Here is an 83,130-nt window from a genome sequence, read left to right on the forward strand (position 1 = left end):
AATTGTTGAAACAATCCCAGATAATGAATTTGATGAATTCAAACACTATCGTGGGACTACATCTTATCCCCCTAAAATGATAACGAGCTGTATATTATCTAATACATAAGAGAAAAGACAATTTCTATTAAATAATTTTAATAGAAATTGTCTTTTTTACATTGTTTAAGAACTTAATGTCCAGACCTTTTTAGTATAAATCCACAAGAAAAGTACGTCTTAATCATATTTGTTAATGTTAAAGACACATATTAAGTATGGATTATATAAAGAAGCACAAAGACGATTCTTAATTTTAAATCATCTTTGTGCTATTATATTGGGATTTATGTCCCACGTTCGTATATATATTTATTGGATTTAAGAGCTACGATAGTGTAGAGGATGATGTCATTATAATACCAAACCGATAAGGCTTGCTGACACGATTGAAGCTAGAGTTGCACCTAAAAGTAGTCGTAGTGCAAATGTCGCTACTTTATTGCCTTGCTCACTACTAATTCCTTTGATGGCTCCCACCATAATACCAACTGTCCCAAAGTTGGCGAAACTGACTAAGTATACCGAAATAATACCTTGTGTTTTAGGTGATAAAGATGAAGCTATCTTTTGGAAGTCTAACATCGCAACAAACTCATTCGTAATTAATTTAGTAGCCATAATCGATCCAGCACGAATCGCTTCTTCCCATGGTACACCCATAATAAAAGCGATTGGCGCAAAAATATAACCAATGATTTGTTTGAAGTCTAGACCCACCAGATCAAAGACAATTGTAATGCCTTTCATTAATGAGATAAATGCGAGTAACATGATGGCGACCGTTACTGCAATCTTGAAACCATCAATCGCGCTGTCTCCAATCATTTGGAAGAATGCAGGTTTCTTTGCTTTAGTTGAACCATTTACCGTCTTCTTGTTTGTTGCTTGTGTATCAATCACGTTTAAATCTACTTCCTTGTCATCAGAATGATAAGGATTGATGATACTTGCGATAATTAATGCGCTGAAGATATTTAACATAACGGCAGTTACAACGTATTTTGGTTCAATCATCTGCATATAAGAGCCTAGCATTGCCATACTAACTGCACTCATCCCTGAAGTTGTAATCGTGTATAACTTTTCTTTAGACAGCTTTGGAATAATATCTTTAACTGTTAAGTAAACTTCAGGTTGACCTAACATCGATGTTGAAATAGCAATATAGCTTTCTAGTTTTCCCATGCGTGTAATTTTATTGATAATATAACCGACAACTTTAATAATGAAAGGCAAGATTTTGAAATAATTTAATATGCCAATGAGCACTGAAATAAACACTAATGGCAATAACACATTTAAGAAGAAATTATAGCCACCTTTATTTTGCAAGTCTCCAAATACAAAATCTATACCAGCTTTACTAATGTTCATCAGCCCTTCAAAGAAAGTTCCCATGGCGGTCAGAATATGTAAACCTATCGTGGTGTTCATCATAAATAAGACAAGCAGTACTTGGATTACTAACATAATCAATGGTTTTTTATAGTCAATTGCTTTCCTATTAAAGCTAAAAATAAATGCTACGATTAAAGCAAAAGCAACACCTAACATCCCAAATAGTATTGACATGATTATCACCTACAGTTGATTGAAAGCAACCGCTATTTGAGCACCAACGACAGCGTTATTTTCAACTAATTTAATATTTGTTTGTAAACTTTTTCCTGCAGTTTTTTCAACAATTGTTTTGAGTAAGAATGGTGTAGAATCTTTCCCGTGGATTCCTTGAACTTTTGCTTCTTTGACAGCATCATCAATGATTGCATCGATGTAGTCTTTAGGTAGTTCATCTTTTTCAGGAACTGGATTAGCAATGACCATACCACCTTCAAGATGTAAATCTTGTTTAGCTTTAAAAATACGTGCTATTTCTTCGGGTGTGTCTGCACGACTTGTCAATGCTACGTCACTTTCTCTAGTGAAAAATGCGGGCAGTTCGTCTGTTTGGTAGCCAATAACAGGCACACCTTTTGTTTCTAAATATTCCATTGTTTTTGGCAGATCTAATATTGATTTAGCGCCTGCACAGATAACGCTAACATTTGTTTTTGCAAACTCATCTAAATCTGCAGAAATATCCATGGTTTCTTCTGCACCTTTATGCACGCCACCAATACCACCAGTGACAAAGAATGGTATGTCAGCTAATGCTGCACAAATCATTGTAGATGCTACAGTTGTGGCACCAATGCGTTTAGTAGCAATGATTTCTGGTAAATCACGACGAGAAACTTTAGCAACATTTTCACTATGTGCGAGTGTTTCTAAATCTGCCTCGTTTAAGCCGATTTTAATTTTTCCATTTATCAAAGCAATCGTCGCTGGAACAGCACCATGGTCACGAATGATTTGCTCTACATTTTTGGCCATTTCGATATTTTGAGGGTAGGGCATACCATGAGAAATGATTGTTGATTCTAAAGCGACGATCGGTTGATTATGCTTTTTCGCTTCAGCTACTTCGCTTGAAAATTCAAGATATTGCTTCATAATTATATTCCTCCATATCACGTTTAAGTTGTTCATTATCAAGGTTTTGACGTACGGTATAATTTGTTTCAACCGTTTTTAAAGAATTGACCATGCCGGATTTAATAATATCTTGGAGTGAGAAGTCATTGAGCCAACTATAAATCACTGCACTAGTAAAGGAGTCACCAGCTCCAGTCGCATCGACAAAATGCTGTGCTGGAGAAATAGGTACGATGTGTTTTGTATGACAATTTTTAAAAATAAGTGGTTCAAGACCGTTTGTAATGATGACATTAGACACGCCGAGTTCAACCCATTTTTCTGCAGCACGTTGCATGTCAGAAATATTGCGAATTGACATATTAAGATATGTCTCACTCTCATCACGATTGATGATTAACCAATCTACGGCGTGCAAGGATTGAGGCATGCGTACCATCTTAGGTGAAGAAACTGGCACGATAACAAACTTAATATGATTCTTTTGGGCAAAAGCACTAAGAAATTCTAGCGCGCTTTTAGGTAAATTCAAATCAGCAACGAGACACTTTGCTTTAGTTAAAATTTGTGCATAACGTGCTAAAAAATCAGGTGTAATCTGTTCATAGATTTCCATATCAGCAAAGCCATATTCCATATCGCCATCTTTAATGACAGCAGTGTATGAGCCTGTGCTAGCATTTTCTATTGGTTGTATGGCGCTTAAATCCATGAAAGGTGAAGACATTCTATTAATCATATCCCATTCACTATCATTACCACTTGCAGTTAAAAAGGTCACTTTCTCTCCTAAACGGCCTAAATTTTCTGCAATATTCCTACCAACACCACCGATGGATCTGGAGGAGAAAACAGGATTAGATGTTTTTGGTTGTAAGGGTGTATCAATATAGAATTTGCGATCGACGTTAGCCGCGCCAATGCAAACAATCGGGCTTTCTTCATTTATGACATAAGCCTTACCAAGTATGTATCGTTGGCGCATTAATCCTGAAATAATATTTGCAACTGCCGGTCGTGATAATCCTATGCGTTCAGCTAATTCAAGTTGTGTAATATAAGGGTTTTCTTTAACCAAGTTGAAAATTGCTTGTTCATTTTTATTCATCTGTGCACCTCCTTATAAACATATGTTTTTAATATAAACAAATGTTTTAATATTCATATATATAGTAACATATTACATGCATTTTAGTAAACGTTTACAATCGAAATTTTGCATATAGAAGTGTGTAAAAAGTCATAAACATGAGGAATTATAGGTTTTTAACTAATTTGTGAACTGAAAATAGTTGATGTTATATATGATGGTTTAAGAGAATTATTAGTTTATTGAAAAATATGATAATATGTATTTGTATTTGAAGTTAATGTAATCATAGTCATTTAAGGGAAGGAAAATACATAAATGAACTATATAAAGATTTTGGGGATGTTTGTTTTAGCATTTTTGATGATTATTGTTGCACAAGCCTTAGGAGCTATTTTTGATGAGATGATTCCATTTTTAGGGATAGGTATAATCATCAGTGCATTAATTTATTGTATTGTGATTTATTTTTTTGTGCGGTTAATGATAGAAAAGGGACTAAAGCAAAGACGCGTAGATTATCGAATTGTATCACCACATTTTGATATCAGAGCGGTTATACTTGGTATCATTTTACCGCTTAGCGTTATACTATTTTATTTGATTTTTGTGCCTGGGGAATTTAAAATCTCACATTTTAAGACACAGGATACGTTGTTCCGTTCGCTATTTTGGGATATTTTCCAAGTGGCTGTAGCCGGTGCTATAGTTGAAGAGCTTGTTTTTCGTGGTCTATTGATGGGCTATATTGAGAAAAAGACTAATATTGTTGTTGCCATTTTGACTACGAGTATATTTTTTGGCGCAATTCACGTACTTAATGGCGCGTTAAATGTAGGAAGCTTTCTTCAATTATTAGTTGGTGGTTCTTTGGCAGGTGTTATGTTTGGATTAACTGCTTATGTCTTCCGTAGTATTTGGGCAAGTGCGACATTGCATTTCTTCTGGAACATCAGTCAAGTCTTTTATATCACAGAGAAACAAGTTGATGATAAAGTATTTCAATACATACTCGACAGTCATAACTTTGCACTTACAGGTGGTGAATTTGGTTTTGAAGCGTCAATCATATCTATTTTGGGTTACGTGAGTGTTATTGTAGTGTTAGTCATGTTAAGGCGGAGATTAAGACAATAGATAAAATAGGAGTTTGATTATGAAAAAATTTGTACTTATATTAACATTATGCTTGCTGTCATTCATAATTGTCGCTTGTGACACAGAAGACGATCACGATGATGACGATGATAGTGTGACGAAGAAAAAAATACCTACTCAAATTTTCAATAAACAAACAACAAATGATTCAATTTCTGAAAAGACAATGAAGCAAGATATTCAACTTTATTTAGATACTGATCGTGAGTTGACAGATGCAAAATTCTACTATATGGATATCATAGATTCTGATGATAAGTTAACGACATCACAACAAGATGAATTTGTTAAATTGATGCAACTTACTGATCAAAATGATCAAAATTTTGCGCGCTATATTCATAATAACGTGTTACCAAAGGGTGGCTATGATAAGTTCACGAATAAAATAAGTGAATATACAAAAGCAAGTAATAAAATAGACAAGAAGAGTTATGAACTTTCTAAAAAAGATGACGCATCTGTACTTGATGATATTAAACAGTTAAATGAGGATAGAGACGTTGTCAATGGAAGAGAACAGAAGAAAATTGAAAAGTTCTTAAAAGCAAAAGGCATTAAAACAAAGGCATATGATTAATTAAACAGAGTAGCCACGTGCTTTAGTTTTATTGTCTTGAATTAATTGAATAAAAATAAAAGCATATAAAAATGGCAGTTTTCATATAAATCCAAAGAAAATTGCCATTTTTTAATACTGCGAAACTGTTTATTTTTTATGTCATAGCCTTTTTCTGACTAGTGAAGTAAGACATAGAAGTAGCCTATGAGCAGGATAATACCAGTAGTACTATTATGAATCATATGAACCATCATGCTATCTCGAACATTACCGCGTCGTGAATAAGCAAGATAAAAAATAATTCCCATAAACATAAACATTAATATTGAAATAATGTCAGTTACGCTATGTTGTAAAGCAAAGATCAAGGATGACAAGATTAATGGCAACCAGAAAGCTGCACGACTAAATAATGTTTCCTTAAAAATACCTCTATAAATGAGCTCTTCAAGATACGGCGTGAGTATACTAATTGTTAGTATAAACATCAAAAATGGAAAAATTTGAGGTAATTGACTTGCATCTGAGATCTGATGATTCGCATCACCTAATAGCATTTTGTCATTTTCGCTTTGCCCCGATCCAGTTGTGATATGTAGCAAATAACTAAAAGCCAGTGCCAAAACACGTAACAATACTGCCCAACCAATATTAATACCGATATCTTTTAGTTTAAATTTCTGACGTTCTTCATATGAATGGCGTATGTAATAACGTCTAATGAGCCACGTAATGATTGTCGCTATAACTATAAATAGGCATGTAAGTATTGCTCCGCTGAATGAATTAAATATAGAAGACAACTTGAGGATTCCAAAAATTATTAAGATCACCATTTGTGATAAAAGCATCCAGCCAATAAAGATCAAAATATTTAGGATGATATTACCTCTAGGTTTTACATTTTTGGTACTGCTTTCTATCGTGCTATTTGTTTCGTTGTAGCGCTGTTCTGTTGAAGTATGGTAATCATTCACTATAAACCCACCCTTTTATGTTGATTTTGAAATCATAACAATGCAACATTGCGCATCTACATGAGTAATGTAACATATAATTGACATCATCTACAAGTTGTTATAGTGCTTCACAAGAATTTTAAAAAAAGGATGCTTAAAATTAGCTTAAATTGTTTCGTAAGAACTTGTGCTTGTGTTAAAAGCACGATAAAGTTTGCTTATAAAGTATTTGAAATATACGTATTAGTGAAGAAATATGACAGTAATACAATGAGTTTCATAATAAAAGACAGAGAGGTAAATATTATGATAGAGACACATCAACCGCTTCATCAATACCAATTATCGACGAAACATTATTGGAAATTGTTATTACAAAGTATCATGTTTATCATATTATTGTTTATAGCTGAATCATTAGATTTTCTTTTTTTAAAAAGTGGTTACTATTATTTATTATCGCTAGCCTTTTTAGTCGGTATATTTGGTTTAATGAACGCATTCAATTTGCATGTCTTTAATTTTAATAAGCTAACCAAGCGGCACCTTGTTTATGTTGTTGTTGGTGTCATTATATCCATTGTATGTGATTATATTGCAATGTTTTTTATTTCTACGACAGCAAATCAAGAGGAATTAGATGCATATTTAAGTGGTGTACCATTGTTACTACAACTGTTATCTATTGGGATTGTAGGACCAATTATAGAAGAGTGTATTTTTCGTGCCTTCATAATTAAAGGGATTTTTCGTCGAATTCCCATTGTTGGGGGGATCGTTTCAGTCATTGCCTTTGCCGCAGTTCATGGACCATCTAATGTTATAGAATGGATTGTCTATGGTATTTCAGGAATCATCTTAGTTGTAGCTTTTTTAAAAACACAACGTTTAGAGGTACCTATTTTAATCCATATATGTATTAACGTTGAAGCGACTATCGTTTCATTTTTGTAAAACGTTTACATATTGTATCACAAAGTAAATGAAAGCCACAAAATGTGTTGTTTAAAGCATTTTGTGGCTTTACAAATGTAATAACTATATTTTAATGTGTCTCACCTAAGGCGATTTTTTGGTCATCACCATAAGATATCGCTTTTATGGCAGCAGTTAAGCCCTTTGTCATTGTGTCTATTGACATGGAAGGTGTTTCAGGTTTAGTTGTTACTTGTTCAGGAATAAAAGGAACATGGATAAAACCAAATAAAAGACCTGTAAATTGTGTATCAGCAAGATAACCAAGTTGATATAGAACGTGGTTGCAGACAAACGTGCCAGCAGTGTTTGATAATTTTGCTGGAATACCTTCAGCTTTAATCGCTTCTGTCATTGTTTTAACAGGCAAATTTGAGAAGTATGCAGGTGCACCATCAGGCTGAATCGCTACATCAATAGGTTGATTACCTTTGTTATCAGCGATACGTGCATCATCGATATTAATACCGACACGTTCTGGTGTGATTTCAAAACGTCCACCGGCTTGTCCAATAGCTAATACGGCATCAAAATGTTGTTGTGCTAATTTCTGTGCAATGACATCTTTTGATTCATGAAAGACTGTCGGTATTTCTAGTTTAGTAATAGTATGTGCACCGATGTTCGTGTCTAAACGTTTAACGACTTCTAATGCGGGGTTAATCTTTTCTCCACCAAAGGGATCAAATGCTGTAACGAGTATGTCCATAAATATATTACCTCCTAAAATTTTTACGGAATGCGTGTCTATAGTTAGAATGCCCATAAATACATTAATGCAATATGAACAATAATTAGCGCGATAGCAATTGGTGCTTGTGCTTTAATGACGCCAAATTCATGTTTCATTTCAAGCAAAGCGACAGGTAACGTGTTAAAGTTAGCAGCCATTGGTGTTAATAAAGTTCCACAAAATCCACCAGTCATCGCTAAGGCACCTGCAATCACTGGATCGCCACCTTGTGCAATGACAAAAGGAATACCAATACTTGCAGTAATGACAGTGAATGCTGCAAAAGCATTACCCATCAATATAGTGAAGATCACCATACCTAAGATATAAGCGATAGCACCGATAAAATGATTGCCTTCAGGTAAAAATGATGAAATACCCTTAGAAATGACTTGGCCTACGCCACTAGCAGTAAAGAGAACACCTAATGCTGCTAAAAATTGCGGTAATATACCTGTAGTACCAACTTGTTGTGTCAAACGATCGCTATCATACAGGATGTAGTGTAATTTTGGTCTAATAATCCATACAGCGGCGATTAAACCGAGTACTGATGAAATACCTAAGCCAATGGCACCACCTAAAGGCGTCCAGTTTGAAACAACAACTGCAATAACGGCTAAGGCCACTGCAGGAATAAATAATTTATTACCATAACGGTCAGATCCGCGTTCAGCTTCTTTCTCAGTGACATCGATAATGTTTTTAATTTGGACTTGTTTAAAGAGTGTTAATGCCCCCATACATAATACGAGCGCACCATTAAGTGCATTTGGAATATAAGGACCAGCAATAAAAAGTATAGCTAATATAGTCCAAAATAGTGCAGTCCCAATTCGTTTTTGTTTATCAGTAGCTCGTAAAGCACGATAAGCAGTATATAAAAATTGTAGTCCAATTAAAATATAAAAAAATTCAAGAATGTGGTTAATTGTTGTTTGACTCATGTGTTTTCACCTCGTTGCGACCATATTTTTTATTGAAATAACGATCTAACATCATGTTTTTAATCCATATAAGCAGTAATGTAATAACTGCTACTGGAATTGATGCAAGAACTAAGTCGATGGCGTTTACTTTAATATGTAATGAGCTAAATGTTCCAACCATCAACAAGACCCCAGCAGCCCCAACAAATAAATTTTGGCCGAAGAAGTTCCCATAGTTTTCCATTGCTGATGCTTCAGCTTTAAGCTTTTCAATATCTTTGGCATCAATCGTAGCATCAGTAAGATTATAACGTGTACGTAAAGCACCTTGTACCATAGGATTGATAAGTGGACGCACAAATTGAGGGTGCCCACCAACACGAATGGATGCGATGCCTGCAATCTCTCGAATAATTAAATAGAGTGTAAGTAGCCTTCCAGCGGTGACGCGTTTCACATTACTGATTAATTTAGAAGCTTGTTGTTTTAAGCCAAAACGTTCAATCAAACCAACCATAGGCAATGTCAACATGAAGAGTGTAACTAAACGGTTGTCAACGAAAGCCTTGCCTAGAATAGACAAAACCTCTGTGAAATCTAAGCCAGATACAAGACCAGTAATTAATGCAGCTACAAGAATAACCGCAATCGTATCAAACTTAAATAAAAATCCCAAAATAATAATTAATATCCCAATCAATTTAAGCCATTCCATAATAATCCTCCTTAACAAATAATCATTGCATATATATACTGCAATTTTCTTAATATTAGCATAACTAAAAAATAAAATGAATTACATTTATGATGAATAAAGAATTGAAAAAATAAATTTTAGCGGTAAATAAAATACCTATGCGATTTGTTTGGTGAAGTCGTTAATTAGAAAAGTCATTATTCGTATAGTGTTGCAAGCTGAAGCATGATATAATAACGAATGGTTAATTGATAATTATTCTCAATAGGAATTGACCTTAGAATGTTAAAGGAGTGAATGATGTGTCTATCAAAGACCATAAATTTGATTTAAGTCTAGTACTCGCTGCATGTTTGGCAGTGTTAACATATTGGATGTTTGCCCAGTCATTTATTAATATAGGTGCAAGCGTACAACATACTTTTGGAGCAGTGGATACGACATTAAACTTATCTATTAGTATTGTTGCGTTTGTCACAGGAATTTTTATGGTTGGTGCAGGTGATGTTGCGGATAAAGTTGGAAACTTAAAAATGACTAAATTGGGGCTGATGTTAAGTATTATTGGCTGTATATGTTTAATTAGTACCCATTTAACAGCATTTCTGATTATTGGTCGTATATTTCAAGGTTTATCTGCAGCGGTACTATTACCGTCTACGATTGGCTTAGTGACGGATCGTTTTAGTGGGGAAACGTTACGTAAAGCATATAGTTATTTGATGATTGCCACTGTTGGGGGGATTGGTTTTGCTTCATATATTGGTGGGACAATATCACAATACTTACATTGGCAAAGTATTTTCGTTTTATCTATTATTTTATCTGTGGTTGCTTTATGGATATTAAAGAATAAACAAGAGGTGCCTCGTGCAGAACGTAATCATCAGCCATTTGATTATGTTGGTATGTTCATTTTTGGGGTGTTTATTGCTGCTTTAATGATATTAATGACACAAGGGTTTAACTATGGGATAGGTACATTTACTATCACACTTGTAGTTGTAATGATTATGGCGCTCATTATTTTTTATTTATATGAAAAACGACAAAAAGTACCATTCATCGATTTTTCAATTATCAAAAACAGAGCTTTTTTAGGATCAACAATTAATAATTTTGTGGTTAATACAGGGACAGGAACAACGGTTGTCTTTAATGTTTATGCCCAAAAGCAACTCGGATTGACTGAAATGCAAACAGGCTTGGTAATAGTACCTTATACGATTATGGCAGTTGCGATGATTCGTTTAGGTGAACTTGCGATTAAACGCTATGGCGGTAAAAGTATGTTAATCGCCGGTCCATTATTCCCAACATTAGGTATTATGCTGATTAGTATGACATCATTAACGACACATTTGTATATTGCGATTGTAACAATTGCTTACGTGATTTGTGCTATCGGCAATGGCTTAGTTGCAACGCCAGGATTGACGATTGCGATTTTTAATATGCCAGAGCACAAAGTAAGCTTTGCTACAGGACTTTATAAAATGGGTGCGACGCTTGGTGGTGCATTCGGCATTGCCTTTAATACGACCATATTTACTGTATGTTTGCAATTCTATACAGTTGAAACGGCAGCTATGGTTTCGTTTATTGCAGGTGCCATTGTGATGATTTTAGGTGTTATTTCAGCCTTTGTATTGATACCGCGCAATGTAAAAGCTTAAAATTCGATTTTAAATCATTTCTGGATGGGATATCAATAACAAAATAATAGCACAAAGATGATTTGACATTAAAAATCGTCTTTGTGCTTCTTTTATATTTATGCTAAAACTGTGTGCTTAATTTAGCTTAGTGGTTGATATGCCAGATATTGGTTCGAATAGTTGTAAGTGCGACTGGTTAAGCAAGGATTCAGTTAGTGATAATTCAATAATCTGATTGGATTGATAATATTTGACGAACATCGTGCGTGAAGTTAGATTAAAGACGGTTTGATATAACGTATAATGCAAATCGTCATTTTGTGAGCGTACGGCACCTTTTGGAATGCTTACAGCATCAAGAATTCTGAAGGCGTCAAGAACTGCATAATCGTCATCAGAAGGTTGTAGATGACGTATAAGATAAGCTGCACGTACAAAGCGCTCTGGAGAGGTGAATCCGCCAGGTAAACCTCGTGTGCCACCTTCACTACCAAGCGTTGTTAGTTCGACATCATTAAATTGTTTGGCTGAAGGACGATAAGGTGTGATTGCGACATAGTTTTTTAAATTTTCGTAATGCCAATTTAAGTCAGGATTATTCGTCAACACAGCAATTGGATTGTCATGAATGACTACACGTCCTTGGTCAAATGTTAACTCGACTGTACGACCACTAGCATCAGAAACGTGATAATGTAATGGTGGTACATCGTTGATATCATTTAAAGTTACAGCTACAACGTTAACTTGATCCGCATGAGCACATAACTCTTCTATAGATTGATGGTAGCCAAGTACCCAAGTAAGTACTTCATTTTGTGAAATGTTCATAGCATCTTCACGACACTGAGAGGCATAACTGCAATAATCACGATCGTACTGAGTGGAGATGGCTAATCCGTGTTCATTCATGCCATCACCAAAAATAAATCCTTCCATGTCGCTGCCAGTACCAACAAAGCCGTAAAGCGTTTGTCCTTGATAATCGACACGTGATTTCCATTCATAATGACGTGGCTGGACGGCAGGATGCCCAGTTAAAGGCCAGTCATAATCCATTGTTCTTCCTAGAATAACTTCATTATTATGTGATTGGAAAGTAAAGCCTGTACACATGTTTACAACAACCTCCAATTAGATTTAATTGAGAATTATTTTCAATTATAATAGGTTGAGACAGCTGTTTCAACTTTTTAAAATAAAGAGAAAATATGTTAAATGATGTTATGCTATAGCTATGCAATTTTGCGGATTTTAAAACGAAATAAGTTGCACACCTATTCACTAAAGAAATCGCTTACAATTATAAAAGGAGGCGTTGATACAATTGTTAAATAATCGGCAAAGTAAAATTTTTGACCTTTTAGTGAAATCAGAGCAATATACTACAATTGCAGATTTAGCAACCATGTTTGACGTCTCTCAACGTACGATTCAATATGACCTCGAACATATTGAGGATCTACAGCGAGAAAGACAATTTACGTTACAACGACACAAATCATATGGAGTTAGAATCCACAATTTACAAGAGACGTTGTCTAAAAATGATGAACTTATTTATACGGATGTACACTTATCAAAAGATGAACGTGTATTAAATATCATATTAAAATTATTCGAAACATCACAACCGTTGACTTCAAGTGATTTGGCACAAGCAATGGCTGTATCACGACGAACGATTGTCAATGATTTGAAAGCGATTCAGCATTGGTTAACACAATATCAACTCGAATTAGCCTATATTAAAAATAAAGGCTTTATGATTACAGGGGATGAAGAAGCTTACCGCAGTGCCTACGCTAACAGAATTCAAGTATATTTTAAAACAATGTCGCCATTCATCACATTAGATATATTTACGGATGAAGAATTGACTAAAGTGAGAAACACCGTGATTCATACATTGACACAAATGGATTATCATCTTGTACAAAGTGCGATTGATGGATTGATATATCATTTGCTTATCGCTATTCATAGGCTAAAGGGAAAGTTTTCATTTGATGTGCCAAGCGAACAAGCTGAAACATTGAAACAAACGTATCAGTTTCAAATTGCATCACAGTTAAAAGACAACTTAGAAGGACAATTTAATATTAAATTTCCAGATTCAGAAGCAATTTTTATCACGCTGCATTTATTAGGGTCAAAAGTTTCGACAAATGCAGAAATGCGGGGGACGCAAGAAGGTTTAGAAACTGTGTTGCGACGTTTTATTTATCAAGTCAGTGCTGAAATAGGCATTGACATGCATAAGGATGACAAGTTATTTGATAACTTATTGCTTCATATGAAACCAGCGCTTCATCGACTTAAATATCGAATGAGTCAACAAAATCCATTGCAAGAAGAGATTTATCAACAATATCATCAGCTTGTTGGAATCATTGAGAGCCAAATTACGTTGTTAGAACAGACCTATGATATTACATTTACGGTAGATGAACTTGCCTTTATCGTGATTCATTTCGCGTCAAGTATTGAACGTATTGCCCAGCATCAAGATCAAATTAAAGTTGTACTATTGTGTGGTTCAGGCATTGGCACATCACAATTATTAAAAAATAAGCTGCGCAATGTTTATCCAGAATTTGATATTTTAGATGCTTACTCGATATATCAAATTGATGAAAGTCAATTGTTAGCACGGGGCATAGATTACATCATTTCAACAGTTCCATGTGAGGCAACACAGATTCCCGTTATTATTGTTGATCCTTTTCTTAGCTTAGCGGCAAGAGAAAAATTAAACCACATCGTCAATACGCATCGTGAACAAAAGGTGCAACGTCTTGACCAAGAGGGTTATACGTTACGACAGTTGTTGCCGATTCATCGCATTCAAAAGTGTCAACAGCATATGCAGCGCAATGAAGCCATCGCACATGCAACAACGGCATTAATACAAGATGGTATTGTAGCGCAGGACTATGTTGAAGAGATGATTGCACAGTTAGAAAAATTTGGGCCATATATGGTGATTAGTCCAAATATTGCATTGGTTCATGCAAGCACGGCACATGTGCTTCAAGATGCAGGATTTTCAATGTGTTACTTTGAGCATGGCGTGCGTTTTGGACATCAACATTATGACCCAGTGCATATTGTTATTGTATTGGCAACAAAAAATCCTACTTTTCATCTCACTGCACTTGGGCAACTTAGTGCACTGATTACGAATGACAAAGACAGGCAACATATTTTAGATGGGCAACTTGAAGTTGTTCATAGATTTATCGACGATTTAGATTGAGAGGAGGAATGCAAGGTGACATTAGATTTATTGACAGAAGATAAAGTAGTAGTCAAAACATCTACCACAGACTGGTCAACTGCCATTCATGAAGCGGCACAGCCACTCATAAATGCAAATGTTATCAATGAAGGTTATGTAGATGCCATGATTAATAGTGTCAATGAATTTGGACCATATATTGTCATTGCGCCCGAAATAGCCATCGCCCATGCTAGACCAAATGGTGACGTGAATGAGGTAGGGTTAAGCTTACTTAAATTAAAGGAACATGTTAACTTTTCGGAGGAAGGACATTATGCATCATTAGTGTTTGTGCTTAGCGCAGTAGATGGGCAGTCACATCTTACAGTATTACAAGATTTGGCCAGCGTGTTAGGTGATAAAGATACAGTTCAACAATTATTAGCAACTCAAGACAAAGCAGAAATTTTAAATTTATTAAAGGAGACGGATGAATAATGAAAATTTTAGTCGTATGCGGACATGGTTTAGGTAGTAGTTTTATGGTAGAAATGAATGCACAAGAAGCACTGAAAAATTTAGCTGCACCAGCAGATATCGAAGTAGAGCATAGTGATATTATGACTGCAAGTCCCGAAATGGCAGATTTATTTATTTGTGGACGCGATTTAGCAGAAAATGCACAGCGCTTGGGAGACGTCTTAGTGCTAGATAATATTTTAGATAAAGAAGAATTGCAACAAAAATTACAACAAAAATTACAAGCATTAAATATGATTTAAAGGAGGCGACGCACATGCATGCCATATTAGATTTTATTGTTGATATTTTAAGTCAACCTGCGATTCTAGTTGCATTGATTGCGTTAATTGGTTTGTTAGTACAGAAAAAATCAGCCACAGCGATTACAACAGGTACCATTAAAACAATGTTAGGCTTTCTTATTTTAAGTGCCGGTGCAGGCGTTGTGTCTAATTCATTAGAACCTTTTGGAAAAATATTCCAACATGCATTTGGTGTTCAAGGTGTCGTGCCAAACAATGAAGCAATTATTTCATTAGCATTAAAGGACTATGGGACAACAGCTGCGTTAATCATGGTATTTGGTATGTTAATTAATATTGTGATTGCACGCATATCAAATTTAAAATATATTTTCTTAACAGGACATCATACCTTTTATATGGCTGCCTTTTTAGCCATTTTATTGACAGTCGGTCATATTAAAGGTTATTTAACTGTAACAATTGGTGCTGTGTTACTAGGCTTATTAATGTCCATATTACCAACGTTAGCACAACCTACTATGCGTAAAATAACTGGAAATGATCAAGTTGCATTAGGTCATTTTGGAACAATCAGTTACTGGGCAGCGGGTGAGGTTGGTAAACTCTTTAAAGGGAAATCTAAATCTACGGAAGAAATTAAATTTCCTAAAGGATTAAGTTTTTTACGAGAAAGTACAATTAGTATTTCTATTACCATGGCACTGCTATACTTGATTGCTTGTCTATTTGCCGGTGTAGGTTATGTGCATGATCATATTAGCCAAGGACAAAACTTTATAGTCTTTTCAGTTATTCAAGGTGTGACCTTTGCGGCAGGTGTTTTTATTATCTTAACAGGGGTACGTTTAATTTTAGCTGAAATTGTTCCGGCGTTTAAGGGTATTTCGGAAAAACTAGTACCGAGCTCTAAACCAGCATTGGATTGTCCAATTGTCTTTCCATATGCACAAAATGCTGTGCTAATAGGATTCTTTGTTAGTTTTATTACCGGGGTAATTGGCATGTTCATTCTATTTTTCACGGGAGGCATTGTCATATTACCAGGTGTTGTTGCACACTTTTTCCTAGGTGCAACATCTGCTGTCTTTGGTAATGCTCGAGGCGGTATTAAAGGTGCTGTTGCTGGTGCGGCCTTGAATGGTATATTAATTACGTTCTTGCCATTATTATTTATCCCTTTCTTGGGAGACTTAGGTTTAGCGACAACAACATTTTCAGATACAGACTTCTTAGCTGTAGGTATTATCTTTGGTAATATCGTTAAGTATGCAGGTATTATAGGTTCTGTCATCTTTATAGTCATTTTGGCAGCAGGCGCTATCTTCTTAAAAGGAAAAGCAGATAAGAAATATGAACAACAGCAATCATAATTAATAAAAGAAGGACTCGAGACGCAAATAGCATCTTTCGAGTCCTTCTTTTGAATTGCAATTAAGCATGTGCGCGTTCTGGCACATCTTTAAAATTTTCTAAACGATGTTTCCATGCTTCATCACTAATATTATGTTCAGCAACATAACGATTGCGCTCATGTTTAGCACAGTCATAAGAACAAGCGCCAAGATATTTTGCTTCATTTTCCTCGGAAACCAGAATTTGTTTATTACATTCAGGGTTGGCACAGTTGATATACCGTTCGCAAGGCGTACCGTCGAAATGTTCTTTGCCAATAACGGTCTTTTCAATTTGATTGATATCAACACTGATACGTTCATCGAAGACGTACATTTTACCGTCCCAATATGCACCTTTTGTTTCAGGGTCTTTACCGTAAGTTGCGATACCACCATGTAATTGACCTACGTTTTCAAAGCCTTCTTTGACTAGCCAACCAGAGAATTTTTCGCAACGAATACCGCCAGTACAATATGTTACGATGTTTTTACCTTCTAATTGATCTTTGTTTTCACGAATCCAATTTGGTAAATCTCTGAAACGTGTAATATCTGGACGAATTGCACCGCGGAAGTGCCCTAAATCGAATTCATAATCATTACGAGCATCCAAAATAATTGTTTCATCATCTTCCAAAGCTTTTTTGAATTCGCTTGGTGAGTAATATTTACCAGTTGTTACACGAGGATCTACATCATCTTCTAAACCTAACGCAACAATTTCATTACGAGGTCGCACATGCATTTTTTTGAAAGCATGCCCTTCAGCTTCATCAATTTTAAACGTCATATCTGCAAAACGTTCGTCTGCATGCATATGTGCCATATAGTTTTCTGTATCTTCTTTCGTACCTGATAACGTACCATTAATACCTTCAGTAGAAACTAAGATTCTACCTTTTAAGTTGTTTGCTTTACAGAATGCTAAGTGCTCAGCTGCAAATGTTTCAGGGTCATCAATGGTTGTATATTTGTAATATAGCAGTACATTATAATCCATAATTTGTGATTCTCCTTATTCTAAAAGTTATATCGTTAAATGTAGTAAATGACAATAATCAAATTTTCTTAAAAAAGACATTACTATATTTTATCAAATATGATTCATTATTCAATAGATTAAGCCGCAAATACATCAACAGACGGATATGGAGAATGATATTTTTTTGATGAAAACGGTCACATATAATATGATAGAGCTATAAATTGCGATGTAAAGGAGAATAAATCATGTGTGAACAAGCACTTCCTACATTAAAATACATTGGTGCCTCTAAAAGCGCTGTACCGATTATTTCTGAGGCTGATTTACAAACGGTAACGGCGGAACCTTGGTTAAAAGTTTCGGATGATGGCTTACAGTTAGAAGGTTTGATTTTTGATCAGCAAGGTGATTTATATTTGTGTGAAGTTTTTGGTGGGCGAGTATTTAAAGTTGATGTTGCCAAGAAAAAATTAAGTACGGCTTTTCAAGCGCCTAAAGTTAATCCCGCAGCAGTAAAAATTCATAAGGATGGCCGTTTGTTCACGTGTTATTTAGGGGACTTTAAGACAACAGGTGGCATCTTTGCGACGGATGCAGACGGTCAACACTTTGAAGATATTATTTCGGATATTGGTAATGATTATTGTATAGATGATATGGTTTTCGATAGTAAAGGTGGATTCTATTTTACAGATTTTAGAGGATACTCTACACAGCCACAAGGTGGTGTTTATTATGTTTCACCTGATTTTCAAACCGTCACACCTGTCATTCAAAATATTTCAGTAGCCAATGGAATTGCATTAAGTACGGATGAGAAAATTTTATGGGTGACAGAAACTACAACAAATCGATTGCATCGTATACAGCTTGAAGATGATGGTGTGACGATTGCACCGTTTGGCGCGACAATTCCATACTATTTTACTGGGCATGAAGGACCGGATTCATGTTGCATTGACAGTGACGATAATTTATATGTAGCCATGTATGGCCAAGGTCGTGTACTTGTGTTTAATCGCCGTGGCTATCCAATTGGTCAAATTCTAATGCCCGGTCGTGATGAAGGGAAAATGTTGCGTACCACGCACCCTCAATTTATTCCAGGGACAAATCAATTACTCATTTGTACAAATGATATTGAAAACAACTCAGAAAGCGGTTCGATGATTTACACAGTGAATGGCTTTGCCAAAGCGCATAACAGTTACCAATTTCAATAAATTAAACAGCAGGTACGTTTTAAACATAAGCAGGAATAGATGGTAGCATCAAATTTCTGTTGTCAATAGCTGCAAGAAGATAAGACTGTGATAGCAGTGATGATGATTAGGGTAAATAGGTAAAGTAAATGAAAATGAGATAAAGAGAGATGAATAAAATCATGGCTGTAACAAGAGGAATTAATCATATTGGCTTAACCGTACCCGATATAGAACAAGCGACGACATTTTTTCAAACGGCATTAGATGGTAAAATCGCTTATGATAGTCAAAAATTAACAGATGAACCACGTGCAGGACAATTTGTTGAACGTGTATTAGGTATTGAAAAGGGAGCTAAGATTATAAAAAAACGTATGATGGTCTTTGGTCACGGTCCTAACATTGAAATGTTTGAATTTAAAGATGCATCGCAAGCATCGGCGATTACATTACAAGATATGGGTTATACGCATATTTCATTTTATGTAGACGACGTTCCTGCAGCTTTAGAAAAAGTAAAGAAAGCAGGTGGCATTCCTTTGTCAGAGCCACATGCGAATACGCGCTATGAGGATACACCAGGAAATCAAACTGTATATATTCAAACGCCATGGGGAAGTTTATTAGAATTGCAAACAGTTCCTCAAGGATTTTACTATCCTAAAGATAGCGAAGCAACATTGTTTACGCCTGAACCTATAGATTTGAACCAGAAAGATGATACAACACCATAGGAGGATCGTTGACATGGAATTAAATGCAAAGATGCAAATTAATGTTGAACCAGATAAAGCATATGAGGCCTTTGTTGACCCAGCGAAAATTGGAAGATTTTGGTTTTCATCAAGCTCAGAACGTTGGGAAACGGGGAAAACGATTCAGTTACAATACAAAGAATATGATGCTACTACGGAAATTTTTATAAAAGAAACAATACCTAATGAACAAATCAAATTCCAATGGGGAACATATCAAGGCGAGATATGTTTTGAACCAAGTGCAGAAGGGACAATTGTCAGTGTTCGCGAGTATCCTTACCATGAACAAGATGTCCAGATGATGTTAGACAAAACTGAAGGTTGGGTATACATGCTAACTTGTTTAAAATCTTATCTCGAATTCAACGCAATTATACGGGGTGGGTTGCGTTGAGTACCTGCTTTTTTACGTGAGTTTTTACTGATTAACAAAGTAAATGGCTGTGTGTATATTGGTTTAATTTTAAAAAGATATTTGGTTTTAAATCATAATAAGACAACAGGGAGGAAACATAGATGAAGCGTATTTATGTTGTAGGCAGTATGTCTATGGATTTAGTTGTTTCAACTAAACGAGTATCACAAAAAGGTGAAACGATATTAGGAGCGTCTTTTTTCACTACACCAGGTGGTAAAGGAGCTAATCAAGCGGTAGCTGCTGCACGTCTGGGTGAGCAAGTTTATATGGTGGGACGTATTGGAGATGACCAATTAGGAGAAGAGATTTATGAGAATTTACAGCGCAATAAGGTGCGAGTAGATTATGTAAAGCCTGTTGCTGATTCGGCATCAGGAACGGCACATATTACACTTTGTGATAATGATAATAGTATTATCGTAGTACCCTCAGCAAATAATGAAGTGACTTCAAGCTATGTATCCACGGCTTTAAAGCATATAAAAGCTGGAGACATTGTGCTGCTGCAACAAGAAATACCAGAAGATACTGTCAGTGAAGTCATTACATATTGTGCAGAACATGATATTATTACGATTTTAAATCCAGCGCCGTATAGAGATTTGACTGCAGAAGTTATTGACCAAGCAACCTATTTAACACCGAATGAAACAGAGAGCGCAGCTATGTTTGGTACTAATATTGATGCTGCTCTTGAACAATTTCCTAACAAATTGATTGTGACGCTCGGACACCAAGGGGCAGTGTATCATAATGGTAATATAAAAGTGATGATACCAGGTTTTGAGCGTCAAGTTGTAGATACAACAGGGGCAGGAGATACATTTAACGGCGCGTTTGCTGTTGGATTACAAAAAGGATATGATATAGACCAAGCACTTACATTTGCTAATTTAGCAGCAAGCCATGCTGTCACTGGTATGGGTGCCCAAGGTGGTATGCCATATTTTAATGATCTCGTAGATGAATTTGATGTTAAGTAGTGATACTACGCAATTTTAAAAATGAGCTAGAAATCTGTGGAATAAAAGTAGATTTCTAGCTCATTTGTGTTAAATATAAGAATTTAAGGTTATAGTTCTTGGCGTTTAAATATTTGCAATGATGCAATATAAGAAAGGATTAATAGAGCGCATCCTATTATACCGTATATAATAAGCACCCATAGAGTTGTTAGATTGCTAAGCACACTATCAAATGATCCGTTATCACTTAGCGATGGGATAACAAATCCAAAGAACACGAAGAAAAATAAGCCAATAACGATGAATGATGTTGAAATCATAATGACATTGGAATTTTCCGGTCCAAATTTAAAGGTTAAAGGGAACATAATGGCATATGTACCTGAGCCACCTATCCCAACGAGTATCGAAATAAGCGTTAAATTGATATTTTGTGTCACAATGAAACATGCGCCAGCACCCATAATTAGGCCAATCAGGATAAGTATTCCATAGTAGACAAAATAACTTTTAACATAAGTTGCTCGACCTGTAGGTAAAGTCGAAACATAGTACATCCAGCGTGAATCTTTTTCATGTTTAATATTATCAGTGACCGGTGAAATAAGGAAAATCATAGCTAAAAAGCATGTCATGATTGGATTGAAAAAACTAAACATAATAGCTGAGGCCAAAGCAACGATGAGATATGTGAATAATGATTTTTTCGATGTATAATAACTGCTTAATAATAAACCCTTCATTATTTATCACCTCTCATAATGATTTTTGTGGCATCATCGATTGATTTTAATGGTTCAGCTTCAGGAACTAGGTTTCTGTCATGAATCAACGCTTCTATGCGATCGTTACGCTTTCTAGAAGCAATGATATAATCATTGGATACATTGAATTCTGCTAACGGCACATTAACAATGCCATAATGTGAGAGTAAATGCGATTTATCTACATGTAAGACAATTTTCCCGTCTCGCATAAATACAAGCTTTGTGGCTAGTGTTTCAATATCTTCTGAAATATGCGAAGAAATCATAATGCCATAGTCTTTAGCAACGTAGTCTTGTAAGATTTCCATGACTTCTTCACGACCTGACACGTCCATGCCAGCAGTTGCTTCATCCAGGATGAGCAGTTGACTATCATGTGCCAAGGCAATGGCGATCGCTGCTTTCATGCGCATACCGCGAGAGAAAGATTTAATCGCATTTGATGTAGGTAAATCAAAGTCTTTTAGCGTCGATTTAAATTTATTGCTATCCCAAGTCGTATAAATATTTGTGAAAACTTTGTCTATGTCAGTTAAAGTCAATTTGTTTGGGACCCTTAAATCATCAAAGACTACACCGATGTGTTCTTTATATTGGTTGTTCCTTGCAGTAACAGATTGTCCAAAAAATTTAATGTCACCAGAGTCTTTAAAACGATTGCCAACCAAAGTATTAATTAACGTGGATTTACCACTGCCATTTTTACCAATCAGCCCCAATACTTCACCTGGTGCAATCGACAACGAAATATCGCTAAGATTAAAGTCAGACTTGGTATATGATTTATTAAGATTGCTAACTTCTAACAACTGTGTCATTGATATACACTCCCTTTTTCTATTTTATGTTTAATAATAAGCGTCATACACTATTATTTTATGCTTTATAAAACTGTCGTAATTTTATTAAATAGCCTAAGCTGTTATAAATAAAAATAACAATGAGTGCTAATAAGCCAGGTGTCTGGTTTAAACCAGTATAGATGGAGAAAATACCGATGAAGACAATGGCCATTATCAGTAGGACAATATTTACTTGATAATTTTTATACATAGAGATTAATACAATATGACGCTCACCATCATCTAATAAAGCTAAAGCTTTCTCTGTGTAATGTTTTTCGGCTATTTTAGGTAGTCGAGCATCAAAACGACGTGAATAGAAGCCTAACATCAATGAGGGGATTAAAGTTAATAAATATGGGATAAGAGCATAAAAAAATTCATTAGGAGCTGCATTGCCTAGAGCAATAAAAAAGATAGCTATAAAACCAATGGCCAATTGTAAATGAGCTATAATGTGTACTTTGTTATAGTCTAAAGTTGCTTGCTTCTCATAATGATCTATATCACTGCCGTCATCAACATTTGAAATCATATATTTATACTTTAATGAACGTTGTTGTACATACCATTGATATAGCATTAATGCCAAAATAAGTAACGAAGTACTTACGCATATAATAAGGTTCAGGCGACTACCAGAGAAATTTGTTGAAGCAATAAACGTGCCAACACGTTCTATATTGCTACCAATTAAGCCACCGATGATACCACCAATGATTATAAAGAATATATAACGGCCTACTTTCATAAATCTTCCTCCTCAATGATGAAGACATCTTCTACAGATTCTCCAAAAATCCGTGCGATTTTCATAGCGGTCAAGATAGATGGTGTAAAATCATTACGTTCTATTAAAGAAACGGTTTGTCTAGAAATCCCTGCTTTCTTTGCAAGTTGCGTTTGATTATAACCATCTCGAGCACGCAGTTCTTTCAGGCGATTGCGCAATAGACATCAACTCCTTAATGTCACAATACAACATCTTTGTCATTTTGACAAGTATATTAGTCAAAATGACATAAATATTTGTCTTTTAATTATTAAAAAATAGACTCCGAGATATCTGTTGTTAGACAACTTGAAGCCTAAAATGGCGTTATAATCGTGACATTAACCATTTAATTGAGCGAAAGCATAAACCGAAAATTTCTGGTATATACAGTAACACTGCGTCAATCAATGACTTGAAACTTTTGCGATGTTTGCGTTTATTGCATTGATTTTCATTTTTATATAATCGATTTTCAGTAGAAGTCACTATTTCACCAACCTTTAAGCTCAACATAACATAAAATGATAATAAATGTTAATATTGACTGTAATAGAAAAGAATATGAGTTTAGTGTTATTTGTAGATAATAAAAGATAAATCTTGACAGTTATTTATAGATACACAAAATTTTGTATAATATAATTTTATTATTGGCAAAATGTGCAATATAAGTTATCTTGGCTTTTTTAGTGAAAGATTTAGTATAATGTTAAAATAAGAGGACAATATGTAAGCGAAATGATGCAGTTTATTAAAACGATCATTTAAGAAGAAAAGCGTGTTGTTATTGACTAAAATCATATTGAGAAGGAGAGCACACATGGTTACGATAAAACCTCATCAAATAGGTAGTAAAAATGATAATATATTATCTGCAATTGCATATTTAAGCATCTTCTTCGCACCAGTTATTTTACCCGTTGTGATGTGGATTATGATGGAAGACACGATCAAATATCATGCAAAATATGCTTTTTTTAATCATATTGCATGCTTACTATGCATATTTGGAATTCCAGGTTCTGGTGCGTTTCTTTTTGTTTCTGCAATGGTAGTGCCAGAATACATAGAGATTATACAGGTAATAGCTCCCGTTATAGCATTTATACTATTTATTCTCCTGGGAATCTTATTTGTAATTAACATTATGCGTGCAGTAAAGCTATTTATGACCATAAAAGTACCCCGTTAGCTAAATTAGGGAAAGCTGACGAGGTACTTGTGTAGGGAACCCAGCTGCGTGCTTGTTGTATTATATCAACAAATCACATACTAGGTTATATAAACAAAGAGATTTTTAGCAAGCCAACAACAGTAAATGTGTTAGTTATGAGGTTGAGACATTTAGCGATGTCTCTCCTCTTTTTTTGATGAAATTAGCCTATTATAAAGCCATGAGAATGTACTTACCTTAGATGAAGTGTATTGTTTAAGAGGTGAAATACTTTTCCATATAAACAAATTTTGCTCAGTTTACTTATGGATATGGAACAAAATATCATGCGATACAACTTCAAATAAGTTGCGCGTCTTTGATGTTTGTGTGAATCATTACATAAATTTAAGTCATAAAATAGTCATGATGTCAGACATACGAATATGACGTTTAGAAAGGATGAATGACAGCTTAAGGTGTTGATGCTTAGATGTTTTTCACTAATTATCTATCATGCGGAATAGATATACTTAAAGTTAAGTTATAGTTGTATTAATGTAGATATCTCGAATTATTTTCATAATTCATAGCTGTTAAATTTTAACTAAATTAAGCTGTCAATTCAATGTTTGTCGTTATCTTCCAAATAGATGCTGAGTTTAATCATTCGTGTTGTGAAATATGCAACATCAGTGGTGTTGATAGTAAATTAATGTGAAGTAAGTGAACTGTTATTAATAAGTGATTCTATGGAAGTATTTGAAAACCAAAAAATGTAAAGTGACGGTTGAGATTTCTCATAGGTGGAAATAGCAGACTAGACATGTTAATGGAAACAAGAACGACATATTATCATGCACATTCGTTACTGGCTTTAGAATAGGCGTCCTTCAATCAAGCTATACAGCAAAGAAATAATAGTAATTATTTATGACTTAAAACGGAATCGTTACTTCTTTGTGTATGTTACTAAATTACCACAGCTGGAATAAAGTCTCCTTAATATGAGCTCTCAATTGACTTACAATTTTGTCACATCCAAAACAAAATGTTGCTAATATATTTGGATATAAATAACAATTACATCATGATTTATAAATTGAATTATAAGCTTATATAAAGGTAAACTAGGACCATAACTATGATTTTAATATTATAAAAGATTCGCAAGTGTAGTTCATAAATTTTGAAAAAAGGGGCATATCAGATGAAAATCTTACTTACTGGAGCAACGGGACATTTAGGGACTCATATTACTGAATTAGCAATAAAAGCACGTATCAAAGATTTTAATATAGGTGTTAGAAATTTAGAGAAAGTACCAACTCACTGGAAGGACAATGTGTTAATTCGTCAATTAGATTATTTTGATGTAGAAAGTATGACACAAGCGTTTGAACACATAGATTTAGTTATCTTCATTCCAAGTATTATTCATCCGTCATTTAAACGATTGCCAGAAGTTGAAAACTTAGTGCAATCAGCACAAAAGGCACAAGTGAAACAGATATTTTATATTGGTTTTTATGCAGATCAGCACAATAATCCATTCCATATGAGTCCATATTTTGCCTATGCAGAACGCTTACTAGCTTCTAGCCGTCTTAACTACACGTATATTCGCATGGCGATGTATATGGACCCATTGAAACCGTACTTACCTGAATTAGTAAAAATGAAAAAGCTTATTTATCCAGTGGGTGATGGCCGTATTAATTATATTTCGCGTCACGATATAGCTAAAGGTGTGATTGCTATCTTGCAACAACCAGAGGCATGGGGTGGACGGTATTTATTATCAGGGCATAGTTATAGTATGCCAGAACTAGCCACAATACTTTCAGAAGCAGCTGGTAGTACAATCAACTATGCGCCTGTCTCGTTAGATACGTTTGCTTCTATGTATGATGAACCAAAAGGATTTGGAGCGTTATTAGCTTCAATGTATGATGCAGCTGCTAGAGGCTTATTAGATCAACATGCTGATGATTATCAAAAGCTTGTGAATGACACACCACAGACATTTGCACAATTTTTATCACAGTCTTAAAAAATAATAACGGGACAGCATTCATTATGAATTCGTAGTCCCGCCCGCGGTAAGGTTGACTAGGATTGATAAAGCTTGGTATCAGCGTATTTTCAATCCAAGTCAACTACTGCCAATATTTAGTTTATAGCCTAGAACATAATGATGTCTCAGACTCGCTTCATTTTTCTAACTATTTGAACTATGTTTAACGACGTTTACCGTCAAAAGTATCTAAGAGACTTAAAGTTGCAAGTCCTAATAAATCTAAAGCATGTTGTGCGCCTGCTTTACCGTGGCCTGCTTCAAAGTGTTTATAAGCGGCTACACCTAACACGCCAATAGTTGTTAAAGAAGCAAGGCGTGAAATGTTTTTGTTTAAAAAACTTATAGAAAATAATGTTGCACTAGCAGCTTCTAATCCACCTACTAATGGGACAAGTTTTTCATCAAGACCAAAGACATTACTGAATGTATCTTTCATTTCTTGATCACCTTTTAATTTTGGCTTTGAAGCCTCAAATAATTCTTTCGCAATTTTAACATTTGTGACGTATCTTAATATCATTTAAAATTCCTCCTACTTATCTTCAAAATATTTATCTACAATAGGTTTGACACGTTCGCCAAATAAACGAATAGACTTCATTGTGTTTTCATGTGGCATAGAGCCTACGGGTGTGTGGATCATAAAGCGTGATAAACCTAATGTTTCAATCGTCTCAATTATTTTTTGTGCTACGGTTTCAGGGCTTCCAAGATAAATGGCACCTTGTGGCCCGATTTCTCTTTCGAATGCATTCTCATCAAACTCGGGCCAACCGCGTTCTTGTCCTAATACATCTTGATGTGCTTTTAAAGATGGGAAAAATTCTCTTCTAGCATCTTCATCTGTTTCAGCAATATAGCCCCAAGAATGTACAGCAATAGGTAATTTCTCAGGATTGTGTCCGTATGAACGTGCCACAGATTTATAAATTTCGATATGTCGTTTGAAACGACGTGGATTACCTCCAATGATGGCATACGTAATAGGTAAGCCGAATGCACCAGCACGCAATGATGATTCAGGTGTGCCACCAGTCGCGATAGAAATTGGTATTGGTCCATGTTCAGCACGCGGATAAATACCTGTTTCATCAATGCTGGGACGTAAAGTTCCTTCCCAGCTAATCACGGGTTGCTGGTTAATTTTTAACAATAATTGCAACTTTTCATTAAAAAGATCCTCATAATCATTAAGGTTATAACCAAACAGCGGAAAGGATTCAATAAATGAACCTCGGCCAATCATGATTTCAGCACGTCCATTTGATACAGCATCTAATGTTGAAAAACGTTCATAAACACGTACAGGGTCATCAGATGAAAGGACGGTTACTGCTGATGATAAGCGAATATGTGATGTGGTAGCAGCAGCAGCGGCTAACACCGTTACTGGATCTGAAACGGCGTAATCCTCTCTATGGTGTTCCCCTAATCCATAGATATCTAAACCTAATTGATCAGCTAACTTTATTTCTTCTACAATATTACGTATGCGTTGGGCATTGCTGATTTTTTCCTGTTTACCATCTGGCATATAGATGTCACTGTTATCAGCGAATGATGTTAAACCTAATTCTACTTTCAATATGAACACCACCTAGGTATAAAAAATATACTGATATTTTATGCTTATTTCATTAAAGTGTCAATAACGATGTTTCCGGTATCTTTTTTATTTAAATTATAAAAATAGAAACATTAAATACTCTGTATTAGCAGTATATGTTCCTATCTTTATGTATGTAACTGATCACTTTACCTTGTTAAAAAGAGTGATTAATCAAGAATCCAATAAGACACAAGCAACCGATAAGACAAACACATAAGCCAGGTAAATAAAGCTTTTCTCTTAAGTCTACCGACGTTGTTCGATGTGAAATTAGCCAACTTAATATCATTAGCGTTATACCGATAACGATTAACAATAAAGAGATAATAAACATAGAAAGCCCCCTTATCAAAGACTATGGAATGCTTGAGGTACTAATTTTAAGCAATATACATATTCCCTAAAAGCACATAAAAAATGCGTGAATATGAAGTGTTTGTAAATTTGTAAAATTTAATTAACTAAAATTATGAAATGATAGAATTTGTGTAATAAGTGCATCTGTTGCAAAAAAGAGTGACTCGTGTGTAAAATAAAGTTGATAATTATCAACCAATCGTGTATAACATAGCTATAAATAGTTATAAATTGTCAAGGAATATTAGAAAAAGGGTGACATAAATGAGGTTATTCAAATCATCACAAGGAAGACAACCATTCGGCACCTATATTAAACTATCATGTTCTGCATTGCTTATAAGTAGTGTGTTTGTGAATTATAGTTCAATAGAGAATGTTCACGCTGAAACCGCAGAAAATCAAAGTATAGATGAAAATCATCATAAAATATCACAGTGGATTAGTGATGCTAAACAAGATATAAATGAATTAAATGCATTAAACGATAGCGTTCGTAAACAATTTGAGAAACAGCTAGATGAGGCTACTTCACGTCAAGAAATTAAACAAATTGTCGCTGATGCAACAGATGAAAATCAAGCGCGTGAGGACGGTAGCGAAGCGGATAACACTTCGTCACAAGATACAAAGCATTCAGCACAATCAACTACAACGACAGATATTACTGCTGAGTTAGATAAAATTTTAGCTGATTTAAATGCAGTTGTTGATAAGGATATTACCGATACACCAAAAGCGTCTGAGGCACAACGTGGAACTAAAGACAACGAACAGTACGATTCATCAAAGGTGCAAGATAAAGAACGTCAAAATGACCAAAAATCAACAACAGTGCTAGATGATTTAGCACATATTAAAGATCATGTTAAACAAGCTGATAGTGCTGTAACTAAAGATGACAAGGAACAAACCGAGCCAAATAATAAAGAAACAAAAAGTAATCAACAGCAAACTCCAACAGTAAAATCACACGAAAAGAATGAGGATCAATTGAAGCCACAACATCGTGATGCGAATCATTCAACACGGGCTGATAAAGCAATAGATTCAGCTGCATCTAAACAAAATACAAACAGCACTCATCTGATGGAAAAATTAGACAAACAGTTAACACCAACGGAAAAAATTGAAGCTGCTGTTACTAAAGTTCAAAATGATAATCATCATAACAATAAAGATTATGCTGATAAACGACTTAATCAATTAGCGACATTGAAAGAAAATGTCACTAACAGAGTTGATATTGCTCAAGATAAGAAAAAACAAATCATAACTGATATTGAGCGTGCAGCAAACAAGACTACTGCTAATCGCCAAATCATACAAAATGATTTAGCTCAGGCAGAAGATAAAGAAGCTGTAGTTAAAGATATTGTTACAACTATTTTTAGCCCGAACGAGGCACAACAAATATTAAAAAATATGTCAGTTAAAGGGAAAACAGACAAAGAGATTGCAGACCAATTGTTGCAGCATATTGATAAACTAGCTTTAACATCAAGTGACGACATATTAGCATCAATGTTTGATCAAACAAAAGACAAATCACACCTTATCGAAACCATTTTAGGCATGAAACTAAGCCCAGAAGAAGCCAAGAAAACGGCTCAACGTTTAACAAATGCAAAATTATCTAATAAAGCATTAGTTCAACAATTGAAAAAGGAATTTGGACTTAATGGTAAAGCCAATGCAGATGATATTTTGCAAAGTATATTAGATCAGTCAACCAATCAGAAAGAAGCAATTAAAACGATTTTAGCCACTAAAATCAACGAGGAAAAAGCACGACTTTTAGCAGATGTCATTTCTCGTGTAAGTAAAGATAAAAAAGACGTATTGCAATTAGTGAAAAGTGCACTTAATGGCAAAGCAGATGATTTATTACAATTGAAACATAGACTCGATCAAGCACAACATCAAGCAGATGATATTTTAGCGCCAATTAAAAATCGACCTTCCTTACTTGATCGACTTCATGCAGATGCACAACGACATCGAAGCGTACTTGATCAAATCGACGATATTCCTAACCCAACACAAGGGTTATCATTAGGTCATATTAATAATCAAGACAACTTTTTAAGCGGATTATTTGATGATAATGGCTCGCTATCATTACCTGCCTCTGGTCAGGTACTTAAAACTTATTGGCCGGTACTAGCAATAGGCATGATACTTATTGGTGGAGGATTATTGTTGCTTGCAAGAACTCGAAAACAGCATAATGCAAAATCATAAAAATCACATAAAATTAGACGAATAAAGCGTCAGTTATGATATACACCCCAAAAGTTGGATTAAAATGCAACTTAATGGGGTGTATTTTTATGGAGTAACATTATAAATTCTGAAGTTAAGTAAAAATAATTCAACCATGCATAGAAGGAAAGGTGGCTATGCATATGTTAAAAAATGGATGTACTAGCGATGTTGATACGCAATCATATGTTTAAGGTGATAATCATACTTACTATAAGTTAGTGATACGCCAAAGTGAAAATGACAGGTAATTATAGAATTATTACATTTACCAAAAATACATATCCATAATATTCTGTAATGTCATACTTGCATTTTATAGCGAGCCAACAATACGAAGTCTTGTAAATAAAGAAGAGAGCGGTACTACGAATTTATAATGAATTCTGTCCCGCTCCTTATCCTAGGAATTCTGTCCTAGACTATATATTTTGAGATGTATGTCTTATTTTGGTGTTTATTGTTATCTATTGAATAACTTACATTATTTTCCACTAATATAACTTAATTGATCCGCTGTATTAGCATCGAGTGTGCGATATGAAATGATACCTAAACCTTTGACATTAGATTCAGAAATGACGATAGAACCATCATCATTGACGCGTTCTACAAAGGCCACGTGTCCGTAATAACTACTTGCACCTGCTTGACCAGCTTCAAAGACCACTGCACTATGAGTTTTAGGTGTGGTATCAACATGATAACCTTCAGATTGTGCACGATTATTCCAATTATGTGCGTCACCTAAATCTCCACCAATAGCTAAGTCAAATTGTTGCATACGTTTATAAACATACCAAGTACATTGACCTTGTGGATATGGGCTTGTTGAATTGGTGTCAATAAATGGTTTAAAGTCATTACCTGTGTTATCCATGCCTGGATTGCTAGAATTGTAATGTGTTAAATCTGGTAGTTTTTTGTGATCAAAATCTGTTAAATGATAATGTTTGATGAGTTGATTTAACTTTGTTGCATAGTTTGGGTCTGTTGCATATGTTCTAGCTAAATGCGCTGTGGCGTCACGATAGCTAGATGTTTCACTTTTCCATGTTGGTTGGTAAATCGTTGCATTACCATCAATGCCCTCTTTAATCAGTTGAACATAATCTTCTAATGAAGCTTTTTTATTCGGATATTTACGGAAAGCAGCTTGGATACTATATAATTGATTATTTGCCGTAGCCTCTAGTGTATTAAATTCACTAGATTCTCCTTTATATGCGCCTTTAATACCGAACAAATTAAAGTTTGGTGCTTTGGCAAGCGTACTCTGACCGGAATCAGATTCTAAAATTGCTTGTGCAATCATGACAGAGGCATAGATATCATTTTCTTGTCCTAATTGATGGGCATCAGTACCAATTGCCTTAATAAATGTGCGTGTTTGTTGACTGTCAACCACACTTAAGTCATCAGTAGAACTTGCATTGTCTGAAGCTTGGGGCATTGTTGCAAATAGACTTGTTGCACGTGTATTGGCTTGTTTTGTAGCTTCTTCAAATGATTGAGCTGGGACAGTAGCATGGGACACGCTATCTTTTGATGGTAATTGTGGGTTGTCAATTTGATGACGTGTTTCACGATCTTTCTTGACATCGATATGCGCGTATTTTTGGTGTGTTGTCGTTGTTGCGTTACTTTGTTTATGTTTATCTGATGTTTTATCTTGTGTATAGTCTTGCTGTGTTTTCTTTGCATTATCACTGTATTCATCCAAAATTGAATCTATAACGGCATCTGAAGCTGAATCGGTTGCCTCTTTGTTTGAATCATTCTGTTTATCTTGCGCGGTATCATGTGATGGCGCTTCTTGGTGTGGTTTTTCCTCAGATGACGTCTCTTTGTCATCATCCTTTGATGCTTCACTATCATGTCGACGCTGTGTATCTTGAGCGTGATTAGAAGCATCATCTAAGTTATCTAATTCATCTAACGCATCGCTGACTTTATTATCATCTGTTGTCGCGTCTTTAGCTGATTGGTCATTTTGTTCTGATGTCGTTGTTGAATGCTGTTCTGTTGAGTCTGTTGTAGATGCTTTGTCTTGTTGCTCAGCTGCAGGTTCCATATCATCAGACGTATCTTGAGCGGTATGCTCGGTTGTTTCAGAATCAGATGAAAAAATTGCTGTCAATAGCTCTGACAATGAATCCTGTTGACCACGTGGATTTAAATAATTTGAAGATAAAGTATCGTCGGAAAAGAGCTTATTAAATATAGATAAGTCATCTTCATCATGGGAAGCTTTTTTTGCTCGAGTATATTGTTTGAACTTAGTAGTTTTAGCAGATTTCTCTTGTTTCTTTGTTGTTTGTTCATCATTAGTGTCAGAAGTATCATCGTTATCTGATTTATCTACAGACGCATGGTTACTTTCATTATGGCTTTGGTTTGTCAATTCAGTCGCATGTGCGATATCGGATGTAAATGTAGGTACGATAAGTGTTGTTGATAATAAGTAAATGAATATTTTTTGCTTTGACATTTTTAGAAGAACTCCTTGGAAATTAATTTCTGTAATACGGTAAAATGATCATGTGACTGACATTAGATTTACTTTGTCACACTGGCATGTATTTGATATAATTTAGTTTAGATTTGTTTTTGTTGATATCTATCAACCAATGATTAAACCTTGTAATAAAAATTATTATACTAGTATTGGTTAGAAAAAAACAGTCCAAGGACTAGATAAATAACAATATATTTATACTATCAGTTTAAAATAATCTAATGTAACATAAATGAGTAGCTTATGTGCGTAGGACAGTATTTTTTATAGGGAGTGTGACAATGAAAAACGCACTGAAATTATTTCGATTTGATTTAAAACGAATTGCGAAAACGCCAGCAGTTTGGATTATCATAGCAGGTTTAGCAATTTTGCCGTCTTTTTATGCCTGGTTCAATTTATGGGCCATGTGGGATCCATATAGTAAGACGGATCATATTAAAGTAGCCGTTGTGAATGAAGATCAGGGAGACAAAGTTCGAAATAAAGAAATCAATGTAGGTAATTCAATTGTTAACAAGCTTAAGAAAAATGGAAAGTTTGATTGGCAATTTGTTAGCAGAGCGAAAGCAGACCATGAAATCAAAATGGGGAAATACACTGCAGGCATATACATACCTAAAGAATTTTCACATGAAATAACGGGAACATTGCGCAAACAACCACAAAAGGCTAATGTTGAATATAAAGTAAACCAAAAAAACAATGCTGTTGCACCTAAAATGACAGATACAGGATCGACAGTAATTGTTGATGAAGCAAATAAAGCCTTTGACGAAACCGTCTCTAAAGCATTGTTGACAGAAGCAAATAAAGTAGGACTAAAAATCGAAGATGAAGTACCTACGATAAACAAAATAAAAAATGCTGTTTATGCAGCGAAACAATCATTGCCAAAAATTAATGCAATTGGTGATAAAATACTCTATTTAAACGATCATCAAGATCAATTAGATCAGTATGCAGATAAGTTTCGAGGACTTGGTCGTTACAAAGGTGATATTGTATCGGCACAAGATAAGTTAAATGCAGTCAATGCATCCATACCTGCTTTAAATGAAAAGGCAAAACTCGTATTAGCTTTGAACGCCTATATGCCTAACATTGAACGTGTGTTAAATGTTGCTTCTAATGACGTGCCACAACAATTTCCTAAAATTAACCGCGGTGTCTCACTTGTCAATCAAGGTATGAACACTGCGCAAAGTGGGTTAAATGATGCCGACCGTTATTTAACCATAGCAAAACAGCGTGTGGGAGATTACCAAGAAGCAGCTGGACGTGCGCAAGATGCGAATAACAACATTAACTCACGTTTACAACAAGGCAGTGTAAGTCAGCAAAGCACTCAGACATCCAGCAATGGTGTGCCTTATAAAGTTGAGCAAGTTAGCACGAGCAGCTATGATGTACCGCAAGCTGGACAAATTGTTTCAAACAATGATGTTAAGTCCATGAATAGCGCTTTAGCAGAAGCACTATTATCACTATCTAAACAAGCAGATACGCAAGTTGAAGGAAACCAATCCGATTTAGCAGCATTAAAAAATATAGCTTATGGTGTGATTGCATCGGATAAACCAGATGAATTTAAAGAAAGTTTAAATCATGTGTCATCTCGTATTGAAGCTACAACACAATATAATCGTCAATTTATCGATACGTTAAAAGAACTTGAAAAAAGTGAACATGTCGATTTAAGCTCACAAATCAACAAGATTAATAACACAAATAAGCAACTGAATGATTTAATGCGTTCAGTAAATCAATTATCTGATGCCTTATCTAATGGTAGTACGGGTCAAGCTCAAGCCGTAGATATATTACGTCAATTACCAAATGTCAATGAGCAACTTAAGCAGTTTCGTTCATTTATCAAGCAAGATCTTAATCAACGCTTACTCGACATATCTAATGACATTACAGATGTGTTAAATAAGGGGCAACAAACCTTATCTACTGTGCAGTCTAAGCTCACAAGCATTGAGAACGTGATTGAAGCAGGGCATCATATTCTTAATAACGGACAACAAACGGTAAGTCGTATTCAAAGTGAATTACCTGCTATCGAGCAAGCTTATATTAATGCGATGCAAACGGCACAAGCTTATTTCCCAACGATCAAACAGAATGTAGCTAAAGCTGCTAACTTTGTAAGAAATGATTTACCACAGTTAGAACAACGGCTTGCTAACGCTACAGCGACGGTAAATGATAATATTCCAGCATTATTTTCTAGATATGATCAACTTGTTGGATTGTTAGATAAGAACCAGCCACAAGCGAAGCAAGCATTAGGAAATATGGCTCAATTTATTGAGCATAAATTGCCTGGCATTGAGAAAGATTTAACTAAAGCGGATAAGATTTTCAGGCAGCTAGATAAAGATGATGCCGTTGATAAAGTGATCGATACATTGAAGAATGACTTGAAGAAACAAGCTGACGTCATTGCACATCCAATCTCTAAAAAGCAAATTGATATTTTCCCAGTTAAAAATTATGGTTCAGGTATGACACCATTCTATACGGCATTATCAATTTGGGTAGGCGCACTATTGATGGTAAGTTTATTGTCTGTAGACAATAAACATCAAGTTCTAAAAGGTCGATTGACAACACGACAAATCTATTTAGGAAAAGCCGGACTGTTCTTATTATTAGGTGTGGTACAGGCACTAATTGTGACATTAGGAGACTTGCTTATTTTAAAAGCAAGTGTAGAATCACCTATACTATTTGTATTAATAGCACTTTTTGCTTCATTAGTCTTTAATACCATTGTTTATACATGCGTCTCATTACTTGGTAATCCAGGTAAAGCCATTGCCATTATTTTGTTAGTATTACAAATCGCTGGTGGTGGAGGAACCTTCCCTGTAGTGACTGCACCGGGATTCTTCCAAACGATTTCGCCTTATTTACCATTTACGTATGCGATTGATTCATTACGTGAAACTGTTGGAGGTATAGTACCAGCTATTTTAATTCCAAAATTGATTATTTTAGGATTGTTTGGTCTCGGCTTCTTAACGATTGGTTTATGTTTAAAACCAATTCTTGACCCGATGATGCGCAAAGTCACTAAAAAAGTTAATAAAAGTAATGTTACAGAATAGCTATAAGAAAAGCGCATGCCTCGTGATGACATCATATCATCACGAAGAATGCGCTTTATTTGTTAATGGTTCGTTTTAGATTGTGTAGTAGACGCAGCGGAAGAATGGGAAGCAGAACGGGTAGTATTACTATCACTATCATTACCGCCACTACCTTGGCCACTGTGCTGCTGTGACTTAGCGTTGTTGCCGTGGTTTGAATTCGCATTGTTATTTTTCTTAGGTGTTTCATTTGATTTTTGTTGCTCAGCAGACTGTTGAGATTTTACAGGTTGCTGTTGTTGATAATGATATTGGGGTGCCTGTTGCTGAACATTTTGTCCATTGTTGGCAGGTGCTGTAGTAGCATTGTTTGCCGACTGCGGTGTGTCTAATTGTGCATCGTCTTCAGGGCTGTTGTCTTTGTGTGTATCATTCTTTTTCTTAGTAGATTCAACCTTGTCTTTCTGGTCGGAAGTTGAATGATGCGTTGTCGTAGCTGCAAAAAACACAGAAAAGCCTAAAGCAACAACGAGTAATAAAATAGTTATAGCTGCTAATACTTTTTTCAAAAATAATGCCTCCATCGTCTAAATGATTATGTATTAAACTTCACCTTATATCTATGTATTGAGTTTTATGATGCAAATAATGTATGCTTTATCATTTTACACTATTAAAAAAATGATTTCGACTTAATTTTCATATAAGGCTAAAGTCTAATATGTAGGAGACATACTAAGATTAGCTATGAACTCTGTCCTGCTCCCAACTCACAGTAAGAAAGTAGTAGAAAAGTATAATTAAAAGTTCACTGGTGTTACAGCGAATGGTCGTAAAGCGAGTAAAGTTCAATTTGTCGTTAAAGGTAACTTAACATATGACAAGTTAGTTAAAGCTTATGGTAACAACTTGAAAAAAGTTAAAGATGATACAAATAGAAAAGATATAAGCCTGTTCGTCTATAAATCAACAAAAAAGGGTTTAGGAGTTACATGCTTTGTTAAACATGGCAAAGTAGTTGAAGTAGATATGAGCGATGCGAGATTTACAACAAGTAAATAATATAAGTAGTCTATGAAGACAGTGATAAAAGACGTCTTCATAGCTATTTTTTCGTCTAGACATTTGAGGTTATTCCACATTACATAAGACATTAAAATCCAAGTTCATTGTTTCATTGCCACGCTCATTACTTATAACAATATATTGCTGTTGCGTGTCAAGATGTTTAATATAGCCAGAGATTGAATGGATATAACCACTGCGCCAATAACTAATAATAGCGAGTTGCTGGTGGACGAATTTCGTTGTTAAATTGCGATTGATGAGTGTTAATTGGTCTTCAGATAAGCTGGGCATGTCAATTTTATTTTGTTCTTCGATATAGTCACGCAGCTGTTGATATTGCTCTGGCATTGTCGCAAACGGTTATATGTATTAATAATTTTAGAGTTTACTTTGTATAATATGTATAAAAAATTGTGAGATATTCATTAGAAAATTTGTTAACTAAACTAATTTTAGTACGTATTATATGTATAATATGAAAAATTGTTAAACTAGTGTATTCTTAAATTAAATTTAAGAAAGGGATTATATTATGAAAATAGTAAATGTGAATTCTAACAGTGGAAAGAACTTTATGATAATTGATAGTAATTTAAATCCAGTTGAAGATGTTATCTATTATTTAAAGTATTTAGAGAGTGTTGATAAAAGTGAGAATACTTTAAAGACATATGCTTATTGTTTAAAGAGATATTTTATGTACCTTGAGTTAATAGACAAAAATCATAATGATGCAACTTTTGATGACTTAGTAGATTTTGTAATGTGGTTAAAGTCACCTCAGAGATATAAAAAAGTTATATATAAAGATAGACTACTAAATAGTAAAAGTGCTAGAACTATAAACTTAACTATTACTGTAGTTACTAATTTTTACGATTACTTATTTAGGACTAAAAAATTTAATGTAGATATTGCTAAATCAATTTTAAAAGAAAGTAATCGTAAATCTTCTTATAAAAGCTTTTTAGATCATGTAAATACTAATAATTTATTATTAACAAACACATTGAAAGTCAAAGAGCCAAGAGAAAAAATGAAAATATTGAGTACCAGTGAAATAAAAGAGTTAATAAATGCATCAAAAAACCTCAGAGATAAATTTATGATTCAATTATTATATGAAACGGGATTGCGTATTGGGGAATTGTTGTCACTTTACATAGATGATATCAAATATGATTTGACTAACGGACATCAAATCATTTTGAAAACTAGAAAGAATAAAAATGGAGCTAGATTAAAAAGTGGAGAACGTAAAATATATATTTCACAATCTTTGATTGATTTATATGATGATTATCTGTATGAAGTATTGGATGAAGTTTCAACTAGTTCTGAATTTTTGTTTATTAAAATTAGAGGTAAGCATGTTGGAGATCCCTTAGATTATAATGACGTAAATTCGATATTTAAACGTTTAAGAAAGAAAACTGGAATAAATGTTCATCCTCATCTATTAAGACATACTCATGCTACTATTTTTTACAATAAAAGTAAAAATATAAAACAGGTTCAAGAACGGCTTGGTCACAGTAATATACAAACGACTATGAATTTGTATATACACAATGATGATCAGCTTATACGTGAGAATTGGGAGAAAGTGAAAGATTCGTTCCAAATATTTGAATAGGGAGATTGACATGAATAATAGCGTTCAAAATACAAATGAATTTTTTCAAAGTAAATTTAAAAAGGAACTTTGCTTTTTAAAAAGTAAAAGTATAAATTCTGAGGGGAATATCACTTACATGGATATTTATAGTGACTATTTTTATAAAAATGATGTATGGCATGTTTCTAATTTTAAGATTTTCAACCAATTTCATGATGATTTAAAAAGATATAGTGGTAAAAGGAAAAATGTATTTTTTAATTTCAAAAACAAAAACTTAAATCTAGAATTTAAATATATTTGTCTTAAATTTATTGTTACTGAGTATTGGTCTTTAAACTCTTTATTCAATAGTGGTGCAGTACATATTAATAAAATTGCTTCTTTTTGTAATGAAATATTCCCTGATTTAAATTCCTTGCTTGACTACGAATTTAGTAGTTTAGAAAAAGAATGGATTAAATGGTTGGAAAATCGAAATGCGCCAACTTGGAAAAGGTCGAAAAGTGTTGTTTTTGGAAATTACAAAGTAAAAGCGCCTTTAGCTGCAAGCTTAAAAAAGTTTTATAGGCAGTTTTCAAAAATGGTTGACGACAGAGAAGAGTGGGATAAAGACATATGGGATATAAGAAATTTAGAAATGTATGGTTTGACTTATAATAAAACACTTACTGGGAACTATTTAAATTTCAAAAGTATAGGCTCATTTAATATAAGAAATTCCGTGAAACGATATTTGAAACAACGATTAATAACAGGAAATCTAAATTTTGCGACAGGTAGAGTGTACGTCAGGGTTTTAAGTAGATTTTTTAACAGTATACATAATCAAGAACCTAATTGGAATGACTTGAATAATTTAGAAAGAAACCATATGGAAGTGTATATAGATTCTATTTTTAAATATGCAAAAAGTAAAAACGTACGAAGTGTAAAAAATTTTGTGCGGGAAGAACTCAAATTAGTTAGAAGGTTTTTGAATGATATAATTATGGAAAAATATAGCATAGCACCTATAGAAGATATAAGATTTCTGTTTTTGCCACAAGATTTGCCTAAACATGAAAAAATCGAAAAAAATCAAATTGATTATATTCCTGATTTTGTATTAGATCAATTATTTGAAAATATAAATTCCTTACCTGAAGAAATCATACCTATCATTTGGATAGCATTTAAAACGGGTTTACGTATATCAGATGTATTAACTTTAAAAGATAACTGCCTTACTAAAATTAATGGTAAATATTCTATAGTCACTGATATAGCAAAAACTTTTGTAAAAGGCCATAGAATACCTATTGATGAGCAATTAGCCGATATATTAGCAGTTTTAATTGCAAGTTCTAAAAGACAAAGTACTAAGGACAACAATCCTAATAATTATATATTCGTTATATATAAAGGTAAGAGAAAAGGAATGCCATATACTCAACATTTAGTTCGTTCTCATTTAAATTATTTAGCTAAAACTAAAAATATTGTTGATGAAAAGGGAGAAATTTTTCACTTTAAAACACATCAGTTTAGGCATACATATGCTGTTAAGTTGCTTAATGGTGGAGTTGATATTCTAACTATTCAAGAACTATTAGCTCATGCTTCTCCTGAAATGACACTTAGATATGCGAAACTTCTTGATGATACTAAAAGAAAAGCATTTGAATCAGTTATAGATCAAGGAGCATTCACCTTTGATATTGATGGTAAAGTAAAAAATATTAAACATAGTAGTGAACTTTCTGAGAATGCGTTGAACTCTTTATGGCAAGAGCATAAATTAAATGCTATGGACAATCCATATGGTACGTGCCATGCAAGGTTAAAAGGTAACTGCCCATATATGGAAGCACCACCATGTTTAACTTGTAATTCAGGTAAACCATGCAAAGATTTAGCAATAGGATTTTCAAATTTAGATGTAGAAAAGTATGAATTGCTTGTTAAATCTACCATTAATTCTATAGAGGTAGCTAAAAATTTTAATAGAGATGATATGGTAGAAAAGCATGTCAATTTATTAGAAAAATATGAAGACATATTAAAAAATATAAAAGATGGAAATGTTATTTTTGGTAGAAATAATAGGATGAAAACATAGGAGGACTTATGGGGGATTATGATAGAAAAAAACAAATGAAAGAAATACATAAAAGAAAAAAAGCTAATACAGAAATAAAAGTAAATTCTGCAATAGAAAGGCTCTTAAAAGAAAATATAGAGATTAACTTTAATGTTGTTTCTAAATATGCAAATGTTTCAAAAGCTACTTTGTATAATTATAAAGAAATCCGAAATAAAATTGAAGAATTGCGTAAACACAACACTCAATCAAATGTAATTCAAGCCAAAAATGATGGGAAAAATGCAATTATTGAATCCTTGAAAAGAAAAATTAAAAAATTAGAAAAAGAGAATAAAGCATTAAAGAATGAAGTTAACGTTTTATATAATAAAATGTATGAAAACCTGTAAAAATTCAATATACGCTATTATTTAAAAAATAAAAAGTGGAACATAAAAATACTATGAATATCCCCTTCTTATTTTAGTTAATTACTATTTGTATGGTTACTTTAAAATATGTTGTTAATATATTCTCTATATAAAGTATAGTATTTATTATTGGAAGTATTGAAAAATGAAAAGGATTTTTCTAATACATTGAATTTCAAAATGAATCCAGTATAAGTTTTTATATAACCGTTACTCCAATATTCAATTGTACAAGATTCATTGGATTGAAGTTTTTGATTAACTATATAATCTAATTGGTTCAAAGCATCATCAGATAATAAGGGATTTGCAATTTTGTTTTGACTTTGCATCACTTCATTTAATATTTCGTATTGTTCAGGCAAAGTGGCAAAAGCTCTCCATTTGATGTTTCCACGACCTTGAGGGATTTTGGGATTCAAATATTCTCTTGGGATTTTTCTATAGTCCGTTTCATATTTATATTCATCTGGAATGTTAGAATTGAGTAACATAAAAGCACCTCAACAGTATAATAGAACATACGTTCGATTTTGGCAAGGATTTTTCTCATTTGGATTTGAAATTATTATAAAAAAGTGTTAAGCTTGATACATCAAAAAAAGTTGATGTATTATTTGGAGCGTTGGAGGGAAAAACTTGGTGGTAAATCATGCAGGTACTTTATCTGTATATTATTTTATTGGTTATTTAAAGTTAGTTATGACTTCAAAAGATATGTGTTTAAATGAAGCTGTAGCATATATGAAAAGTTCTTTCTTCAAAGATAATATTGAAACGTACGGTGAAATAACAGCACATAACTTTAAACAAGCAGTTCAAGAACTTAAATAATAACTACCTGATAACAGAATGGAAGTGATTAAATGGAAGTAATCAAGGTTAATCCAGATGTAGATGAAGAAGAACAATTAAATTTTTATGAAAAGATGTTTGAAGCACTTGCAGATAAAATTAGACTTAAAATCCTGCATTCTATACGTCAAAGCAATACAAAGTCTTTGTGTGTATGTGATTTGGAAGAATTGCTAGAATTAAAACAATCTAAACTTTCTTATCATTTAAAAAAATTAGTAGATGCAAATATCCTCATTGCAGAAAAACATGGCACATGGAATTATTATAAAATTAATGAACAACAAATACAGGTAGTATTAAATGAAGATACTTGTTGTAAGATACTGTAAGTATCTTTTTTAAAATATCGTTAATCAATTTTTTTTGATTAATATATCAAGAAATATTGATTTAATAAATTTGGAGGCGTTATACTAGTGATAGATTCGATTATAGAATTTATAAAAACATTTCTAATGCTATTTTTTGAATTATTAATACTGTTCATAATCGTAAGTTTTATTGTAAGTCTAATCCAACAAGTAGTTTCGGAAGATAAAATCAAAAGCATGTTAAGTAAGCCTAACCAAGGAATCAATTATTTTTTTGGGATGATATTTGGTGCGATTACTCCCTTTTGTTCTTGTTCAACTATTCCAATACTTGCAGGTCTATTAAATTCTAAAGTACCTTTTGGTCCAGCGATGAGTTTCTTAATTGCTTCACCATTAATGAATCCATTAATGGTGTTTATGCTATGGGTTTTATTGGGCTGGAAAGTTGCAATAGTTTATTTTATTGTACTAGCAATATTTAGTATCTTTACAGGTCTTGTGTTTTCAAAAATGAATTTGGCTGAAAGTTATAAAGGCGTAAATGTTAAAGGAGATGGATTTTTTGCCAATAAAGAAGGATCTCGTTTTAAACAAGCATTAAATGATGCGTGGGCATTTTTATATCCAATGCTTCCTTACCTATTTATTGGTGTATTTATTGGAGCATTCATATATGGATTTGTACCCGAAACATTTATTACAAAATACGCAAGTGGGGATGGCGTTATATCCGTATTCATTGGATCTGTTATAGGCATTCCAATGTATATTAGACCTGAAACAATGTTACCTATAGCTGAGGCATTAGTATCAAAAGGGATGTCTTTAGGAACAGTAGTTGCGTTGATAATAGGTGGTGCTGGTGCAAGTATTCCAGAAGTTGTATTATTAACGAAATTATTCAAGAAAAAATTTGTAGTCTCATTCGTAATCGCAATTTTAGTTGTAGCTATTGCTACAGGTTTAATAGTTAATACGATTGTTTAAGTTTAAGGAGGATAAATTAATGAATCAAGAAACTTCAGTAATCAATAGATATGGAAATGCTGCTAAAAAACATGAAGAAAATTTATGTTGCCCAGTAGAATATGATACAAAGTACTTAAAGATTATACCAGATGAAATCATAGAGAAAGATTATGGTTGTGGAGATCCTTTAGGTAAGATCAAAGAAGGAGATACAGTATTAGATTTAGGTTCTGGTGGTGGCAAAGTTCCTTATATAGTTTCTCAAATTGTTGGTGAAACAGGCAAAGTTATTGGCATAGACATGAACGATGATATGTTAAATCTAGCTAAAAAATATCAGAATCAAATGATTGAAAGAATTGGTTATGATAATGTTATTTTTCATAAAGGAAAAATTCAAAACTTAAAATTAGATTTAGAAGAACTCGATAAATATGTACAAGAACATCCTGCTAACAACTTAGATACTTATCAATCTATTAAACAATATATTAATTACTTAGAAAATGAAATGACTATGATAAAGGATAATAGTATAGATGTGGTTATATCAAATTGTGTTCTAAACCTAGTTTCAACAGATGAAAAAGAAGCACTATTCAGAGAAATTTATCGTGTTTTAAAAGATGGTGGTAAAGCAGTAATCTCAGATATCGTTTCTAATGTAGAAGTACCTGAAAAGTTGAGACAAGACGAAAACTTATGGAGTGGTTGTTATTCAGGAGCCATTGAAGAAAAATCATTTGTAGAGGCTTTTGAAAAAGTAGGATTTTATGGTGTAGAAATTGATAAACGCGAAAAGACATGGACTACTATTGAAGGTATTGATTTTAGAAGTATGACGATTATAGCTCACAAAGGTAAAGAAGGTCCATGTATTGATAAAGGACAATCTGTTGTATACAAAGGTCCATTTAAACATATTGAAGATGATGATGACCATATTTTTGAACGAGGAGAAAGAACCTTTGTATGTGAAAAAACCTTTAATATATTAAAGCAAGAACCATATAAAGATGTTTTTGAATTTATAGATGAAAACGAAGAAATAATTAATAAAAGTGAATGTTGCGATACATCATGTGGATGTTAAATAATAATTAAAGGAGGTGTTACAATGGAAAAGAATGCATTTAAAAAAGCAATTTCTAAATTAAAACCAAAAAAACAAGCTTGTTGTTCTGTAGAAATTGAGGAAAAAAAAGAGAAAATAGAAGAAAATAAAGAAAAAAATCAGCATAAAAATGATGGATGCTGTTAAGTTGAGTCATTAAATCGTGAGAGAATATCAAAATTCTTTCACGATTTTATTATAAAAAGATTTTACGTATTATATATGACTAATACGTAAAAAGGACTATAAGGTAAGCATTTGTTATAAATTAGTACATATAACGAACGGTGCCCATTTGACGATACCACGACCTTGTGGAATATTACTGTCTAAGTATTCTCTTGGTATTTTTCGATAATCGGTTTCATGTCGATATTGTTTAGGAATCATAGTTATCACCTCGAACTCATTATAGAATATATGTTCGTAAATTTAAATAGAAAACTACAATTTTCAAAAATATAAATAATCGTAGGACATAGAAGTGGATTAATAGGGTATAGGTAATTCGTAGAAAGACTTTATGCATATCATGATTGATTGAACAAAGGGGAAATGAATTTATGTCACATGGTCCTATTCAAGTGAATAGTGAAATTGGAACATTAAAAACTGTATTGCTAAAACGACCGGGGAAAGAATTAGAAAATTTAATACCGGATCATTTAAGTGGTCTATTGTTTGATGATATTCCATATTTAAAAGTGGCTCAAGAAGAGCATGATCATTTTGCACAAACATTGCGGGATGAAGGTGTAGAAGTACTATATTTGGAGCAATTAGCAGCCGAAGCAATTGTAGAGCCGAACGTACGTGCACAATTTATTGAAGAGGTGTTGACAGAATGTCCAGAAACGATTCTCGGACATGAACAAGAAATTAAAGCCTACTTTGCTACATTGACTAATGAGGAATTGATTGAAAAAATCATGTCTGGTGTTCGCAAAGAAGAAATTAAATTAAAATCAATTCATTTAGTGGAATATATTGATGATTTATACCCATTTTATTTAGACCCAATGCCAAATTTATACTTTACACGTGATCCACAAGCTTCTATTGGACATGGGATGACAGTAAACCACATGTATTTTGGTGCACGCCGTCGAGAGTCTATTTTTATGTCATATATATTAAAGTATCATCCTCGTTTTAAAGATGAAGATATTCCAGTATGGTTGGATCGACAGACACCATTTAATATTGAAGGTGGGGATGAACTCGTATTATCTAAAGAAGTATTAGCTATTGGAATTTCCGAACGCACGTCTGCCCAAGCGATTGAACGTTTAGCACGGCAAGTCTTATTTAATGCAGATGCAACATTCACAAAAGTATTAGCGATAGAAATTCCTAATAGTCGTACCTTTATGCACTTGGATACTGTCTTTACGATGATTGATTATGATAAATTTACGATGCATGCAGCTATTTTCAAGAAAGAACAAAATATGAATATCTTTACTATTGAGCAAAATACACAAGGTGATGATATTCAAATTACACGGTCAAGCGATTTAAAAGCGACATTAGAGCAGGCACTTGGTATCGAAGAAATTGAATTTATTCCTACAGGTAATGGAGATATTATCGATGGTGCTCGAGAGCAATGGAATGATGGTTCTAACACATTATGCATTCGTCCAGGAGTGGTTATTACATATAATCGCAATTATGTATCTAACCAATTATTACGTGAAAAAGGGATTAAAGTGATTGAAATTAGAGGTAGTGAACTCGTGCGTGGTCGCGGAGGTCCAAGATGTATGAGTCAGCCTTTATATAGAGAAGAGATAGATTAGCAAAGTGGTTCTTTCTGATATGATTATAATGCTATAACACGGAAAATTATTGGAAAATCATGTATAGCAATATGAGCAAGATTATGATTGTAATATATAAGGCCCCTCATTATTTTGGTTTAATAAAGTTTATTAGACTATACGATAGGGCCTTATTTTTTGAGCTGTATACAGATTTTAATTGATATGAATGTCTGAGCATTGTTTGATTTTAAAAGAGACCAAATAGCGTGCTAAAGTGTAAAATGATATGATTAGAATAATCTATTGATAATGAGAGGAATGAACATCAAGATGGCTTATATTACATTAAATTATCAATCGCCAACGATTGGCATGAATCAAAATTTAACAGTTATTCTACCAGAAGATACGAGTTTTTTTAAAAGTGATGGAATTGCTAAACCACTTAAAACGGTTATGCTGCTACATGGATTATCAAGTGATGCCACATCATATATGAGATTTACAAGCATTGAACGCTATGCAGAATCACATCAATTGGCCATTATTATGCCTAATGCTGATCATAGTGCTTATGCCAATATGGCGTATGGCCATCGTTATTATGACTATATTTTAGAAGTGTATCATTATGTGCATCAAATTTTTCCTCTATCAACGCGTCGTGAGGATAACTTTATTGCTGGTCATTCTATGGGTGGTTATGGAACGATGAAATTTGCACTAACACAAAGTCATTTATTTTCCAAAGCAGCACCAATGTCTGCCGTCTTTCAAGCACAAACCTTGATTGATTTAGAATGGACAGACTATCATCCGCAAGCAATTACAGGTGAACATACTAATGTTAAAGGCACAAATTTAGATACATATCATTTGGTTGATGCAGCAGTGGCACGAGAAGAAACACTTCCAGAATTATTTATTCAGTGCGGAACCGAAGATTTTCTGTACCAAGATAACTTAACATTTATTGACTATCTAGCAGATAAACAGATTCCTTATCGTTTTGAACCTAGTCCAGGCGCCCATGATTACACTTATTGGGATAAAAGTATTGCGCGTGCCTTAGCATGGTTTGTTAATGATTAATCCATTAAAATACCTTCCATAGTAAAATAGGAGGGTATTTTTTTATATTTCGCTTATATTGCATTGGTCATATATATAGTTTTAAGTTTATTGTCATCATGATGCAAAGATGTCATGCTACGAAAACCTACTAAGGCATTACATTCCTTAGTGCGTGCTACTGAAATATACGACTAAATTAATTCATCAAAATTAAAAATAGTAATCATATCATAAACATGACTTTGCAATTTATCATTATTTGTATTATATAATAGTGGTGTTTTATTACCATTATTAAAATTGAATGTAATTAGAATATATTATAGAATTAAAAAGTAGATAAATTGGATTTTGGGCCGCTAAAAATGCATGTTAGGAGGTATGCGTATGCAGAAGTATCGTATTGTATGTGTGATTGCCTTAGTTTTAATGTTGATAATGAGTTATTTAACTTTAACCACAAAGGTTAATGCCTCAGCATCTGTCGTAGCTGTTGGTGATAATTTAATACATCCAGTTGTTTATAACGATGCTAAAGTAGGTTCGAATAAATATGATTTTAAACCTATGTACAAGCATGTGAAATCAAATATTCAACAAGCAGACTTCGCGTATGTGAATCAAGAATCACCGATTGGTGGAGATGATAAGCCGTACTCAGGATTTAAACAATTTAATACACCGAGTGATGTAACTAAAGCCATTGTAGATAGTGGGTTTAACATCATAAATGGTGCAAACAACCATTCACTGGATCAAGGTGATTCAGGAGTAACCAATCATATAAATGCTTGGAAACCCTATCGCCATGACGTGTTGTTTTCTGGTGTTTTCAAGTCTCAAAAAGAAAGCGAAGCGGTACATACAATTACGAGAAATGGTATTACTGTAAGCTTACTTTGCTATACATATGGTACAAATGGCCAAATATCTCAATATCCTTATACAGTAAAAACCTTTGATGAAGCAACGATAAAAAAAGATGTGCGCAAAGCAAAGGAACATAGTGATGCGGTAATTGTTTCAGCACATTGGGGCAATGAGAATCATACAATGCCGAATGAGAAGCAACAAAAGTATGCGCAGTTATTTGCAGATGAAGGTGTTGACGTTGTTTTAGGAATGCATCCACATGTTATTCAACCGGTTAAATGGGTAAAAGGAAAAAATCAGCATCAAACGTTAGTGGCATATTCACTTGGTAATTTCTTAAACGGGCAATATACTTCAACGGAATGGAACCAATTATTAGGACGGTTGAATTTTAATTTAGAAAAAACTTCTAAAGGTGTTACCGTGAACAACGTAAAATGGCGCAGCATGGTTAACCATTATGAACAAAGTAAGCCTATGGATAAACGTACGCGCAAACATTTTGTATTATATAATTTACACGATTATACACCGGCGTTGGCTGAGAAACATGCCTTACGCCAAAATATACAAAGTCAATGGGACATCCCACACTTACAGCAAATGACTAAAAGCATTATTGATGATGAATTTTTAGACGCACAAAGTATTTAGTGCGTCACGTTTCACGAGAAACATCGCTTGTCATCCAACCATTGAGCTAACGTAAAATCATGTTAAAGTATATGTGAAAAGCTCTAACGTTTTCATTAAATATAACAGGAAAGATTTGTTTTTTCTTGTGAATAAGCTAATATAAAAGCTATAAATTGATATTGGAGATAAAATATGTCACCACAAAAAGCCAAACAACGCACAAATAATAAAAAAATATTTCTGTTTGTTATGATACTCATTACCATTATATGCGTATGTTTAGCAATTTTTTATCATAGGACAACAGCAGAGTTACATCACGGAGTATTTAATCGTGGTGAACTAGCACAATTAGCACCAGATAAAGTTCCTGTCCCAGATGTGAGACGTCCAGATTACTTTAAATCAATGACTCAATTATTTGCTCATACTAAAGAAGGGCGAGATTGGAAGAAAGAAGTCATACATACAAAGAGCGATGCAATCATTATTGCACCGCACGGGGGTAATATTGAAAAAGGAACAACGGAATTATCGCGACTTGTTGCACGAAAGAACCATTATAATTTCTATTCATTTATAGCTTTGCGTCATCATGCAGAACGTTTACATGTAACGTCGGCGCATTATAATGATCCTCAACTATTAAAGATGCTCCAAAAGCAAGAATATGCCGTTGCGATACATGGCGCAAAAGGGAATCACCCGATTGTCTATATTGGGGGATTGGACACACCTTTAAAATTAGCCATTCAAAAGCAATTGATTAAGTCACATTTTGTTGTTAAACCTGCGCCAACATATCTTGGTGGCGAACTGACCGGTAACTTTGTCAACAAGGATTTAAAGCATGCAGGAGTACAATTGGAGCTCACCACTGCATTGCGCAAATCTTTTTTCGTCAATGATAATTTTAATCATATCGCTAAGGATAAGCATCAAGATTTTACAAAGCGTATGTATGTTTTTGCAGACGCTATTGATCGCGCAATAGATGAAATAGAACATAAGAAAAGCACGTCTGACTCAGATTAAATGGTCGGACGTGCTTTTTAAATAAAATTTATTAGAAGTTTTTAGCAACTTCTGTAGCTTTTGCTAGACTAGCTGCTTTGATTTCTTCTGTTTTTTCTGGTTCTGCATTGTGACCTTCAATAATGACATTCTCATATGATGGCACTCCTAAGAAAGTCATAATTGTTTTCAAGTAACGGTCACCAGATTCCATTTCAGCTGCGGGGCCTTCACTATAATATCCACCACGAGATTGGATATGTAGTACTTTTTTATCTGTTAATAAACCTTGTGGGCCTTCTGCTGTGTATTTGAATGTTTTACCGGCAACAGTAATAGCGTCAATATAAGCTTTTAATACAGGAGGGAATGATAAATTCCACATTGGTGACACGAATACATATTTATCAGCGCTTAAAAATTCATCAAGAATTTCAGCTAAACGTTCAATTTTTTCTTTTTCATCACCGTTAAGTGTTTCACCGTTTGCTGCTTTACCCCATCCTGTTAAGACATCTTTGTCAATGAGTGGAATGTAAGTATTGAATAAATCGATATGCACGATTTCATCTTGAGCATGTTGTTCTTTATAAGCGTTTAAAAAGGCTTTACCAGCTGCCATAGAGTTAGATGCCAGTTCATCTAATGGATGTGCAGTAATATAGAGTAATTTAGACATGAGTTGAGCTCCTTTAAATTGTGATTTAGATATAATTATTATACTTCTAATTGCATATAGCGCAAGCACTTTGTTTTAAAATCATACTAATGGCGTATGTATGATTGATATTATTGATAAGTGATGCATAAAATAGAATTCTTATTTTTAAAAATAGAAGATAAATGTGTATAATAGGTATATGAAGCTTTCACACGACACGTGAAGAGTTTGAATTTTGATTTACCAAAAGGAGTGACAAGAATGAAAGGTCTATTCATTACAATTATATTAGGTGCAGTTGGTTTTGTAGCTTTCAAAAAATATCAAGAGAAAGTAAATAAAATGCCAAATATTGAATATTAAAAACAACAAGCCAGGATATTTTCACATCTAGAAAATATCCTGGCTTTTGTTTTATAGGATGGGCAGTGTAAATCGCAACTTTATAGTGAAAATTTACATGATGTTTACAAAAAATTAAATTTAATTTATAAAAGTTATTGTAGGATTAAATGTAATTGTATATTTCTTAAAAAAGTTTATAATACTTAGATATAAAGAGTAATTCTAAACATACTAGATAATTTCACAAATAAATACAAAAATTCAAATTACTGCTGGAGGTCAAAATGGAAAAAACGCTTGATTTATCGATGTTTATAACTGCACTAAAAAAGAATTGGAAATTATTTATTTTAATACCTGTGGTTTTTGTAGTTATAAGCTTATTAATAACTATATTTTTAATGAAGCCTAAATATGAGGCAAATACACAAGTGTTAGTAAACCAAAAAGAAAGCAATGAACAATACAGGGCTCAAGAAGTTCAAAGTAATATTCAACTTGTTAATACGTATTCTGAAATTCTTAAGAGTCCACGTATATTAGAAGACGTAGCGAAAAAAGATAAAAATCTCTCTGCAAGTGAAATTGGCAACATGCTTACAGTCACAAAACAAGCTGACTCACAAATTTTAAATGTAAGTGTTGAAAATCATAGCAAGGCAGACGCAGAACGCATAGCAAATGAAATTGTAAGTGTATTTAGTAAAGATATGCCGAAAATCATGGATATAGATAACGTTTCGATATTATCGAAAGCAGATGGAACTGCATCCAAAGTTTCACCTAATTTGTCGCAAAACTTAGCAATAGGACTTGTATTAGGCTTAGTACTCACTATTGTAATTATCATTTTTAAAGAATTATTTGATAGAAGAATTAAAACAGAAGAAGATGTTATTAGAGAGTTGGACATTCCAGTTCTAGGTTCAATCCATAAATTGAAATAGGAGACGAAAGTATGACTAAAAAGAATGAGAAACGAAAAAATTTAAATACGCCATTGTTTACTGAAGATAATTCTAAATCAATCGTGAGTGAAAAAGTTAGAGGTATACGCTCTAATATCATGTTTTCAGGTGTAGAAGAAGTTCAAAGTATCATTGTTACTTCTGAAAAGCCAGCTGCAGGTAAAAGTATTATTTCAGCGAATATTGCAATCACATATGCACAAGCAGGATATAAAACATTAATCATAGATGGAGATATGAGAAAGCCCACGCAACATTATCATTTTGAAACGACGAATTATGATGGATTATCAAATTTAATCATAGGAAAGTCTAACTTTGATAAATCGATTATCAAGACGAGAGTAAAGAATCTTGACTTAATGACAGCAGGTCCCACACCACCTAATCCATCTGAATTAATTGGTTCTGCCGCATTTGAGAACATATTACGTGATTTAAATGAAATATATGACTTCATTTTAATTGATACACCACCAGTCATTTCAGTTACAGATGCGCAGGTTTATTTAAGATACGTACCTGAATGCGTCATGATCATTGATGTACAGAATAATAATAAAAATGAAGTGAAGAAAGCAAAAGAATTAATTGAAAAAGTAGGAGGACGTGTAATAGGAGCAGTGTTAAATAAAACACCTAAAGAAAAATCATCTAGTTATTATTATTACGGAGATGATGAATAAATGATTGATATACATAATCATATTTTGATTAATGTGGACGATGGTCCTAAAACTAAAGAAGATGCCATTACTTTATTAACTCAAGCGAAGAATGAAGGGGTTACAGAGATTGTTGCGACACCACATCACTTAAGTCCCCAATATGATAACAGTTATAGTCAGGTTAAAGAAAGTTTAGAACAACTCTTAGATATGGATGAAGTCAAAGATTTAGGTATCAAGCTTTATCCAGGACAAGAAATAAGAATAACAGATCAAATACTGTCCTTATTACAAAAAGGAGATGCCATTGGATTAAATAACTCTAACTATTTATTAATAGAGTTGCCGTCAAATAGTGTTCCACACTATACAAAACGTCTTTTCTTTGATTTACAGTCGAATGGTTATATCCCCATCATTGCCCATCCAGAGAGGAATAAGGTCATCACCCAAGACTTAGATGTTTTATATGAACTTATAAATTCGGGTGCGTTCAGCCAGCTTACTTCAGCCTCGTTAATGGGAAAACTTGGAAAAAAAGTGCAAAAATTGTCCATTCAAATGATTGAAAATAATTTATCCCATTTCATAGCTTCAGATGCACACCATGTCACCCAAAGACCTTTTATCATGAATAGTTTGTTTAGCAATAAAAATTTACAAAAATATGAAGAAAACATAAAAAATTTTATGAATAATGCAAAATCTGTCATCAAAAATGAAAATATAGTAAAAAAACAACCACTTCAAGAATATAAGCATAAAAAATTGTTTGGTTTATTTTAATTTATACGCATGATGGATGAGGAGATGAAAACATGTGAACAAATTAAATGCTCGAGTAAGGCTTTTTGCTTTAATTATAATAGACTCGTTGATTGTAGCATTTTCAGTTTTTATTTGTTATAACATTTTGGAGCCTTTTTTCAAAGGATACGCCAATAAAATTCTAATTTTGACTTCAATATTGCTATTAATCGCGCATCATGTATTTGCTTATATTTTTAACTTATACCATCGTGCATGGGAGTATGCCAGTGTAAATGAATTATTAATCATAGTAGAGTCAGTGACTTGTTCTATTTTAGCTACAGTCATATTAGTTCCAGTATTTACGGGGCACCCACCGTTCTTTAGATTATATCTTATTACATGGATGATGGTGTTAATATTAATCGGAGGTTCCCGTATTTCATGGAGAGTGACACGAAAATTTGTCGTTGGCAAACATCAAAAGAAAAAACCAACCCTTATTGTCGGGGCTGGACGAGGTGGTTCTTTACTTATTCGCCAAATGTTAAGAAGTCCTGAAATGGGGCTAGAACCGGTATTGGCAGTGGATGATGATCCTCAAAAAAGAAAACTCACCATAGCAGACGGTGTAAAAGTACAAGGGACAATTGATGATATCCCTAATTTAGTAAATAAATTCCGCATTAAGCGTATTATTATTGCTATTCCAACACTCAAGCCTAATCGCCTAAAAGAAATTAACGATATTTGTAATAGCACTGGCATAGAATTGTTTAAAATGCCTAGCATTGAACAAGTATTAGTTGGTGAACTAGAAGTTAATCAATTAAAACGTGTAGAGGTAGAAGATTTACTTGGGCGTGAACCAGTTGAATTGGATATGGCTATGATTTCAAAAGAACTAACGCATAAAACGATAATGGTTACCGGTGCTGGTGGTTCGATTGGCTCTGAGATATGTAGACAAGTTTGTAAGTTTGAACCTGATTGTATTCTGTTATTAGGGCACGGCGAAAATAGTATTTATCTTATTCATCAAGAATTAAATGCAATTTACAAAGATAAAATTAGAATTATTCCAATTATAGCCGATGTACAAAATCCAGAACGCATTCAAGATGTGATGAATCGGTATAAGCCATATGCCGTATATCACGCTGCTGCGCATAAACACGTACCTTTAATGGAATACAATCCAATTGAAGCATTTAGAAATAACGTTTTAGGTACACGAAATGTCGCGATAGCTGCTAAAACTGTAGGGGTCAGAAAATTCGTCATGATTTCTACAGATAAAGCTGTAAATCCACCAAATGTGATGGGCGCGTCAAAACGTTTAGCTGAAATGGTTGTTCAAAGTTTAAATGAAGAAAATAGTAAAACCGATTTCGTAGCTGTTCGTTTTGGTAATGTATTAGGTTCACGTGGTTCAGTAATCCCATTATTTAAAAAACAAATTGAAGCTGGTGGTCCAGTTACAGTAACACATCCTGATATGACGAGATATTTCATGACGATTCCAGAGGCTTCAAGACTTGTGTTACAAGCTGGTGTCTTAGCACAAGGTGGAGAAATATTTGTTTTAGATATGGGCGAACCTGTTAAGATTGTTGATTTAGCAAAAAATTTAATTAGATTAAGTGGAAAATCCGAAGATGATATTCAAATTAAATTTACTGGTATTCGTCCAGGTGAAAAGATGTACGAAGAATTACTGAATGAAAATGAAATACATCCTGAGCAAGTTTATGAAAAGATTTATAGAGGCAAAGTAAGAAACTTTTCTAAAGACGAAGTAGAAGCAATCATCAATGATTTAGTGAAAGATTTTAAGAAAGAAAAAATAATCAAAATTGCTAATGATTAGGAGACTTAATATGTTTAAAGATAAAGTGCTACTAATAACTGGAGGAACAGGGTCATTTGGAAATGCAGTTATGGAAAGATTTCTTGATACTGATATTAAAGAAATAAGAGTTTTCTCCAGAGATGAGAAAAAGCAAGATGACATGAGAAAAAAATACAACAATGCCAAATTAAAGTTCTATATTGGAGACGTAAGAGATTCGCATAGTGTTGAAACTGCAATGAGAGATGTTGATTATGTGTTTCATGCCGCTGCATTGAAACAAGTTCCATCTTGTGAGTTTTTCCCTATGGAAGCTGTAAAAACGAATATTATTGGAACAGAAAATGTACTTCAAAATGCAATTCGTAATAAAGTGAAAAAAGTCATTTGTTTATCAACAGATAAAGCTGCTTATCCGATTAATGCGATGGGTATTTCAAAAGCAATGATGGAAAAAGTCTTTGTTTCCAAATCTAGAAATGTTGATGGTGAGCAATCATTAATTTGTGGTACGAGATACGGTAATGTTATGGCATCAAGAGGGTCAGTTATTCCATTATTTATTGAAAAAATAAAAACAGGTGAGCCTTTAACAATAACAGATCCTAACATGACACGATTTTTAATGAGTTTAGAAGAGGCAGTTGAACTCGTAGTACATGCATTTAAATATGCCAAAACGGGTGACATTATGGTTCAAAAAGCACCAAGCTCAACAGTCGGCGACTTAGCTGAAGCGCTATTACAATTGTTTGAAGCGGATAATGAAATAAAAATTATTGGCACAAGACATGGTGAAAAGAAAGCTGAGACACTTTTAACTAGAGAAGAATATGCACAATGTGAAGATATGGGAGATTACTTCCGTATCCCAGCAGATTCTAGGGACTTAAATTATAGTAACTATTATGAAGATGGTAATAAAGAGATTACAGAGGCATACGAGTATAATTCTGATAATACGAATATATTAACAGTAGAAGAAATTAAGGAAAAATTATTATCTTTAGAATATGTAAGAACTGAATTAAGTAACTATAAACAAGGTTAGGTGGGTTTACATTGAAAATCGTTATAACTGGCTCGAATGGTTTTGTAGGAAAGAACTTAAAAGCAGATTTGAAAGCAACTACAGATAATGACATTCTTGAAATTAATAGACAGACTGACGCAGAAGATGTAAAAAAATATTTGTTAGAAGCTGATTCAGTTGTTCATTTAGCAGGTATCAACAGACCACAAAATGAAGTTGAATTTAAAGAAGGCAATGTTGATTTTCTGAAAGAAGTATTAGACATCCTAAAAGATAATCCGAAGAAGCCAGATATTATTTTATCTTCGTCTGTTCAAGCGGAAAATGATAATCCATATGGAAACAGTAAACGCCAAGGTGAAGCAGTACTTGAACAATTTTCCAAAGATAATGGTAATAATGTGTTAATTTATCGTTTGCCTAACTTATTTGGTAAGTGGTGTAAGCCAAACTACAATTCTGTTATTGCAACATTTTGTTACAAAATCGCTAGAGATGAAGAGATTCAAGTGAATGATAAAAATGTAATACTTAAGCTTAACTACATTGATGATGTTGTCAAAGAATTTGAAAACGCGATTAATGGTAAGCCAAATATAGAAAATGGCGAGCCTAAAGTTGCCAATGTCTATGAGGTTAAATTAGGTAAGATTGCTGAACTTTTATTTCAGTATAAAGAAATTCCAAACGATAAAGCACTTCCTAATACCGAAGATCCGTTTGAAAGAGCATTGTATAGCACATTTTTAAGTTATTTACCTAAAGAAGACTTTAGTTATCCTTTAAAAATGAATGTAGACCACAGAGGCTCTTTTACAGAAGTTTTTAAAACAAAAGATAGAGGCCAAGTTTCAGTTAACATTTCTAAACCTGGAATAGTAAAAGGCAATCATTGGCACCATACTAAAAATGAAAAATTTTTAGTAGTTTCGGGACAAGGAGTGATTCGTTTTAGAAAAGTTGACGACGATGATGTTATTGAATATTACGTTTCAGGAGATAAGTTGGAAGTGGTTGATATTCCAGTTGGTTACACACATAATATCGAGAACTTAGGCGATACAGATATGGTGACTATCATGTGGGTAAACGAAATTTTTGATCCAAATAATCCAGACACATACTTTTTGGAGGTCTAGTTGAATGAAAAAATTAAAATTAATGACAATTGTTGGTACAAGACCAGAAATTATTCGATTATCTGCAACAATTAAAGCATGTGATAAGTACTTTAACCAAGTACTAGTCCATACAGGGCAAAATTATGATTACACACTAAATCAAGTATTCTTTGAAGATTTAGAGTTAAGAGAGCCAGACTATTATCTTGAAGCGGTAGGTAATCATTTAGGTGAAACGATGGGAAACATTTTAGCTAAATCATATGAAGTGTTAGCAAAAGAACGCCCAGATGCATTACTTATTTTAGGCGATACAAACAGCTGTTTAGCAGCGGTATCAGCCAAAAGATTAAAAATTCCAGTATTCCATATGGAAGCGGGGAATAGATGTTTCGATCAAAATGTACCTGAAGAAATTAACCGTAAAATTGTCGATCATGTCAGTGATGTTAATTTACCTTATACAGAACATAGCCGACGCTACTTATTAGATGAAGGTTTTCCAAAGCAAAACATTTTTGTTACAGGATCTCCAATGAAAGAAGTATTAGAAGAATACTTATATAAAATTGAGGAAAGTGATATTTTAACAAAATTAGAATTAGAACCTCAAAATTATATATTAGTATCTGCACATCGAGAAGAAAATATTGATAATGAAGCAAACTTTTTATCACTTATGAATGCGATTAATGATATTGCAGAAAATTACCAAATACCAGTTATTTATTCAACACATCCAAGAAGCTGGAAAAAGATTGAAGAAAGAGAATTCAAATTTCATCCATTAGTAAGACAACTTAAGCCATTTGGATTTTTTGATTACAATGCACTACAAAAAAATGCTTTTGTCGTACTATCTGATAGTGGCACACTATCTGAAGAATCATCAATTTTAAAATTCCCAGGTGTGCTTATTCGAACATCAACAGAGAGACCAGAAGTTTTAGACAAAGGTACCGTGATAGTTGGAGGCATTGCATTTAATAACTTAGTACAATCCGTAGAGCTTGCAAAAGCAATGGAAGAAAACAACGAACCTATGATTGATGCGATTGATTACAAAGATACAAACGTGTCAACAAAAGTCGTTAAAATTATACAAAGTTACAAAGATATCATTAACCGTAATACTTGGAGGAAGTTATGATAAATAAATTAATGGGTTTATTAAAGTCATCTTCGTCAAAAGAAAAAAATGTAAAAATTAACAGATTAGCATATGTTACTAATTCTACTTTTAAAGGTAATAACTATGTAGACAGATTTTGTAAAATCAGAAATTCAACAATTGGAAAATATAGTTACATTGGTTTTGGAAGTGATTTTAATCATGTTGAGATAGGAAACTATTGCTCAATTTCATCAGATGTAAAAATGGGTTTAGGAAAGCATCCATTAGAATTTTTTAGTAGTTCACCTATCTTTTATTCTAATAATAATCCTTTTGGTATTAAAGAGGCCTATTTTAAATTTGATGACAGCCCCAACAAGACAATTGTTGGACATGATGTTTGGATAGGTGCTAATGTCATTGTTCTTGATGGTATACAAATAGGGAACGGAGCCGTGATAGCAGCTGGTGCAATTGTTACTAGAAATGTTGAACCATATGAAATCGTAGGTGGTGTGCCTGCTAAAACGATCAAAAAAAGGTTTGACGATGAGACAATTAATAAATTGCTTGAAAGCAAATGGTGGTTAATGAGTCCTAATGAACTTAAATCAAAAAACTTTTCACTAACTAACTTAAAAGTTTCAAGAGAATAGGAAGAGATAAATGAAAATTTTAAATATAGTGTCTAGCAATATTGTTCAAGATCCTAGAATTTTGAAGCAAATGGAGACGATTAAAGGTATAACTAATACGCATTTAATGATTGGCATGAATAATAAAAATGTAACAAAAGAGCGGCTTGATAAACTAGATTTTCAATATAAGTTATTTGGAGAAAAAAGTGAAATCACTTCAATCTTTAGTAAACTCTTGAAGCGAATTAATTTTACTAAGAATGTAATAAAACAAATTAAAAAATATCAACCTGATGTTATACATGCCAATGATTTTGATGTTCTTCTAATGGTTTATTTAAGCGGGTATAAAAATGCCAATATTATTTTTGATGCTCATGAAATATATGCTAAAAATGCTTTTATAAATAAATATGCGATGATTTCTAAAATTGTAGAAATCATTGAAAAACATATTGTAGCTAAAAGAGTTGATGCTTTTGTTACAGTGAGTCATGCAGCAAAATCATATTATTTGAAAAAAGGCTATAAAAAGACACCTCACGTTATTACAAATGCTCCTATTTTAGATGAAACGATAAAATCAAGTGATAATAATAATGATATTAAAGAAGTTATTTATCAAGGGCAAATTGTTTCTAATCGTGGATATGAAGAATTTGTGAAAGCTGCTGCAATTCAGGATAATACGAAAGTTAATTATGTGATTAGAGGATTTGGACCACAAGAAGATGAAATTAAGAAACTCATTAATTCAGAAGCAGCCAATGTAAGACTAGATAAGCCAGTAGAAATGAAAGACTTGGTTAAAAAGTTAACTGAAAGTGACATCGGTGTCGTATTGACTAAGCCAGTATCTATAAACTATGAATATACAGTTTCTAACAAAATATTTGAATGCATTCATGCAGGATTGCCGGTTATTTTGTCACCAGTTAAAGAGCATTACTATCTTAATGATAAATATAATTTTGGAATTGTTATTGATGATGTGACACCTGAAAAAATAGCCGAAGCTGTTAATAAATTAGCCACTGATGACAAACTATATCATGAATTACGACAAAATGCGATTAAAGCTTCTAAGATACTAAGCTGGCAAAATGAAAGTGAAAAATTGAAAGAATTATATTTAAATATATAAAAGTTCTGGTGAAGTTATGAATAAATCAAAAGATTTTATATTCAGTATTTTGTCCAATGTAATACTTATGATTCTATTACAGCTTGTCCTTTTGCCTATTTACGCAAAAATACATACACCACAAGAATTTGGAGCATTTATTTTACTATTAACATTGGTAAATATTATATCGCCTATCTTAGGGAATACACTTAATAATATAAGACTAATAAACAAAACCAATTTTAACTTAATTGAATCAGAGTATTTATGTTTGGTAATAATAGGGTCATTCATTGTAATGATAATTACGATGATCTATTCATTTGTTAACGTATTTTCTTTGATGGATACTATTTTTTCTGGTTTATGGGCAGCATTTCTATTAATAAGAAGCTACTTATTTGTCTATTATCGATTAGATTTTCGATTTAAGTCGCTACTATATATAAGTATAGCTGTAAGTTTTGTTATGCTCATAGGCGGTGTGAGCATGTATTTTATGCATGTTTCCATATTTATCGTACTTTTTGCAAGTGAATTCATTATGACTATATTAATGATTATTGATTATCGAAGAAAGTTTGAAAATTTTAGACTTAAATTCTTAAATAATGAAGATTTTAAAAATTATATAGAACTTATAGGTGCTAATTCAGTATTAAATTTAATAAATTATTCTGATAGAATATTGCTGAATTTATTCTTAGGGACTATATATGTTCCTTTATTCTTTGTTGCAACTACTATAGGAAAAATATCTAATTTATTGATTAATCCTATTGTCACAGTGTTATTAAGCTATGAGGTTGATAGTAAAGGACAAGATACAATAGAGAATGTGAAAAAGGTATTTAAAATCATTATGGTTGTTTCAATTATGATGTCAATTGTCATTTCTATCGTTTCATGGGTTTTCATTTATGTATTTTACAATGAATATATAAGTAAAGTTCAAGCCTTAATCTTCTTAGCTAATTTAGGGGTGATATTGATGTCCAGTACTGCAGTATTACAAATTAAATTAGTAGCTAACAGTCAATTTAGGAATAACTTAATGATCAACGTAATGACTTTAATCATCATTGTTTTATTTAGTGCAATTTTAGTGCAATTTTTCAACGTATATGGGTATGCGATTGCTTTAATCATTTCTGCAATGTATAAGCATTTCGCCATTTACCATAAAGTTATGAAGATAATTCCAAATAAAGGGTGACTTGTGTGACTATTTTTTTATTTGTAATCATATCCGCTGTTTATGCAGTATTTCTATTAAGGTCGAATTTTAGATTTATAAGTTTGCTCTTTTTAGCTGTTTTTAGTATTAGTTTCTTACTTCCTGTCATAGTTGATAAGCCTTTTAATTATCAGGTTTATTTAGATGCAGGGGGTTATAGCTATACCAATAAACTATATTTACTAGCTTTAATTGTGTTTGTAATTAGTAATATTATTGTTCATTTCATGAATATTAAATTTAAAGTTAGAAATGTTTTAATAATGAAAAAAGAAAACATTAATAATATCTATCCTATTTATATCGTGGCGACAATAATAGTGATAATGTTAACAGGGCTAAATATAATTACAAGTGGTTCCACATCAACACTTGAAAGTAGTTCTATTGTAAAAATGTTACAAGGATCAGTATTGATGGGATATTTATATTTATCCTATTTATATCTCTTTAATTCTAAGAATATGAACGATAGAATAAAGAGTTTGATATTGGTACTTATTAGTGTCGCTTTAGTAGCAATATTTATTTTTGGTCGACGCATTCTAATTTATCCAACTATCGCGATTGTCGTTCTTTACATATACAAAAGAGGTAAAACGCCTAGTCTAGTTAAATTATCAACGATTGCGTTAGGAATCATTTTAATCATATTACCGTTAATGATGAGTATAAGAACGTTAGGTATTAAAAAAGGATTTGTGAATTTTAAAGATATTTTATTTGGTGATTATAATAAATATTTAGACTATTTAGCGTTAGGTACAGATGTAACTTATTCATATTCCTTAGCTTCAATATTAACGAATTATCATGTTCATATTAGTATATTAACGTTGTTCAAACCTTTATTTATTTTTATACCAAGAAGTATTTGGCCTAACAAACCAGGTGCCCTTTCAGAAGAAATAGTAAAGCAATTGAATTTACCCTTTGATAAAGGAATGTCAATTCCGCCTGGCTTTGTAGGAGAATCTTATTTATACTTAGGCGTTTTCGGTATTATTTTAGCAAGTGTAATCTTTGGAGTATTTTGTGGTTTAGCAGATCAATATAGTTTGAGTTTGAGAGCTACTAAAGATGGATGTCATAGTATAAATTTAATTTTAATAACTATTATATCTATTCAATTAATTATGGGGTCAGTTAGAGGCGATACTGCAACAAATATTCAAGAAGCATTTTATTTATTTATCCCAATGTCATTAATGTTTTGGTTATCTAAATTTAAGATAAAATATAAATAAATATTAAAATTTCAGGTGATTAAATGAAAAAGAAAAAATTATTAATATTATGTCAGTATTTTTATCCTGAATACGTTTCTTCTGCTACTTTACCAACGCAAATGGCTGAGGATTTAGTAAAAAAAGGTATGTATGTAGATGTTATATGTGGATGGCCGTATGAATATAGCAATGAGAAGCAAGTTGAAAAGAATGAGAATTACAAAGGCATTAATATAAAAAGATTAAGATACTCAAAATTTAATAATAAGTCCAAATTTGGACGAATATGTAATTTCTTTTCACTATTTCTAATGTTTATTTTTAAAATGCCCAAGATGTTGAAATATAATCATATATTAGTGTATTCCAATCCTCCAATATTACCGTTAATCCCGGATATTTTGCATCGCGTATTTAAAAAGCAGTATTCATTTGTAGTGTATGATATTGCACCTGATAATGCTTTGAAAACCGGAACTACTAGACCGGGTAGTTTAATTGATAGATTAATGAAATATATCAATAAACATGTGTATAGCAATGCGGAAAACGTTATTGTTTTAGGAACTGAAATGAAAAATTATTTATTACAAAATAAGATTTCAAGTAAGCCTGATCGGATACATGTCATTCCTAATTGGTATACAGAATCAGAAGACGATAAAGTTCATAATATAGAATTCCGTGATTTAAGAAATCAATATGACAAAATTTTGCTTTACAGTGGAAATATGGGACAACTTCAAGATATGGATACTATTATTGATTTTCTTAAATTAAATAAGGAAGATAATAAAACACTAACAATTTTATGTGGTCATGGTAAGAAATATCAAAAAGTTAAAAATTCAATTGAATTCAATCATATCTCAAATGTCAAAATTTATAAATTTTTAACTGGCACTGATTATACAGACGTATTAAAAATTGCCGATGCGTGCTTTGCTTCATTAGTTAAAGAAGGTGTTGGCTTAGGTGTGCCAAGTAAAAACTATGGATACTTGGCAAATAAGAAGCCTTTAATTTTAATTATGGATAAACAATCAGACATTGTTAAGCAAGTTGAAGCTTACAATGCAGGTATTCAAATAGATAACGGAGCAGCACAAGATATATATAACTTTGTAACAAGGCATTCAAGAGAGGAATTAAAAGAATTAGGGGTCAACGCGTATCAATTGTTTAAAGATAAATATACAAGAGAACATAATACAACAAAATATTATAACTTATTGAATGGAGGAAATTAATGTGAAAAGAGCTTTCGACTTATTTTGCTCAATATATGGTTTAATTGTAGCAGGGCCTTTTTTACTTATTATAGCGTTACTAATTAAATTAGAGTCACCAGGCCCAGCTATTTTTAAGCAAAAAAGACCAACACTAAATAATGAGCTTTTTAATATCTATAAATTTAGATCGATGAAAATGGATACTCCTAATGTAGCAACAGATTTAATGGATCCAGCAGATTTTATTACTAAAACTGGTAAATTTATTAGAAAAACATCAATTGATGAGTTACCTCAATTACTAAACGTGTTAAAAGGTGATATGTCCATTGTAGGTCCTAGACCAGCACTTTATAATCAATATGAACTTATTGAAAAAAGAACAAAAGTAAATGTTCATACAATACGACCGGGTGTTACTGGGTTAGCGCAAGTAATGGGTAGAGATAATAATACTGACGATCAAAAAGTAATGTTTGACAAATACTATTTAGAAAACCAATCATTTTTATTAGACATGTATATTATTTATAAAACAGTCATTAATACAATCTCATCAGAAGGTGTTTCTCACTAATGAGTAAAAACATTTTAATTACAGGAACTGGTGGATATGTTGGCAGTCATTTAGCGAATAGTTTAGAAAAATCAGGAAATAAAGTAAGTAGGTTAAGTGTAAGAAATTCACTATGGGAAAATCAAAGTTTTACAGACTATGATGTCATTATTCATACTGCTGCATTAGTTCATAATAATGATCCCAGTGCACAACTTGAAGATTATTTTAGAATAAATATGCATTTACCAAATAAATTAGCAAATAAAGCTAAAAAAGATGGAGTTAACCAGTTTATATTCATGAGTACAATGGCTGTATTTGGAGAAGATGGAGTAATCGGTAAAAATATTGAAATTACTGATCCAATGAAGATAAAACCTATAACAGATTATGGTAAATCAAAAGCTAAAGCAGAAGAGAAACTGCTTAATATCTCTAGTTCTAGCTTTAAAGTTGTAATTATCAGACCACCGATGATTTATGGGGAAGATTCACCAGGTAATTTCACCAAACTAAAAAAAGTGGCAAAACTATTACCAATAATTCCTAACATTCATAACTATAGAAGTGCACTATATATCAAACATTTAGAACAATATGTCAACGAAATTATTACGCATAAAAAAGCAGGTATCTATCATCCTAAAGATGAATTTGAATTTAATACAACAAATGTCATAAAAGAGATTCGTAAAAACGAAAATAAAAGCACGATTTTATTACCAGTTCCAAAAACGATTTATCCCTTATTAAATAAAGTGAAATTTATTACCAAACTTTATGGCAATTTGGTGTATGGCAAAGATTTATATTTAAGTGAAGAGAAAATAAATATTAATCAACAAGAGTTTGAAAATATTATCAAAGATATCATGAATAAAGATTAATACTTTGTAAATTTTACGTGTGAAACATATATAAAATCTGTGTTTAATGGAGGGTATTAAAATGAAATTAACAGTTGTAGGATTAGGATATATTGGATTGCCAACATCAATTATGTTTGCTAAACACGATGTAGATGTATTAGGTGTAGATATCAATGACAAAACAATTGATAGTTTACAAAAAGGTAAAGTAAACATTGAAGAACCAGGTTTACAAGAAGTATTTGAGGAAGTACTTGAAAAAGGGACTTTAAAAGTTTCTACAAAACCAGCGGAAGCAGATGCTTTTATCATATCAGTGCCAACCCCAAACAATGATGATGAATATGAATCATGTGATATATCAATCGTGTTAAATGCAGTAAATAGTGTCTTACCGTATCTTAAAAAAGGTGACACGATTATAGTAGAATCAACAATTGCACCACGTACAATGGACGACCATGTTAAACCTTTAATAGAAGATAAAGGGTTTACTGTTGGTGAAGATATATACTTGGTACATTGTCCAGAGCGTGTGTTACCAGGGAAGATATTAGAAGAATTAATTTACAACAATCGGATTATTGGTGGGGTAACGCCGAATTGTGTTGAAGCGGGTAAACGTGTATATAGTACCTTTGTTAAAGGAGAATTGATTGAAACAAATGCACGTACAGCTGAAATGAGTAAATTAATGGAAAATACTTACAGAGACTTAAACATTGCTTTGGCTAATGAAATTACAAAGATTAGTAATCATTTAGATATTAATGTATTAGATGTAATTGAAATGGCAAATAAACATCCTCGGGTCAATATTCATTCACCGGGACCAGGTGTGGGTGGACATTGTTTAGCGGTAGATCCATACTTTATTATTGCAAAAGACCCTGAACACTCACCATTAATTCAAACTGGAAGAAAAGTAAATCGTTCAATGCCTCATTATGTTGTTGAGCATGTCAAAAGAATATTATCTGGTATTAATCACGCTAAAATTGCCGTGTTTGGGTTAACATATAAAGGTGACGTTGATGACATAAGAGAATCCCCAGCACTAGATATTTATCATTTATTACAAGAGGAAAATTTTGAAGTTACGGCTTATGATCCACATGTGGAATTGGACTTTGTTGAAAGAGATATTAACAAAGCTACTGAAGACGCATCACTTGTACTTATTCTTAGTGACCATTCAGAATTTAAAGAACTTAGCGATGATGATTTCAAACTTATGAAAAACAAAATCATATTTGATACTAAAAATGTTGTTAAATCAAACTTTAATGATTTATCTTACTTTAACTATGGTAATCTATATAAAGCAAGAGATATAGAGCTAAATAATTAAGCGAATTGTAATTTAATAATTCAACTAATAAGGTGGATGTAAATGAAAAAAATAATGACTATTTTTGGTACTCGTCCTGAAGCGATAAAAATGGCGCCATTAGTTAAAGAATTACAAAAAAGTAAAAACTTAAAACCGGTAGTCGTCATTACTGCGCAACATAGAGAAATGTTAGATAGTGTTTTAAACATATTTGATGTCATACCTGATCACGATTTAAACATTATGAAATCGAATCAGACATTAGCTGAGCTTACTTCTAGAATTACTACTAAACTTGATGCAGTCATCAAAGAAGAAGAACCAGATATGGTGCTCGTGCATGGAGATACGACGTCTACATTTGTAGGTGGATTAACAGCTTTTTATAATCAAATACCTATAGGTCATGTTGAAGCTGGTTTACGTACATGGAATAAGTATTCGCCATTTCCTGAAGAAATGAATCGGGTTATGGTTGGAAATATGGCAGATTTAAATTTTGCGCCTACTGACAAAGCAGCAGAGAATTTGAAAAAAGAGAATAAAACAGAAGAAAGTATCGTAGTAACAGGTAACACTGCAATTGATGCTATGAAGACTACAATTAAAGATAATTATCAGTCAGAAATTATCGAAAGACATAGTGATAAAAAGATAATTTTATTAACGGCACATAGAAGAGAAAATATTGGCACTCCGATGCATAATATTTTTAAAGCAATTCAAAAGCTTGTTAATGAATATGAAGATATCGTTGTTATTTATCCAATGCATAAAAATCCTAAAGTAAGAGAAATTGCTCATCAATATTTAAAAAATAACGCAAGAATTGAGTTAATTGAACCACTTGATGTCATTGACTTCCATAATTTTGCTAATAAAGCATATTTAATTCTTACGGATTCAGGTGGTGTGCAAGAAGAAGCACCATCTTTAGGTAAACCGGTATTAGTATTAAGAGATACAACTGAGCGTCCTGAAGGTGTGAGTGCAGGAACATTAAAAGTGATTGGTACTACTTTTGATTCTGTTTTAAAGGAAACGAAAAATTTGTTAGAAAACAAAGATGAATACATTAAAATGAGTAAAGCAAGCAATCCATATGGTGATGGAGAAGCTTCAAGAAGGATTTGTGAAAATATAGAATTTTATTTTGGATTAAGAAAAGCACTTCCTGCACCTTTTAAAAGTATTTATTAAGCACATTGCTAAATGTGAGTGTTTAAAATTTTTAAATAGAACGATATTTGATATATAAATATTAAAATCAGGTTGCGATATAAATGTCTTTGACAAGTTGAATAAGGCAATTTCTATTGAAAGTTAATAGAAATTGCCTTATTTATTATAGAACCGAATTCATAATGAATACTGTCTTACTCTCATTAATTAGCATTATTAGCTAAGAAGGCGAAAATATTTTTCGCACTATCTGTGTTATCTTTATTACCTAAGAATTTGTCCTCACCTGGGCCGTAAGCATAAGTATTCACATCTTCTCCAGTATGACCGTAAGTTGTCCAACCAGTATGTGATTCATCGTTAATTGGTTTTTGAATTGCATCTTGTAACTTCGTCGTTGCTGCAGCAAGTTTTGGATCTTTTTCATTTTTCACTTTTGATTTAACTTCTTTAAGTTCTTTTGCTGCTTCTTTGACTTTATCTAATTGATTATCTGGGAAGTTGATGCCATAGCCTTCTTTAATGACGGTTTCAGGATCTTTGCCATCAGCAATCTGCTTTGTCATATAGCTACCAGAATGTTTCATCTTACGTATTGCTTCCGGATTCCACACATAGTCTTTACCTTTTGCAATAGATAAACCACCAGTTGAATGATCTGCTGTAGCTACAACTAATGTATCTTTATGTGTGTTGGCATAGTTGATTGCATTTTGGAATGCTTTATCAAATCCGCTCATTTCAGACATCACACCAGTAATATCGTTAGGGTGACCAGATTTATCAATAGAGGCACCTTCAACCATTAAGAAGAACCCTTTATTATTTTTTTCAAGTTTAGATAATGCACTATTTTCCATATCAACTAATAATGGATTTTGTTGAGGTGCATCTATTTGTAGGGGCATATCTTTTTCAGCAAATAAGCCTAATACTTGATTGCTTTGAGAATGTGCTAAGTCTGTTTTATTTGTGACATAATCATAGCCATCATTTTGGAATTTTTTAGTTAAATTACCATTGTTTTTACCAAAGTATTTAGAACCACCGCCTAAGATGACATCTACTTTGTGTTGGCCATTAATTTTATCATTATAAAATTGTTGCGCAATCTCGTCTTTTTTATCTCGACTGTCAATGTGTGCAGCATAAACGGCTGGTGTCGCATCTGTAACTTCAGCTGTTGTCACTAAGCCTGTAGATTTGCCATTTTCTTTAGCTTGTTCTAGTACAGATTTAAGTGGTTTTTTGTTCGTGTCAACTGAAATGGCGCCATTGTAAGTTTTATGTCCAGTAGCGAAAGCTGTACCACCAGCGGCAGAGTCTGTAACATTTTCTTTTGGATCATCGGGATTTGTACGGTTAGTCCCTTTAAGGTATTTATCAAAGGCAGTTTGATCTAACTCTTTTGTTTTTGGGTTATCTGCATAGTAACGGTAAGCTGTGTTATAAGCGGGGCCCATACCATCGCCGACCATAAAGATGACGTTTTTAGGGTTTTTCGTGTTACCCATCGCCATCATATCATTTTGGGGATTGGCTGGACCTTCACCACTTCCAGATGCTTCGGATAGTTGACTCGTACTTAAGAGTGCGGCAGCTGCTATTGTTGTAGCTAATGTAGCTTTTCCTATTTTATTGAATACTCGCATGCTTTGATTATCCTCCTAATTTATATGTAAAGGTGTACTACAAATTCAGTGTATGAAATTAACGTTGAGTTTATGTGGGTTTATCGTTAAGAAAATGTAAATTGTATAGGGGGATCATTGTTAGAAAAGGGGATGACATGCGTGTTATTTTTGATTAAAAGATGTAAAATGTGGGATGAAGAAAAATATATTTCTCACTAGGAGAGGAGTTAATCATTATGATTCTTGTTATGCTATCACCCATTTTAATCATATTATTTATTGTAATGGGTATTTTCGAAGAACGTAGACGTAATAAAAAGCGTAAGGAACAGCAAGATAAAACTGTATCCAAATTCGAACAAGGACCACCACCAAAAGATGGAGAATTTGCCTCTAGATATTATAAAAATGAAGAAACAACACAAACTGCTCACAATAAAGAAGAAAATCAACCAGAAGAAAGCACAAAAAATCAAGAAAAATAGCGGGGCTCTAATAGAAAGAAAATAAAAATTTACAATACCAGTTGAGTTCTTGCTTATAAAGGAGTGTTGTTATGAGGATTATGATTGTTGAGGATGATGTTGTGATTCGCGAGAGTTTGGCTGGTGAACTGATGAAGTGGAATTATGATGTGGTTGCTGTAGATACCTTTGATGATATTGTGTCTTGGTTCGTAAAGTATGAACCAGATTTAGTGTTGTTGGACATTAATTTACCTACATTGAATGGATTTCACTGGTGCCAAGAAATTCGCAAATCGTCAAATGTACCAATTATTTTTATTAGCTCACGCACGGATAATATGGATCAGATTATGGCGATACAAATGGGTGGAGATGACTTTATAGAAAAACCATTTAATCTGTCATTGACCATAACAAAGATTCAAGCTTTGCTTCGTCGAACTTATGATTTAACTGTGAATCATAATGAAACGACAGTTCGTGACTGTAAGTTGATTATTGATGAAGCAACGCTTTATTACAAAGAAGAATCGGTACATTTATCATTTACAGAGTTACAAATTATTAAAATGCTGTTTGATAATCAAGGTAAATATGTCAGTCGCACAGCGTTAATTGAAAAATGCTGGGAGTCTGAACACTTTATTGATGACAATACGCTTGCGGTAAATATGACACGCTTACGCAAAAAACTTAATTCTATAGGGCTTGAAGATTTTATTGAAACAAAAAAGAATATAGGATATAAGGTTTAACGCCAATGACAATGTTCTTTGACACAATTAAGCGTGAACTGATCATCACCGCAATGGCATTAGTTGTTTTTTTAGTAATCTTTTTTGTCTTTAATTTGCCCTACTATGCCTACTTTTTAGGAAGTGGCATTATGTTATTTATCATGGTTATTTATTGGTTTATCGCATTGAGCGAGTTTAAAAAGCAACAACGATTGACATCTCAACTTAAAGTGTTAGAACAAGAAGTTCAACAATTAAAAAGCAAGCAAACGCAATACCAAAATGACATCGAAAGCTATTTTCTTACTTGGGTACATCAAATTAAAACACCGATCACTGCCTCCAAACTATTACTCGAACGTAATGAAGACAATGTTGTTAACCGTGTCCGACAAGAAATAATTCAAATTGATAATTACACTAGTTTAGCTTTAAGCTATTTAAAATTAATGAATCATGAAACTGACATGAGCTTTACTAAAGTAACTGTCAATGAATTGGTTAAGCCATTAATAATGAAATATTCAATACAATTTATCGATCAACATACACGTATACATTATGATCGCTCAGATGAAGAAGTATTGACAGATGTGCAATGGGCTTCCATTATGATAGAGCAAATTTTGAATAATGCACTAAAATATGCTCGTGGTAAAGATATTTGGTTAACTTTTGATAAAGATATAAACGTACTGTCTATCAAAGATAATGGTGTGGGTATTAGTACTGCTGATTTACCGAAAATTTTTGATAAAGGTTATTCTGGTTATAATGGTCGTTTAAATGAGCAATCAACTGGTATTGGATTGTTTATAGTAAAACATATATCGAATCATATTCATCATCAAGTAGAAGTAGATTCTAAGCTAGGTCAAGGTACGACATTTAAGATTTATTTTCCTAAGGTAGATAAAATGAATGAACTATAGCACAGAATAATTCATATCTACACTTCTGTAAGTTCAGAGGTGTTTAATGATGCATTTAAAGTAAATGAAATTAGCAATTATGCAGGTATTTTAGGAGGATTCAAGTTGTTACTTGAGGTTAAAAATGTAAAGAAAATTTATGGCAAAGGTCTTCACAAAACGACTGCATTAAATGGTATGACCTTTAATGTTCAACAAGGAGAATTTGTAGCAATCATGGGTGAGTCAGGTTCTGGAAAAACGACGTTACTTAATGTGATTGCTACATTTGATAAAATTAACGAAGGTAGTATTAGAATTGATAATCGGCAACTCAATCATATTCGTCATAAAGAAGTTGCTCATTTTAGAAGAGAAACATTAGGTTTTGTGTTTCAAGATTTTAATATGCTGCCAACTATGTCAAATAAAGATAACATTATTATGCCGCTTGTCTTAGCCAATCGTTCACACAAAACGATTGATGCTCGGCTTGCGCCGTTAAGTCAACAATTAGGTATTGAGCATATATTAGATCAATTTTCTTATCAAAGTTCAGGTGGTGAACAGCAACGTGTCGGAATTGCTAGAGCATTAATAAATCAACCTAAGCTACTACTTGCTGATGAACCCACTGGCGCTTTGGATTCCAAGACATCTAAACAAATTATGAGGTTATTTCAAAAGATTAACCAACGTCAGCAAACCATACTGATGGTTACGCATTCTAATATTGATGCCTCATATGCCAATAGAGTACTTTTTATTAAAGATGGCCGTGTTTATCATGAAATATATCGGGGTGAAGAAACACAATCAGATTTTCAACGGCGTATTGCTGATAGCTTGGCGATGTTAAATGAAAGAGGTGAATGATTTGACGTTTAAGATGTTGGTCATGATGACGACTCGACAGTTTAAGGCACAACGTCATATGATTATTCCATATATGCTAGCACTTAGCGCAATGTTCGGTATGGAATTTATATTATTATCATTAGGATTTAATGACGATGTTCGACGTCATCATTCAGTCTTACCTTATTTTATTTATATAGGCAATGCTTTTATGTCAATATTCATCGTAATATTTGTACTTTATGCCAATCGATTTGTCATGCGCCATCGTCAACATGAATTTGCATTAAATATGATTCTAGGTATGGAAAAGAAACACATTCGTGTCTTATTGTTTATTGAAGCCATCTATCAGACATTTGTCATTGCACTACTAAGTATTATAGGTGGGTATCTCTTTGGTGCCATTTCATTTATGCTGTTGAATAAATTGATGAAACAGACGACTACACGTCTTATCATCTATCCATTTGATATAACGGCAATGTCGTATATGTTAGTTGTTTTAATAGGAACAATGATACTACTGTTCATTATTAATAATGTAAGATTAACGATGCAAAGCCCTATCGAATTAATACAAGCTCAGCATAAGAGAGAAAAGCCATTATCCAAATTTGTTACATTCATTTTGCTCTTGATTGGTCTTTTAACGTTAGGATTAAGCTACTATAGTGTACTCGAACCTAAAACATTATTAGGTTCTTTTAACCGAATATTCATTGCTATCATTTATTTGATTATTTCAATGTATTGCTTATTTTTGTCACTTATGCCATTAATCTTACAAGTCTTGCAACGATATAAACGACTGTATTATCAGCAAAAGTATTTCTTTACGTTGTCAGGCTTAGTAGTACGAATGCGCTCTAATGCAGTAAGTTTAGCGAGCATGACTTTATTATGTACTTTTTTATTAGCGACGTTATCGATGTGTGTAGCAGCATATCGAGGTGTAGAAGATCGCATAGATAGTTTGATGAAAAATCAATATCGTGTCGATTTCCTTGGAGATATGTATCAAAGTGAAAAAATAAAAGATACTGTGACCCGCTTTGAACAAGATGTGAGGAAAAAGGCAAAGGTAGATCAATTTAAACCAATCGTTTCAAGTATGCAAGATGTGAAAGTCAATGAGGCCACAATAGAATATAATCAGCAAAAAAATGTGTATAAAAATGGAATTTCACGTTTCACAATTGCTCAGTTATCTGATTTCAATCGATTTACAAAGCAACAGATAACACTTAAAGATAATGAGATTGCTATTGATGGTATGGGGCCTTTAATCAAGAAAAAGAAATTAACTATTGCAGGTCATACATATCAAGTTAAACACGTAAAATTAAATGGGTTCGGTATAAATAGAATTGCTGATGGTTATAATATTATTGTTAAAAATGAAAGACAATTCAATAGCATAGTCAACTTATTAGCTAAAAATAAACAATCTTATCACGCACCAGCAACCGAAGACGTAACCACTAGTATTGAGTTTAATTTGCTTACTGATAATAAATCACAATTTAATCAAATGATTCCTAAGTTAGAACATAAATACAAAAATGCAACGATTCAACGTAAAGATGAGTTTACCAACATATTCTATCAAGTCAACGGGGGATTAGTTTTTATTGGTATTGTTGTATCAATCATACTATTAATAGGTACATTTTTAATGATGTATTTTAAACAAATTGCCGAAGGTTATGAAGATCGCGAAGATTTTAGAACTATGCAGCAACTTGGTATTGAAGATAAACGTATTCAACAGACGATTCAACAACAAATGCGTTATATTTTTATTGTGCCGCTCATTGTTGGTACGTTTCATACATTAATTGCGTATAGATTAATCAAGCAACTAATGACCGGAATAGGTATTGAAGGTTGGGACCTCTTTGCCACAAGTTATGTTGCAGTTTTAGTTGTTTTTGTTGGAATTTATGGCATAATATATCGTATAACATCAAAAATATATTATAAAATGATTAAAATTTAAAGGAATACTTTAATAAAAAGATTAAGAAAGGATTTACTTTTATGGATCGAGTTGCTGAGACAACGTTAACCAGTATCGGTATAGTGCTACATATATTGTATATGCTAATGATATTACTAATCAAAGCTGTACTACCATTATTTTTGAGCAGCATTTTAATATTTTTACTTCCATTTTACTTATTATTATATAATAACTGGGATGGGTTTAATGACGGTGTCGAACACATAGCTAACTCTTTACTTGTTATGGGAATGATCATAACTATTTTATCGCTTATAGCTGTGTTTATTATTGCGAAAAAGCCTAAATTTGCAAGCGCCATTTTATTTTTTACGACGCTATTAGCACTATTTAATATGAACTGGATTTCCGGATTATTATGGCTGATTTCTGCGATAATGCTACTCTCAAGAAAGCCTAAAGATATTAAAAAACGGCAATATGCGTTGCAACAGGAGAAACAGCAAACGATAGATAGGTTGCAATAACCATTCATTATCACATCATATCTTTGACAAATATTGAGTGTAAAGCACCATTCTTAAAAGTAAAGTCAACTTTTAGGAGGTTAATAATGATTAAACGAACTGTAGAAACCGTTCTAACATGGTCTGGAATTATTTTGCATGCGGTATACTTTTTCATTTTATTACTTATGTCATTAATTTTTACAAATGATGATTTTAAAAAATTTATGATTATGAAAGAAATACAAAGACCAGATGAAAATGTAACCTTGTCTGAAGCGGTAATGTCTGTTAATGTTCTTTCAACACTTGTAACGATTCAAGCTATAATAAACATCGTTATATTAGTTTTAGCAATTATTGGAGTAATCTTTATTCATAGAAGAACAAATGTATCAGCGATATTACTTATTATTGCAGCAGCATTATGTTTGTTGAACGCGAGTTGGGTAGCGTTTGTCTTGTGGCTTATCGCAAGTATAATGTTATTTGCGAGAAAACCAAAAACGCAATATGACTACAGTTACAACAACATGTCTAATCCATCTCAGGAAGACGCAAACGATAATGAACATAGTCAGAGTTAAAATATTTGACAGTTAATAGATTTAGAAGCTAACAATCGTCAAAGTCAATCATCACAATATGATTGTAAGTATTCAATTGGTGGTATTTCTATACAAAATGAATCATATGAGGGTTTTATTTTCAAGATGGTATAGAGCGTCGTCAACAAGAGCAAAATAAAGTTAAATTATCATGTAATATAGTTATATTATAAATATTGAGCATATTTATTGTCATAAATAAGTGTAAAGTAAGGATTTCGTGGGTAAAGCAAAATAAAAGGAGGATTATTATGATTAAAAGAACAGGTGAAAAAGTTTTAACTTGGATTGGATTTATATTACATACGTTATACGTTATCTTTTTAGTTTTAATTCAAATGATGGTTAGTGATAGTGATTTTAAAGAACAATTGGCTAACGAACTACAAAAAAATCCAGATTCAAATGTTTCGAGAGACCAGACAATAGAAGCTGTTAATTCAGTAGCCACAAATTCTTCTGGCTGGATTATGATCGGAATTGTTATCTTAGGCTTAACTTTAGTTGCTGCGATTATGTTGAGCAAACATCCTACGATTTCTGCAATACTACTTATTATTGCTGTAGTATTAAGCGTATTTAATGTCAGCTGGGTAGCAGGAATTTTATGGTTAATTGCTGCGATTATGTTGCTTGTTAGAAGACCTAAAAATCAATATGCATATAACAGTGGTACAACAACTGATATCCCACCAGAAGAGAATGAGCGATACAATAATTATAGTGAGAACCACAATGACGAATATCGTCATCAACAGCAAGATGTAGAAGTTGATAATCATGACCATCATCAATCACATTCTACTAACGATAAGGATGTATCAGATGTATACGCGATTATCAAATGATGATCAGCATGATGATTTTGTGCGAGATGCTGCTGAGCGTCGTCAACAAGAAAAAAACGATGATCCATATAAATATTAAATGATAATAACCCTGATGCAGGATATATTCTTGCATCAGGGTTTCTTACGTTCTTTTTCTATTATATGGATAAAATATTAGGTATGGATAAATGAATTAATAATTAATGTCTAAATGTGACTTTAAAGTATGGCTTTGATATCTTTTACGATATAAGCCTCGTTGTTGTAATTCCGGGACAATATAAGTCACGAAATCGTTCAAACTATGCGGCAGAGATGGTGGCATTAAATTAAAACCGTCTGCTACGCCTTCATTAAACCAAAGCTCCATCTCATCTACAATTTCTTTCGGTGTACCGATTAATGTAAGATGTCCACCACCTGCATTGAGATAACCCAACAGTTCTCGAACAGTAGGTTGTTTATCTTTAATGATTTCAAGTACTGTTTCATAACGACCAGTTGGACCCTCAAAAGTCTCAATTGGAGGTAACTCTGGAACCGGACCATCTAAGTTCCAATCCTGACAATCTTGTTGAATGAAAAAACTAAGTTGTTTTAACGCTGTTTTCACAGGAAGTTGTGCATCTAAACGTTTTTTCTTCGCTAAAGCTTCTTCCTTTGTTTGTCCTACATAAGTAACTAAACCAGGAAATACTTTAATATGACGTTGTGGTTCAGCCGTTTGTGATAATGCCTGCTTTAATCGCTCACGATACCTTTTGGCTTGAGTTAAATTCCATGATACTGCATACACAGCATCCGCATATCTTGCGGCAAGTGCGATGCCTTGTTTAGAAGCACCAGCTTGCATATTAACCGGTCGCCTCTGTGGACTCTGAGGTGTAGAGATTGGGCCTCTCACTTGAAAATAGTTACCATTAAATTCTATCGGTTTAATTTGAGACGCATTCATGAGAACACCACGCTCTTTATCGGCAACAATATCTGTTGCTTTCCAGTTTGTAAACAAGTGTTGCATGACTGCAGCAAATTCTTGTGCACGAGCGTAGCGAGCTTCATGATTAGGTAACTCTGTCATACTATGATTTTGTGCTTCTATATCAGTCATCGATGTTACTAAATTCCAACCAACCCGTCCACCTGTCATATGGTCAAGACTAAGCAATTGTCTGGCAACAGTATAAGGATCCGAAAATGTACTCGAAATAGTTGGGACCAGACCGACGTACTGAGTTACTTGTGATATGGCTGTTAAATTTATGAGTGGATCAAACCAAAAGGCAGGCATTGCACTTGAGTCATTGGCATTAAAGGATTGATTGTCTGCGAAAAAGACAATATCTAAACAACCTCGTTCAGCAAGTTGTGCTAACTCTTGGTAGTATGAAACATCACCAAGCCGTTCAACTGCAGAATCAGGCATTTGCCAAGCTGCTTGATGATGACCGCAACCATAAACTAAGACGCCAATATGCATTTGACGTTGTTGCTGTTGATACATATATATACACTCCAATACAGCTACATTTATAACGATTATTGGGTTAGAAGTGTCCAACTCTTAAAATTAATAATGGCGTTCAAATGGACAATCAATTCATTGTTAAGCCACCATCTACAGTTATATTTTGTCCTGTAATTTGTTTAGCTTCATCTGAACATAGATAGACAACCATGTTGGCAACATCTTGCGGGCTTGTAACTTGATGTAACGGTGTTGTACTTGCAATTAAATCAAATACTTCCGGTGTCGTAACTGCACTGGCATCTGTTGTTTTAAGTAAGCCCCCTGAGACGACATTAGCAGTGATACCATATTGACCAAGTTCAGCAGCAATATTTCTAGTAAAACCGATAATACTCGCTTTTGCAGTTGTATATTCATGATAAGGAACAACTGGGTTTTGATATAAATTTGTACCGATATTTACTACAGAACCTTGTTTATGCTCAATAAATTGAGGTAGTACACTTTGAATAACATTAAAACTTGCTTTCAAGGTTCCATCTAGTTGTGCTTGATAATCGTCCCAAGATAAATCTTTGAAGGATTTTTGTGCGTCAGGATCGAATTTAAAGTTAACTAATGCATTGTTAACAACAGCATCGATATGTCCAAAATGATCGATTGCACTAGCTACCATCGCATTCACTTGCTCACGATTACGAACATCTGCTTGTAATGCAATAGTTTGAGTTCCTAGCTCTTGCATTAACTGTTCGGCCGCTGTTTGACTTTGATTATAATTAATCACAACTTGAAATCCTTTAGCGACTAGAGTGCGTGCTATAACAGAACCAAGGCCACGACTAGCTCCAGTTACTAATACAGTTTTTGCCATTGTGAACCTCCTTATAAAGAATATTAAAGAAAAAAATACGCAACCTTCACTAGGAAAGTTGCGCAACGTAAAACTATCATAAATAACGGACTCAAAATAAAAGAGGCCATTAGACATATTAATATTAGGTTCCACACACTTTCCTACGCTAGTATCAACTAGATCAGGTTCAAAGGGTTTAAGGCCACGCCTATTCTCAGTTATAAAAACACCCCTAGTGCATATATTTAACTTTAATTTCAATTTAAAACTTTTCATTCACATTGTCAAGATAATACAAGTTTATAGTCTTTATATAATAAAGCATTGAATATAAGTATAGATTTGATACTTATTAAATTATTTAAACAAAAGCTACTTACAAGCAAAAAATCGTGGTAGTTATAGATTTATTTACCGAAAAAAGAAGCTCAATTTCAAAACTTCAATATTCTGTAGTTTGTATCAGCCATTTCAATCTTTGCTTGTGCTATTTGAGCAGTATTGTTAAATGAGAAGTTGCTTAAATAAGTACTTTTAGTTATTTTCAACATCAAAAATTTTAAAAGACTATATTATAAACTTCAGCTAGTAAATTGAATATGTCATATATACATAATTTTAACTTTGCAATTTTTATATTCAACTACCTTTGTTGAAAAAATTAAATTTTTAAATTACAGTATATATAATTTTAATAATGTATGTTTTACAATAATATAGATAAAAACTATAATGTGCATATGACAATTTTTCACTTAATAAATCAACACTTAAAATGATTTTGTTCAATATGTTTAATTTTGGTTGAAAATACTTTTAAAATGAAATTATTTTTGCAAAAATTGTGCTAAGGTAGTAGAAATATCGTTAAATATTAGGGAGAGATTAATATGAAAAAAGGTGTAAGCGTTATTAATCCCGAGGAAAAAAGACAACAACTACACTCAATAAGAAAATTCAAAGTAGGAACGGCTTCAATTTTAATTGGAGTAACGCTAATATTCGGTGTGCCAAAAGTAGCATATGCTGAAGAAATGCAAGCAATTCAAAGTAATAAACAGGCGAATGATAGTTCCGAAGAGACAAAAAGCAATAATAAGCAACAAAATAATCTCCATGGTCAAACTACTGAAGAACAACAAAATATCTCGACAATAACCGAAACAAGTGTAGATAACTCGAAAGCTTTAAATACGGCCGATTCATCTACAAGTGAACAACAGGATAATGATATTACTACAGATGCCACAACTAAATCCATACAATCTAATGAAAATGTAATACATCAAAATACAACTAATGATGCGAAAAATGAAAAATCCAATGCTAACATTATAAAATCAAAAAATGAAACAACCACCAATGAAAATATAAATCCACAAAATAGTGTTAAAGAAAATTTAACAGCAAAATTTAAAAACACAACGGAAACTACGAATCAACAAGCTGCTCAAATCCAATCTACTACTCAAAAATCAACTTCGGCACAAACAACATTAAAGCAGAGTCGTAAGTTAGTACAAGAAAAATCCCAACAAGATACAACCGTAACATCAAAGAATAATAGTAATAATTCAGATCAAAACACTACACTATCTGGAGTGACACCATTTACCAATAGTAATGGTGATAAGACAAATGAGGAAAAAGTAGTTACTACTCAACCAATTACCGTTAAACAAAGACGTGCGTTAATGGTAAAAAGTAATTATGCTGCAGATACGTCAATTAGTGATCCGAAAGTTATTGATTATCCAACTCCGAAAAATAGTAAATATTCTTATATGCTGCATGAATTAGGTTATAATGCAACGACTGTTTCTGATGAATCAAGTTTAAGATTTGCAGGTATTACACAAAATAAAAATTCCAATGGCAGCACTATTACGCTAAATTTAACAAAATGGAATAGTGCAACTACTAATCTTAATAATGGGAAAATAAATTTATCGTTTTCTCAAAGTAAATTTTTTTCACAGATTGAAAGTATAAGTTTTGATGGTACTAATATGATAACAGATAATAATGGGCAAAATTGGTATACACCTGCATCCAATGCTAACTTAGGATTGATAGGTTCAGTAACTAATTCTCCTATAATAATCACATTAAAAAATAATCAAAGTTTAACTTCGCTCGGATATTCTAATACGAATCCAGTTTATTTTACGCACACATGGACACTAAATGATGGATCAATTGCGCCCGAAAGTATTCAAAATGCTTTAATAACACCAACACTCAATCCTAAAGTGCCGCAGTCAACACAATCATCAGGATTTACGACAGGGCGTTTAATTAACAAAATTGATATAAGTAGAACTGATAACACTATAAAATCCATTCATTCATTTAAACCAGATGAAAACTTTTTACAAACAGATTATAACTGGGTATTGTATGTGAAAGAACAGATACCAAAAGAATTAATGCCATATATAGATCGTGGTTCTATTAACATTTATGTGTCCGATATTTTTGGAAATCCAATTAGTTCGGATAGAAATGTCCAAGGATTTGTTGATGATAATGGTTTCATTGATTCCAGTAAAATCAATGAAATTTCTATTAAAGATAATAATACGACAAGCCATCTTAATAGTGCACGTGGGAGTTTAGATCATAATGTCTTTTATGGTACATTAGGTCAATCACGAAATTATACGATTTCATACAAATTAAAAGATGGTGTGACAATTGAGCAACTCCAAAGAGAATTGAGTGATAGATTAACATTTTCATCTTGGCTAGAAACAGATTATTTAGATTCAAGAGATAATGGTTCAGCTAATAACCGTCTGATGGGTTCATATGCGAGTTCCTATGTCGATTTAATAGATAGAGTACCACCAGAAAAACCAGTTGCGAACAACATTACAACAGACGATAAAGCAATAATAGGAACAGCAGAGGCCAATACAAAAATTAATTTAGCATTTAGTGATGGGCACATATTAACAGGTACAGTAGATAGTAATGGTAACTTTTCTGTTAGTATACCATCAGGATTTAATTTAACAGGTAAAGAAACAATTTCTATTACAGCCATAGATAAAGGATTAAACGTCTCTCAACCAACGACTATTACAGTGACAGATACTACACCACCTTCGCTCGAAGACATTAATAGTCAAGTCGTCTTAATTAATACAGCGATTAATAATGTAAAAATTAATGCGACAGATAATAGTGGAGATCCTATAAAAATTACAATCAGTCAATTACCTAATGGAGTGTCTTACAACAGCGATACACAAGAAATTAGTGGTAAACCAACACAAGTAGGCGTTTATCCAATTACTGTTACAGCTACAGATGCTTCAGGAAATGTATCAACAACGTCTTTTGCTATAACAGCGCGTGACATAACCGCACCAGATGTAAAACCAATTGAAAATCAAACCATTGAAATCAATACTGCTATCTCTAACATTTTGATTAATGCAACAGATGATAGTGGCTTACCTGTGAATAATACAGTAAGTGGTTTGCCAGATGGAGTGACATTTGATTCTACAACAAATACAATTAGCGGCATACCAACTACGTTAGGGACTTATCCAATAGAAGTTATGTCAAAAGATAACGAAAATAATGTGACTAAAACAAAATTCACAATTTTTGTGCAAGATACAACTAGTCCTGTTGTAAATGCTATTCAGTCACAAACAGTTGAAATTAACACACCTATCAATTCAATTAAGATTGATGCTAAGGATAATAGCCTTGGATCAGTAGTAAATACTGTAAGTGGACTGCCTGATGGAATAACATTTGACAGCGAGACCAATACGATTTCAGGTACACCTACGCAAACTGGTACGTCCAAAATAGTAATTATATCCACAGATGCTTCAGGTAATCAAACTGTAACGAATACAACTATTGTCGTCAGAGATACAATAAAACCAGTTGTTAATCCAATTAGTAATCAGAAAAAAGAAGTAAATACTCCAATTGATGATATTAAAATAGTAGCAAGTGATAACAGCAACCAAGATGTTACAATCGTAGTGACAGGTCTGCCTAGAGGCGTAATATTTGATACCACAACAAATACAATAAGTGGTGTAGCGACGAAGGTCGGC

General features: G+C 33.1%; 77 protein-coding genes, 1 pseudogene and 1 riboswitch. Of the genes and pseudogenes, 54 read left to right on the plus strand and 24 right to left on the minus strand.

The window, feature by feature from the left end; genetic code table 11:
* Nucleotides 1–393: 393 nt before the first annotated feature.
* From HMPREF2597_RS00165 to HMPREF2597_RS00175, 3 genes are read right to left on the minus strand one after another with little or no spacing between them, the layout of a single operon-like run.
* Nucleotides 394–1,614, minus strand: a complete 1,221-nt coding sequence (locus HMPREF2597_RS00165; protein ID WP_002479009.1) for a NupC/NupG family nucleoside CNT transporter — start codon at nt 1,612–1,614, stop codon at nt 394–396.
* A 9-nt stretch (nt 1,615–1,623) separates the two neighbouring features.
* Nucleotides 1,624–2,535: a pseudouridine-5'-phosphate glycosidase gene (locus HMPREF2597_RS00170; RefSeq protein WP_002479008.1), complete on the minus strand. Its 912-nt coding sequence runs from the start codon at nt 2,533–2,535 to the stop codon at nt 1,624–1,626.
* The gene (locus HMPREF2597_RS00175) at nt 2,519–3,625 is read right to left on the minus strand and encodes a carbohydrate kinase (protein WP_070817089.1); all 1,107 of its coding nucleotides are present in this window, start codon (nt 3,623–3,625) and stop codon (nt 2,519–2,521) included. Before HMPREF2597_RS00175 ends, HMPREF2597_RS00170 begins: the two co-directional genes overlap by 17 nt.
* A 300-nt stretch (nt 3,626–3,925) precedes the next feature.
* Between HMPREF2597_RS00175 and HMPREF2597_RS00180 the strand changes: the two genes are divergently transcribed.
* Nucleotides 3,926–4,744 carry a CPBP family intramembrane glutamic endopeptidase gene (locus HMPREF2597_RS00180; protein WP_002460689.1) on the plus strand — a complete coding sequence of 273 codons (819 nt, stop codon included), beginning with the start codon at nt 3,926–3,928 and terminating at the stop codon, nt 4,742–4,744.
* 19 nt (nt 4,745–4,763) lie between these two features.
* Nucleotides 4,764–5,345, plus strand: a complete 582-nt coding sequence (locus tag HMPREF2597_RS00185; protein WP_070817090.1) for an NDxxF motif lipoprotein — start codon at nt 4,764–4,766, stop codon at nt 5,343–5,345.
* A gap of 158 nt (nt 5,346–5,503) precedes the next feature.
* On the opposite strand, the gene HMPREF2597_RS00190 is transcribed toward HMPREF2597_RS00185, so the two are convergent.
* A complete protein-coding gene (locus HMPREF2597_RS00190) occupies nt 5,504–6,304 on the minus strand; it encodes a CPBP family intramembrane glutamic endopeptidase (protein ID WP_002479005.1) in 801 nt (266 codons plus the stop codon).
* Between the two features lie 288 nt (nt 6,305–6,592).
* Between HMPREF2597_RS00190 and HMPREF2597_RS00195 the strand changes: the two genes are divergently transcribed.
* Nucleotides 6,593–7,240 (plus strand): CPBP family intramembrane glutamic endopeptidase, encoded by a 648-nt coding sequence (locus tag HMPREF2597_RS00195; protein WP_002479004.1) that lies wholly within the window; start codon nt 6,593–6,595, stop codon nt 7,238–7,240.
* Nucleotides 7,241–7,331: 91 nt separating this feature from the next.
* Here HMPREF2597_RS00195 and pcp read toward each other — a convergent pair whose 3' ends face one another.
* From pcp to HMPREF2597_RS00210, 3 genes are read right to left on the minus strand one after another with little or no spacing between them, the layout of a single operon-like run.
* Entirely contained in the window at nt 7,332–7,970 is a 639-nt protein-coding gene (pcp, locus tag HMPREF2597_RS00200; RefSeq protein WP_002479003.1) for a pyroglutamyl-peptidase I, read from the minus strand.
* Nucleotides 7,971–8,014: 44 nt separating this feature from the next.
* The gene (locus HMPREF2597_RS00205) at nt 8,015–8,941 is read right to left on the minus strand and encodes a DUF979 domain-containing protein (RefSeq protein WP_002479002.1); all 927 of its coding nucleotides are present in this window, start codon (nt 8,939–8,941) and stop codon (nt 8,015–8,017) included.
* A complete protein-coding gene (locus HMPREF2597_RS00210) occupies nt 8,922–9,638 on the minus strand; it encodes a DUF969 domain-containing protein (RefSeq protein ID WP_002460682.1) in 717 nt (238 codons plus the stop codon). Before HMPREF2597_RS00210 ends, HMPREF2597_RS00205 begins: the two co-directional genes overlap by 20 nt.
* 284 nt (nt 9,639–9,922) lie before the next feature.
* Between HMPREF2597_RS00210 and HMPREF2597_RS00215 the strand changes: the two genes are divergently transcribed.
* A complete protein-coding gene (locus HMPREF2597_RS00215) occupies nt 9,923–11,296 on the plus strand; it encodes an MFS transporter (protein WP_002479001.1) in 1,374 nt (457 codons plus the stop codon).
* 117 nt (nt 11,297–11,413) lie between these two features.
* Here HMPREF2597_RS00215 and HMPREF2597_RS00220 read toward each other — a convergent pair whose 3' ends face one another.
* Nucleotides 11,414–12,394 carry a choloylglycine hydrolase family protein gene (locus HMPREF2597_RS00220; protein ID WP_002479000.1) on the minus strand — a complete coding sequence of 327 codons (981 nt, stop codon included), beginning with the start codon at nt 12,392–12,394 and terminating at the stop codon, nt 11,414–11,416.
* Between the two features lie 211 nt (nt 12,395–12,605).
* Here HMPREF2597_RS00220 and HMPREF2597_RS00225 point away from each other — a divergent pair, with 211 nt between their 5' ends.
* Genes HMPREF2597_RS00225 through HMPREF2597_RS00240 form a run of 4 tightly spaced genes read left to right on the plus strand, consistent with a single transcriptional unit; the run spans nt 12,606 to nt 16,659 of the window.
* Entirely contained in the window at nt 12,606–14,537 is a 1,932-nt protein-coding gene (locus HMPREF2597_RS00225; RefSeq protein ID WP_002478999.1) for a BglG family transcription antiterminator, read from the plus strand.
* A gap of 15 nt (nt 14,538–14,552) precedes the next feature.
* Entirely contained in the window at nt 14,553–14,999 is a 447-nt protein-coding gene (locus HMPREF2597_RS00230; RefSeq protein WP_002478998.1) for a PTS sugar transporter subunit IIA, read from the plus strand.
* On the plus strand, nt 14,999–15,283 hold the full coding sequence (locus tag HMPREF2597_RS00235) for a PTS sugar transporter subunit IIB (protein WP_002460675.1): 285 nt from the start codon (nt 14,999–15,001) through the stop codon (nt 15,281–15,283). Before HMPREF2597_RS00230 ends, HMPREF2597_RS00235 begins: the two co-directional genes overlap by 1 nt.
* A 14-nt stretch (nt 15,284–15,297) precedes the next feature.
* Nucleotides 15,298–16,659: a PTS ascorbate transporter subunit IIC gene (locus HMPREF2597_RS00240; RefSeq protein WP_002460674.1), complete on the plus strand. Its 1,362-nt coding sequence runs from the start codon at nt 15,298–15,300 to the stop codon at nt 16,657–16,659.
* Between the two features lie 61 nt (nt 16,660–16,720).
* Here HMPREF2597_RS00240 and HMPREF2597_RS00245 read toward each other — a convergent pair whose 3' ends face one another.
* Nucleotides 16,721–17,683 carry an oxygen-dependent tRNA uridine(34) hydroxylase TrhO gene (locus HMPREF2597_RS00245; protein ID WP_002478997.1) on the minus strand — a complete coding sequence of 321 codons (963 nt, stop codon included), beginning with the start codon at nt 17,681–17,683 and terminating at the stop codon, nt 16,721–16,723.
* 230 nt (nt 17,684–17,913) lie between these two features.
* Here HMPREF2597_RS00245 and HMPREF2597_RS00250 point away from each other — a divergent pair, with 230 nt between their 5' ends.
* From HMPREF2597_RS00250 to rbsK, 4 genes are all read left to right on the plus strand, one after another.
* A complete protein-coding gene (locus HMPREF2597_RS00250) occupies nt 17,914–18,891 on the plus strand; it encodes an SMP-30/gluconolactonase/LRE family protein (RefSeq protein WP_070817091.1) in 978 nt (325 codons plus the stop codon).
* Nucleotides 18,892–19,040: 149 nt separating this feature from the next.
* Entirely contained in the window at nt 19,041–19,607 is a 567-nt protein-coding gene (locus HMPREF2597_RS00255) for a VOC family protein (RefSeq protein WP_070817092.1), read from the plus strand.
* 13 nt (nt 19,608–19,620) lie between these two features.
* The gene (locus HMPREF2597_RS00260; protein WP_002478994.1) at nt 19,621–20,025 is read left to right on the plus strand and encodes an SRPBCC domain-containing protein; all 405 of its coding nucleotides are present in this window, start codon (nt 19,621–19,623) and stop codon (nt 20,023–20,025) included.
* A gap of 122 nt (nt 20,026–20,147) precedes the next feature.
* A complete protein-coding gene (gene rbsK, locus HMPREF2597_RS00265) occupies nt 20,148–21,032 on the plus strand; it encodes a ribokinase (RefSeq protein ID WP_002478993.1) in 885 nt (294 codons plus the stop codon).
* Between the two features lie 89 nt (nt 21,033–21,121).
* Here the strand turns inward: rbsK and HMPREF2597_RS00270 are convergent, their stop codons facing one another.
* Genes HMPREF2597_RS00270 through HMPREF2597_RS00285 form a run of 4 tightly spaced genes read right to left on the minus strand, consistent with a single transcriptional unit; the run spans nt 21,122 to nt 23,574 of the window.
* The gene (locus HMPREF2597_RS00270; RefSeq protein ID WP_002478992.1) at nt 21,122–21,757 is read right to left on the minus strand and encodes an ABC-2 transporter permease; all 636 of its coding nucleotides are present in this window, start codon (nt 21,755–21,757) and stop codon (nt 21,122–21,124) included.
* Nucleotides 21,757–22,599: an ABC transporter ATP-binding protein gene (locus tag HMPREF2597_RS00275; RefSeq protein ID WP_002460661.1), complete on the minus strand. Its 843-nt coding sequence runs from the start codon at nt 22,597–22,599 to the stop codon at nt 21,757–21,759. Before HMPREF2597_RS00275 ends, HMPREF2597_RS00270 begins: the two co-directional genes overlap by 1 nt.
* A gap of 58 nt (nt 22,600–22,657) precedes the next feature.
* Nucleotides 22,658–23,374, minus strand: a complete 717-nt coding sequence (locus HMPREF2597_RS00280) for a DUF3169 family protein (RefSeq protein ID WP_002478991.1) — start codon at nt 23,372–23,374, stop codon at nt 22,658–22,660.
* A complete protein-coding gene (locus HMPREF2597_RS00285) occupies nt 23,371–23,574 on the minus strand; it encodes a helix-turn-helix transcriptional regulator (RefSeq protein ID WP_002460658.1) in 204 nt (67 codons plus the stop codon). Before HMPREF2597_RS00285 ends, HMPREF2597_RS00280 begins: the two co-directional genes overlap by 4 nt.
* 644 nt (nt 23,575–24,218) lie before the next feature.
* Between HMPREF2597_RS00285 and HMPREF2597_RS00290 the strand changes: the two genes are divergently transcribed.
* On the plus strand, nt 24,219–24,590 hold the full coding sequence (locus HMPREF2597_RS00290; protein ID WP_002478990.1) for a hypothetical protein: 372 nt from the start codon (nt 24,219–24,221) through the stop codon (nt 24,588–24,590).
* Nucleotides 24,591–25,761: 1,171 nt separating this feature from the next.
* Nucleotides 25,762–26,604: an SDR family oxidoreductase gene (locus HMPREF2597_RS00295; RefSeq protein ID WP_070817093.1), complete on the plus strand. Its 843-nt coding sequence runs from the start codon at nt 25,762–25,764 to the stop codon at nt 26,602–26,604.
* Nucleotides 26,605–26,791: 187 nt separating this feature from the next.
* On the opposite strand, the gene HMPREF2597_RS00300 is transcribed toward HMPREF2597_RS00295, so the two are convergent.
* Nucleotides 26,792–27,151, minus strand: coding sequence for a hypothetical protein (locus HMPREF2597_RS00300; RefSeq protein ID WP_002478988.1), 360 nt, complete (start codon nt 27,149–27,151; stop codon nt 26,792–26,794).
* A 12-nt stretch (nt 27,152–27,163) separates the two neighbouring features.
* On the minus strand, nt 27,164–28,216 hold the full coding sequence (locus HMPREF2597_RS00305; protein WP_002478987.1) for an LLM class flavin-dependent oxidoreductase: 1,053 nt from the start codon (nt 28,214–28,216) through the stop codon (nt 27,164–27,166).
* A 645-nt stretch (nt 28,217–28,861) separates the two neighbouring features.
* Here HMPREF2597_RS00305 and HMPREF2597_RS00310 point away from each other — a divergent pair.
* Nucleotides 28,862–30,841 (plus strand): GA module-containing protein, encoded by a 1,980-nt coding sequence (locus HMPREF2597_RS00310; protein WP_070817094.1) that lies wholly within the window; start codon nt 28,862–28,864, stop codon nt 30,839–30,841.
* Nucleotides 30,842–31,346: 505 nt separating this feature from the next.
* On the opposite strand, the gene HMPREF2597_RS00315 is transcribed toward HMPREF2597_RS00310, so the two are convergent.
* Complete coding sequence (locus HMPREF2597_RS00315) at nt 31,347–33,353, minus strand: amidase domain-containing protein (RefSeq protein WP_002478985.1); 2,007 nt, start codon at nt 33,351–33,353, stop codon at nt 31,347–31,349.
* Between the two features lie 308 nt (nt 33,354–33,661).
* Here HMPREF2597_RS00315 and HMPREF2597_RS00320 point away from each other — a divergent pair, with 308 nt between their 5' ends.
* Nucleotides 33,662–36,499 (plus strand): YhgE/Pip domain-containing protein, encoded by a 2,838-nt coding sequence (locus HMPREF2597_RS00320; protein WP_014533204.1) that lies wholly within the window; start codon nt 33,662–33,664, stop codon nt 36,497–36,499.
* Nucleotides 36,500–36,561: 62 nt separating this feature from the next.
* Here HMPREF2597_RS00320 and HMPREF2597_RS00325 read toward each other — a convergent pair whose 3' ends face one another.
* Both HMPREF2597_RS00325 and HMPREF2597_RS00330 read right to left on the minus strand, forming a co-directional pair.
* Nucleotides 36,562–37,050 carry a hypothetical protein gene (locus HMPREF2597_RS00325; RefSeq protein WP_002478983.1) on the minus strand — a complete coding sequence of 163 codons (489 nt, stop codon included), beginning with the start codon at nt 37,048–37,050 and terminating at the stop codon, nt 36,562–36,564.
* A gap of 562 nt (nt 37,051–37,612) precedes the next feature.
* Nucleotides 37,613–37,897 (minus strand): YolD-like family protein, encoded by a 285-nt coding sequence (locus tag HMPREF2597_RS00330; protein ID WP_002478982.1) that lies wholly within the window; start codon nt 37,895–37,897, stop codon nt 37,613–37,615.
* A gap of 184 nt (nt 37,898–38,081) precedes the next feature.
* Here HMPREF2597_RS00330 and HMPREF2597_RS00335 point away from each other — a divergent pair, with 184 nt between their 5' ends.
* From HMPREF2597_RS00335 to HMPREF2597_RS00345, 3 genes are read left to right on the plus strand one after another with little or no spacing between them, the layout of a single operon-like run.
* Complete coding sequence (locus HMPREF2597_RS00335) at nt 38,082–39,185, plus strand: tyrosine-type recombinase/integrase (protein WP_070817095.1); 1,104 nt, start codon at nt 38,082–38,084, stop codon at nt 39,183–39,185.
* Between the two features lie 10 nt (nt 39,186–39,195).
* Entirely contained in the window at nt 39,196–41,268 is a 2,073-nt protein-coding gene (locus HMPREF2597_RS00340) for a tyrosine-type recombinase/integrase (RefSeq protein ID WP_070817096.1), read from the plus strand.
* 8 nt (nt 41,269–41,276) lie between these two features.
* Nucleotides 41,277–41,642, plus strand: a complete 366-nt coding sequence (locus HMPREF2597_RS00345; RefSeq protein WP_070817097.1) for a DUF6262 family protein — start codon at nt 41,277–41,279, stop codon at nt 41,640–41,642.
* Between the two features lie 101 nt (nt 41,643–41,743).
* Here HMPREF2597_RS00345 and HMPREF2597_RS00350 read toward each other — a convergent pair whose 3' ends face one another.
* Complete coding sequence (locus tag HMPREF2597_RS00350) at nt 41,744–42,157, minus strand: YolD-like family protein (protein WP_070817098.1); 414 nt, start codon at nt 42,155–42,157, stop codon at nt 41,744–41,746.
* 148 nt (nt 42,158–42,305) lie between these two features.
* On the opposite strand from HMPREF2597_RS00350, the gene HMPREF2597_RS00355 reads away from it, so the two are divergent.
* The 5 genes from HMPREF2597_RS00355 to HMPREF2597_RS12675 all read left to right on the plus strand — a co-directional run bounded on the left by HMPREF2597_RS00355 (nt 42,306) and on the right by HMPREF2597_RS12675 (nt 45,065).
* Nucleotides 42,306–42,497 carry a hypothetical protein gene (locus HMPREF2597_RS00355; protein ID WP_083319031.1) on the plus strand — a complete coding sequence of 64 codons (192 nt, stop codon included), beginning with the start codon at nt 42,306–42,308 and terminating at the stop codon, nt 42,495–42,497.
* Nucleotides 42,498–42,529: 32 nt separating this feature from the next.
* On the plus strand, nt 42,530–42,850 hold the full coding sequence (locus HMPREF2597_RS00360) for an ArsR/SmtB family transcription factor (RefSeq protein WP_070817100.1): 321 nt from the start codon (nt 42,530–42,532) through the stop codon (nt 42,848–42,850).
* A gap of 87 nt (nt 42,851–42,937) precedes the next feature.
* A complete protein-coding gene (locus tag HMPREF2597_RS00365; protein ID WP_070817101.1) occupies nt 42,938–43,822 on the plus strand; it encodes a permease in 885 nt (294 codons plus the stop codon).
* 19 nt (nt 43,823–43,841) lie between these two features.
* Nucleotides 43,842–44,897, plus strand: coding sequence for a methyltransferase domain-containing protein (locus tag HMPREF2597_RS00370; RefSeq protein WP_070817102.1), 1,056 nt, complete (start codon nt 43,842–43,844; stop codon nt 44,895–44,897).
* A 24-nt stretch (nt 44,898–44,921) separates the two neighbouring features.
* Nucleotides 44,922–45,065: a hypothetical protein gene (locus HMPREF2597_RS12675; protein ID WP_176746562.1), complete on the plus strand. Its 144-nt coding sequence runs from the start codon at nt 44,922–44,924 to the stop codon at nt 45,063–45,065.
* Between the two features lie 114 nt (nt 45,066–45,179).
* Here HMPREF2597_RS12675 and HMPREF2597_RS12825 read toward each other — a convergent pair whose 3' ends face one another.
* Complete coding sequence (locus HMPREF2597_RS12825; protein WP_002478492.1) at nt 45,180–45,308, minus strand: hypothetical protein; 129 nt, start codon at nt 45,306–45,308, stop codon at nt 45,180–45,182.
* Nucleotides 45,309–45,481: 173 nt separating this feature from the next.
* On the opposite strand from HMPREF2597_RS12825, the gene arcA reads away from it, so the two are divergent.
* From arcA to HMPREF2597_RS00390, 4 genes are all read left to right on the plus strand, one after another.
* On the plus strand, nt 45,482–46,720 hold the full coding sequence (gene arcA, locus HMPREF2597_RS00375; protein ID WP_002478493.1) for an arginine deiminase: 1,239 nt from the start codon (nt 45,482–45,484) through the stop codon (nt 46,718–46,720).
* A 294-nt stretch (nt 46,721–47,014) separates the two neighbouring features.
* Nucleotides 47,015–47,776, plus strand: coding sequence for an alpha/beta hydrolase (locus HMPREF2597_RS00380; protein ID WP_002478494.1), 762 nt, complete (start codon nt 47,015–47,017; stop codon nt 47,774–47,776).
* 369 nt (nt 47,777–48,145) lie between these two features.
* Nucleotides 48,146–49,285, plus strand: coding sequence for a CapA family protein (locus tag HMPREF2597_RS00385; protein ID WP_002478495.1), 1,140 nt, complete (start codon nt 48,146–48,148; stop codon nt 49,283–49,285).
* A 174-nt stretch (nt 49,286–49,459) separates the two neighbouring features.
* Nucleotides 49,460–50,302 (plus strand): poly-gamma-glutamate hydrolase family protein, encoded by an 843-nt coding sequence (locus tag HMPREF2597_RS00390; protein WP_002478496.1) that lies wholly within the window; start codon nt 49,460–49,462, stop codon nt 50,300–50,302.
* 31 nt (nt 50,303–50,333) lie between these two features.
* Here the strand turns inward: HMPREF2597_RS00390 and HMPREF2597_RS00395 are convergent, their stop codons facing one another.
* Nucleotides 50,334–50,960: an FMN-dependent NADH-azoreductase gene (locus HMPREF2597_RS00395; RefSeq protein WP_002478497.1), complete on the minus strand. Its 627-nt coding sequence runs from the start codon at nt 50,958–50,960 to the stop codon at nt 50,334–50,336.
* A 243-nt stretch (nt 50,961–51,203) separates the two neighbouring features.
* Here HMPREF2597_RS00395 and HMPREF2597_RS12315 point away from each other — a divergent pair, with 243 nt between their 5' ends.
* The 17 genes from HMPREF2597_RS12315 (at nt 51,204) to wecB (HMPREF2597_RS00475) (ending at nt 68,216) form a co-directional block, all read left to right on the plus strand.
* Entirely contained in the window at nt 51,204–51,305 is a 102-nt protein-coding gene (locus HMPREF2597_RS12315; RefSeq protein ID WP_002478498.1) for an SE2200 family small protein, read from the plus strand.
* 266 nt (nt 51,306–51,571) lie between these two features.
* Nucleotides 51,572–52,234, plus strand: a complete 663-nt coding sequence (locus HMPREF2597_RS00400; RefSeq protein WP_002460638.1) for a Wzz/FepE/Etk N-terminal domain-containing protein — start codon at nt 51,572–51,574, stop codon at nt 52,232–52,234.
* 11 nt (nt 52,235–52,245) lie between these two features.
* Nucleotides 52,246–52,941, plus strand: a complete 696-nt coding sequence (locus tag HMPREF2597_RS00405; RefSeq protein ID WP_002478499.1) for a polysaccharide biosynthesis tyrosine autokinase — start codon at nt 52,246–52,248, stop codon at nt 52,939–52,941.
* Nucleotides 52,942–53,709, plus strand: a complete 768-nt coding sequence (locus tag HMPREF2597_RS00410; RefSeq protein ID WP_002460634.1) for a tyrosine-protein phosphatase — start codon at nt 52,942–52,944, stop codon at nt 53,707–53,709.
* Between the two features lie 34 nt (nt 53,710–53,743).
* Nucleotides 53,744–55,543, plus strand: coding sequence for a polysaccharide biosynthesis protein (locus HMPREF2597_RS00415; protein WP_070817103.1), 1,800 nt, complete (start codon nt 53,744–53,746; stop codon nt 55,541–55,543).
* A gap of 10 nt (nt 55,544–55,553) precedes the next feature.
* Nucleotides 55,554–56,576, plus strand: a complete 1,023-nt coding sequence (locus HMPREF2597_RS00420; RefSeq protein WP_002478501.1) for a nucleoside-diphosphate sugar epimerase/dehydratase — start codon at nt 55,554–55,556, stop codon at nt 56,574–56,576.
* Between the two features lie 11 nt (nt 56,577–56,587).
* The gene (locus HMPREF2597_RS00425) at nt 56,588–57,697 is read left to right on the plus strand and encodes a polysaccharide biosynthesis C-terminal domain-containing protein (protein ID WP_002478502.1); all 1,110 of its coding nucleotides are present in this window, start codon (nt 56,588–56,590) and stop codon (nt 57,695–57,697) included.
* 4 nt (nt 57,698–57,701) lie between these two features.
* Entirely contained in the window at nt 57,702–58,829 is a 1,128-nt protein-coding gene (gene wecB / locus HMPREF2597_RS00430; RefSeq protein ID WP_002460630.1) for a non-hydrolyzing UDP-N-acetylglucosamine 2-epimerase, read from the plus strand.
* Complete coding sequence (locus HMPREF2597_RS00435; RefSeq protein ID WP_002460628.1) at nt 58,826–59,449, plus strand: CatB-related O-acetyltransferase; 624 nt, start codon at nt 58,826–58,828, stop codon at nt 59,447–59,449. The genes wecB (HMPREF2597_RS00430) and HMPREF2597_RS00435 overlap by 4 nt, the downstream gene beginning before the upstream one ends.
* A 10-nt stretch (nt 59,450–59,459) precedes the next feature.
* A complete protein-coding gene (locus tag HMPREF2597_RS00440) occupies nt 59,460–60,575 on the plus strand; it encodes a glycosyltransferase (RefSeq protein WP_002478503.1) in 1,116 nt (371 codons plus the stop codon).
* Between the two features lie 16 nt (nt 60,576–60,591).
* Nucleotides 60,592–61,773 (plus strand): lipopolysaccharide biosynthesis protein, encoded by a 1,182-nt coding sequence (locus tag HMPREF2597_RS00445; RefSeq protein WP_002478504.1) that lies wholly within the window; start codon nt 60,592–60,594, stop codon nt 61,771–61,773.
* A gap of 5 nt (nt 61,774–61,778) precedes the next feature.
* Complete coding sequence (locus tag HMPREF2597_RS00450; RefSeq protein WP_002478505.1) at nt 61,779–63,041, plus strand: O-antigen polymerase; 1,263 nt, start codon at nt 61,779–61,781, stop codon at nt 63,039–63,041.
* Nucleotides 63,042–63,064: 23 nt separating this feature from the next.
* Nucleotides 63,065–64,273 (plus strand): glycosyltransferase family 4 protein, encoded by a 1,209-nt coding sequence (locus HMPREF2597_RS00455; RefSeq protein ID WP_002478506.1) that lies wholly within the window; start codon nt 63,065–63,067, stop codon nt 64,271–64,273.
* 1 nt (nt 64,274) lies between these two features.
* Nucleotides 64,275–64,832: a sugar transferase gene (locus tag HMPREF2597_RS00460; protein ID WP_002478507.1), complete on the plus strand. Its 558-nt coding sequence runs from the start codon at nt 64,275–64,277 to the stop codon at nt 64,830–64,832.
* Nucleotides 64,832–65,701, plus strand: a complete 870-nt coding sequence (locus tag HMPREF2597_RS00465; RefSeq protein WP_002478508.1) for an NAD-dependent epimerase/dehydratase family protein — start codon at nt 64,832–64,834, stop codon at nt 65,699–65,701. The genes HMPREF2597_RS00460 and HMPREF2597_RS00465 overlap by 1 nt, the downstream gene beginning before the upstream one ends.
* Nucleotides 65,702–65,762: 61 nt before the next feature.
* Complete coding sequence (locus tag HMPREF2597_RS00470) at nt 65,763–67,034, plus strand: nucleotide sugar dehydrogenase (protein WP_002478509.1); 1,272 nt, start codon at nt 65,763–65,765, stop codon at nt 67,032–67,034.
* Nucleotides 67,035–67,076: 42 nt separating this feature from the next.
* Nucleotides 67,077–68,216 carry a non-hydrolyzing UDP-N-acetylglucosamine 2-epimerase gene (wecB, locus tag HMPREF2597_RS00475; RefSeq protein ID WP_002478510.1) on the plus strand — a complete coding sequence of 380 codons (1,140 nt, stop codon included), beginning with the start codon at nt 67,077–67,079 and terminating at the stop codon, nt 68,214–68,216.
* Nucleotides 68,217–68,401: 185 nt separating this feature from the next.
* Here the strand turns inward: wecB (HMPREF2597_RS00475) and HMPREF2597_RS00480 are convergent, their stop codons facing one another.
* On the minus strand, nt 68,402–69,850 hold the full coding sequence (locus HMPREF2597_RS00480) for an alkaline phosphatase (RefSeq protein WP_002478511.1): 1,449 nt from the start codon (nt 69,848–69,850) through the stop codon (nt 68,402–68,404).
* Between the two features lie 218 nt (nt 69,851–70,068).
* Here HMPREF2597_RS00480 and HMPREF2597_RS13000 point away from each other — a divergent pair.
* The 8 genes and pseudogenes from HMPREF2597_RS13000 to HMPREF2597_RS00520 form a co-directional block, all read left to right on the plus strand.
* Nucleotides 70,069–70,173: pseudogene (locus HMPREF2597_RS13000) on the plus strand (hypothetical protein); the annotation flags it as partial.
* Nucleotides 70,174–70,388: 215 nt separating this feature from the next.
* Entirely contained in the window at nt 70,389–71,054 is a 666-nt protein-coding gene (locus HMPREF2597_RS00490) for a response regulator transcription factor (RefSeq protein ID WP_002460617.1), read from the plus strand.
* A 5-nt stretch (nt 71,055–71,059) separates the two neighbouring features.
* A complete protein-coding gene (locus tag HMPREF2597_RS00495) occupies nt 71,060–71,968 on the plus strand; it encodes a sensor histidine kinase (RefSeq protein ID WP_002478513.1) in 909 nt (302 codons plus the stop codon).
* Between the two features lie 105 nt (nt 71,969–72,073).
* Complete coding sequence (locus tag HMPREF2597_RS00500; protein WP_070817104.1) at nt 72,074–72,823, plus strand: ABC transporter ATP-binding protein; 750 nt, start codon at nt 72,074–72,076, stop codon at nt 72,821–72,823.
* Nucleotides 72,824–72,845: 22 nt separating this feature from the next.
* Nucleotides 72,846–74,807 (plus strand): FtsX-like permease family protein, encoded by a 1,962-nt coding sequence (locus tag HMPREF2597_RS00505; RefSeq protein WP_225307314.1) that lies wholly within the window; start codon nt 72,846–72,848, stop codon nt 74,805–74,807.
* Between the two features lie 41 nt (nt 74,808–74,848).
* Nucleotides 74,849–75,298 (plus strand): DUF4064 domain-containing protein, encoded by a 450-nt coding sequence (locus tag HMPREF2597_RS00510; RefSeq protein ID WP_002478516.1) that lies wholly within the window; start codon nt 74,849–74,851, stop codon nt 75,296–75,298.
* Between the two features lie 86 nt (nt 75,299–75,384).
* On the plus strand, nt 75,385–75,864 hold the full coding sequence (locus HMPREF2597_RS00515; protein ID WP_002478517.1) for a DUF4064 domain-containing protein: 480 nt from the start codon (nt 75,385–75,387) through the stop codon (nt 75,862–75,864).
* 272 nt (nt 75,865–76,136) lie between these two features.
* Nucleotides 76,137–76,733, plus strand: a complete 597-nt coding sequence (locus HMPREF2597_RS00520) for a DUF4064 domain-containing protein (RefSeq protein WP_012990693.1) — start codon at nt 76,137–76,139, stop codon at nt 76,731–76,733.
* A 175-nt stretch (nt 76,734–76,908) separates the two neighbouring features.
* Here the strand turns inward: HMPREF2597_RS00520 and HMPREF2597_RS00525 are convergent, their stop codons facing one another.
* Entirely contained in the window at nt 76,909–78,219 is a 1,311-nt protein-coding gene (locus HMPREF2597_RS00525; RefSeq protein WP_070817106.1) for an LLM class flavin-dependent oxidoreductase, read from the minus strand.
* A 91-nt stretch (nt 78,220–78,310) separates the two neighbouring features.
* Nucleotides 78,311–79,060, minus strand: coding sequence for a 3-oxoacyl-ACP reductase (locus HMPREF2597_RS00530; RefSeq protein WP_002460605.1), 750 nt, complete (start codon nt 79,058–79,060; stop codon nt 78,311–78,313).
* Between the two features lie 123 nt (nt 79,061–79,183).
* Nucleotides 79,184–79,286: riboswitch (TPP riboswitch) on the minus strand.
* A gap of 646 nt (nt 79,287–79,932) precedes the next feature.
* Here HMPREF2597_RS00530 and HMPREF2597_RS00535 point away from each other — a divergent pair.
* Nucleotides 79,933–83,130: putative Ig domain-containing protein (locus tag HMPREF2597_RS00535; RefSeq protein ID WP_141760413.1), on the plus strand; the 3,198-nt coding region annotated here is incomplete at its 3' end.

Origin of the sequence: Staphylococcus sp. HMSC063A07, assembly GCF_001836955.1 — a bacterium.
GTDB lineage: Bacteria > Bacillota > Bacilli > Staphylococcales > Staphylococcaceae > Staphylococcus > Staphylococcus lugdunensis.

What these genes read in the sequence shown, in the direction of transcription:
- HMPREF2597_RS00165 (WP_002479009.1), bottom strand. Translation starts at nt 1,614, where the DNA reads ATGTCAATACTATTTGGGATGTTAGGTGTTGCTTTTGCTTTAATCGTA.
- HMPREF2597_RS00170 (WP_002479008.1), bottom strand. Translation starts at nt 2,535, where the DNA reads ATGAAGCAATATCTTGAATTTTCAAGCGAAGTAGCTGAAGCGAAAAAG.
- HMPREF2597_RS00175 (WP_070817089.1), bottom strand. Translation starts at nt 3,625, where the DNA reads ATGAATAAAAATGAACAAGCAATTTTCAACTTGGTTAAAGAAAACCCT.
- HMPREF2597_RS00180 (WP_002460689.1), top strand. Translation starts at nt 3,926, where the DNA reads ATGAACTATATAAAGATTTTGGGGATGTTTGTTTTAGCATTTTTGATG.
- HMPREF2597_RS00185 (WP_070817090.1), top strand. Translation starts at nt 4,764, where the DNA reads ATGAAAAAATTTGTACTTATATTAACATTATGCTTGCTGTCATTCATA.
- HMPREF2597_RS00195 (WP_002479004.1), top strand. Translation starts at nt 6,593, where the DNA reads ATGATAGAGACACATCAACCGCTTCATCAATACCAATTATCGACGAAA.
- pcp (WP_002479003.1), bottom strand. Translation starts at nt 7,970, where the DNA reads ATGGACATACTCGTTACAGCATTTGATCCCTTTGGTGGAGAAAAGATT.
- HMPREF2597_RS00205 (WP_002479002.1), bottom strand. Translation starts at nt 8,941, where the DNA reads ATGAGTCAAACAACAATTAACCACATTCTTGAATTTTTTTATATTTTA.
- HMPREF2597_RS00210 (WP_002460682.1), bottom strand. Translation starts at nt 9,638, where the DNA reads ATGGAATGGCTTAAATTGATTGGGATATTAATTATTATTTTGGGATTT.
- HMPREF2597_RS00220 (WP_002479000.1), bottom strand. Translation starts at nt 12,394, where the DNA reads ATGTGTACAGGCTTTACTTTCCAATCACATAATAATGAAGTTATTCTA.
- HMPREF2597_RS00235 (WP_002460675.1), top strand. Translation starts at nt 14,999, where the DNA reads ATGAAAATTTTAGTCGTATGCGGACATGGTTTAGGTAGTAGTTTTATG.
- HMPREF2597_RS00240 (WP_002460674.1), top strand. Translation starts at nt 15,298, where the DNA reads ATGCATGCCATATTAGATTTTATTGTTGATATTTTAAGTCAACCTGCG.
- HMPREF2597_RS00245 (WP_002478997.1), bottom strand. Translation starts at nt 17,683, where the DNA reads ATGGATTATAATGTACTGCTATATTACAAATATACAACCATTGATGAC.
- HMPREF2597_RS00250 (WP_070817091.1), top strand. Translation starts at nt 17,914, where the DNA reads ATGTGTGAACAAGCACTTCCTACATTAAAATACATTGGTGCCTCTAAA.
- HMPREF2597_RS00255 (WP_070817092.1), top strand. Translation starts at nt 19,041, where the DNA reads ATGAATAAAATCATGGCTGTAACAAGAGGAATTAATCATATTGGCTTA.
- HMPREF2597_RS00260 (WP_002478994.1), top strand. Translation starts at nt 19,621, where the DNA reads ATGGAATTAAATGCAAAGATGCAAATTAATGTTGAACCAGATAAAGCA.
- rbsK (WP_002478993.1), top strand. Translation starts at nt 20,148, where the DNA reads ATGAAGCGTATTTATGTTGTAGGCAGTATGTCTATGGATTTAGTTGTT.
- HMPREF2597_RS00270 (WP_002478992.1), bottom strand. Translation starts at nt 21,757, where the DNA reads ATGAAGGGTTTATTATTAAGCAGTTATTATACATCGAAAAAATCATTA.
- HMPREF2597_RS00275 (WP_002460661.1), bottom strand. Translation starts at nt 22,599, where the DNA reads ATGACACAGTTGTTAGAAGTTAGCAATCTTAATAAATCATATACCAAG.
- HMPREF2597_RS00280 (WP_002478991.1), bottom strand. Translation starts at nt 23,374, where the DNA reads ATGAAAGTAGGCCGTTATATATTCTTTATAATCATTGGTGGTATCATC.
- HMPREF2597_RS00290 (WP_002478990.1), top strand. Translation starts at nt 24,219, where the DNA reads ATGGTTACGATAAAACCTCATCAAATAGGTAGTAAAAATGATAATATA.
- HMPREF2597_RS00295 (WP_070817093.1), top strand. Translation starts at nt 25,762, where the DNA reads ATGAAAATCTTACTTACTGGAGCAACGGGACATTTAGGGACTCATATT.
- HMPREF2597_RS00300 (WP_002478988.1), bottom strand. Translation starts at nt 27,151, where the DNA reads ATGATATTAAGATACGTCACAAATGTTAAAATTGCGAAAGAATTATTT.
- HMPREF2597_RS00310 (WP_070817094.1), top strand. Translation starts at nt 28,862, where the DNA reads ATGAGGTTATTCAAATCATCACAAGGAAGACAACCATTCGGCACCTAT.
- HMPREF2597_RS00315 (WP_002478985.1), bottom strand. Translation starts at nt 33,353, where the DNA reads ATGTCAAAGCAAAAAATATTCATTTACTTATTATCAACAACACTTATC.
- HMPREF2597_RS00320 (WP_014533204.1), top strand. Translation starts at nt 33,662, where the DNA reads ATGAAAAACGCACTGAAATTATTTCGATTTGATTTAAAACGAATTGCG.
- HMPREF2597_RS00330 (WP_002478982.1), bottom strand. Translation starts at nt 37,897, where the DNA reads ATGCCAGAGCAATATCAACAGCTGCGTGACTATATCGAAGAACAAAAT.
- HMPREF2597_RS00335 (WP_070817095.1), top strand. Translation starts at nt 38,082, where the DNA reads ATGAAAATAGTAAATGTGAATTCTAACAGTGGAAAGAACTTTATGATA.
- HMPREF2597_RS00340 (WP_070817096.1), top strand. Translation starts at nt 39,196, where the DNA reads ATGAATAATAGCGTTCAAAATACAAATGAATTTTTTCAAAGTAAATTT.
- HMPREF2597_RS00345 (WP_070817097.1), top strand. Translation starts at nt 41,277, where the DNA reads ATGGGGGATTATGATAGAAAAAAACAAATGAAAGAAATACATAAAAGA.
- HMPREF2597_RS00350 (WP_070817098.1), bottom strand. Translation starts at nt 42,157, where the DNA reads ATGTTACTCAATTCTAACATTCCAGATGAATATAAATATGAAACGGAC.
- HMPREF2597_RS00360 (WP_070817100.1), top strand. Translation starts at nt 42,530, where the DNA reads ATGGAAGTAATCAAGGTTAATCCAGATGTAGATGAAGAAGAACAATTA.
- HMPREF2597_RS00370 (WP_070817102.1), top strand. Translation starts at nt 43,842, where the DNA reads ATGAATCAAGAAACTTCAGTAATCAATAGATATGGAAATGCTGCTAAA.
- HMPREF2597_RS12675 (WP_176746562.1), top strand. Translation starts at nt 44,922, where the DNA reads ATGGAAAAGAATGCATTTAAAAAAGCAATTTCTAAATTAAAACCAAAA.
- HMPREF2597_RS12825 (WP_002478492.1), bottom strand. Translation starts at nt 45,308, where the DNA reads ATGATTCCTAAACAATATCGACATGAAACCGATTATCGAAAAATACCA.
- arcA (WP_002478493.1), top strand. Translation starts at nt 45,482, where the DNA reads ATGTCACATGGTCCTATTCAAGTGAATAGTGAAATTGGAACATTAAAA.
- HMPREF2597_RS00380 (WP_002478494.1), top strand. Translation starts at nt 47,015, where the DNA reads ATGGCTTATATTACATTAAATTATCAATCGCCAACGATTGGCATGAAT.
- HMPREF2597_RS00385 (WP_002478495.1), top strand. Translation starts at nt 48,146, where the DNA reads ATGCAGAAGTATCGTATTGTATGTGTGATTGCCTTAGTTTTAATGTTG.
- HMPREF2597_RS00390 (WP_002478496.1), top strand. Translation starts at nt 49,460, where the DNA reads ATGTCACCACAAAAAGCCAAACAACGCACAAATAATAAAAAAATATTT.
- HMPREF2597_RS00395 (WP_002478497.1), bottom strand. Translation starts at nt 50,960, where the DNA reads ATGTCTAAATTACTCTATATTACTGCACATCCATTAGATGAACTGGCA.
- HMPREF2597_RS12315 (WP_002478498.1), top strand. Translation starts at nt 51,204, where the DNA reads ATGAAAGGTCTATTCATTACAATTATATTAGGTGCAGTTGGTTTTGTA.
- HMPREF2597_RS00400 (WP_002460638.1), top strand. Translation starts at nt 51,572, where the DNA reads ATGGAAAAAACGCTTGATTTATCGATGTTTATAACTGCACTAAAAAAG.
- HMPREF2597_RS00405 (WP_002478499.1), top strand. Translation starts at nt 52,246, where the DNA reads ATGACTAAAAAGAATGAGAAACGAAAAAATTTAAATACGCCATTGTTT.
- HMPREF2597_RS00410 (WP_002460634.1), top strand. Translation starts at nt 52,942, where the DNA reads ATGATTGATATACATAATCATATTTTGATTAATGTGGACGATGGTCCT.
- HMPREF2597_RS00420 (WP_002478501.1), top strand. Translation starts at nt 55,554, where the DNA reads ATGTTTAAAGATAAAGTGCTACTAATAACTGGAGGAACAGGGTCATTT.
- wecB (WP_002460630.1), top strand. Translation starts at nt 57,702, where the DNA reads ATGAAAAAATTAAAATTAATGACAATTGTTGGTACAAGACCAGAAATT.
- HMPREF2597_RS00435 (WP_002460628.1), top strand. Translation starts at nt 58,826, where the DNA reads ATGATAAATAAATTAATGGGTTTATTAAAGTCATCTTCGTCAAAAGAA.
- HMPREF2597_RS00440 (WP_002478503.1), top strand. Translation starts at nt 59,460, where the DNA reads ATGAAAATTTTAAATATAGTGTCTAGCAATATTGTTCAAGATCCTAGA.
- HMPREF2597_RS00445 (WP_002478504.1), top strand. Translation starts at nt 60,592, where the DNA reads ATGAATAAATCAAAAGATTTTATATTCAGTATTTTGTCCAATGTAATA.
- HMPREF2597_RS00455 (WP_002478506.1), top strand. Translation starts at nt 63,065, where the DNA reads ATGAAAAAGAAAAAATTATTAATATTATGTCAGTATTTTTATCCTGAA.
- HMPREF2597_RS00465 (WP_002478508.1), top strand. Translation starts at nt 64,832, where the DNA reads ATGAGTAAAAACATTTTAATTACAGGAACTGGTGGATATGTTGGCAGT.
- HMPREF2597_RS00470 (WP_002478509.1), top strand. Translation starts at nt 65,763, where the DNA reads ATGAAATTAACAGTTGTAGGATTAGGATATATTGGATTGCCAACATCA.
- wecB (WP_002478510.1), top strand. Translation starts at nt 67,077, where the DNA reads ATGAAAAAAATAATGACTATTTTTGGTACTCGTCCTGAAGCGATAAAA.
- HMPREF2597_RS00480 (WP_002478511.1), bottom strand. Translation starts at nt 69,850, where the DNA reads ATGCGAGTATTCAATAAAATAGGAAAAGCTACATTAGCTACAACAATA.
- HMPREF2597_RS00490 (WP_002460617.1), top strand. Translation starts at nt 70,389, where the DNA reads ATGAGGATTATGATTGTTGAGGATGATGTTGTGATTCGCGAGAGTTTG.
- HMPREF2597_RS00495 (WP_002478513.1), top strand. Translation starts at nt 71,060, where the DNA reads ATGACAATGTTCTTTGACACAATTAAGCGTGAACTGATCATCACCGCA.
- HMPREF2597_RS00505 (WP_225307314.1), top strand. Translation starts at nt 72,846, where the DNA reads ATGATGACGACTCGACAGTTTAAGGCACAACGTCATATGATTATTCCA.
- HMPREF2597_RS00510 (WP_002478516.1), top strand. Translation starts at nt 74,849, where the DNA reads ATGGATCGAGTTGCTGAGACAACGTTAACCAGTATCGGTATAGTGCTA.
- HMPREF2597_RS00515 (WP_002478517.1), top strand. Translation starts at nt 75,385, where the DNA reads ATGATTAAACGAACTGTAGAAACCGTTCTAACATGGTCTGGAATTATT.
- HMPREF2597_RS00520 (WP_012990693.1), top strand. Translation starts at nt 76,137, where the DNA reads ATGATTAAAAGAACAGGTGAAAAAGTTTTAACTTGGATTGGATTTATA.
- HMPREF2597_RS00525 (WP_070817106.1), bottom strand. Translation starts at nt 78,219, where the DNA reads ATGTATCAACAGCAACAACGTCAAATGCATATTGGCGTCTTAGTTTAT.
- HMPREF2597_RS00530 (WP_002460605.1), bottom strand. Translation starts at nt 79,060, where the DNA reads ATGGCAAAAACTGTATTAGTAACTGGAGCTAGTCGTGGCCTTGGTTCT.